The sequence below is a fragment of the Streptomyces actuosus genome, from assembly GCF_016921115.1.
GTDB classification, from domain to species: Bacteria; Actinomycetota; Actinomycetes; order Streptomycetales; family Streptomycetaceae; genus Streptomyces; species Streptomyces actuosus_A.
Genome location: NZ_JAFFZS010000002.1, coordinates 168,805 through 283,815, shown reverse-complemented (window position 1 = coordinate 283,815; position 115,011 = coordinate 168,805). Strand labels below are relative to the sequence as shown.

99 protein-coding genes, 3 tRNA genes and 2 pseudogenes (1 of these 104 only partly in view) are annotated in these 115,011 nt (G+C 70.4%); 43 read left to right on the top strand and 61 right to left on the bottom strand.

What is annotated here, in order from left to right; genetic code table 11:
* Positions 1-859: the 3' end of a tetratricopeptide repeat protein gene (locus JS756_RS04215; RefSeq protein WP_205381535.1), read on the top strand. The gene continues 1,202 nt to the left of window position 1, outside the view; only the last 859 of its 2,061 coding nucleotides appear in the window; its start codon lies off the left edge, out of view; its stop codon occupies positions 857-859.
* Between the two features lie 1,371 nt (positions 860-2,230).
* On the opposite strand, the gene JS756_RS04210 is transcribed toward JS756_RS04215, so the two are convergent.
* Positions 2,231-2,303, bottom strand: a tRNA-Ala gene (locus JS756_RS04210).
* A gap of 182 nt (positions 2,304-2,485) precedes the next feature.
* On the opposite strand from JS756_RS04210, the gene JS756_RS04205 reads away from it, so the two are divergent.
* On the top strand, positions 2,486-3,034 hold the full coding sequence (locus tag JS756_RS04205; protein WP_205381534.1) for a helix-turn-helix domain-containing protein: 549 nt from the start codon (positions 2,486-2,488) through the stop codon (positions 3,032-3,034).
* Positions 3,035-3,173: 139 nt separating this feature from the next.
* Positions 3,174-5,420, top strand: coding sequence for a serine/threonine-protein kinase (locus tag JS756_RS04200; RefSeq protein ID WP_205381533.1), 2,247 nt, complete (start codon positions 3,174-3,176; stop codon positions 5,418-5,420).
* Here JS756_RS04200 and JS756_RS04195 read toward each other — a convergent pair.
* Both JS756_RS04195 and JS756_RS36535 read right to left on the bottom strand, forming a co-directional pair.
* Positions 5,384-6,802 carry a hypothetical protein gene (locus tag JS756_RS04195; RefSeq protein WP_205381532.1) on the bottom strand — a complete coding sequence of 473 codons (1,419 nt, stop codon included), beginning with the start codon at positions 6,800-6,802 and terminating at the stop codon, positions 5,384-5,386. The two genes, JS756_RS04200 and JS756_RS04195, sit on opposite strands and share 37 nt — an antisense overlap.
* A gap of 86 nt (positions 6,803-6,888) precedes the next feature.
* Positions 6,889-7,017, bottom strand: a complete 129-nt coding sequence (locus JS756_RS36535) for a DLW-39 family protein (RefSeq protein ID WP_003999697.1) — start codon at positions 7,015-7,017, stop codon at positions 6,889-6,891.
* A gap of 294 nt (positions 7,018-7,311) precedes the next feature.
* On the opposite strand from JS756_RS36535, the gene JS756_RS04185 reads away from it, so the two are divergent.
* Both JS756_RS04185 and JS756_RS37770 read left to right on the top strand, forming a co-directional pair.
* Positions 7,312-7,701 (top strand): DUF6344 domain-containing protein, encoded by a 390-nt coding sequence (locus JS756_RS04185; RefSeq protein WP_205381531.1) that lies wholly within the window; start codon positions 7,312-7,314, stop codon positions 7,699-7,701.
* A gap of 144 nt (positions 7,702-7,845) precedes the next feature.
* Positions 7,846-8,053, top strand: a pseudogene (locus JS756_RS37770) (site-specific integrase); the annotation flags it as partial.
* A gap of 55 nt (positions 8,054-8,108) precedes the next feature.
* Here the strand turns inward: JS756_RS37770 and JS756_RS04180 are convergent.
* The 9 genes from JS756_RS04180 to dnaA all read right to left on the bottom strand — a co-directional run bounded on the left by JS756_RS04180 (position 8,109) and on the right by dnaA (position 21,059).
* Positions 8,109-8,185 (bottom strand) — tRNA-Ile (locus tag JS756_RS04180).
* Positions 8,186-8,274: 89 nt separating this feature from the next.
* On the bottom strand, positions 8,275-9,024 hold the full coding sequence (locus JS756_RS04175; RefSeq protein ID WP_205381530.1) for a DUF3566 domain-containing protein: 750 nt from the start codon (positions 9,022-9,024) through the stop codon (positions 8,275-8,277).
* Positions 9,025-9,042: 18 nt separating this feature from the next.
* Complete coding sequence (gyrA, locus tag JS756_RS04170; protein WP_205381529.1) at positions 9,043-11,637, bottom strand: DNA gyrase subunit A; 2,595 nt, start codon at positions 11,635-11,637, stop codon at positions 9,043-9,045.
* Between the two features lie 42 nt (positions 11,638-11,679).
* Complete coding sequence (gene gyrB / locus JS756_RS04165) at positions 11,680-13,770, bottom strand: DNA topoisomerase (ATP-hydrolyzing) subunit B (RefSeq protein ID WP_205381528.1); 2,091 nt, start codon at positions 13,768-13,770, stop codon at positions 11,680-11,682.
* Between the two features lie 351 nt (positions 13,771-14,121).
* Positions 14,122-14,655: a DciA family protein gene (locus tag JS756_RS04160; protein WP_205381527.1), complete on the bottom strand. Its 534-nt coding sequence runs from the start codon at positions 14,653-14,655 to the stop codon at positions 14,122-14,124.
* A complete protein-coding gene (gene recF, locus JS756_RS04155) occupies positions 14,652-15,773 on the bottom strand; it encodes a DNA replication/repair protein RecF (RefSeq protein ID WP_205381526.1) in 1,122 nt (373 codons plus the stop codon). Before recF ends, JS756_RS04160 begins: the two co-directional genes overlap by 4 nt.
* Positions 15,774-15,821: 48 nt before the next feature.
* Complete coding sequence (gene gnd, locus JS756_RS04150; protein WP_205381525.1) at positions 15,822-16,697, bottom strand: phosphogluconate dehydrogenase (NAD(+)-dependent, decarboxylating); 876 nt, start codon at positions 16,695-16,697, stop codon at positions 15,822-15,824.
* Between the two features lie 207 nt (positions 16,698-16,904).
* Positions 16,905-18,035: a DNA polymerase III subunit beta gene (gene dnaN / locus JS756_RS04145; protein ID WP_205381524.1), complete on the bottom strand. Its 1,131-nt coding sequence runs from the start codon at positions 18,033-18,035 to the stop codon at positions 16,905-16,907.
* Positions 18,036-19,103: 1,068 nt separating this feature from the next.
* Positions 19,104-21,059 (bottom strand): chromosomal replication initiator protein DnaA, encoded by a 1,956-nt coding sequence (gene dnaA, locus JS756_RS04140; protein WP_205381523.1) that lies wholly within the window; start codon positions 21,057-21,059, stop codon positions 19,104-19,106.
* Positions 21,060-21,436: 377 nt separating this feature from the next.
* On the opposite strand from dnaA, the gene rpmH reads away from it, so the two are divergent.
* The 9 genes from rpmH (at position 21,437) to JS756_RS04095 (ending at position 28,328) form a co-directional block, all read left to right on the top strand.
* On the top strand, positions 21,437-21,574 hold the full coding sequence (gene rpmH / locus JS756_RS04135; protein ID WP_003956500.1) for a 50S ribosomal protein L34: 138 nt from the start codon (positions 21,437-21,439) through the stop codon (positions 21,572-21,574).
* Positions 21,575-21,595: 21 nt separating this feature from the next.
* Positions 21,596-21,967, top strand: coding sequence for a ribonuclease P protein component (gene rnpA / locus JS756_RS04130; RefSeq protein ID WP_205381522.1), 372 nt, complete (start codon positions 21,596-21,598; stop codon positions 21,965-21,967).
* Positions 21,964-22,317, top strand: a complete 354-nt coding sequence (gene yidD, locus JS756_RS04125) for a membrane protein insertion efficiency factor YidD (protein ID WP_205381521.1) — start codon at positions 21,964-21,966, stop codon at positions 22,315-22,317. Before rnpA ends, yidD begins: the two co-directional genes overlap by 4 nt.
* Before the next feature lie 3 nt (positions 22,318-22,320).
* Entirely contained in the window at positions 22,321-23,589 is a 1,269-nt protein-coding gene (gene yidC, locus JS756_RS04120; RefSeq protein ID WP_205381520.1) for a membrane protein insertase YidC, read from the top strand.
* Positions 23,590-23,604: 15 nt separating this feature from the next.
* On the top strand, positions 23,605-24,111 hold the full coding sequence (locus tag JS756_RS04115; RefSeq protein ID WP_205381519.1) for a Jag family protein: 507 nt from the start codon (positions 23,605-23,607) through the stop codon (positions 24,109-24,111).
* A 119-nt stretch (positions 24,112-24,230) separates the two neighbouring features.
* On the top strand, positions 24,231-24,947 hold the full coding sequence (gene rsmG / locus JS756_RS04110) for a 16S rRNA (guanine(527)-N(7))-methyltransferase RsmG (protein ID WP_205381518.1): 717 nt from the start codon (positions 24,231-24,233) through the stop codon (positions 24,945-24,947).
* 298 nt (positions 24,948-25,245) lie between these two features.
* Entirely contained in the window at positions 25,246-26,319 is a 1,074-nt protein-coding gene (locus JS756_RS04105) for a ParA family protein (RefSeq protein WP_205381517.1), read from the top strand.
* Positions 26,316-27,413, top strand: coding sequence for a ParB/RepB/Spo0J family partition protein (locus JS756_RS04100; protein ID WP_205381516.1), 1,098 nt, complete (start codon positions 26,316-26,318; stop codon positions 27,411-27,413). The genes JS756_RS04105 and JS756_RS04100 overlap by 4 nt, the downstream gene beginning before the upstream one ends.
* 297 nt (positions 27,414-27,710) lie before the next feature.
* Positions 27,711-28,328 (top strand): GNAT family N-acetyltransferase, encoded by a 618-nt coding sequence (locus tag JS756_RS04095; RefSeq protein WP_205381515.1) that lies wholly within the window; start codon positions 27,711-27,713, stop codon positions 28,326-28,328.
* A gap of 89 nt (positions 28,329-28,417) precedes the next feature.
* On the opposite strand, the gene trxA is transcribed toward JS756_RS04095, so the two are convergent.
* The 7 genes from trxA to JS756_RS04060 form a co-directional block, all read right to left on the bottom strand.
* Complete coding sequence (gene trxA, locus JS756_RS04090) at positions 28,418-28,750, bottom strand: thioredoxin (RefSeq protein ID WP_205381514.1); 333 nt, start codon at positions 28,748-28,750, stop codon at positions 28,418-28,420.
* A gap of 41 nt (positions 28,751-28,791) precedes the next feature.
* Positions 28,792-29,763 carry a thioredoxin-disulfide reductase gene (trxB, locus tag JS756_RS04085; RefSeq protein ID WP_205381513.1) on the bottom strand — a complete coding sequence of 324 codons (972 nt, stop codon included), beginning with the start codon at positions 29,761-29,763 and terminating at the stop codon, positions 28,792-28,794.
* Positions 29,764-29,933: 170 nt separating this feature from the next.
* On the bottom strand, positions 29,934-30,923 hold the full coding sequence (locus JS756_RS04080) for an RsmA family anti-sigma factor (RefSeq protein WP_205381512.1): 990 nt from the start codon (positions 30,921-30,923) through the stop codon (positions 29,934-29,936).
* Complete coding sequence (gene sigM, locus JS756_RS04075; RefSeq protein WP_205381511.1) at positions 30,920-31,645, bottom strand: RNA polymerase sigma factor SigM; 726 nt, start codon at positions 31,643-31,645, stop codon at positions 30,920-30,922. The genes JS756_RS04080 and sigM overlap by 4 nt, the downstream gene beginning before the upstream one ends.
* A gap of 26 nt (positions 31,646-31,671) precedes the next feature.
* A complete protein-coding gene (locus JS756_RS04070; protein ID WP_205381510.1) occupies positions 31,672-33,387 on the bottom strand; it encodes a protein kinase family protein in 1,716 nt (571 codons plus the stop codon).
* 136 nt (positions 33,388-33,523) lie between these two features.
* On the bottom strand, positions 33,524-35,848 hold the full coding sequence (gene murJ / locus JS756_RS04065; protein WP_205381509.1) for a murein biosynthesis integral membrane protein MurJ: 2,325 nt from the start codon (positions 35,846-35,848) through the stop codon (positions 33,524-33,526).
* A gap of 43 nt (positions 35,849-35,891) precedes the next feature.
* Positions 35,892-38,267: a DUF6049 family protein gene (locus tag JS756_RS04060; protein WP_205381508.1), complete on the bottom strand. Its 2,376-nt coding sequence runs from the start codon at positions 38,265-38,267 to the stop codon at positions 35,892-35,894.
* Between the two features lie 259 nt (positions 38,268-38,526).
* Here JS756_RS04060 and JS756_RS04055 point away from each other — a divergent pair, with 259 nt between their 5' ends.
* Entirely contained in the window at positions 38,527-39,969 is a 1,443-nt protein-coding gene (locus tag JS756_RS04055) for a CCA tRNA nucleotidyltransferase (RefSeq protein ID WP_205381507.1), read from the top strand.
* Between the two features lie 117 nt (positions 39,970-40,086).
* On the opposite strand, the gene JS756_RS04050 is transcribed toward JS756_RS04055, so the two are convergent.
* The 4 genes from JS756_RS04050 to JS756_RS04035 form a co-directional block, all read right to left on the bottom strand.
* On the bottom strand, positions 40,087-40,593 hold the full coding sequence (locus JS756_RS04050) for an LppU/SCO3897 family protein (RefSeq protein WP_205381506.1): 507 nt from the start codon (positions 40,591-40,593) through the stop codon (positions 40,087-40,089).
* 123 nt (positions 40,594-40,716) lie between these two features.
* On the bottom strand, positions 40,717-41,979 hold the full coding sequence (locus JS756_RS04045) for an MFS transporter (protein WP_205381505.1): 1,263 nt from the start codon (positions 41,977-41,979) through the stop codon (positions 40,717-40,719).
* A 206-nt stretch (positions 41,980-42,185) separates the two neighbouring features.
* Complete coding sequence (locus JS756_RS04040) at positions 42,186-43,268, bottom strand: inositol-3-phosphate synthase (RefSeq protein ID WP_205381504.1); 1,083 nt, start codon at positions 43,266-43,268, stop codon at positions 42,186-42,188.
* A 44-nt stretch (positions 43,269-43,312) separates the two neighbouring features.
* Entirely contained in the window at positions 43,313-43,999 is a 687-nt protein-coding gene (locus tag JS756_RS04035; RefSeq protein WP_205381503.1) for a PadR family transcriptional regulator, read from the bottom strand.
* A gap of 363 nt (positions 44,000-44,362) precedes the next feature.
* Here JS756_RS04035 and JS756_RS04030 point away from each other — a divergent pair, with 363 nt between their 5' ends.
* Positions 44,363-46,996, top strand: a complete 2,634-nt coding sequence (locus JS756_RS04030; RefSeq protein ID WP_205381502.1) for a transglycosylase domain-containing protein — start codon at positions 44,363-44,365, stop codon at positions 46,994-46,996.
* A 122-nt stretch (positions 46,997-47,118) separates the two neighbouring features.
* A complete protein-coding gene (locus JS756_RS04025) occupies positions 47,119-48,624 on the top strand; it encodes a glycosyltransferase family 87 protein (protein ID WP_205381706.1) in 1,506 nt (501 codons plus the stop codon).
* A gap of 89 nt (positions 48,625-48,713) precedes the next feature.
* On the opposite strand, the gene JS756_RS04020 is transcribed toward JS756_RS04025, so the two are convergent.
* From JS756_RS04020 to JS756_RS04010, 3 genes are all read right to left on the bottom strand, one after another.
* Positions 48,714-49,745: an alanine racemase gene (locus tag JS756_RS04020; RefSeq protein WP_205381501.1), complete on the bottom strand. Its 1,032-nt coding sequence runs from the start codon at positions 49,743-49,745 to the stop codon at positions 48,714-48,716.
* A gap of 63 nt (positions 49,746-49,808) precedes the next feature.
* The gene (gene femX / locus JS756_RS04015; protein WP_205381500.1) at positions 49,809-50,930 is read right to left on the bottom strand and encodes a peptidoglycan bridge formation glycyltransferase FemX; all 1,122 of its coding nucleotides are present in this window, start codon (positions 50,928-50,930) and stop codon (positions 49,809-49,811) included.
* 110 nt (positions 50,931-51,040) lie between these two features.
* Positions 51,041-51,358 (bottom strand): hypothetical protein, encoded by a 318-nt coding sequence (locus tag JS756_RS04010; protein ID WP_205381499.1) that lies wholly within the window; start codon positions 51,356-51,358, stop codon positions 51,041-51,043.
* 296 nt (positions 51,359-51,654) lie between these two features.
* Between JS756_RS04010 and rpsF the strand changes: the two genes are divergently transcribed.
* The 4 genes from rpsF (at position 51,655) to rplI (ending at position 53,393) form a co-directional block, all read left to right on the top strand.
* Positions 51,655-51,945, top strand: a complete 291-nt coding sequence (gene rpsF, locus JS756_RS04005) for a 30S ribosomal protein S6 (protein WP_009189556.1) — start codon at positions 51,655-51,657, stop codon at positions 51,943-51,945.
* 77 nt (positions 51,946-52,022) lie between these two features.
* Positions 52,023-52,610 carry a single-stranded DNA-binding protein gene (locus JS756_RS04000; protein ID WP_205381498.1) on the top strand — a complete coding sequence of 196 codons (588 nt, stop codon included), beginning with the start codon at positions 52,023-52,025 and terminating at the stop codon, positions 52,608-52,610.
* Positions 52,611-52,691: 81 nt separating this feature from the next.
* The gene (rpsR, locus tag JS756_RS03995) at positions 52,692-52,928 is read left to right on the top strand and encodes a 30S ribosomal protein S18 (protein WP_003949403.1); all 237 of its coding nucleotides are present in this window, start codon (positions 52,692-52,694) and stop codon (positions 52,926-52,928) included.
* An 18-nt stretch (positions 52,929-52,946) separates the two neighbouring features.
* The gene (gene rplI / locus JS756_RS03990; RefSeq protein ID WP_205381497.1) at positions 52,947-53,393 is read left to right on the top strand and encodes a 50S ribosomal protein L9; all 447 of its coding nucleotides are present in this window, start codon (positions 52,947-52,949) and stop codon (positions 53,391-53,393) included.
* Positions 53,394-53,525: 132 nt separating this feature from the next.
* Here rplI and JS756_RS03985 read toward each other — a convergent pair whose 3' ends face one another.
* Positions 53,526-54,863: an MATE family efflux transporter gene (locus JS756_RS03985; RefSeq protein ID WP_205381496.1), complete on the bottom strand. Its 1,338-nt coding sequence runs from the start codon at positions 54,861-54,863 to the stop codon at positions 53,526-53,528.
* Between the two features lie 459 nt (positions 54,864-55,322).
* On the opposite strand from JS756_RS03985, the gene dnaB reads away from it, so the two are divergent.
* Entirely contained in the window at positions 55,323-56,801 is a 1,479-nt protein-coding gene (gene dnaB, locus JS756_RS03980; protein ID WP_205381495.1) for a replicative DNA helicase, read from the top strand.
* A 306-nt stretch (positions 56,802-57,107) separates the two neighbouring features.
* Here dnaB and JS756_RS03975 read toward each other — a convergent pair whose 3' ends face one another.
* Both JS756_RS03975 and JS756_RS03970 read right to left on the bottom strand, forming a co-directional pair.
* Positions 57,108-57,674 carry a dihydrofolate reductase family protein gene (locus JS756_RS03975; protein ID WP_205381494.1) on the bottom strand — a complete coding sequence of 189 codons (567 nt, stop codon included), beginning with the start codon at positions 57,672-57,674 and terminating at the stop codon, positions 57,108-57,110.
* A gap of 264 nt (positions 57,675-57,938) precedes the next feature.
* Positions 57,939-58,400 (bottom strand): annotated as a pseudogene (locus tag JS756_RS03970) (FAD-dependent oxidoreductase); the annotation flags it as partial.
* Positions 58,401-58,435: 35 nt separating this feature from the next.
* On the opposite strand from JS756_RS03970, the gene JS756_RS03965 reads away from it, so the two are divergent.
* Entirely contained in the window at positions 58,436-59,047 is a 612-nt protein-coding gene (locus JS756_RS03965; RefSeq protein WP_307790306.1) for a TetR/AcrR family transcriptional regulator, read from the top strand.
* A 496-nt stretch (positions 59,048-59,543) separates the two neighbouring features.
* A complete protein-coding gene (locus JS756_RS03960) occupies positions 59,544-60,932 on the top strand; it encodes a serine hydrolase domain-containing protein (RefSeq protein WP_205381493.1) in 1,389 nt (462 codons plus the stop codon).
* Positions 60,933-60,998: 66 nt separating this feature from the next.
* On the opposite strand, the gene JS756_RS03955 is transcribed toward JS756_RS03960, so the two are convergent.
* From JS756_RS03955 to JS756_RS03920, 8 genes are all read right to left on the bottom strand, one after another.
* The gene (locus JS756_RS03955; RefSeq protein WP_205381705.1) at positions 60,999-61,451 is read right to left on the bottom strand and encodes a GNAT family N-acetyltransferase; all 453 of its coding nucleotides are present in this window, start codon (positions 61,449-61,451) and stop codon (positions 60,999-61,001) included.
* Between the two features lie 37 nt (positions 61,452-61,488).
* Entirely contained in the window at positions 61,489-61,962 is a 474-nt protein-coding gene (locus tag JS756_RS03950; protein ID WP_205381492.1) for a MarR family winged helix-turn-helix transcriptional regulator, read from the bottom strand.
* 130 nt (positions 61,963-62,092) lie between these two features.
* Positions 62,093-62,974 (bottom strand): GNAT family N-acetyltransferase, encoded by an 882-nt coding sequence (locus tag JS756_RS03945; protein ID WP_307790304.1) that lies wholly within the window; start codon positions 62,972-62,974, stop codon positions 62,093-62,095.
* A gap of 165 nt (positions 62,975-63,139) precedes the next feature.
* Positions 63,140-63,622, bottom strand: coding sequence for an NUDIX domain-containing protein (locus tag JS756_RS03940; RefSeq protein ID WP_205381490.1), 483 nt, complete (start codon positions 63,620-63,622; stop codon positions 63,140-63,142).
* Positions 63,623-63,721: 99 nt separating this feature from the next.
* Positions 63,722-64,627 (bottom strand): LysR family transcriptional regulator, encoded by a 906-nt coding sequence (locus JS756_RS03935; protein ID WP_205381489.1) that lies wholly within the window; start codon positions 64,625-64,627, stop codon positions 63,722-63,724.
* 229 nt (positions 64,628-64,856) lie between these two features.
* Positions 64,857-66,008, bottom strand: coding sequence for a cystathionine gamma-lyase (locus tag JS756_RS03930; protein ID WP_205381488.1), 1,152 nt, complete (start codon positions 66,006-66,008; stop codon positions 64,857-64,859).
* The gene (locus tag JS756_RS03925) at positions 66,005-66,493 is read right to left on the bottom strand and encodes a low molecular weight protein-tyrosine-phosphatase (protein ID WP_205381487.1); all 489 of its coding nucleotides are present in this window, start codon (positions 66,491-66,493) and stop codon (positions 66,005-66,007) included. Before JS756_RS03925 ends, JS756_RS03930 begins: the two co-directional genes overlap by 4 nt.
* Before the next feature lie 5 nt (positions 66,494-66,498).
* Positions 66,499-66,876 carry a phage holin family protein gene (locus JS756_RS03920; RefSeq protein ID WP_205381486.1) on the bottom strand — a complete coding sequence of 126 codons (378 nt, stop codon included), beginning with the start codon at positions 66,874-66,876 and terminating at the stop codon, positions 66,499-66,501.
* Between the two features lie 70 nt (positions 66,877-66,946).
* Here JS756_RS03920 and JS756_RS03915 point away from each other — a divergent pair, with 70 nt between their 5' ends.
* From JS756_RS03915 to JS756_RS03900, 4 genes are all read left to right on the top strand, one after another.
* Positions 66,947-67,264, top strand: coding sequence for a cupin domain-containing protein (locus JS756_RS03915; RefSeq protein ID WP_205381485.1), 318 nt, complete (start codon positions 66,947-66,949; stop codon positions 67,262-67,264).
* 171 nt (positions 67,265-67,435) lie between these two features.
* Positions 67,436-67,648 (top strand): DUF5326 family protein, encoded by a 213-nt coding sequence (locus JS756_RS03910; RefSeq protein ID WP_205381484.1) that lies wholly within the window; start codon positions 67,436-67,438, stop codon positions 67,646-67,648.
* A 336-nt stretch (positions 67,649-67,984) separates the two neighbouring features.
* A complete protein-coding gene (locus tag JS756_RS03905) occupies positions 67,985-68,710 on the top strand; it encodes an IclR family transcriptional regulator (RefSeq protein ID WP_307790301.1) in 726 nt (241 codons plus the stop codon).
* 98 nt (positions 68,711-68,808) lie between these two features.
* Entirely contained in the window at positions 68,809-69,255 is a 447-nt protein-coding gene (locus JS756_RS03900) for an SsgA family sporulation/cell division regulator (protein WP_205381482.1), read from the top strand.
* Between the two features lie 79 nt (positions 69,256-69,334).
* Here the strand turns inward: JS756_RS03900 and JS756_RS03895 are convergent, their stop codons facing one another.
* Positions 69,335-70,729, bottom strand: coding sequence for a YibE/F family protein (locus JS756_RS03895; RefSeq protein WP_205381481.1), 1,395 nt, complete (start codon positions 70,727-70,729; stop codon positions 69,335-69,337).
* A gap of 249 nt (positions 70,730-70,978) precedes the next feature.
* Between JS756_RS03895 and thiC the strand changes: the two genes are divergently transcribed.
* Entirely contained in the window at positions 70,979-72,787 is a 1,809-nt protein-coding gene (thiC, locus tag JS756_RS03890) for a phosphomethylpyrimidine synthase ThiC (protein WP_240203211.1), read from the top strand.
* A gap of 181 nt (positions 72,788-72,968) precedes the next feature.
* Here the strand turns inward: thiC and JS756_RS03885 are convergent, their stop codons facing one another.
* From JS756_RS03885 to JS756_RS03875, 3 genes are all read right to left on the bottom strand, one after another.
* A complete protein-coding gene (locus tag JS756_RS03885; RefSeq protein ID WP_205381480.1) occupies positions 72,969-73,832 on the bottom strand; it encodes a hypothetical protein in 864 nt (287 codons plus the stop codon).
* 190 nt (positions 73,833-74,022) lie between these two features.
* Positions 74,023-75,111, bottom strand: coding sequence for a metallophosphoesterase (locus JS756_RS03880; RefSeq protein ID WP_275892648.1), 1,089 nt, complete (start codon positions 75,109-75,111; stop codon positions 74,023-74,025).
* Between the two features lie 407 nt (positions 75,112-75,518).
* The gene (locus JS756_RS03875) at positions 75,519-76,631 is read right to left on the bottom strand and encodes a LacI family DNA-binding transcriptional regulator (protein ID WP_205381478.1); all 1,113 of its coding nucleotides are present in this window, start codon (positions 76,629-76,631) and stop codon (positions 75,519-75,521) included.
* A gap of 429 nt (positions 76,632-77,060) precedes the next feature.
* On the opposite strand from JS756_RS03875, the gene hisC reads away from it, so the two are divergent.
* Complete coding sequence (gene hisC / locus JS756_RS03870) at positions 77,061-78,140, top strand: histidinol-phosphate transaminase (protein ID WP_205381477.1); 1,080 nt, start codon at positions 77,061-77,063, stop codon at positions 78,138-78,140.
* Between the two features lie 56 nt (positions 78,141-78,196).
* On the opposite strand, the gene JS756_RS03865 is transcribed toward hisC, so the two are convergent.
* Positions 78,197-78,586, bottom strand: coding sequence for a cyclophilin-like fold protein (locus JS756_RS03865; protein ID WP_205381476.1), 390 nt, complete (start codon positions 78,584-78,586; stop codon positions 78,197-78,199).
* Between the two features lie 209 nt (positions 78,587-78,795).
* Between JS756_RS03865 and JS756_RS03860 the strand changes: the two genes are divergently transcribed.
* From JS756_RS03860 to JS756_RS03845, 4 genes are all read left to right on the top strand, one after another.
* The gene (locus JS756_RS03860; protein ID WP_205381475.1) at positions 78,796-80,304 is read left to right on the top strand and encodes a cytochrome ubiquinol oxidase subunit I; all 1,509 of its coding nucleotides are present in this window, start codon (positions 78,796-78,798) and stop codon (positions 80,302-80,304) included.
* A gap of 20 nt (positions 80,305-80,324) precedes the next feature.
* A complete protein-coding gene (cydB, locus tag JS756_RS03855; RefSeq protein ID WP_205381474.1) occupies positions 80,325-81,329 on the top strand; it encodes a cytochrome d ubiquinol oxidase subunit II in 1,005 nt (334 codons plus the stop codon).
* A 60-nt stretch (positions 81,330-81,389) separates the two neighbouring features.
* Positions 81,390-85,127, top strand: a complete 3,738-nt coding sequence (gene cydD / locus JS756_RS03850) for a thiol reductant ABC exporter subunit CydD (protein ID WP_205381703.1) — start codon at positions 81,390-81,392, stop codon at positions 85,125-85,127.
* A gap of 200 nt (positions 85,128-85,327) precedes the next feature.
* The gene (locus tag JS756_RS03845; protein WP_205381473.1) at positions 85,328-86,377 is read left to right on the top strand and encodes a M23 family metallopeptidase; all 1,050 of its coding nucleotides are present in this window, start codon (positions 85,328-85,330) and stop codon (positions 86,375-86,377) included.
* A gap of 46 nt (positions 86,378-86,423) precedes the next feature.
* Here the strand turns inward: JS756_RS03845 and JS756_RS03840 are convergent, their stop codons facing one another.
* From JS756_RS03840 to JS756_RS03830, 3 genes are all read right to left on the bottom strand, one after another.
* Positions 86,424-87,311, bottom strand: coding sequence for a Cof-type HAD-IIB family hydrolase (locus JS756_RS03840; protein ID WP_205381472.1), 888 nt, complete (start codon positions 87,309-87,311; stop codon positions 86,424-86,426).
* 40 nt (positions 87,312-87,351) lie between these two features.
* Entirely contained in the window at positions 87,352-88,245 is an 894-nt protein-coding gene (locus JS756_RS03835; protein ID WP_205381471.1) for an LLM class flavin-dependent oxidoreductase, read from the bottom strand.
* Between the two features lie 289 nt (positions 88,246-88,534).
* Positions 88,535-88,846, bottom strand: a complete 312-nt coding sequence (locus JS756_RS03830; RefSeq protein ID WP_205381470.1) for a methyltransferase domain-containing protein — start codon at positions 88,844-88,846, stop codon at positions 88,535-88,537.
* Between the two features lie 122 nt (positions 88,847-88,968).
* On the opposite strand from JS756_RS03830, the gene JS756_RS03825 reads away from it, so the two are divergent.
* The gene (locus tag JS756_RS03825) at positions 88,969-89,184 is read left to right on the top strand and encodes a winged helix-turn-helix transcriptional regulator (protein WP_307790297.1); all 216 of its coding nucleotides are present in this window, start codon (positions 88,969-88,971) and stop codon (positions 89,182-89,184) included.
* A 226-nt stretch (positions 89,185-89,410) separates the two neighbouring features.
* Here JS756_RS03825 and JS756_RS03820 read toward each other — a convergent pair whose 3' ends face one another.
* Positions 89,411-90,175 carry an SDR family oxidoreductase gene (locus JS756_RS03820; RefSeq protein ID WP_205381468.1) on the bottom strand — a complete coding sequence of 255 codons (765 nt, stop codon included), beginning with the start codon at positions 90,173-90,175 and terminating at the stop codon, positions 89,411-89,413.
* 74 nt (positions 90,176-90,249) lie between these two features.
* On the opposite strand from JS756_RS03820, the gene JS756_RS03815 reads away from it, so the two are divergent.
* Positions 90,250-90,588, top strand: a complete 339-nt coding sequence (locus tag JS756_RS03815; protein WP_240203266.1) for a darcynin family protein — start codon at positions 90,250-90,252, stop codon at positions 90,586-90,588.
* Positions 90,581-91,168 (top strand): TetR/AcrR family transcriptional regulator, encoded by a 588-nt coding sequence (locus JS756_RS03810; protein WP_205381466.1) that lies wholly within the window; start codon positions 90,581-90,583, stop codon positions 91,166-91,168. Before JS756_RS03815 ends, JS756_RS03810 begins: the two co-directional genes overlap by 8 nt.
* A 224-nt stretch (positions 91,169-91,392) precedes the next feature.
* Here the strand turns inward: JS756_RS03810 and JS756_RS03805 are convergent, their stop codons facing one another.
* From JS756_RS03805 to JS756_RS03795, 3 genes are all read right to left on the bottom strand, one after another.
* Positions 91,393-91,941: an RNA 2'-phosphotransferase gene (locus tag JS756_RS03805; RefSeq protein WP_205381465.1), complete on the bottom strand. Its 549-nt coding sequence runs from the start codon at positions 91,939-91,941 to the stop codon at positions 91,393-91,395.
* A 186-nt stretch (positions 91,942-92,127) separates the two neighbouring features.
* On the bottom strand, positions 92,128-93,882 hold the full coding sequence (locus tag JS756_RS03800) for an SDR family oxidoreductase (protein ID WP_205381464.1): 1,755 nt from the start codon (positions 93,880-93,882) through the stop codon (positions 92,128-92,130).
* Positions 93,879-94,721: a M24 family metallopeptidase gene (locus JS756_RS03795; RefSeq protein WP_205381463.1), complete on the bottom strand. Its 843-nt coding sequence runs from the start codon at positions 94,719-94,721 to the stop codon at positions 93,879-93,881. The genes JS756_RS03800 and JS756_RS03795 overlap by 4 nt, the downstream gene beginning before the upstream one ends.
* A 235-nt stretch (positions 94,722-94,956) precedes the next feature.
* On the opposite strand from JS756_RS03795, the gene JS756_RS03790 reads away from it, so the two are divergent.
* From JS756_RS03790 to JS756_RS03770, 5 genes are all read left to right on the top strand, one after another.
* On the top strand, positions 94,957-95,919 hold the full coding sequence (locus tag JS756_RS03790) for an ABC transporter ATP-binding protein (protein ID WP_205381702.1): 963 nt from the start codon (positions 94,957-94,959) through the stop codon (positions 95,917-95,919).
* Complete coding sequence (locus tag JS756_RS03785) at positions 95,909-96,817, top strand: ABC transporter permease subunit (protein ID WP_205381462.1); 909 nt, start codon at positions 95,909-95,911, stop codon at positions 96,815-96,817. Before JS756_RS03790 ends, JS756_RS03785 begins: the two co-directional genes overlap by 11 nt.
* Positions 96,814-97,725, top strand: a complete 912-nt coding sequence (locus JS756_RS03780; RefSeq protein WP_205381461.1) for an ABC transporter ATP-binding protein — start codon at positions 96,814-96,816, stop codon at positions 97,723-97,725. The genes JS756_RS03785 and JS756_RS03780 overlap by 4 nt, the downstream gene beginning before the upstream one ends.
* 9 nt (positions 97,726-97,734) lie before the next feature.
* Positions 97,735-98,454, top strand: coding sequence for an ABC transporter permease subunit (locus tag JS756_RS03775; protein ID WP_205381460.1), 720 nt, complete (start codon positions 97,735-97,737; stop codon positions 98,452-98,454).
* Between the two features lie 292 nt (positions 98,455-98,746).
* Positions 98,747-98,834: transfer RNA gene (locus tag JS756_RS03770), tRNA-Ser, on the top strand.
* Positions 98,835-99,107: 273 nt separating this feature from the next.
* Here JS756_RS03770 and JS756_RS03765 read toward each other — a convergent pair.
* The 9 genes from JS756_RS03765 to JS756_RS03725 form a co-directional block, all read right to left on the bottom strand.
* The gene (locus JS756_RS03765; protein WP_205381459.1) at positions 99,108-99,911 is read right to left on the bottom strand and encodes an HAD family hydrolase; all 804 of its coding nucleotides are present in this window, start codon (positions 99,909-99,911) and stop codon (positions 99,108-99,110) included.
* Positions 99,908-101,185 carry a serine--tRNA ligase gene (gene serS / locus JS756_RS03760; RefSeq protein ID WP_205381458.1) on the bottom strand — a complete coding sequence of 426 codons (1,278 nt, stop codon included), beginning with the start codon at positions 101,183-101,185 and terminating at the stop codon, positions 99,908-99,910. Before serS ends, JS756_RS03765 begins: the two co-directional genes overlap by 4 nt.
* A 550-nt stretch (positions 101,186-101,735) precedes the next feature.
* Positions 101,736-102,668 carry a prephenate dehydratase gene (gene pheA, locus JS756_RS03755; RefSeq protein ID WP_205381457.1) on the bottom strand — a complete coding sequence of 311 codons (933 nt, stop codon included), beginning with the start codon at positions 102,666-102,668 and terminating at the stop codon, positions 101,736-101,738.
* 227 nt (positions 102,669-102,895) lie between these two features.
* A complete protein-coding gene (gene efeB / locus JS756_RS03750) occupies positions 102,896-104,176 on the bottom strand; it encodes an iron uptake transporter deferrochelatase/peroxidase subunit (RefSeq protein WP_205381456.1) in 1,281 nt (426 codons plus the stop codon).
* Positions 104,177-104,184: 8 nt separating this feature from the next.
* Positions 104,185-106,245, bottom strand: coding sequence for a copper resistance CopC/CopD family protein (locus tag JS756_RS03745; RefSeq protein WP_205381455.1), 2,061 nt, complete (start codon positions 106,243-106,245; stop codon positions 104,185-104,187).
* Positions 106,246-106,259: 14 nt separating this feature from the next.
* Positions 106,260-106,724: a copper chaperone PCu(A)C gene (locus JS756_RS03740; protein WP_307790293.1), complete on the bottom strand. Its 465-nt coding sequence runs from the start codon at positions 106,722-106,724 to the stop codon at positions 106,260-106,262.
* A complete protein-coding gene (locus JS756_RS03735; RefSeq protein ID WP_205381700.1) occupies positions 106,721-107,374 on the bottom strand; it encodes an SCO family protein in 654 nt (217 codons plus the stop codon). Before JS756_RS03735 ends, JS756_RS03740 begins: the two co-directional genes overlap by 4 nt.
* 88 nt (positions 107,375-107,462) lie before the next feature.
* Positions 107,463-108,191: a YcnI family copper-binding membrane protein gene (locus JS756_RS03730; RefSeq protein WP_205381454.1), complete on the bottom strand. Its 729-nt coding sequence runs from the start codon at positions 108,189-108,191 to the stop codon at positions 107,463-107,465.
* 137 nt (positions 108,192-108,328) lie between these two features.
* A complete protein-coding gene (locus tag JS756_RS03725) occupies positions 108,329-109,156 on the bottom strand; it encodes a hypothetical protein (protein WP_205381453.1) in 828 nt (275 codons plus the stop codon).
* Between the two features lie 243 nt (positions 109,157-109,399).
* Here JS756_RS03725 and JS756_RS03720 point away from each other — a divergent pair, with 243 nt between their 5' ends.
* Positions 109,400-109,888 carry an ATP-binding protein gene (locus JS756_RS03720; RefSeq protein ID WP_205381452.1) on the top strand — a complete coding sequence of 163 codons (489 nt, stop codon included), beginning with the start codon at positions 109,400-109,402 and terminating at the stop codon, positions 109,886-109,888.
* A gap of 225 nt (positions 109,889-110,113) precedes the next feature.
* Here JS756_RS03720 and pdxR read toward each other — a convergent pair whose 3' ends face one another.
* From pdxR to JS756_RS03705, 3 genes are all read right to left on the bottom strand, one after another.
* Positions 110,114-111,514 (bottom strand): MocR-like pyridoxine biosynthesis transcription factor PdxR, encoded by a 1,401-nt coding sequence (pdxR, locus tag JS756_RS03715; protein ID WP_205381451.1) that lies wholly within the window; start codon positions 111,512-111,514, stop codon positions 110,114-110,116.
* A gap of 123 nt (positions 111,515-111,637) precedes the next feature.
* The gene (locus tag JS756_RS03710) at positions 111,638-113,101 is read right to left on the bottom strand and encodes an aminopeptidase P family protein (protein WP_205381450.1); all 1,464 of its coding nucleotides are present in this window, start codon (positions 113,099-113,101) and stop codon (positions 111,638-111,640) included.
* A 142-nt stretch (positions 113,102-113,243) separates the two neighbouring features.
* On the bottom strand, positions 113,244-114,629 hold the full coding sequence (locus JS756_RS03705) for a PP2C family protein-serine/threonine phosphatase (RefSeq protein WP_205381449.1): 1,386 nt from the start codon (positions 114,627-114,629) through the stop codon (positions 113,244-113,246).
* Positions 114,630-115,011 lie beyond the last annotated feature (382 nt).

Below are 115,011 nucleotides of genomic sequence, written 5' to 3'. Positions count from 1 at the left end.
TCAGGCGAACCAGCTGTCGCGTGCGGTGGCGGCTCTCGAACTGGCCCGGGCGGGGGGAGCGGCCGGCGCGGACTTCCTGCTGGCCACAGCCGTCGGAGATCGCGGTCGACCGCGGCAGGCGATGAGCAGCCTGGAGGAGATCGTCCGCCGCAGGCGTGCCGAACTCGGTCCGTGCCATCCCGACACGTTGTCCGCCCGGCACCAGTTGGCGTTCTTCACCGGGGAGGCCGGCGAGACGCACGTGGCCGAGGCCGCGTTCCGTGAACTGGTCGCCGACACGACGGCGGCTCTGGGCCCGACGCACACCGACACGCTGGCCGCCCGCCATCAGGAGGCCTACTTCACCGGCGAGGCGGGCGACACCCGGACGGCCGTCCGGCAGCTCCGCACTCTCCTCGGGGAGCGATTACGGCTGGAAGGACCGGACCACCCCCAGGTCCTCGCCACCCGCCGCAGCCTCATCTGGTTCCGCGGTCTTCTGGAGGACCCGGCCGGGGCGGAACGCGAGGTGCGGGAGCTGCTGCGGGACGCTCGGCGACATCTCGGACCGGACGACCCGCACACACTCGCCATCGTCAGTACGCAGGCGGCCTTCGCGTCCCGAGCCGGCCGAACCGGTGAAGCGCTGGCGGCTTTCACCCGGCTGGTGGTCGACCGCAGCCGCGTCCTCGGTACCGACCACCCCCACGTCGTGCACTCCCGTCTGCAGAAGTGCCAGGCGCTGATCGCCGAGGGCCGGACGGGGGAGGCGGCCGAGGAGCTCATCCGGATCCTCCACGACGCGCAGCGTGTCCTGGAACCGGGGCACCGCCACATCAACAGCGCCAGGAGCATGCTCGACCGCCTTCGGCAGAGCTGACGGGGCTCCTTCCCCGGCGACGCCCGCTCGGCAACACCCGGTGCGGTGTCACCGAACCGCCGACGGCCGCGTGATGCGCGGCGTTTTCCCGTCCGGCGCGGTCGTCCCTTTACCCGGAATGCGATTTCGGCAAGGTCTGCCGGGATTTCTGGCGCCGCGAGTCGACAGGCGTGCGCAGACGCCGACTCCGGTCGTCGAACCGCATTTCCCGCAGCACCAGGCGTTTTCGAAGTCGCCGTTCCCGAGTCCGTGATCCAGGTCGGGAAACCACCGGCCCGGCCCGGCGACTTCCAGGCCCGGATCGCGTCCCGCCAAGTGGTGGAGGAATCCGGACCACCTCGCTCCGGAGGCCGCCTTCACGGCGGTCACCGTCGAGGTTCCTCAGTCGGCTTCGATGCTGCTCCAGGCCGCTGGAGCGGCCTCTGCCCAGGCGTCGGCCCTGCAGGGGTGTGTGACCTGCGGAGTCGCGAACTCCACATCGCTACACCATGTCGCGGGACGCGACCCGGGCCCGACCTGTCGATCCGCCGCAGGAACGACGGTCCGAGGAGAGGCGGACGGCTTTTCCGCCGCCCCGGACGAGGATCGCCTCCGTCGCCCCCTCCGACGGGGGAACCCGGCGCGCCGGGGAATCCGGCGACGACCTCTCCGAGCCGTCCGTCCCCGGACGCCCCGGCGGCATCGCGGCGCCCGGGCCCACCGGTGCGGCTCTGCGGGTCAGCGCCGGTCCACGTCATGAATTCCGCCGCCCGATCGACATGGCTCCCTTTCGGAGAGAGGAACACCGGCACACGCGATCGCGCGGTTCATTCCGCCCCGTTTCCTGCAGGGCCGTTCCTGTCGGGGAACTGCACGGGGACGACGACCCGAGCCCGTTCGCGACCGTGTTGTTGCAACGCATCTGGAATGTCGTGTGCGCGTCACGCCTATCGGTCACGTCACGCGCGCAAGGGCCCGTCGGAAACATCAGGAGAACCTCGGGATGCCCGCCGGATCCCCATCGGATCCCCGGGGAAGAGAGGAAAAGCACACGCGTGACGGCCGTCTCCCGGGCAACGGGAGGACAGGGCGGCCTGCTTCACGGCGGAGCGTTCGTACTCCCCCTCGGGGGGCTCCGCGGGTCGCGCACGCGTCCGCCGCCCCGAGTCGGCCGGGCGGCCACCGCGCCCCTGCCCGTGCACCCGGCCCCGGAGGCACTTCACGACCGCCTCGCCCCGACGGCCCCGGACTCCCGCCGCCCGCCCACCCGCGCTGGGGGCCGCACACCGCACGCATGCCGTGGACGGGCCGGGGGCCGGCACGAGCCGGCCCCGTACATGCGAGAAGCCCCTCCTGACCACCTTTTCGCAGGTCAGGGGGGCTCTCACCAGGTGGAGCCTAGGGGAGTCGAACCCCTGACATCCGCCATGCAAAGACGGCGCTCTACCAACTGAGCTAAGGCCCCTCACGGGATACGTCCACCCGGAAGCGCGGCATCCCGGCGGGCGTCGTCGACCAGACTACCCGGTCGCCCCCGCTATCTCCCAACAAGATTGGGGGTCCCCGCGGACGACCACGCTCCGTAAGATGCACGGCGTGGTTCGCGACAGCGAAGCACGTTTCTTGGGGAAGCGATGGGGAGACGCAATGGACGCCGCACAGCAGGAAGCCACCGCGAGAGCGCGGGAACTGCAGCGGAACTGGTACGGGGAGCCGCTGGGGGCGCTCTTCCGTAAGCTCATCGACGACCTGGGCCTCAACCAGGCGCGTCTTGCGGGGGTACTGGGACTGTCCGCACCGATGTTGTCCCAGCTGATGAGCGGTCAGCGGGCCAAGATCGGAAATCCGGCCGTCGTGCAGCGCGTGCAACTGCTGCAGGAGCTCGCCGGACAGGTGGCGGACGGAAGCGTCAGCGCCGCCGAGGCGATCGAACGCATGGAGGAGATCAAGAAGTCGCAGGGGGGCTCGGTGCTGAGCAACACCACGCAGACGACCAGCAGTTCCGGAGCGCCCACCGTCAAGCGCGTGGTCCGCGAGATCCAGTCGCTGCTGCGCTCGGTGTCCGCCGCCGGCGACATCCTCCAGGCCGCGGACACTCTCGCCCCGACCCACCCCGAACTGGCAGAGTTCCTCCGGGTGTACGGGGCGGGCCGCACCTCCGACGCGGTCGCGCACTACCAGTCCCACCAGAACTGACCCGCTCGAAGGCCCCTTGACCAGGGGGACTCAGCGGGTTCGGCACCGCGCCGGAGGGCACAGGAGCGGACAAAGAACCCGAGGCCACCCGGATCCCGGGACGTGCCGCGGGTCACAGGGGGAGGAGCAGCGCACAGCGATGGGTGAGGTCTTCGCCGGCCGGTACGAACTGGCCGACCCGATCGGCCGCGGTGGCGTCGGCGCCGTCTGGCGCGCCTGGGACCACCGCCGCCGCCGGTACGTGGCCGCCAAGGTCCTGCAGCAGAGCGACGCGCACTCCCTGCTGCGCTTCGTCCGCGAGCAGGCCCTGCGGATCGACCACCCGAACGTGCTCGCCCCCGCCAGCTGGGCCGCCGACGACGACAAGGTCCTGTTCACGATGGACCTCGTCACCGGCGGCTCACTGGTCCACCTCGTCGGGGACTACGGCCCCCTGCCCCCGGCCTTCGTGTGCACGCTCCTGGACCAGCTGCTGGCGGGCCTGGCGGCCGTGCACGCGGAGGGCGTCGTCCACCGGGACGTCAAACCCGCCAACGTGCTCCTGGAGGCCACCGGCACCCGGCGGCCCCGGCTGCGGCTGTCCGACTTCGGCATCGCCATGCGCCTGGGCGAGCCGCGTCTGACGGAGACCAACCTCGTGGTGGGGACGCCGGGTTACCTCGCTCCGGAGCAGATGATGGGCGCCGAGCCGGACTTCCCGGCCGACCTGTTCGCCGCCGGCCTGGTCGCCCTGTACCTGCTGGAAGGCGCCAAGCCGGACGCCAAGGCACTCATCCAGTACTTCGCCGAGCACGGCACCCCGGGAGCCCCCACGGGCATCCCCGAACCGCTCTGGCAGGTCGTGGCAGCGCTGCTGCAGCCCGATCCCGAGGCGCGTTTCCGTACGGCGACGGGAGCCCGCAAGGCGCTCGCCGCCGCCGCGGAACTCCTGCCGGAACCGGGGCCCGACGACGAACTGATCGAGGTCTTCGACCAGATCGGCCCCCTGCCGCCGGGCTTCGGCCCGGACGGCCCCGACCGCCCCGCCCGGCGAGGGACCGGAGCCGGGACCGGGACGGACACGGGACCAGGAGCAGCGGCCGGGGCCGAGCCCGGAGTCGGGACGACGGGCGTCGGGACAGGCTTCGGGGCCGCTGCCGGAACCGGGACCGGAGCAGACGGCCGGCCCGGAGCCGGAACAGGGGCAGGGGCAGGGGCAGAAGCCCACCCCGGAGCCGGGACAGGAGCCCGGAGCGGGAGCGGGACAGGAGCCGGGACCGGCGGGGAGCGCCGGCACGGCCTCCAGGGCCCCCCGCCACCCCTCCCGGCGCACCCGGCGCCCCCGGGGAGCGGCACCGGCAGCAGCGCCACCCCCGTGACCGGAACGGGCACGCCTGCGGGCGCCGGCACGGGCTCGGGATCCGGCACAGGCGTGGGCGCGGGCTACGGGTCCGGCCCGGTGTCCGGTACCGGTGCGGGCGACAGCCCCGGCGCCGCTCTCTCCACGGGGCCCGAACCGGCGCCCGAGGCGGCCGGTCCCGGATCCGGATCCCACGTGGCGGCCGGTCCCGGGTTCGGATCCCCGTCCGCCTCCGGGACCCGCTCCGTCCCCGGCCCAGGGGCCAGCGCCGGCTACCCACCCCCCGGCCCGCCGTCCGGAGCCGGCTACGGCGCCCCCGGATCCGCCGCCGCCTCCGGCCACGCCGCCCCCGGGGCCGCCTACGGTCCCGACCATGCCCCGGGAGCCCTCTACCTACCGGGTCACGGTCCCGACCCGCACCCCGGCCCGCCTCCCGGAGCCGCCCCCGAACCCGTGCCCGGCGCCACGCCGTCCGCTTCGGCGGTCCACCCCGCTCCGGCCCCCGGCTTCACACCGCCGCCCCGGCCCGGCACCGGCACGGACACCCCGCCCTCCGTTCCCCACCCCCCGGCGGATCCGCCCCCGTTCTTCGCCTCGCCGTCGTCCCCGCCCCGGCACCCGGCACAGACACCGACACCGCCCACCGCGCAGGCACCCGCGCCGGGGCACGTCCCCGCTCCTTCACCGCACCACCCCGCCCGGCCCTACGGTCACCCCGCTCCGGCCCGCCTCCCCGAAGCCGAGGCCGAGGCCGGGGGCGGGGCCGCCTTCGCCCTGCCTCCGCACCGGTACGGCCACCCGGCGGGCGACACGTCGACCGCGTCGTACACCGCCCGGGACCCGCGCGTCGCCCCCGCCCCCGGTCCCCTCACCATGCCCGCACCCGCACCGGGATCCGCCTCTCCGGAACGTGCGCCACGGCACGGGTCCCGCTCCGCGCGGGCCCGGCGCCGACGGGCGGGACCACCCGCCCGTGTGGCGGTGCCGTTGCTGCTGCTCGCGCTGGTCTGCTACGCCGTGGGCTTCTGGGCGCTGGCCCGGGTCTGAGCCGCCGCGGAGGCGGACGCGGTCGCCGCCGCTCGGCGGCGGGCCGCGATCGTCCAGGCTCCGAGCAGGACCAGCAGCAGGGTCCCCGCGCCGATCCCGCCGGCGGCGAGCGCCTTCATCGCCGGCCCGCCCCCTGCCGCCGGGCCACCGGTCGTGCCGGCCGCGCCGGCCGCGCCGGCCGGCAGGCCGCCGGTGAGGCTGCCTGCGGCGGCCGCGGCCTGCCGGTCCCGGTCGGTGACCTGGAAGATGTCCTCGGGTGTGGACCCTCCGGCGTACCCGGGCCCGGGCTGCCCCGGGGCGCCCTCGACCCGTACGCGCAGGGTCAGCGCGAACGCCCCGTCGCCGTAGCGCTCGGCGACCCGGTCCGACAGGTGCAGGGCGAGGTAGTAGAAGCCCGCGAACCGCATGCCGCCGACGGCGTCGCGGACGGCGTAGCGGTTGCGGTAGGCGACCGGGGGGAGGGCGGCCAGGGCAGCCGACTTCTGACTGCCGCCGTAGTTCGCCGTCGCGTCCGCGACGGGCGCGCGCACGGGGTTGTACAGCGACAGCCCCAACGCACCGGCGACGAGTCCGGACCCGCCCCGCCGCGTGCTGCCCAGCTCGGCCGTCGCCGACAGCTGCTGCCCCCAGTCGACGGGCACCTTGTAGAACAGGGTCTGGCCGGGGGCCGCGGCAGCGCTCCACACGCCCTGCCCCACCGGCGCCGCCGTGACGAAACCGGCTCCGCCCCCGAGTTCGCGGGGCGTGCCGGACTGCGGCGCGGGCGAGGCGGAGTTCCAGGCGTCGGGCGCGCTCGTCGGGCCGGGCTCCTGGAGGGCGGGTTCGGCGGCCGCGGTGAGTTCCAGGTCGAAGCTGTCGTCGGCGGCGGCCGAGGACGACGTCCTCAGGCGTTCGACGACGACGTAGTAGGTGCCCGCGTCCCGGCAGGCGGACCGGCCGCTGTCGGCACCGCGCGTGCCCCACGCCGTGATCGGCCGGGCACTGCGCGCGGCGCCGAAGCTCGCGGTGTCGGTGGAGCAGTAGTGGCTGTCGGCGTCCTGCAGGGCGACCCGGATGCCGTCGGTGACGGCGACGTCGGAGCCCGGCGGGGGGACGGCGGTGACGGCGACGTACGCCGTCGACGCGGCCTCCAGGTCGAGGCGGTAGTAGGTCTTGCCGCTCGGTGGGAGGGTGGAGCGGTAGCTGCCGCCGGGTTCGACGAGGCCCGCGTCGGCGGAGTCGGCGGCGCCGGCGAGGGTGCGGTCCGCCGGGTCGAAGGCGTAGCCGCTGCCGTTCGCCGTCCCGGCCGCGGCGGCCGGGAGTCCGGGCAGTGCGGCGACCGCGCCGAACACGGCTGCGGCGACGGCCACGCGGATCGTTGCCCTCGGCGTACGCCGCCCCATGACGCGCCACCCCCTCGCGACCGCTGCTGCACAAAACCCCGACCGCGGCGGCGGTCGGGGTCTGTTTCAGATCGTGGTGTCGGTACTCACGAACCCGTGGGCACGGAGTCAGTCGCCTCCGTCCACAGATCCTGCTCGGCGCGATCCGCCTGGATCTGGCGGTACACGAGGAGCCCGCCGATGGCGGCCAGTGCGACCAGGAGAAGCTTCTTCACCGCGCGACCTCGTCTTTCTTGACGTAGGGGACCTCTGGCGCCCGACTATACACACCGACCGATACCGATCGGTGACCTGGATCCGGGCTTCAACTGGCCCCCCGCGCACCGCACTCGAAGCGGACGACACCCCTCCGACCAGGCCCGCTCCGCCCGTTCCCGAGGCCCGTGCCTCCATCCGGGTGGTGTTGCCGGGAACATCGACGCGCCACGGGCGTCGGTCCCCCACTTCGCGACCTCCATACACATCATGAGGAAAGTACGCAAATCGCCCAACCCGAAAGTGAGGGAATCATGTCCCGGAACCAGGTCAGGACGCTGTGGACCGTCATCGCCGCCGCCTTCGTCGCGCTGTTCACGGCGCTCGGGCTGATCACCACGACCGCCGCGGCGGCGGTAACCCGGAACGAGCCGGCGCGCAACAGCGACCCCGAGGGCGCCGAGAGCCCAGAGGTGACGATCCCCGCACAGTCCCCCTGGTCCTGGACCTGGTCCCATGCCCGCGCCCTGCCACCTACCATGAAGCAGCGCATCCGCGCCGAGGCCCACGGCACGTCCCCCCACTGCCGGCACCGCCCGCTCGCCGACACGGCCTCCGACACCGCCTCCGACGCCCCTGACGCCTCTGGCGCCTCCCGCGACACGCCGCCCCGGACCGAGCCCGCTCTCCCTCTGCAGCGCTGAGGCGCAGCCCCCACCCTGTACACGGACGGCGACTTGCGTACAGCAGTCCTGCACGCGGAAAACGGCCCGGCCGCTCGACAGAGCGCCGGGCCGTCGCCGTGTGCCCCTCTCCGACGAGCGACCGCCTCGTGAAGCGGGCCGGGCGGCGTCCGCCGCACCACGGTGCGGCTCGCCCGGCACACCTGCGGCACCCTGCCGGCCTTTCTGAAGGTGCACCCCAAGGTCGCTCAGGCGATCCTGCGGCACAGCCGGACCAGCATGACCCGGACGTCTGCACCCACGAGGTCGGCGACGGTGAGCGCGAGGCGGTGGGATGCTCGCCGGACTCCTGGAAGATCCACTCGTCGGCTGATGTCGGCCACGGATGCCGAAGACCCCCGGTCGATGCCGACCGGGGGTCTTCGTGCTGGTGGGGCTAACAGGATTTGAACCTGTGGCCTCATCCTTATCAGGGATGCGCTCTAACCAACTGAGCTATAGCCCCGCCGCGCTCTGCGGTGCGTGTCCCGCGCGCTGACTCCTGAAGATTAGCGCACGACCGTGGCAGTCCCAAAATCGATATGCGTGGGGGTCTCACTCGTCCTCGGCGAGGGTCAGCTCGACGCCGCCCACGAAGCCCGCGGAGAGGTTGTAGATGAAGGCGCCCAGGGTCGCGAGGGCCGTCGCGAGGACGACGTCGATCACCGCGATGATCGTGGTGAACATCAGGACGTGGGGCAGGGACAGGAACGCCTGCAGGTCGAAGCCGTTCGACTCGTTCGAGCCGGTCGCCTCCGAGATCGTGCCGCCGACCGTGGAGAACACACCCATGGCGTCCATGACCATCCACAGCACCGCGGACGCCACGATCGTGCAGATGCCCAACGCGATGGAGAGCAGGAAGCTGACCTTCATCACCGACCACGGGTCGGCCTTGGCGACGCGCAGCCGCGCCTTGCGGACGCGGGGCGTGGTGCGGGCGCCGGTGCGCGGCCGCCGGACCGCGCCGCTCTGGGCGGCGTTCTGGGCGGCGTTCTGCGCACCGGCCTGCGCGGCGGTCGGGTAGGCCTGCGGCGGGTGGTAGGGCCCCGTGGGCTGCTGCGGCTGCCGTTCCCCCGGCAGCGGTGATGCCCCCTGCCCCGCCGCCGCTTGCGTCTGCGGGCCTCGGGTGTCCGTCACAGGTCCCCCCTGGGATCCATGCATGTCAGGCGAGTCGGCCGCAGGCGGCTTCACCGCTTTGAGATTGGTGGTGTGCGGGTCGCTCGCATACGCGGCGGAGCCACGGCCGCCGCCGTCCGCCTCCGTACCGGTACCGGTCGGCCCGGCGCCCGTGGCTCCGCTCACGATGACTCTCTCCTCGTCCTACTCGGCCGAGGGCGCCTCACCCTCGTCCGTACCGGCGGCAGCGGCCTCCTCGACGGTCTCGTCCACGGCCACGTCGCCGTCGACTTCCTCCGCCTCGCGCCCCGCCTCGGCGTTTCGGGCGATGCCGACCACGGCATCGCGCTTGCCCAGATTGATCAGTTGGACGCCCATGGTGTCACGGCCCGTCTCCCTGACCTCGTTGACTCGCGTGCGAATCACGCCGCCCGAGAGCGTGATGGCGAGGATCTCGTCGTTCTCCTCGACCACCAGCGCGCCGACCAGTGAGCCGCGGTCCTCCACGATCTTGGCGGCCTTGATGCCGAGGCCACCGCGACCCTGGACGCGGTACTCGTCGACGCGGGTCCGCTTCGCGTACCCACCGTCGGTGGCGGTGAACACGAACGTACCGGGTCGAACGACATTCATCGAGAGGAGTTCGTCTCCCTCACGGAAACTCATGCCCTTCACACCCGACGTCGCCCGCCCCATCGGCCGCAGCGTGTCGTCCGTCGCGGTGAACCTGATCGACTGCGCCTTCCTGCTGATGAGCAGCAGATCGTCGTCGGCCGAGACCAGTTCGGCCCCGATCAGCTCGTCGTCCGAGCCGTCCTCCCGCTCCCGGAGGTTGATGGCGATCACACCGCCCGAGCGGGGGGAGTCGTAGTCCTTCAGCGGCGTCTTCTTCACCAGGCCGGCCTTGGTCGCCAGGACCAGGTACGGCGCCGCCTCGTAGTCCCGGATGGCGAGGATCTCCGCGATGGCCTCGTCGGGCTGGAAGGCCAGCAGGTTCGCCACGTGCTGGCCGCGCGCGTCCCGGCCGGCGTCCGGCAGCTCGTAGGCCTTCGCCCGGTACACCCTGCCCTTGTTGGTGAAGAACAGCAGCCAGTGGTGGGTCGTGGAGACGAAGAAGTGGTCGACGATGTCGTCTTCCTTCAGCTTCGTGCCGCGCACGCCCTTGCCGCCGCGCTTCTGCGCCCGGTAGTCGTCGGCCTTGGTGCGCTTGACGTAGCCGCCTCGGGTGACCGTGACGACGATGTCCTCCTCGGCGATCAGGTCCTCGATGGACATGTCGCCGTCGTAGGGCACCAGCATCGTCTTGCGGTCGTCGCCGTACTTCTCGACGATCGCCGCCAGTTCCGCGCTGACGATGCCGCGCTGGCGGACCGGCGAGGCCAGGATCTCGTTGTACTCGTTGATCTTCGCCTGGAGCTCGTCGTGCTCCTGGACGATCTTCTGCCGCTCCAGCGCGGCCAGGCGGCGCAGCTGCATCTCGAGGATGGCGTTCGCCTGGATCTCGTCGATCTCCAGGAGCCCCATCAGGCCGGTACGCGCGACCTCGACGGTCTCACTGCGCCGGATCAGCGCGATGACCTCGTCGATGGCGTCCAGGGCCTTGAGCAGGCCGCGCAGGATGTGGGCCCGCTCCTCGGCCTTGCGCAGCCGGAAGCGCGTGCGGCGGACGACGACCTCGATCTGGTGCGTCACCCAGTGGCGGATGAACGCGTCCAGCGACAGGGTGCGCGGCACTCCGTCGACCAGCGCCAGCATGTTGGCGCCGAAGTTCGTCTGCAGGTCGGTGTGCTTGTACAGGTTGTTCAGGACGACCTTGGCGACCGCGTCCCGCTTCAGCACGATCACCAGGCGCTGGCCGGTGCGCGACGACGTCTCGTCGCGGACGTCCGCGATGCCGCCGATCCGGCCGTCCTTCACCAGGTCGGCGATCTTCTGCGCCAGGTTGTCCGGGTTCACCTGGTACGGCAGCTCGGTGACCACCAGGCACTGGCGGTTCTGGATCTCCTCGACCTCGACCACCGCGCGCATGGTGATGGAGCCGCGGCCGGTGCGGTAGGCCTCCTCGATGCCCTTGCGGCCCACCACCAGCGCGCCGGTGGGGAAGTCCGGGCCCTTGATCCGCTCGATCAGCGCGTCCAGGAGCTCCTCGTGCGAGGCCTCCGGGTTCTCCAGGTACCACTGGGCGCCGGACGCGACCTCGCGCAGGTTGTGCGGCGGGATGTTGGTGGCCATGCCGACCGCGATGCCGGCCGAGCCGTTGATCAGCAGGTTCGGGAAGCGGGACGGCAGGACGGTCGGCTCCTGCGAGCGGCCGTCGTAGTTGTCCGTGAAGTCGACGGTCTCCTCGTCGATGTCGCGGACCATCTCCATCGACAGCGGCGCCATCTTGCACTCGGTGTAGCGCATCGCCGCCGCCGGGTCGTTGCCCGGGGAGCCGAAGTTGCCGTTGGAGTCCACCAGAGGCATCCGCATCGCCCACGGTTGGGCGAGGCGGACCAGCGCGTCGTAGATGGAGGAGTCGCCGTGCGGGTGGTAGTTGCCCATGACGTCGCCGACGACGCGGGCGCACTTGTAGAAACCGCGCTCGGGACGGTAGCCGCCGTCGTACATCGCGTACAGCACGCGGCGGTGGACGGGCTTGAGACCGTCCCGCACGTCCGGCAGCGCACGCGAGACGATGACGGACATCGCGTAGTCGAGGTACGAGCGCTGCATCTCGGTCTCGAGCCCGACGGGCTCGACACGCATGGCGGTCTCGGCGCCCTCGGCAGGCGTGACTGGAGTGTTCTCGTCGGCCATTGCTGGTGAAGATCCTTCCTGGTGCGGTCAGCTGAGACCGACTCAGATGTCGAGGAAGCGGACGTCCTTGGCGTTGCGCTGGATGAACTGGCGGCGTGCCTCGACGTCCTCGCCCATCAGGACCGAGAACAGGTCGTCGGCCTGGGCGGCGTCGTCCAGGGTGACCTGGCCGAGCACGCGGTGCTCCTGGTCCATGGTGGTCACGCGCAGCTCCTCGGCGTTCATCTCGCCGAGGCCCTTGAAGCGCTGGATCGAGTCCTCCCTGATCCGCTTGCCGCGCTGACGCCCCATCTCCAGCAGCGCGTCGCGCTCGCGGTCGGAGTAGGCGTACTCGATGTCGTCCTTGCCCCACTTGATCTTGTACAGCGGAGGACGGGAGAGGAACACGTGCCCGGCCTCGACCAGCGGGCGCATGAAGCGGAACAGGAACGTCAGCAGCAGCGTGTTGATGTGCTGGCCGTCGACGTCGGCGTCCGCCATCAGGATGATCTTGTGGTAGCGGAGCTTGGCGATGTCGAAGTCCTCGTGCACACCGGTGCCGAAGGCGGAGATCAGCGCCTGGATCTCCTGGTTCTGCAGGATCTTGTCGATCCTGGCCTTCTCCACGTTGAGGATCTTGCCGCGGATCGGGAGGATCGCCTGGTACTCCGGGTTGCGGCCGGACTTGGCCGAGCCGCCGGCGGAGTCGCCCTCGACGATGAAGATCTCGCACTTGGTCGGGTCGTTGGACTGGCAGTCCGACAGCTTGCCCGGCAGGGACGCGCTCTCCAGCAGGCCCTTGCGGCGGGTGAGGTCGCGGGCCTTGCGGGCCGCCACGCGCGCGGTGGCCGCCTGGATGCCCTTGCGGACGATGTCCGCGGCCTCGACCGGGTTCCGGTCCAGCCAGTCGTTGAGGTGCTCGTAGACCGCCTTCTGCACGAAGGTCTTGGCCTCCGTGTTGCCCAGCTTGGTCTTCGTCTGGCCCTCGAACTGCGGCTCGCTCAGCTTGACCGAGATGATCGCGGTCAGACCCTCACGGATGTCGTCACCGGTGAGGTTGTCGTCCTTCTCTCGCAGCAGCTTCTTGTCGCGCGCGTACTTGTTGATCAGGCTCGTGAGGGCCGCGCGGAAGCCCTCCTCGTGCGTGCCGCCCTCGTGGGTGTGGATGATGTTCGCGAAGGAGTACACGCCCTCGCTGTAGCCGCTGTTCCACTGCATCGCGACCTCGAGGGACAGGCTCTTGTCCTTGTCCTCGGCCTCCAGATCGATCACCGTGGGGTGGACGACCTCTCCCTTGCGGGAGTTGAGGTACTTCACGAAGTCGACGATGCCGCCCTCGTAGTGGTACGTGACGGTCTTGACCTCGGCCTTCTCGTCGGCGCCCGCCTCGTCCGCGCCGCTGGTCGCCTTCGCCGACTCGCGCTCATCGGTGAGTCTGATCGTCAAACCCTTGTTGAGGAACGCCATCTCCTGGAAACGCCGCGACAGCGTCTCGAAGGAGTACTCGGTGGTCTCGAAGATGTCCGGGTCGGCCCAGAAGGTGACCGAGGTACCGGTCTCGTCGGTCGCCTCGTGCTGGTCGAGCGGGGCCGTCGGGACGCCCAGCTTGTAGTCCTGCGTCCAGCGATGGCCGTCGGTCCTGATCTCGACGGCGACCTTCGAGGACAGCGCGTTCACGACGGACACGCCCACGCCGTGCAGACCGCCGGAGACCGCGTAACCGCCGCCGCCGAACTTGCCGCCCGCGTGCAGCACGGTCAGCACGACCTCGACGGCCGGCTTGCCCTCGGAGGGCACGATGCCCACGGGGATGCCGCGGCCGTTGTCGACGACGCGCACGCCGCCGTCGGCGAGGATCGTCACGTCGATGGTGTCCGCGTAGCCGGCCAGCGCCTCGTCGACGGAGTTGTCGACGACCTCGTACACCAGGTGGTGCAGACCGCGCTCACCGGTGGAGCCGATGTACATACCGGGTCGCTTGCGGACCGCGTCCAGACCCTCGAGGACGGTGATGGCGCTGGCGTCGTACGAGGCCGCCGCGACCTCGCTGTTCGAGGGGAGGTCGCCCGCGGCGGTCGCGCCTTCGTCGGTGGACGGGAAGTTCTCGTTGGGGTTGCCGGAATCGGCCACGAAGCGCCCTTTCTGGCACAGCACGAGCCGGGCTCGTCGGCGGGTTGCCGGAGCGGCTGCGGCATGTTGCGTTGGTAAGCCTTGATCAGCGTTGCTCAGCGTTTCCCGGGCGGTCCCCACGATGGGGCGGGATTGTCTTCCAGTCTACCGGTAGCACTGACACTGATGGGGGTTTGCCGGTCCCTGAGTCCGCATGTGCCGCCCTCAACCGGTCTCGGCCTACTCCCGATATACGGATGGGGGCTCCAAGAGGCTCACAGCGGCACTCAGCGCTTCGGGCTGTCAACCCTTCGCTACTCCCGGGTCAGGTTCCGGGGCGCGCCCCGATTCGCCACCCTGTGCGACCCCCCGCACCCGGTCCGGATGTGACGTCGGTCACCCGTACGTGTCACCGGGTCCGCGACCGCCCGGAGCGCGCAGGGGACCGTACCGGCGCGCCGGTACGCCGGGGCCCTGCACCCGGATCATGCGGACCCGTCCCTGTCCCAGATCCTCGTTGAGCCGTGCCACCAGCTGCGGAGCCAGCAACCGCAGGTTCGTCGCCCACGCCGTGGAGTCGCAGCGCACGAACAGCACCCGCTCGTCCTCGTCGTACCGCTCCGGCACGCAGTGCTTGGCCACGTCCTCCCCGACGATCTGCGGCCAGCGGCCCATCACCCCGCCCACCGCCGCGGGCGCCTCCCAGCCCCGCTCGGTGATCAGCCGGTTGATCGCGGCCCCCAGCGCCATCGGGTCCCGCCCGTCCGCCCGCGCGCCCGACCGCAGCCCCCCGCGCCGTGCCTGCCGCTTCTGCCGCACCGCGTCGCCCCGCGCCCGCGCCGCCTCCTTCGCCGCCCGCAGCGCCACCCGCGCGAGATCGACACCCGAGGGCTCGCGCGCCTCGCCCCGGACCGGCTCGTCGCCGCTCATACGCGCTCCACCGCCCCGCCCGACACCGCGTACCGCGCCCCGCTCAGCACCTGCGGCACGTCGTCGTCGACGGCGGCCGTCACCAGCACCTGCTCACCGGGCGCCACCAGCTCCGCCAGCCGCTCCCGGCGCCGCGCGTCCAACTCGGCGAAGACGTCGTCCAGGATCAGCACCGGCTCGTTGCCCTCGGCCCGCAGCAGGTCGTAGGAGGCCAGCCGCAGCGCCAGGGCGTACGACCAGGACTCGCCGTGCGAGGCGTACCCCTTCGCGGGCAGCTGGCCGAGCTTGAGCACCAGGTCGTCGCGGTGCGGCCCCACCAGCGTCACCCCGCGCTCGACCTCCTGCCTGCGGGCGTCCGCCAGCGCCGCCATCACCTGGGCGAACAGATCCTCCCGGCTCACCGCCTCCCCCGGCGCCGACGGCCTGTACTCCAGCTGGAGCGGTCCCCCGCCCGGCGCCAGTTGCTCGTACGCCTTGTCGGCCAGCGGCTGGATCGCCGCGATCAGGTCGAGCCGCTGCGCGAGCAGCTCGGCACCCGCCCGCGCCAGGTGCTGGTCCCACACGTCCAGGGTGGACAGGTCCATCGAGCGCCCGCCGTGCCGCCGGGCCAGCGCGGCGCTCTTCAACAGGGTGTTGCGCTGCTTGAGCACCCGCTCGTAGTCCGAGCGCACGCCCGCCATGCGCGGCGACCGCGCGGTGATCAGCTCGTCGAGGAAGCGGCGCCGCTCCCCAGGATCGCCCTTCACCAGCGCGAGGTCCTCCGGGGCGAACAGGACCGTCCGCACGATCCCCAGTACGTCACGCGGCCTGACCTGCGACGACCTGTTGATACGGGCCCGGTTCGCCTTGCCCGGGTTCAGCTCCAGCTCCACCAGCTGCCGGCGCTCGCCCTGCCGGACCTGCGCCCGGATCACGGCCCGGTCGGCGCCCACGCGGACCAGCGGCGCGTCGGAGGCCACCCGGTGGCTGCCGAGGGCGGCGAGATAGCCGACCGCCTCGACGAGGTTCGTCTTGCCCTGCCCGTTGGGGCCGACGAAGGCGGTGACGCCCGGGTCCAGCGGGACCTCGGCCCGGGCGTAGGAACGGAAGTCGGCCAGCGACAGATGCGTCACGTGCATGGTCGTTCGCCGACCTCCCCGGCGTTCAGGTGGTACTGCTGCGGATCGTTACTTCTTCTCGACCGCGTGGCCGCCGAACTGGTTCCGCAGCGCCGCGATCATCTTCATCTGGGGCGAGTCGTCCTGGCGGGAGGCGAACCGCGCGAACAGCGAGGCCGTGATCGCCGGCAGCGGAACCGCGTGGTCGACGGCGGCCTCCACAGTCCAGCGTCCCTCACCGGAGTCCTGTGCATAACCCCGGAGGTCGTCCAGGTGCTCGTCCTCGTCGAGGGCGTTCACCGCGAGGTCGAGCAGCCAGGAGCGGATGACGGTGCCCTCCTGCCAGGAGCGGAAGACCTCGCGGACGTTCTCCACGGAGTCGACCTTCTCCAGCAGCTCCCAGCCCTCGGCGTAGGCCTGCATCATCGCGTACTCGATGCCGTTGTGGACCATCTTCGCGAAGTGGCCCGCACCGACCCGACCCGCGTGTACCGCCCCGAAGTCGCCGTCCGGCTTGAGCGCGTCGAAGACGGGCTGCACCTTGGCGACGTCGTCCGCGCCGCCGCCGTACATCAGCGCGTAGCCGTTCTCCAGGCCCCACACGCCGCCGGAGACACCGCAGTCGACGAAACCTATGCCCTTGGCCGCCAGTTCCCGGGCGTGCCGCTCGTCGTCCGTCCAGCGGGAGTTGCCGCCGTCCACGACCACGTCACCGGGCTCCAGCACCTGCGCCAGCTCGTCGATCGTGGACTGGGTCGCCTCGCCGGCCGGGACCATCACCCACACCACACGCGGGCCGGAGAGCTTGCCCACAAGCTCCTCCAGGCTGTGGACATCGGCGAGATCCGGGTTGCGGTCGTATCCGACGACGGTGTGGCCCGCGCGGCGGATCCGCTCGCGCATGTTGCCGCCCATCTTGCCGAGGCCGACGAGACCGAGCTCCATCAGTTGTTTCCTTAGGTCGCTGTGTGGCGTGCGGGGCGCTCTCGCACCCCTGGGGCACCCTCGTACCCCTGTCCGAGCCTAAACCCGGACCGTCACGCACAGCTGTGGGCATACGCGCTCATACGTACACCCTCACCTGCGGGTTCTCCCACAGGCCGAGGCCTGTTGCGCACCGGCCTGTGGACAACCTCCAGGGAGCCCCGGGCCTCAGCCGCTCAGCCGCACCGGCATGATCAGGTACTTGTAGGCCGTGTCCGCCTCGGCGTCCACCGCCGGCTTGCCGGACAGCAGCGCGGGCTTGGTCGACGTCGTGAACGACAGCTGTGCCACGGGGGAGTCGATCGCGCTCAGACCGTCCAGCAGGAACGTCGGGTTGAAGGCGATCGAGATGTCGTCACCCTCCAGCTGCGCGTCCACCCGCTCCACAGCCTGTGCATCGTCACTGGAGCCCGCCTCCAGGATCAGCACACCCTGCTCGAAGCTGAGCCGCACCGGGGTGTTGCGCTCGGCGACCAGCGCCACGCGCTTGACGGCCTCCACGAACGGCGCGGTCTCGATGGTGGCCACGCTGTTGAACTCCGTGGGGAACAGCGTCCGGTACTTCGGCAGGTCGCCCTCCAGCAGACGTGTCGTCGTCCGCCGCCCGGCGCCCTCGAAGCCGATCAGCCCCTCGCCCGCACCCGAGCCCGACAGCGCCAGCGTGACGCTGTCGCCGGCGCCCAGTGACTTCGCGGTGTCCAGCAGTGTCTTGGCGGGCACCAGGGCGACCGCCGAGGCGTCCGGGTTCTCCGGCTTCCACAGGAACTCGCGGACCGCGAAGCGGTAGCGGTCGGTGGAGGCCAGCGTGACCGTGTCGCCCTCGATCTCGATGCGCACACCGGTCAGCACGGGCAGCGTGTCGTCCCGGCCCGCGGCGATGGCGACCTGCTGCACGGCGGCGGAGAAGACCTCGCCGGGGACGGTGCCCGTGGCGTTCGGCATCTGCGGCAGCGCCGGGTACTCCTCGACGGGAAGCGTGTGGAGGGTGAAGCGCGAGGAGCCGCAGACCACCGTCGCCCGTACACCGTCCGTGGAAATCTCCACCGGCCGGTTGGGGAGGGCGCGGGAGATGTCCGCGAGCAGCCGGCCCGAGACCAGGACGGTGCCGTCCTCCTCGACCTCGGCGTCGACGCTCACGCGGGCGGAGACCTCGTAGTCGAAGCTGGACAGGCTCAGCTGGCCGTCCTCGGCCTTCAGCAGCAGGCCGGCGAGCACAGGCGCCGGCGGACGGGCCGGGAGGCTGCGCGCCGCCCAGGCCACTGCCTCCGCGAGTACGTCGCGTTCCACCCGGATCTTCACCGTAAGCCGCCTCCTGCTGTTGCCGGCGCTTCTCGCCCTGCTTCGCCTTCGTCGTCTGTCCCGGTGTCGGCCGCCCCGGAGAGGGGAAGGACACCGGGGACCAGTCTGACGCACCGCAGTGACAGTAGGTGCCTCTCGGGGTCAAGTCGTGACGAGGGGCGGTCGGGCAGCTCGGGGCGAGTTGTGCACAGGTCCCGCTTCGAAACGGATTCCAGGCTCTCTCTAGTCGTTCGTAGTAGTAGGGCCTGTGGAAACCGTGGATAACCACGTTTGCCCAGCTCAGAGCGGGAATTTTGTCCACGGGCCCTGTGGGCGGAGACGGTGGACAACCGGGGGTCTCTGTGGAGAACGGAAAGTTCTGCACATCCCGTGCACAGGCCGAGGGCAGTTCTCCCCAGACCTGTCCCCAGCTTTACCCCGCTTTCCCACAGCCCAACCAGGCACCTTCTTGTGACGCCTTTCACTCCGGCCGGTGAGGAGCCGTGCCGGGTTGCCGAACAGTGGACAGAGATGTGGAGAAGCCACTGATCGCTGGGGACAACCGGTGGGAAGCTGTGAGTTGCTCGTGGACAACTTCGTGCACAGCTTGTGGATCGCCGCTTTGTCCACAAGCTGTGGACAACTTTTGTCCACGAATCCACATGCCGCTGACCTGCCCAGACGTCTCCCTGGTGGTCACCCTGTGGACGACGATCTGGAGAACTTCGCGGTCCCCAGTCTGTGGACGGAAGAAAGTGCCCCAATCTGTGGAGAAGAGCCGTAACCCCTCAGCTATTCGAACAGCGAGCGGCACGCCTGTGCCCCCGGCATCGAGCCGCCGCATGACGAAGGGCGCCTCCGGAACCCGTCCGGAGGCGCCCTCGGGCGCTGTGGGTGGCTTGCTCGGTGACTGGGTGACTGGGTGACTGGGTGACTCGGTGACTCGGTGCCCGGCGTGGCCGCGGGCAGCCGAGAGGACGGGCCGGTTCGGCCTTGCCGTGTGTGGCCGTGCCGCGGGTGGGCGGGGCGGCACGCCGTGGGCGCCGAGCCGTGAGCAGCCGTGCTGTGTGTTGCCGTGGGGGCGCCGCGTCAGCCGTTCTTGATGCGGTTGGTCAGCTCGGTCACCTGGTTGTAGATGGAGCGTCGCTCGGCCATCAGATTGCGGATCTTGCGGTCCGCGTGCATGACCGTCGTGTGGTCGCGCCCACCGAACAGCGCACCGATCTTCGGCAGTGACAGGTCCGTCAGCTCCCGGCACAGATACATGGCGATCTGCCGCGCGGTGACCAGGGCCCGGCCGCGGGAGGTACCGCACAGGTCCTCCACCGTCAGCCCGAAGTAGTCCGCCGTCGCGCTCATGATGGCCGTCGACGTGATCTCAGGCGCCGAGTCCTCGCCGCCGGGGATCAGGTCCTTCAGGACGATCTCTGTCAGGCCCAGGTCCACCGGCTGCCGGTTGAGCGACGCGAACGCCGTCACCCGGATCAGCGCGCCCTCCAGCTCGCGGATGTTGCGCGAGATGCGGGAGGCGATGAACTCCAGCACCTCCGGCGGGGCGTTCAGCTGCTCCTGCACCGCCTTCTTGCGCAGGATCGCGATCCGCGTCTCCAGCTCGGGCGGCTGGACGTCGGTGATCAGGCCCCACTCGAAACGGTTCCGCAGCCGGTCCTCCAGCGTCACCAGCTGCTTCGGCGGCCGGTCGGAGGAGAGCACGATCTGCTTGTTCGCGTTGTGGAGCGTGTTGAAGGTGTGGAAGAACTCCTCCTGCGTCGACTCCTTGTCCGCCAGGAACTGGATGTCGTCGACGAGCAGGATGTCCATCTCGCGGTAGCGCTTGCGGAAGCTGTCGCCCTTGCCGTCGCGGATGGAGTTGATGAACTCGTTGGTGAACTCCTCCGAACTCACGTACCGCACCCGCGTGCCCGGGTAGAGGCTGCGCGCGTAGTGCCCGATGGCGTGCAGCAGGTGCGTCTTGCCCAGCCCGGACTCCCCGTAGATGAACAGCGGGTTGTAGGCCTTCGCCGGCGCTTCCGCGACGGCGACCGCGGCGGCGTGCGCGAATCGGTTCGAGGCGCCGATGACGAACGTGTCGAAGAGGTACTTCGGGTTGAGCCGCGCGGTCGGCTCGCCCGGGCCGGCCGCCGGGGCCGGCTGCGCCGCCAGCGGCCCGGGAGCCCCGGTGGCCGGCAGGTTCGGGCCGACGGGGCCGCCGCGGTGCACGTGCCCGGAACCGGGCGGCGGCTCGGGCAGCTCGCGCCGGCCGCCGTCGCGCTGGTCGTAGTCGCGCTGGTCGTAGTCTCCGCGCGGGTGCTCGTACTCGCCGCGCGGGGCGTCGTAGTCCGGGCGCTGGTCGTAGGGCGGGCGCTCGGGCCGGTCCATGGACGGCGCCCGGTAGTCCTGCGGCGGCTTGCCGTAGGAGTCCTGCCCGCCGTAGGAGTCCTGAGAGGACGGCGAGGCGTACGGGTCTCGCTCGGGGAAGCCGAGCCGCTGCTGCTGCCAGCCGTAGTCGTCCTGCGCGGAACGCGGCCAGGCGCCCGGCTCGGGGCGCTGGTACTCCGAGGGGTAGGCCGGGCGGGCGGTCGGCAGCTGGTCGGGGCGGGAGCCCGGATGCTGGTCGTCGCCGCGGGACGGCAGGTGCTCGGCACGGTGGCGGCCGTAGCCCCCGTCGTAGGGAGCCTCGTACGGGGAGTCGTACGCGGGCAGCTCGGGCTGCTCGTCGTAGCGCTGCTGCTGCTGGGCCGGCGGCGCGGGCGGGGCCGGGGGCTCGCCCACGGAGTCGTCGACGGTGATCGCGATGCGGATCGGACGCCCGCACTCGCGGCTCAGGGTGTCGCTGACGATCGGGGCGAGCCTGCCCTCCAGCACGCCCTTCGCGAATTCGTTCGGCACGGCGAGGAGGGCGGTGTCGGCGACCAGCGCGAGCGGCTGGGTGCGCCGGAGCCAGCGCTCGTCCTTGGCCTCGACACCTTGGCCGCGTCCCTCACCGAGGAGCTTCTCCAGCACGTGTGGCCACACTGCGGCAAGATCGGCAGGTACGTCAGCCACAGGGCACGCTCTCTCGCAGGTCCCACGATCGTGTGATCCGGGACGGGTCGGGATGTAAATCGGTGTGGGTCGGGGACAAGGGAACGAATCGGAGTCCAGTCACGGTAGTCAGCGCGACGGGTACGGTTCAAGTCGTTGTCCCCAGCCTGTGGATAGTGTCTCCCGGCGCCCCCTGGTTTGACCGGATGGCGTAGCCGCGCGTACCGTAACCAGGTCGAGTTGTCGATGGCTGCTGCCGCCTGCCTCCGATGGGCACAGATCGCGTTCAAGGTGATCGGAAAGCGGTGCACTGAGGCGTGACTGCGAGCTACTCGTGGGCGCACGGTGACAGCCAGGACGGCACCCCGCCAACACCGATTTCTTTCTGGAGCCCCCGAGTGAGCAAGCGCACCTTCCAGCCGAACAACCGTCGTCGCGCGAAGACCCACGGCTTCCGGCTGCGTATGCGCACCCGTGCCGGCCGCGCGATTCTCGCGTCCCGCCGCAGCAAGGGTCGCGCCCGTCTGTCCGCCTGATCCCGATCAGGTCATGACGTCGTGCTGCCCACCGAGAACCGGCTGAGGCGGCGCGAGGACTTCGCGACCGCGGTACGACGGGGGCGCCGGGCCGGCCGCCCGTCCCTCGTCGTCCATCTTCGTAGCGGTGCCACGGACCCGCACGCGCCTGGGGAGAGCGCTCCTCCGACGCGTGCGGGTTTCGTCGTGAGCAAGGCCGTGGGCGGTGCGGTCGTCCGCAACAAGGTGAAGCGCAGACTGCGCCATCTGATGCGGGACCGGATCGCTCAGCTTCCCCCCGGTAGCCTGGTAGTGGTAAGGGCGCTACCCGGTGCGGGTGACGCCGACCATGTACATCTGGCCCGGGACCTGGATGCCGCCCTCGAGCGGCTGCTGGGAGGGGGCGCGCGATGAAGTACCCGTTGCTGGCTCTGATCAAGCTGTACCAGTGGACGATCAGTCCCCTGCTGGGGCCGGTCTGCAAGTACTACCCGTCGTGCTCCCACTACGGCTACACGGCGATCGACCGACACGGCGCGATCAAGGGAACGGCACTCACGGCCTGGCGCATTCTGCGGTGCAATCCGTGGTCGCTGGGCGGTGTGGACCATGTTCCGCCGCGCAAGCGCCCGCGGTGGCACGAAATGCTGCGTGACGCCTGGCGTGCACGCAGGGGCGGGACCTCCGCCGCCGAACCGGGCCCCGACGGGGACACCCCGCCGGGTCCGGCCGCAGAGACCTCGCCCCATGCCCAAGGAGCATGATTAGTGGACACGATTGCCAGCCTCTTCAGTTTCATCACCTGGCCCGTCTCCTGGGTCATCGTCCAGTTCCACGCGGTGTACGGTGCGATTTTCGGGCCTGACACCGGATGGGCCTGGGGTCTGTCCATCGTGTCCCTGGTGGTCGTGATCCGGATCTGCCTGATCCCACTCTTCGTGAAGCAGATCAAGGCGACCCGCGCGATGCAGACGCTCCAGCCGGAGATGAAGAAGATCCAGGAGCGCTACAAGAACGACCGGCAGCGTCAGTCCGAAGAGATGATGAAGCTGTACAAGGAGACGGGTACCAACCCGCTCTCCTCGTGCCTTCCCATCCTGGCGCAGTCCCCGTTCTTCTTCGCCCTGTACCACGTGCTCAACGGCATCGCGACGGGCAAGACGATCGGGGTCATCAACGAGGACCTCCTCGCCAGCGCCCGGCAGGCCCACATCTTCGGTGCCCCGCTCGCCGCGAAGTTCATGGACAGCCAGGCGAAGGTCGAGGCGCTGGGCGCCTCGCTCACCGACGTCCGGGTCGTCACCGCCATCATGATCGTCCTGATGTCGGCGTCGCAGTTCTTCACCCAGCGCCAGCTGATGACGAAGAACGTCGACACCACGGTGAAGACGCCCTTCATGCAGCAGCAGAAGATGCTGATGTACGTCTTCCCGGTCATGTTCGCCGTGTTCGGCATCAACTTCCCCGTCGGTGTCCTCGTCTACTGGCTGACCACCAACGTGTGGACCATGGGCCAGCAGATGTACGTCATCCACAACAACCCGACCCCGGGTTCCAAGGCTCAGGCCGCCTACCTGGAGCGCCTGTCCAAGCACGTCGCGCACCACGGCAAGACCCGCAACCGTCGCGAGAAGGCCATCGTCAAGGCCATCGTCACCAAGGGCCGCGACCGCAACGAGTTCGAGCGCAAGTTCATCAACGGCCTGAACAAGGCGGGCCTGGCGGCTCAGCCCGACGGGTCCGTGGTGATGGGCGAGGCCAAGGCCGCCGCTCAGACCGAGGACGGTACGGCGCAGGCGACCGCGAGCGAGACCCCGAAGCGGCAGCAGCCCAAGCGGCAGACGAAGTCCCAGCGTCAGTCGACCGCGTCGGCGCCGTCGGCGCCGTCCTCGCCGTCGCTGAGGAAGTCCGGCGAGCCGGAGGACGCCCAGCCCGACAGCGCGGCCAAGAAGCCTGCCTCCGGCACCCGCAGCAAGGCCCAGAGCGGGCAGCGCAAGGGTGGTCCGCAGCGCCCCAAGTCCCCGTCCAAGAAGTAAGAAGGAGCCCATCCCGTGACGGAAGGCACCACCTCCGCCGAGGGTGCAGACACCCTGACCCGCCTGGAGCAGGAAGGCGAGATCGCGGCGGACTACCTCGAGGGTCTGCTGGACATCGCCGACCTCGACGGCGACATCGACATGGACGTCGAGGGCGACCGTGCCTCCGTGTCGATCATCAGTGACACGGGCGGCCGCGACCTGCAGAAGCTGGTCGGCCGGGACGGCGAGGTGCTGGAGGCGCTGCAGGAGCTGACTCGGCTGGCCGTGCACCGGGAGACCGGCGACCGCAGCCGCCTGATGCTGGACATCGCCGAGTACCGCGCCACGAAGCGTGCCGAGCTGGCCGAGCTGGGTGCCAAGACGGCGGCCGAGGTCAAGAGCAGCGGTGAGCCCAAGCAGCTCAAGCCGATGACCCCGTTCGAGCGGAAGGTCGTGCACGACGCGGTCAAGGCGGCCGGCCTGCGCAGCGAGTCCGAGGGCGAGGAACCGCAGCGGTTCGTCGTCGTGCTGCCCAACTGATTCGGTACGTACGTATCCCTCCGGCCCCGTCTGTTGCGCAGACGGGGCCGGACTTTGTCAGCCTGTAGTTCTGGTGGTCGGCGCGGGTCGCGCTGATGCGGTACGGAAGGACGGTTCCCGTGACGGAGGCAGCGGAGCTCCCCCCTGCGCCCGAGCAGGCACGCGACGTATTCGGTGATCGCTTCACGGATGCGGTCCGGTACGCCGAGCTCTTGGCCGAGGCAGGAGTCCAGCGCGGGCTCATCGGCCCCCGCGAGGTGCCCCGCCTGTGGGAGCGGCACCTGCTGAACTGCGCGGTGCTCTCGGAGGTCGTTCCCGAGGGTGTCACCGTGTGCGACGTCGGCTCCGGTGCCGGCCTGCCCGGCATTCCCCTCGCCCTGGTCCGTGAGGACCTGAAGATCACGCTTCTGGAGCCGCTGCTGCGGCGCACCAACTTCCTCACCGAGGTCGTGGAACTGCTGGGGCTGGACCATGTGACCGTCGTCCGTGGCCGGGCCGAGGAGGTCATGGGCAAGCTGCCCCCCGTCCATGTGGTGACGGCCCGCGCCGTGGCACCGCTGGACCGCTTGGCCACCTGGGGCATCCCCTTGCTGCGCCCCTACGGTGAGATGCTCGCGCTCAAGGGTGACACCGCCGAGGAAGAGCTGAAGAGTGCCGCCACGGCGCTCAGCAAGCTGGGTGCGGTCGAGACGTCGATCCTGCATGTCGGCGAAGGCGTCGTGGATCCGCTGTCGACGGTCGTCCGGGTGGAGGTCGGGGAGAGCCCGGGCGGTGTACGTTTCGCGGCCAAGCGGGCGAAGGCAGCGCGTTCGGAGCGTACCCGCCGCCGTCGCTGATCGTCTCCGGCGCACCGGCGTACTCCACACAAGCTGCCCCGGCCGCGTATGACGGAGTGTCGCGACAGTTCGGCCTCGGCCGCTGTGCATCGTGTTTCACGTGAAACGTCGCTCATTGCTGCACGGCATCATCGGCCGGGGCCGCGCTGCGGCCGAACCCCGCGCCCGTAGACCCCTTGGCTCCCTGGACGAAGCGCGAGCCGCTCAAGCGCCATCCCTCGGGAGGGGCACGGAGATGTCCACAGAGGTGGATTTCTCCACAGAACGCAAGGGCTCACTGGCTCACGACCCCGAACACGTGCGAGGCTCTGTTCATTGCGAGCCTGAAGTCGAGGAGAGTGAATCCTTGCGGTCCGACGCCAACATCGCGGGACCGATGACCGATCCGGTCCCCGGTCCCCGCGCCGAGTCGCCAGGGGAGGATGTTTCACGTGAAACACCGCCCCCGATGGACGACACCCCGATCGGTCGTGCGGCCCAACTCGCGGTGGAGGCAATGGGCCGCGCCGGTGAAGGGCTGCCGCGCCCCGAACAGACCCGGGTCATCGTGGTGGCCAACCAGAAGGGCGGAGTCGGCAAGACGACGACAACCGTCAATCTCGCTGCCTCGCTGGCCCTGCATGGTGGACGCGTCCTGGTGATCGACCTCGACCCGCAGGGCAACGCGTCCACTGCCCTGGGGATCGACCACCACGCCGAGGTCCCGTCCATCTACGACGTACTGGTGGAGAGCAGGCCGCTCTCGGAGGTCGTCCAGCCGGTTGTCGATGTCGAGGGGTTGTTCTGTGCCCCGGCCACCATCGACCTCGCCGGTGCGGAGATCGAGCTGGTCTCCCTCGTGGCCCGCGAGAGCCGGCTGCAGCGGGCCATCCAGGCCTACGAGCAGCCCCTGGACTACGTCCTCATCGACTGTCCGCCCTCGCTGGGCCTGTTGACGGTCAACGCGTTGGTGGCGGGCCAAGAGGTGCTGATCCCGATTCAGTGCGAGTACTACGCGCTGGAGGGTCTGGGGCAGCTGCTGCGCAACGTCGACCTGGTGCGGGGCCATCTCAACCCCACGCTGCATGTGTCGACGATCCTGCTCACCATGTACGACGGCCGGACGCGTCTTGCGTCCCAGGTTGCGGACGAGGTGCGCAACCATTTCGGCGACGAGGTGCTGCGGACGAGCATTCCCCGCTCGGTCCGCATCTCCGAGGCGCCGAGTTATGGGCAGACGGTGCTGACCTACGATCCCGGATCGAGCGGTGCCCTCTCCTATCTTGAGGCGGCACGAGAGATCGCACTGAAGGGCGTCGGCGTCAGCTATGACACGACCCACGCCCACATCGGTGCTCAGAGCAACCCGAACATGGTGGAGGGGATCCAGTGAGCGAGCGACGAAGGGGGCTGGGTCGAGGTCTTGGCGCACTGATCCCTGCTGCCCCGACCGAGAAGACGCCGGCCGCGACAGCAATGGGGTCGGCGGCGTCCTCTCCGGCTTCTGTACCGGCGATGGCAGGCGACCGCGGGGTGGCCGCGGCAAAGGTGGCCACGCTGCCGCCTGTTTCACGTGAAACGGAGGAGCTGTCGCCGACGGGGGCCGCGGAAGTGCCCGCTCCTCCCGTGGGGGCACACTTTGCCGAGATCCCCCTCGATGCCATCACCCCGAACCCGCGCCAGCCGCGTGAGGTGTTCGACGAGGACGCGCTCCAGGAACTGGTCACCTCCATCCAGGAGGTCGGCCTCCTCCAGCCCGTCGTCGTCCGCCGGACGGGCTCCTCCCAGTACGAGCTCATCATGGGTGAGCGACGCTGGCGGGCCTGCCGCGAGGCGGGGCTGGAGGCGATCCCCGCGATCGTCCGGGCGACCGACGACGAGAAGCTCCTGCTGGACGCCCTGCTGGAGAACCTGCACCGGGCACAGCTGAACCCGATAGAGGAGGCAGCCGCCTACGACCAGCTGCTGAAGGACTTCAACTGCACCCACGATCAGCTGGCGGATCGGATCGGGCGCTCCCGACCACAGGTGTCGAACACCCTGCGCCTGCTGAAGCTCTCACCGAGGGTTCAGAACCGAGTGGCCGCCGGAGTGCTGTCCGCAGGGCACGCCCGGGCCCTGCTCGCTGTAGAGGACTCCGAGGAGCAGGAGCGGCTGGCCCACCGGATCGTGGCCGAGGGGCTGTCGGTCCGGAACGTGGAAGAGATCGTCACCCTCATGGGGTCGCGGCCGCGGAAGGCAACCCGGGCCAAGGGACCACGACCCGGCGCCCACGTCACCCCGGCCCTGACCGATCTCGCGACTCGGCTGTCGGACCGGTTCGAGACACGGGTGAAGGTGGACCTCGGACAGAAGAAGGGAAAGATCACTGTCGAGTTCGCCTCCGTGGTCGACCTGGAACGGATCCTCAGCACGCTGGCGCCGGGCGAAGGCCCTCTTCTTCAGCGGAGCCTCGATGACAGTGACGGCGAGGAGATCGACAGCTGAATGTCCGGTCTGGAACGGGCCGTGTCCGGTGTGAACCGGAACACGGCCCGTTCTTTGCTTTCTGCCGGTATTGAGGGAATCGCATCATGGATACGATGCGATCAGGTATGGCACACCACCAGGCGGCACCTGTGATGGGGAGGCGGGGGCCATGCGAACGATGAGCCGCACCGAACTGGTGAGCGCCGGCCTCGGGCTGGGCGCAGTCGGCGGATTCGTCGGCAGTCTGCTCAAGGAACGGAGCGCTCTGACAGCCGCCCGCGAGGCCGTGGGCGAGGGAAGCGAGGAACAGCCTTCATGGGCCGCCGGCTCGTACCGCTCACGCTGGACAACCTTGAGGACCTCCCCCAGCGCTGCCGCTCCTGCGTCTACTGGGAACTCGATCCCGTCAGCGGAGAAGCCGCGGTAGGACAGGGCCGAGCCGCCCTGGAGAAAGAGGCCTGGATCTCCGCGGTCCTGCTGGACTGGGGTTCCTGCGGCCGGGTCGTCTACGTCGACGACGTCCCGGTGGGCTTCGTTCTCTACGCACCGCCTGCTTATGTCCCTCGATCCGCGGCCTTTCCCACGAGCCCCGTGTCGCCGGACGCCGTACAGCTGATGACCGGCTTCATCATGCCGGGCCACCAGGGCCGGGGGTTGGGCCGGGTGATGGTGCAGACCGTCGCCAAGGATCTGTTGCGTCGCGGCTTCAAGGCGATCGAGGCGTTCGGGGACGCCCGCTGGAAGGAGCCTGCCTGCCTGCTGCCCGCGGATCATCTTCTGGCTGTGGGCTTCAAAACCGTCCGCCAGCATCCGACCCATCCTCGACTGCGGCTGGAGTTGCGCTCCACGCTCTCCTGGAAGGAAGACGTGGAGATGGCGCTGGACCGACTCCTGGGGGCGGTGCAGAAGGAACCGGCGCTCCGGCCCCTGTAAGTGCCCCCGTAAGCGACATGGGCCAACCCACAGGGGTTGGCCCATTCGTGTTTCACGTGAAACGTGCGCTCAGCGCATGATCCCCGTCGTCACTCCGCGATGAAGTCCTCAAGGTCACGGACGATCATGGCCTTGGGCTTGGCGCCGACGATGGTCTTGGCGACCTCGCCGTTCTGGTAGACATTCAGCGTCGGGATGGACATGACGCCGTACTTGGCGGCCGTACCCGGGTTCTCGTCGATGTTCAGCTTGACGACCTCGATCTTGTCGCCGTACTCGGCGGCGATCGCCTCGAGAGACGGCGCGATCTGGCGGCACGGACCGCACCAGGCGGCCCAGAAGTCCACCAGGACGGGCTTGTCGCTCTTGAGCACGTCGGTCTCGAAGGAATCGTCGGTCACGTTCTTGAGGGTGCCGGCCACGGAGGGGCTCCTTAACTGTTGGTGCGTGGGGCGGATGGGGATCAGGCAGAGGTCTTCTCGGGTTCGGCCTGCTGCTCGCTGTCGGCCAGAGCGGCCAGGAAGCGCTCGGCGTCGAGGGCGGCGGAGCAGCCGGTGCCGGCCGCGGTGATCGCCTGGCGGTACGTGTGGTCCACGACGTCACCCGCGGCGAAGACTCCGGTGATGTTGGTCCGGGTGGAGGGAGCGGCGACCTTGAGGTAGCCCTCCTCGTCCAGGTTCAACTGGCCCTTGAAGAGTTCGGTGCGCGGGTCGTGGCCGATGGCGATGAACAGGCCGGTGACCGGCAGGTCGGACAGTTCGCCGGTCTTGACGTTGCGCAGCTTCAGGCCGGCGAGCTTCGGGTCGCCCTGGATCTCGGCGACCTCGCTGTCCCAGACGAACTTGATCTTCGGGTCGGCGAAGGCACGCTCCTGCATCGCCTTGGAGGCGCGCAGGGTGTCCCGGCGGTGGACGACCGTGACGGACTTGGCGAAGCGCGAGAGGAAGGTGGCCTCCTCCATCGCGGTGTCGCCGCCGCCGATCACGGCGATGTCCTGGTCCCGGAAGAAGAAGCCGTCACAGGTGGCGCACCAGGACACCCCGCGGCCGGAGAGGGCGTCCTCGTTCGGCAGGCCGAGCTTGCGGTGCTGGGAGCCGGTGGTGACGATGACGGCCTTGGCCCGGTGGACCGTGCCGGCCGTGTCCGTCACGGTCTTGACCTCACCGGAGAGGTCGACGGAGACGACGTCGTCCGGGATGAGCTCGGCGCCGAAACGCTCTGCCTGGGCCCGCATGTTGTCCATGAGCTCCGGGCCCATGATGCCGTCCCGGAAGCCAGGGAAGTTCTCGACCTCGGTGGTGTTCATCAGGGCACCACCAGCGGTGACGGCACCCTCGAAGACCAGCGGCTTCAGCGACGCGCGCGCGGTGTAGAGCGCCGCCGTGTACCCGGCGGGCCCGGAGCCGATGATGATCACGTTACGGACGTCGCTCACGGCTTGATTCCTCGTCTCTGGACTGCGTCGTACGGCCGGTGGGAGCCCCTTCCCGAGCTCTCACCCCACCCAACGGATCCTAAGGGGCGCGCATTCCCGCTGTGTCCGGGCACACGGCGGACGAACCCCGTAGGGGACACCACCTGGGGCAGGGACGACGTCCCAGGCGCTCAGGGACGCGCGTAGGAGCTCTCCAGCAGCACCTTCGCGGCGTCGGACGAGGAGGGGTCCTGGACGCAGTGCGTGTCCACGATATAGGCCGTGACCCGTGTGACGTCCGTGGCGTCCGGCAGGACCACGAGCAGTGCGTCGCTCCCCTGGTAGACGCCCTCCTCGGTCGCGAGCGCCGCGTCAGTGCGGCCGATGCCCTTCTGCACGCAGTCGGGGACGGTGGGCTGCTTGTAGACCCTGGGGCCACCGCTGTCGGCGCCACCTGTCTCAGCGCCACCGTTGTCGGACTGGATGCCGAGGCTTTGCGGGACACGGGACGGACTCGTCGCGTTCTGAGCGAGCAGGTCCGTCACCTGCTGCTGGAGTGTGCCGTGGGAGAAGGTGTCCTGGACGGTCGGGGGGTGTCCCGCGGCGGTCGTCCCGGACTCGCCGCCGCCCACCAGAGACGAGACCAGTACGGTCCCCAGGCCCAGTGCCGCAGCGCCGAGGACCGTGCCGAGGACGGCGACCCTGCGCCGAACGCGGCGGGTGCGGTTCTTGCGGCCGGGCCCGGTCGAAGCGGTGCGGGCGTGACCGGCGGGGCGGTCCGTGGCTGAGGCGGCCGACGTTTCACGTGAAACATCGGCGGGGGTGTCCCCGGTGGACCGGGTGACCGGCTCGCCCGTGACAGCGTTGGACGGCCCGACCGCGGTCGCCTCGGTGGCTTCGGCTCGCTCGGTGGGCTCAGGAGCCGTGGAGTCGAGCAGGGCCTCCGCGGCGAGGGCGGCGTCGATGCGGCCGGCGATCTCGTCGGGCATCCGGGGCGGGCCGGGCAGGGTGCCGAGCATGCCGCGGATCTCCTCCAGCGACGCGTGGACGTCGGCGCACAGGGCGCAGGTGTCCAGATGCCGGCGTACGTCGGCCGTGCGGGAGGGCGGGAGCAGCCCCTCGGCGAGCTCGGAGATCTCGGCGACGTCCGGGTGCTCCGCCCTGTCCGTCGTGGAAGTCACGCTCGCCCACCTCCGCCCTTCACTGCAGCTGGGTCGCTCGGTCCTGGATCGCGGGGCCCTGTGTCGTGCGGACCCGCTGCGGGTGGGACGGATGTCCCCTGCGCCCGGTTCCGTCCTGCGGGCGTTCTGTGCGAGCCGGCGGCGTTTTCCGGCCGCAGGTGGGTCAGCAGCGGCAGCAGCCGGGCTCTGCCCCGGGCGCATCGGCTCTTCACCGTGCCCGTCGGCACGTCGAGGATGCGGGCCGCCTCGGCGACGGGGTAGCCCTGCATGTCCACCAGGACGAGAGCGGACCGCTGGTCGGGCGGGAGCGTGCCGAGGGCCTCCAGCAGCTGCCGGTGCAGGTCGTTGCGCTCGGCAGGAGCAGAGGCGGACTCGTGCGGCTCCAGCAGGAGCTCCAGGCGCTCCGTGTCGTCGACGGGGGAGGTCTTGCGGGAGGCCGCCTTGCGGGCACGGTCGAGGCAGGCGTTCACGGTGATGCGGTGCAGCCATGTCGTGACGGCCGACTGGCCGCGGAAGGTGTGGGCGGCCCGGTAGGCGGAGACGAGGGCGTCCTGGACCGCGTCGGCGGCCTCCTCGCGGTCCCCCAGGGTCCGCAGTGCCACCGCCCAGAGCCGATCACGATGACGCCGGACGATCTCACCGAAGGCCTCGGGGTCCCCGTCGACGTGCCGGGTGAGCAACTCGTGGTCGCTCACTCCGTCATATCCGGCGCCCTCCGCCATCGAACCCCCTCCCCTTCGGCGAGATGTCAGCCTGTGAACGTCACGTCGGTGATCGCCTGCTTGTAGCCGGCGCTGCTGAAGTCGTCCTGGGGTGCCATCGGTACGTCCGTGACCCACAGCAGTACGTACTGCGTCTTGATGGTCTTCGACGCCTTCACCGTGAGCGACGTTCCGCTCGTCGTGGCGGTTCCGATCTGCTGCGCGGCATTGACGGGCGCCGACGGGGACAACGAGTCGGTGGCGTACAGATGGACCGTCGTGTGGTCACCCGGGTACCGGAGCCCTATCGATGCCGCCGAGATCTCCTGCGGCGAGCCGAGGTCGTAGACGATGCCGACACCCGGCTTGTACGGCGCGAGCTTCGGGCCCTCGTTGTACCGCTTGGTGCGCCAGAACGTGGAGTTGTCGCCGTCGTAGGTCTTGGGCACGTCCCCGGCGGCCTGGGGGGAGCCCTCCGCGACGTACTCCTGCGCGCCCTGGACGGTGATCGGCTTGGCCGGCTTGTTCTTGTCGCCGTTGTCGTCGTTGCCGTTTGTGGTCTGTGTCGGCTGGGTGTCGTCGGACTTGCCCCGGTCCATCAGGGCGTCCGCGAGCTGCCAGCTGCCCAGACCCAGCGCCGCGATGAGCAGGGCGGAGACGGCCCACTTCAGGGCCTTGCCGGTCCGGGTCTGCAGCGGGGGCAGCGGCGTCGGCACGGGCTGGGTGGTGCCGGGGTGCGGCGCCGGACGGCCGTAGGTGCCCTGCTGATAGGTGGTCCGCTGGTACTCCGGCGGTGCAGTGAACGCCGGCTCCGGCGGGCGGATGCGGGGCATCTCGCCGATCGCCTTCACCAGGTCCTCCGGCGTCGTGCACGGTGCCTCGGCCCGGGAGGCGGTGGCCCCGTCGTTGGCGAGCGCGCGCATCGCCAGCTCCGACAGACCGCGATGGACGCCGGCACGGACCTGGTCCGGGGCGATCAGCCCGATGTCCTTGGGCAGTCCCGACAGGCCGTAGGCGTCGTTCTCGTACGGCCAGCGCTGGGTGAGCGCCGCGTACAGCAGGGCGCCGATGGCCTCGGTGTCGGTGCGCTGCGGACTGTCGGAGCTGATGCCGCGCAGTGCGGCGTTGACCGCGAGCCCGCGGATACGCCACTGCCCCGTGGAGGTGCGCAGCACGGCGTTGGGGTTGAGTCGCAGATGCGCCAGGCCCTCGCGGTGAGCGGCGGCCATGGCGGCGGAGATCTGACTGACCATCTGGTAGGCGTCGTGCGGCTCCAGCGGAGCGGCTGCGAGGAGGGCGGTCATTTCGGTGGCATCGGGCAACCACTCGTGGACGACGTAGACGAGGTCGTTCTCCTCGACAGCGTCCAGGACCTGTACGAAGCGAGGGTCGCCCAGCAACGCGGAGGAGCGGGCGGCGGCCAGCACGGAGCGGGCCCGGGCATGGTCGGCCGGCAGGACGTGCACACCGACGGCGCGGCGCAGTTTCTCGTCCACCGCGCGCCAGCTGCTGAATCCGTCCAGACGGGTGACGCACTCCTCCAGCCGGTAGCGTCTGGCCAGTTTGTGACCGCTGTGCAGCTCGGGCGGTGAGGCCTTCTCGGGACGCTCCGTCCCACCACTCCCCTGTGCCTCGTCGTTGTCCGTGTCCTGCTCCCGATTCTTGGCCACCCCGTCGGCCGTGGACTGGTCCGCCTGCGCGGTCAGCGACTTGTCGTCGCTGTTGTCTGCCACGTCGACGGCAGCTGTGCTCCGTTCCGCCACCGTCGTTCCTGCCTCCCCATCCCATGCGCGCCGTGCGACAACGAGCGCGCCGTCCGACGCCGACACCAATTGTGCCCACAGACCGTCGCTCTGCACGACACGCGACGGTGACAGTTGGTTGTGCGCCTACCCCCTTTCAGCGTCCCAGTCGCCCGCGCACCATGCCGACGAGGGAGTTCAGTTCCTCGATCCGCATGCGGCGGGCGGCGATGTAGAAGATGCCGAGCAGCACGGCCCCGCCCGCCAGCAGCGCGACGAAGGAGCTTCCGGCACCCTGGCCGATCGTGTGTCCGATGCCGTAGCAGGCGGCGCCGCTGAGCACGGCGGCGGGAACGGAGGCGATGCACAGGCGCGCGTAGGTGCGCAGGACGCGTGCGCCGTCCAGGTCGCCGCCGAGCCGCTTGCGCAGGCGGCTCCAGGCCACGCCCACCCCGATGGCGTAGGCCAGGCCGTAGGCGGCGGCCATGCCCACCACGGCCCAGCGCGAGGGAAGCAGGAAGAAGCACAGGGCCGAGGCGCCCGCGTTGACCGCGGCCACGATGACCGTGTTGTAGAAGGGGGTTCGGGTGTCCTCGTAGGCGTAGAACGCGCGCAGGACGACGTACTGCACGGAGTAGGGGATCAGGCCGAGCCCGAACGCCATGAGCATGAATCCCATGTTGGTGGCCTCGCTGGTGCCCGAAGAACCGAAGATCAGCGTGCACATCGGGATGCCCAGTGCGAGGAAGCCGAAGGCGATCGGGACGATCGCGACGGCCGTGGTGCGCAGGCCCTGCGAGATGTCGTCGCGGACGGCGCCGCCGTCGCCCTCGGCGGCGGAGCGGGAGATCCGCGGCAGCAGGGCGGCCATCAGCGAGACGGTGATGATGGCCTGCGGCAGCCCCCAGATCAGCTGGGCGTTGGCGTAGGCGGCGAAGCCGGTGCCGTCGACGGGCGACGCCTTGCCGGCCGAGGTGGACAGCTGGGACACGACCAGTGCGCCGGCCTGGTTGGCGAGCACGAACAGGAAGGTCCACTTGGCGAGGGTGACCGCCTTGCCCAGGCCGTGCCCCCTCCAGTCGAACCTCAGCCGCATCCTGAAGCCGGTCTCCCGCAGGTACGGGATCATCGCCAGCGCCTGCACCACGAGGCCGAGCAGGACACCGATGCCGAGGAGGCGCTGCCCTTCCGGCGGGATGCTGGTGACCGTCATGCCGGAGTCGGCGGAGGTGCCGTAGACCCAGATGAACGTACCCAGCGTCACGATGATGACGATGTTGTTGAGGACCGGTGTCCACATCATCGCGCCGAACTTCCCACGGGCGTTGAGGATCTGGCCCATCACCACGTGGATGCCCATGAAGAAGATGGACGGCAGGAAGAACTGGACGAAGGTGACACCGACGTCGTGGGCCGCGGGGTCGCTGGCGACCGAGTCCGACAGCAGGCGGATCAGGACCGGCGCGGCGAAGACCGCGGCGACGGTGAGCAGGCCGAGGGCCACCATGACCAGCGTCAGCAGCCGGTTGGCGTAGGCCTCGCCGCCGTCCTCGTCCTCCTTCATCGCGCGCACCAGCTGAGGAACGAACACGGAGTTCAGGCCGCCGCCGACGGTGAGGATGTAGATCATCGTCGGCAGCTGGTAGGCGACCTGGAAGGTGTCACCGAGCAGGCCGACGCCGAGCGCGGAGACGATCAGCGCGGAACGGATGAAGCCGGTGAGGCGGGAGACCATCGTGCCGGCCGCCATCACGGCGCTGGACTGCAGCAGGCCCGCCGCGCGCCCGCCCTTCTTCGCCGCGGGCGCGGGGGCCGCGGCAGCGGGGGGCGGTGCGGGAGCCGATGCCGGACCAGGTGTGGGGGCCTCCACGGGCGCCGTGCCGAGGTTCATGGTCCGGTCGTCCATGGGCGCGACCGGCGCCGTCTGTGCCTGGTGCTGCGGCACCGGGCCGTCTCCGGCGGGTGCCACAGCCGGTCCCGGGACCGAGGGGGATTCCTGCACCGGGCGGGGGCCGCCCTGCTGCTGGTCGCGGAACAGGTGGGCGAAGGCGTCCGGCTCGTGGAGCTCCTCCTCGCCCGCCTGGGTGACCAGGTCGTCGACGCCCACGTACTGCGTGGTCCGGGGGTCGTCGCCGTAGGGCAGGTGTTGCGTGGGACCCTCCGGTTCCGGCGCCGGGGTCTGCGCCCACACATGCGGGTCGGGCGCGTACGGAGACTGCGCCGGCTGCCCGTACAGGGGCTGCTGAGGCGCCTGGGCGCTCGGGGGCGGCGGGGGGTGCGCGGCGCGGTCGTAGAGGGCCTCGGCGACCGGGTCCTGGGCGGACAGGTCCTGGGCCCGGTAGGGGTCCTGGTCGTAGGCGTCCTGGAGGTACATGTCCGCGGGATGCTGCGGCGGCACCTGGCCGTGCTCGGGTGGTGGGCCCTCGGGGCGACCCGAGCTGCCCACGGCCTGGCCGCGGTCACCGTCGTACGGCGCGTTCATGGTTACCCCACCTCGTCGTCCCGGGCCCACGGCCACGTCATCCTCAACGGTCCACTCTCTCACCCGTCCCGGACGGGCCGGTGTTTTCCGCTGCGGTGTCCGGTGCCGGGTCACTCGGCTGCTGCGGGCCGTCCGCCCGTGCCTCGGTGCCGGACTCCTCGCTGAGACGTTCGGCGGGGCTCTGCGGGTTCTCCCCCTCGCCTTCCGTCTCGTCCGCCGCACCGGAACCGTCGTCGGCGGCGCGTGCGGCGGCCCGCTTGCGCTGGGTGTACATGCGGAAACCGGCCAGGACGAGCAGTAGCACACCGCCGCCGATGACCAGCATCACCGCAGCCGTGATCTCGGTGACCTTCACGTCGAAGGTCACGGGGGCACCGTAGGTCCGGCCGTCCTGTGTGTACAGCTGCGCGATCACCGTGGTCTGGCCGTTGACGTTGGCCGAGGTGGTGAACTTCACCGTCTGGCTGTGCCCGCCGGAGACCGCGATGGGCTGCTCGTCGAAGCTCTTGCCACCGATCTTCAGACGGGTGGAGTTGGTCGACGTCAGCCGCAGCACCAGGTGGTCGACGCCCTGGACCAGGTTGTTCTGGACCGTCACCGGGATCGTGGCGCTGCGCCCGGACAGCTTGGTGTCGGACTTCTCGATCAGCCCGACCTGGTCGGAGAGCGTGGCGAGGTGGCCCTCCACGCCCTGCCGGAACGTGCTTGCCTGCGTCGCCCGGCCCCGCCACGACGTCGACATCTCGCGGTTCACGGCCAGCCCGAAGGGAGTGGCGACGCGGGACTCGTCGGTGAGGACGACCTGGAAGTTGTCGAGCTTGTCCTGCGTCGTCGCGATCTGCTGGAAGGCCGACCGCGGCAGCTGCTGCTTGCGCAGCGACGAGCGGTACGACGACGTGTACGGGATCTTCGTGGTGGCGTCCGGGTCCGGCTCGGCCTTGGCGGCCGCGGTGAGCTGCTGTGCCTGCGACCAGGTGCCGCCCTGGAGGGCCGTCAGGGCCGCGGCCATCGCCTGCGCCTGGCTGCTGGTCGGCATGCGCTGCGGGGCGACGACGATGCTGCGCTGCTTGGACGTCTGTAGGTTCAGCTCCAGGCTCTGGGCCAGGAACCGCTGCACGGCTAGGGTGGCGGAGGACGCCTTCGTCAGGTCCCCCTGGAACGCCGTGGACAGGTCGGCGTCGGCCACGACGGCCGTGGTGCCGCCACCGACGGGGCGGGCCGCCGACGGCGTGTACCACAGCCCGCTGGTCTCCTTGAGGCTGTCGCTGCGCGCGATCACCTTGTCGGCGCCGGCGGACGTGGCGACCTTGACGATGGAGGGGTCGACGGCGCCTTCCACGGGCCAGGCGAAGTCGGTGCTCGGCGTGACGTGCAGCACGGTCCGCACCGTGGTGGCGGCGACGTCGGAGGCCGCCTTGAGCTGGCTGAGTGAGCCGGTGACGCTCGTGCCGTTGTGCGCGAGGGAGGCCAGGTCCGGGTCGGCGAAGGGAAGAGCGACCACCTCCTCGTCGGCCACCGCCTGCTGCAGTTGGGCGAGCCACTGTTTGGCGACCGCCTGATGGGTGCCGGCGGTGGTGGTGTCGCCGTCCCCGCGGACGCGGTAGCTGCCGGTCATCGCGTCGACCGAGGCCAGCAGGTCCGGGTCGACGACCCAGGTGACGTCGAGGCTCCGGCCGAGCGACACCAGCTGGTCCAGCCGGCCGCCCGGGGAGATCTCCTGCGCCAGGTCGTCGTCGAGGAAGACCGGCGTCTGCTGCTCGCCGGGCCCCGTCTCGGCCGTCATGTGGACGGTGGAGACCAGTGGCCACAGGAACGTGGTCTTCGTCTTGGTCCGGGCCTCCTCGGGCTGCCAGGGAAGGAAGGTCCGCTGGATGCCGAGAACGTGCTCCCACGACTGTGCCGCGGTGCTGCCGGACAGCGAGACAGCGAGCTGGTAGACGCCGTTGTCGCCGAGGTCCAGTTCGTCGGCGGGCACGGCGATGCTGAAATGCTGCGCGACACCCGGGGCGAGCTTGTCGATCTTTGTGACGTACTTGCCGCCGAGGGCCGAGCCGTCGGTCCCCGGGAGGTACCCGGTACGCTTCGCGATGGAGTCGATCATCGAGCGGGTGGAGAGTTCAGGCCCCAGCCGCAGGTCCACACGGGCGTCGGTGACGGTCTGCCTACCGTTGTTCGTGACCGTGCCCGACACGGTGAGAGTGTCCCCGTCACCCAGAACGCCGGGGTCGAGGGAGTCCACGGCGACCGCGACCGTGCGGGAGCCCGTCGCCTTCTGCGGGGCGGCACCGGCGCTCTGAGCGGCCGGCAGCTGGAGGAGTCCGGCCAGCAGGGGTGCTCCGGCCAGCAGGGCCGCGGTGCGCCGGAGCCACCGGCGGGCAGGTGAGGGACTCGTCCCCTGGAAGTCTGCCGCCTCGGCCACGCGCTCGCCCGTCCCTCGTCGTCGTCAGTGGTCGTCGGAATGTGCGTCCACGCATGGTAACGAGGTGCGCTGAGAGTAAGTGCCGCGGACTGCTCCACAAGATCGGGGACCGCTGACCGAGTGTCCCGAATCCGCCGCTCTGCGGAGGAGGCATGACTTGCGCGGTAACCACACGCCTTGTATCGGTATCGGCCGAGGTGACCCTGGCCTCTCATATCCGGGAGCTCGGCGGCTGCCGGTGCACGTACCCTCTTCTGTTGTGCCGAACGCCAACGAAGACACTCCCCCTTCCCTGACCCAGGCGCAGCAGCGCGCGGTGAGCGAACTGCTGCGGGTCGCCCCCGTCGCCGACGACCTCGCCCGGCGCTTCCAGCAGGCCGGCTTCTCGCTGGCCCTCGTCGGAGGCTCGGTCCGCGACGCGTTGCTCGGCCGGCTCGGCAACGACCTGGACTTCACCACGGACGCCCGCCCCGAGGACGTCCTGAAGATCCTGCGGCCCTGGGCGGACGCCCTGTGGGAGGTCGGCATCGCCTTCGGCACGGTCGGAGCCCAGAAGGGTGGCTATCAGATCGAGGTCACCACCTATCGGTCGGAGGCCTACGACAGGACCTCTCGCAAGCCGGAGGTCTCGTACGGCGACTCCATCGAGGAGGATCTGGTCCGTCGCGACTTCACCGTCAACGCGATGGCCGTGGAGCTTCCCGAGAAGCGGTTCATCGACCCGCACGGCGGTCTCGACGACCTGGAGACGCGGGTCCTGCGCACGCCCGGCACCCCGGAGGAGTCCTTCTCGGACGATCCGCTGCGGATGATGCGCGCCGCGCGCTTCGCCGCCCAGCTGGACTTCGAGGTCGCGCCCGAGGTCGTCACGGCGATGCGGGAGATGGCCGACCGCATCGAGATCGTCTCGGCCGAGCGGGTCCGGGACGAACTCAACAAGCTCGTTCTCTCCTCCCACCCGCGCAAGGGGCTGACCCTCCTGGTCGACACCGGGCTGGCCGAACATGTTCTGCCGGAGCTGCCCGCCCTTCGGCTGGAGAGCGACGAGCACCACCGGCACAAGGACGTCTACGAGCACACCTTGATCGTCCTGGAACAGGCGATGGCTCTGGAGAGCGACGGTCCCGACCTGGCGCTGAGGCTGTCCGCGCTGCTGCACGACATCGGCAAGCCGCGCACGCGCCGCTTCGAGAAGGACGGCAGGGTCTCCTTCCATCATCACGAGGTCGTCGGCGCGAAGATGACCAAGAAGCGCATGACGGCACTCAAGTACTCCAACGAGCTGGTGAAGGACGTCTCCCGGCTGGTCGAGCTCCACCTGCGGTTCCACGGCTACGGCACGGGTGAGTGGACGGACTCCGCGGTGCGCCGGTACGTCCGTGACGCGGGCCCTCTCCTGGAGCGCCTGCACAAGCTGACCCGCTCCGACTGCACCACGCGCAACAAGCGCAAGGCTGGCGCTCTTTCCCGGGCCTACGACGGCCTGGAGGAGCGCATCGCCCAGTTGCAGGAGCAGGAGGAGCTGGACGCCATCCGGCCCGACCTCGACGGCAACCAGATCATGGAGGTCCTGGGCGTCCGTCCCGGTCCCATGGTCGGCAAGGCCTACAAGTACCTCCTGGAGCTCCGCCTGGAGAACGGCCCGATGGAGTACGACCAGGCAGTGTCCGCGCTCAAGGAGTGGTGGGCCGAGCAGGACTGACCCACGGAACGGGGGCATGTTTCACGTGAAACATGCCCCTCCTGCACGCCATGCGGGAATGACGGAGGGCGGTGTTTCACGTGAAACACCGCCCTCTGACGTATGGCCCTCAGGCGATCAGGGCGTCTCCTTCAGGCAGAGCACGACATCGTCGCTGCCGCTCTCGATGTAGGAGATCGTCGCTTCCTGGACGGCCTCGCACTTCGAGTCGTCGGTGGTGTCGGCGAACTTCTCGACGACCTTGAACTGCGCCTTGCTGGAGGAGCAGTCGACTTCCTTCAGGTCCGGCTTCGACTCGGTGCCGGCGTTGTGCATGCACGCCCCCACCGAGGTGGCGTGAGCGTCCGACTCGGTCAGCCAGTCGGCTATGCCGAACTTGATGGCAGCGATGATGACGGCGACGACGATGATGCCGGCGATACGGGCCACCTTCTTGCCCGCACGCTTGGCGGTGCCGCCCTGCGGCGGCACCGGAGCCCCCGCCGGGGCGCCCGGACCGGCCTGGTTCGGGAACGGCGCGTAGGGGGCACCCTGCGGCGGGACTCCCTGCTGGCCAGGCTCCTGACCCGCGGGCGGGGGCGTCTGGGCGTACGGGTTCTGACCGTGGGGCGGCGGAGTGGTCACTTCGGGGGTCCCCCTAGAACGTGGGTACGTGCGCGCTGGGCGCGAGATAAGACCCACGTAAGTTACTCGGTCCCACTGGCCACTTTGCTCTACCGTCGCAACTCTGTAGCCCTGATGTGATCCTCACTGATGATCAAAACGGATCAAAGTCATGGCAATCACTCCGTAGACACCGGCCACGGTGATCACGAGCGGCACTGACCGTCCGTCGGGCGGCAGCATCACGGCAGCCACCCCCGCGGCACCGACGAAGGCGACGTTGAACAGCACGTCGTAGACCGAGAAGATCCGCCCGCGGAACGCATCGTCGACCGAGGACTGCACGACCGTGTCGGTGGCGATCTTCGCGCCCTGGGTGACCAGACCCAGCACGAACGCCGCGACGAGTCCGGGAACCTCGGAGAACGTCAGGCCGAGCAACGGTTCCAGCACCGCCGCCGCGCCGGCGCAGACGGCGATCCAGCGGATCGGCCCGAGCCGCCCGGCCGCCCACGGCGTCACCAGGGCCGCCGCGAAGAACCCCGCCCCGGAGACGGCCACCGCAAGCCCCAGCAGGGCCAGCCCCTGCTCGGTGTCGGACGACCAGGCGTACCGGCACAGCATCAGCACCAGGACGGTCAGCGCGCCGTAGCAGAACCGCATGAGCGTCATCGCCGCCAGCGCGCGGGCGGCCTCCCGCCGCGCCGGTTCGGCGAGGTGCCGGACCCCGGATGCCAGGCCGCGGGCGGTGCCCCTGAGTACGTCCCCCACCCGCGGTCCCGCCCAGACCCGGTCCGGGCCCAGCAGATCCGGGGCCATGCGCAGCGAGGCCAGCATCGCGCACAGGTACAGCGCCGCCCCGAGCATCACCACGGTGGCGTCGGAGTCGGAAACGCCCAGGCGTACGACGAAGGCGAGTCCGCCTCCCACGACGGCGGCGAGCGTCCCGGCGGTCGGGGACAGGGAGTTGGCCATCACCAGGCGCTCGGTGTCGACCACCCGCGGGAGGGCGGCGGACAGGCCGGCCAGGACGAAGCGGTTGACGGCGGTCACACAGAGCGCGGAGGCGTAGAAGAGCCAGACCGGGACCTGGCCGGCGATCAGTACGGCCGTCACCGTCGCCGTCAGCGCGCGCAGCAGGTTGCCGTGGACGAGGACCTGGCGGCGCCGCCAGCGGTCCAGCAGGACCCCGGCGAAGGGGCCCACGAGGGAGTACGGCAGCAGCAGCACCGCCATCGCGGAGGCGATCGCGGCCGGTGAGGTCTGCCGCTCCGGGGAGAAGACCACGTAGGTGGCGAGCCCCACCTGGTAGACGCCGTCAGCGCCCTGGGAGAGCAGCCGTACCGCGAGCAGACGCCGGAAGTTCCGGAAGCGGAGCAGCACGCGCAGATCACGGACGACGGCCATGCGGCACAGCCTCACATACAGGGGTGCCCACGGGTGGCAGGAGTGGAGGGCGCCGGGAGGCGGGAGGCGGGAGGCCGTCGGACGGCCCGACGTCCCGGGAGGGGGCGGGGCCGCGGGACGTCGGGCCGGGACATGGGAGGGTCCCCGGGCATGACGCCTCGGGGACCCTCCCAGCCCTGGCAGGAGCTTTCAGCGCATGACGGGGGTCAGCGCTCGACCTCGCCGTGGATGAACTTCTCGACGTTCTCGCGGGCCTCGTCGTCGAAGTACTGCACCGGCGGGGACTTCATGAAGTACGACGACGCCGACAGGATCGGGCCGCCGATACCGCGGTCCTTGGCGATCTTCGCGGCGCGCAGCGCGTCGATGATGACACCGGCCGAGTTCGGGGAGTCCCAGACCTCGAGCTTGTACTCCAGGTTCAGCGGGACGTCACCGAAGGCGCGGCCCTCGAGGCGGACGTACGCCCACTTGCGGTCGTCGAGCCAGGCGACATAGTCGGACGGGCCGATGTGGACGTTCTTCTCGCCGAGCTCCCGGTCGGGGATCTGGGAGGTGACGGCCTGTGTCTTGGAGATCTTCTTGGACTCCAGGCGCTCGCGCTCGAGCATGTTCTTGAAGTCCATGTTGCCACCGACGTTCAGCTGCATCGTGCGGTCCAGGACGACACCGCGGTCCTCGAACAGCTTCGCCATGACACGGTGCGTGATGGTGGCGCCGACCTGCGACTTGATGTCGTCACCGACGATCGGGACGCCCGCCTCGGTGAACTTGTCCGCCCACTCCTTGGTACCGGCGATGAAGACCGGCAGAGCGTTGACGAAGGCGACCTTGGCGTCGATGGCGCACTGGGCGTAGAACTTCGCCGCGGCCTCGGAACCGACGGGCAGGTAGCAGACGAGGACGTCGACCTGCTTGTCCTTCAGGATCTGGACGACGTCGACCGGCTCCTCGGCGGACTCCTCGATGGTGGCACGGTAGTACTTGCCGAGGCCGTCGAGGGTGTGGCCGCGCTGGACCGTCACACCGGTGTTGGGGACGTCGCAGATCTTGATGGTGTTGTTCTCGGAGGCGCCGATCGCGTCCGCGAGGTCGAGGCCGACCTTCTTGGCGTCCACGTCGAAGGCGGCGACGAACTCGACGTCCTTGACGTGGTAGTCGCCGAACTGGACGTGCATCAGGCCCGGCACCTTGGACGCCGGGTCGGCGTCCTTGTAGTACTCGACTCCCTGTACCAGCGAGGCGGCGCAGTTGCCCACGCCGACGATGGCTACGCGAACCGAACCCATTCCGGTTGCTCCCTGTGTGTACGAGTGAGGCCCTGAATGGGCGCTCACGTGGCGGTGTCGTCGGGCGTATCCGGCCGGGGGTCGCCCCCGGACCGGGGCAGGCCGCCCGTCGCTCCAGATGTGGTGTCCTGCTGAGCGGTCCCCCCGGTCCCCCCGGTGGCGGATCCTTTCAGATCCCGCCCCGCCCGCTCGCTCTCGATGAGCTCGTTCAGCCAGCGCACTTCGCGCTCCACGGACTCCATCCCGTGGCGCTGCAGCTCAAGTGTGTAGTCGTCGAGACGCTCCCGCGTGCGTGCCAGCGAGGCGCTCATCTTCTCCAGCCGCTCCTCCAGCCGGCTGCGGCGGCCCTCCAGCACACGCATGCGGACGTCGCGCGAGGTCTGTCCGAAGAAGGCGAAGCGAGCGGCGAAGTGCTCGTCCTCGTAGGCGTCGGGTCCCGTCTGGGACAGGAGCTCCTCGAAGTGTTCCTTACCTTCTGCCGTCAATCGGTACACGATCTTTGCCCGGCGCCCCGCGAGCGCGGTGCCGGGCTCGGCCGTGGTGCCCTGTTCCTCGATCAACCAGCCGTTGGCGACCAGCGTCTTGAGGCAGGGATACAGCGTCCCGTAGCTGAACGCCCGGAACACGCCCAGTGAGGTGTTGAGTCGTTTGCGCAGCTCATAGCCGTGCATCGGAGATTCACGGAGCAGCCCGAGTACGGCGAACTCGAGGATCCCGGAACGCCGGCTCATGATCGCCTCCTCTCGGCCCTGCTACGGCTTATCTCGCGCTGATGTATCGACTCGATACATCAGCACGATAGAACGGCCTTCCGGGCACGACAAGGGGAACGGCGGTGAACGGGATCACATCGCCGTTTCGCCGGTGGCAAGTTGCCTGATTTGGGGTGAACTTCGGGACTCGACGGGTTTTGGCGGTGCGTAGTCTGTGCGCCATGCACACCACCGGGAACCGAGTGACATCCGAGGACGTCATCGTTCTCGGTGCAGTACGGGTGAATGCGGGTCCAGCCGCATCCGTACTTCGGGGGGACCGGAAACCAGCCGCCGTTTCCAGGCGCGCAAGGGTGCGCCTGCCCGAGGAGTAATCGTTCGATGAGCGAGCACCGTCGCAAACCGCCGCAGCCACAGGGAGGCGGACGGGCCGGAGCCCGACGCGGCCAGCCCGGCCCGTCCTCCGGCCGCCGGGCGGCACCGCGAGGCGCCACTGGGTCTCCGTCCGGCTCGTACGGGCCGGATCAACATGGTTCCGACGCCTACGCGTCGACCGGGGAGGGCCGGTCGTACGGCGGCCGTGCCGAGACCCGGCGCGCTGCGCAGAGAAGCACAGGCGGGCGCCGCCGAGGGGCCGAGCCGGGGCGCGGGGGCCGGAGCAACGCTCCGGCGGGCCGCGGACGCTCGACCGCGCCCGCCAGGAACCGGCTCATCGACTATCCGCGTGCGGCGAAGTACGGCTGGCGTCGCTGGGTGCCGTCGTGGAAGCTGGTCGCGGGGATGTTCATCGGCTTCATGGGCAGCATGGTGGCGGTGGCGGGCATCGGCTACGCCATGGTCAGCGTCCCGAACCCGAACCAGACCGCGCTGGCGCAGAACAACGTCTTCTACTGGGCCGACGGGTCACAGATGGCGGCCACGGGCGGCCAGACGAACCGCCAGATCGTGACCAACGCCGAGATCCCCAAGGCGATGAAGAACGCGGTGGTCGCGGCCGAGAACGCCTCCTTCTACACCGACAAGGGCGTCGACCCGATGGGAATCGCGCGCGCCCTGGCCAACATGGCGCGCGGCGGCCAGACGCAGGGCGGCTCGACCATCACGCAGCAGTTCGTGAAGAACACCTACCTGAGCCAGGAGCAGACGCTCTCCCGAAAGTTCAAGGAGCTGTTCATCTCCATCAAGGTGGGCTCGCAGCTGTCGAAGGACGACATCCTCGCGGGCTACCTGAACACCGCCTACTACGGGCGCAACGCCTACGGCATCCAGGCCGCCGCACAGGCCTACTTCGGCGTGGACGCCAAGGACCTGAGCACGGAGCAGTGCGTGTTCCTCGCGTCCCTGCTCAAGGGGCCGAACCTCTACAACCCTGACGGCGGCGTCGGAGCCAACGCGACGCCCGAGGCGAACACCGCGCGGGCCAAGGAGCGGTGGAACTGGATCCTGGACCGCATGGTCGAGGTGGACCGGTTGTCGCCGGCGGAACGGGCCGACGTCAAGGAGTTCCCCAAGCTCAAGCAGAAGACCTCGTCGCTGACCGGGCAGACCGGATACCTGATCGACATCGCCAAGGACTACGTGGCGAAGAAGACCGGCCTGACGCCCGAGCAGCTGGAACAGGGCGGCTACCGGATCTACACGACCTTCGACAAGACCCGGGTCAAGGAGCTCGAGGCAGCGGTCAAGAAGACCCAGAAGGGCTTCCTCCATCCCGACAAGGAGGAGAAGGACAAGTTCGTCCAGTTCGGTGCCTCCTCGGTGGACCCGAAGAGCGGTGCCATCGTGGCGCTCTACGGTGGCGAGGGCTACGACAAGGGTCACTACACGAACAACGCGAACACGCAGGGTGTGCCGGTCGGCTCGACCTGGAAGCCCATCGTCCTGGCCGCCGCGATGGAGTACGGCACCTACCAGACGGCGGGCGAGCCGCTGTCGCCCATGGCCAAGTACAACGGCGACGACCTTCTGGTGATCAGGAACCAGCAGGGCGAGCCGATCATGGGCGCCGACGGCAAGCCCTTCCGGCAGAAGAACGAGGGTCCGCGGGCCTGGGGCATGATCACGCTCAAGAAGGCCATGGAGCAGTCGATCAACTCGCCGTTCGCCCAGCTCGGCGTCGACGTGGGCCTGAGCAAGACCCGGGAGGTCGCGAAGTCGATCGGCATCCTGCCCGAGTCCTTCGACAAGGCGAACCTCAACAACGTCTCCTTCTCCCTCGGTACCTCGACGCCGAGCGCGATCCGCATGGCTGACGCCTACGCCACCTTCGCGGCCTCCGGCGAGCACTACGAGCCCTACTCGGTCGTCAAGGTCATCAAGGACGGCCAGGAGCTTCCGAAGTTCGAGGCCCCCAAGGGGTCGCAGGCCATGGAGGCGAACGTCGCCGACAACGTGACGAACGTCCTGGAGAACGTGGTCAAGAACGGTACGGCGAAGAAGATCGCCGACATCGGCTTCCCGACGGCGGGCAAGACGGGTACGACCGACAAGAACAAGTCGGCGTGGTTCGTCGGCTACACCCGGGAGCTGTCGACGGCCGTCACGTTGTTCCGCACCGATCCGGCCGAGGGCAAGCTGCTCTCCATGAACGGCACCGGTGGCGTGGAGTCCATCCACGGTGGTGACATCCCGGCACAGATCTGGAAGGACTACATGTCCAAGGCGTTGAAGAACGCCGACCATGAGCCCTTCCCCGAGGCCACACCCCTCGGAAAGATCATCAACGACACCCCGAGCCCGTCTCCCACGCCCACGGAGACGGTGGTGGAGAGCCCGACGCCGACGCCGACCCCGAGCGAGACGCTGACCAGCCCCTCGCCCACGCCGAGCCAGACCTGTAACGGGTGGAGCTGGAAGTGTGATCCCACCACGGGAGGCACCACCACAGGGGGTACGACCACGGGAGGCACGGACGGTGGGGTGAGTTCGTCACCGAGTCCGAGTCCGAGTGTCAGTAGCAGCGGGGGTGGCAAGGGCAACGGGCCCGGTGGCTTCCTCGGAGGCACGTCCGGATAGCTCTCCTGCTGCCCGCCATGCGTGTTTCACGTGAAACCTCCAGCCGTTTCACGTGAATCGAGGGCCGCCGCACCGCCCCCGGTGCGGCGGCCCTCGGCGTATTCCCAGCCATGTACGGCAGGATGTTCCCCATGCCCAGTGCAGAATCGACGCCGATGCGCGTGCACGAGCCCGAGCCGGTGCCCCCCACCAAGAATGATCCGGTGGCCGCGGCCGGCGGTGAGCTGATCGGGGGCCCGCTCGGCCGCAGGGTCCTGGTGGGGGCGAGCTGGTGGACGCCGGTGCGGATCGTCGTGCTTGTGGCGATCGGCATGTTCGCCCTCGGACTGGTGCAGAAGGCGCCCTGCTACAACGGCGCCTGGTTCTTCGGCGCCAGCTCCCAGTACACGCACGCCTGCTACTCCGACATCCCGCACCTGTACCAGGGGCGCGGTTTCGCCGACGGGCTGGTGCCGTACTTCGACAAGCTGCCCGGTGACATGGACTACCTCGAGTATCCGGTCCTCACCGGTGTGTTCATGGAGGTGGCCGCTTGGCTGACCCCCGGCAGCGGCAGCATCCAGCACCAGGAGCAGTGGTACTGGATGGTCAACGCCGGAATGCTGATGGTCTGCGCGGCCGTCGTCGCCGTCTGTGTCGCCCGGACGCACGCCCGGCGCCCCTGGGACGGTCTGCTGGTCGCTCTGGCGCCTGCCTACGTTCTGACGGCCACCATCAACTGGGACCTGCTCGCGGTCGCCCTGACGGCCGCCGCGATGCTGATGTGGGCCCGAGGCCGTTCCGTTGCCTTCGGTGTGCTGCTGGGGCTCGCCACGGCCGCCAAGTTCTACCCGTTCCTGCTCCTCGGGCCGCTGCTGTTGCTGTGCTGGCGTGCGGGCAAGTGGCGGGACTTCGGCAAGGCGGTGGCCGGTGCCGTCGTCGCGTGGCTCGTGGTGAATGTGCCCGTGGCGTTCTTCGCCACCGACGGCTGGCTGAAGTTCTACCGGTTCAGCCATGACCGGGGCGTCGATTTCGGCTCTTTCTGGCTGATCATGGCCCAGAAGTCGAGCCATCCGCTGTCCACGGACACCGTCAACCTCCTCGCCCCGGTGCTGGTGCTGCTGTGCTGCGTGGGGATCGCCGTCCTCACCCTCACCGCGCCGCGCCGGCCCCGCTTCGCGCAGCTCGCCTTCCTGGTCGTCGCGGCGCTCATCCTCACCAACAAGGTCTACTCGCCGCAGTACGTCCTGTGGCTGGTCCCGCTCGCCGCGCTGGCCCGGCCCAGATGGCGGGACTTCCTGATCTGGCAGGCCTGCGAGGTCATGTACTTCCTGGGGATCTGGATGTATCTCGCCTACACGACCAGTGGGGACGCCCACAAGGGCCTGCCGACCGACGGCTACCACGTGGCGATCGCGGTCCATCTGCTGGGCACGCTCTACCTGTGTGCCGTCGTGGTGCGCGACATCCTCATGCCCGAGCGCGACGTGGTGCGCCAGGCCGGTGACGACGATCCGTCGGGCGGCGTCCTCGACGGGGCGGAGGACAGATTCGTGCTCGGGGAGACGGCTCATGCGCCGCGCCACGCCGCCCACCACGGGCCCGCGGTCGAATGGGGCCACCAGAACCCCGCCGACGGCCCGCTCTGAGCGAAGGCGGACGGGCTACGATCCGTCCGGTCGTGCACGAGGCCGTATCCGGAAGACTCCGGGTACGGCCTGCTGCTTCTGCCGCCGGCTCAGCGGTCCATGAGGCGGTCGTACTGCGTGGTCGTATGGCGCAGATGGGCGACCAGTTCGTCGCCGACCCTCGGCTCCTCGGCATCCGACGGCACGAACAGGATCGACACCTGCATGTGCGGGGGTTCGGCGAACCAGCGCTGCTTGCCGGACCACACGAACGGTGAGAGGTTCCGGTTCACCGTCGCCAGACCGGCCCGGGCGACGCCCTTGGCACGGGGCATGACGCCGTGCATCGCCTTCGGGGCCTCCAGTCCCACTCCGTGGGACGTACCGCCCGCCACGACCACCAGGAAGCCGTCGGAGGCCGCCTTCTGCTGCCGGTACCCGAACCGGTCGCCCTTGGAGACACGGGTGACGTCGAGGACCGCACCGCGGTACTCCGTGGCCTCGTGGTCCCCGAGCCACAGCCGCGTACCGATCCGGGCGCGGAAGCGGGTCTGCGGGAACTGTTGCTGCAGGCGCTGCAGTTCCTCGGCCTTGAGGTGGCTGACGAACATCGTGTGCAGGGGCAGCCGGGCCGCACGCAGCCGGTCCATCCAGCCGATGACCTCCTCTACGGCGTCCGAGCCGTCGGTGCGGTCCAGCGGCAGGTGGATGGCGAAGCCCTCCAGGCGCACGTTCTCTATGGCGGCGTGCAGGTGGGGCAGGTCCTCCTCGCTGATGCCGTGCCGCTTCATCGAGGACATCACCTCGATGACGATCCGCGCGCCCACCAGGCCGTACACGCCGTCGACGGACGACACGGAGCGGATGACGCGGTCGGGCAGCGGTACCGCCTCCTCGCTGCGCCGGTACGGCGTCAGCACCAGCAGGTCACCACTGAAGTAGTCCTTGATCCGCGCGGCCTCGTAGGTCGTGCCGACGGCGAGCAGGTCCGCACCCAGTCGTGTGGCCTCTTCCGCGAGCCGCTCGTTCCCGAAGCCGTAGCCGTTGCCCTTGCAGACCGGGACGAGTCCCGGGAACTGCTCCTGCACGTGCTTGTGGTGCGCCCGCCAGCGCGCGGTGTCGACGTAGAGCGTGAGCGCCATGGCCGGACCCGGAACCTTTCTGGTCTAAACGGTCTATGGGGGTGAGAGAGAAAGTGTGGCGGTTCAGCGGCGCGACATGTAGAGGTCGAGCGCCTTGTGGAGCAGCTTGTTCAGCGGGAAGTCCCATTCGCCGAGGTACTCGGCAGCCTGCCCGCCCGTGCCGACCTTGAACTGGATGAGGCCGAAGAGGTGGTCGGTCTCGTCCAGCGAGTCGGAGATGCCGCGCAGGTCGTAGACCGTGGCGCCCAGGGCGTACGCGTCGCGCAGCATGGTCCACTGCATGGCGTTCGAGGGACGGACCTCGCGGCCGATGTTGTCGGAGGCGCCGTAGGAGTACCAGACGTGTCCGCCGACGACGAGCATCGTCGCCGCGGCGAGGTTCACGCCGTTGTGGCGGGCGAAGTACAGCCGCATACGGTTGGGGTCCTCGGTGTTGAGAGCCGTCCACATGCGCTGGAAGTACGACAGCGGGCGAGGCCGGAAGTGGTCGCGCACGGCGGTGATCTCGTACAGCCGCTGCCACTCCTCCAGGTCGTGGTAACCGCCCTGGACGACCTCGACGCCCGCCTTCTCGGCCTTCTTGATGTTGCGGCGCCACAGCTGGTTGAAGTTCTTGTGCACCTCCTCCAGCGAGCGGTTCGCCAGGGGCACCTGGAAGACGTAGCGAGGCTGGACGTCGCCGAAGCCGGCCCCGCCGTCCTCGCCCTGCTGCCAGCCCATACGGCGCAGTTTGTCGGCCACCTCGAAGGCGCGCGGCTCGATGAAGTCGGCCTCCAGGTCGCGCAGCCGCTTCACGTCCTGGTCCTGGATGCCCCGCTTGATGGTTTCTGCGTTCCATCGTCGGATGATCACCGGCGGGCCCATCTTCACCGAGAAGGCGCCCTGCTGCTTCAGATGCGCCAGCATCGGCTCGATCCAGTCCTGGAGGTTCGGCGCGAACCAGTTGATGACCGGGCCCTCGGGCAGATAGGCCAGGTAGCGCTTGATCTTGGGCAGCTGCCGGTAGAGAACCAGGCCCGCGCCGACCATCTCGCCGGTCCGCTCGTCGAACCAGCCCAGGCTCTCCGAGCGCCACTCCGCCTTCACGTCGGCCCAGGCCGGGACCTGCATGTGGCTCGCCGCCGGCAGGCTCTGGATGTAGGCCAGATGCTGCTCGCGACTGATGGTCCTCAGGGTCAGGCTCATTCGGGGCGCTCCTCGGGCTGGTGTGTCCCCATGGGTACAGGGGCTCCGGCTCTCGCGCCGAAGCCTACTGCGCCCTGCGAGCGCCCCGACTGGTCGGACGGGCCGTCGTGTCAGCTGACGAGCCCGCCGAACAGGCCTCCGTTCGCCATTCCGAGGAAGAAGCCGACACCCGAGGCACCGAGTCCCACCACGAGGCCGAAGCGCTCACGTGTCGTCTCCGAGATCCACTGGCCGTAGGCGCCCGTGAGGATCCCGACCAGACCGGCCCAGGAGCTGAGCAGGTGCAGGCTGTCGGCTGTCAGCGCGGTGATGAAGGACGTCAGGCCCAGCACCAGGGTGACCACGAGCAGGGAATCCTGGAGGGGATGGGGCTTGCCGTCCGTGGAGAGAAGGCCTCCGGCGGTGTTGGGTCGCAATGCCTGTGCCATAGGGCACCTCCTGCGGAAGACGGCGCATCGTAGCGCCATACACACCCGATGTGTACAGATTGACGGTCGCGGGGCCTTGATTTCAACCGGAAGCGGGTGTGCGGGTAGGCTGTACCGTCTGCACCGGTGTCTGCCCAGGCCGCACGAGGGAATCCCGAGAGGGACCCCCGGTGGGGCCCGCGACGGTCTGCGGGAACCCGCGATTGTCAGTGGTGGCCGATACCGTTGCGTACGCATCACAACCCTCCTGCCACGGAACGACCGTGGCCGTTGAGTCCAGAGGAGGTGGGTTCCACATGCGTCACTACGAGGTGATGGTCATCCTCGACCCCGATCTCGAGGAGCGTTCTGTCTCCCCGCTGATCGAGAACTTCCTTTCCGTCGTCCGTGATGGCGGCGGCAAGGTGGAGAAGGTCGACACCTGGGGCCGTCGTCGTCTCGCGTACGAGATCAAGAAGAAGCCCGAGGGCATCTACTCGGTCATCGACCTGCAGGCCGAGCCTGCGGTCGTCAAGGAGCTCGACCGCCAGATGAACCTGAACGAGTCGGTCCTCCGGACCAAGGTCCTCCGCCCCGAGACCCACTGAGCTCTCCCGCTCAGCTGATCTCGGGTTTCGAGTAGCACCACCAGCAGCCAGCAGCAAACCCGCCGAGAGGTTCCCCCATGGCAGGCGAGACCGTCATCACGGTCGTCGGCAATCTTGTCGACGACCCCGAGCTGCGCTTCACCCCTTCCGGTGCGGCGGTCGCGAAGTTCCGTGTCGCGTCCACTCCCCGTACCTTCGACCGCCAGACCAACGAGTGGAAGGACGGCGAGAGCCTGTTCCTGACCTGCTCGGTCTGGCGCCAGGCGGCCGAGAACGTCGCCGAGTCGCTTCAGCGAGGCATGCGCGTCGTCGTGCAGGGCCGGCTGAAGCAGCGGTCCTACGAGGACCGTGAGGGTGTCAAGCGCACGGTCTTCGAGCTGGACGTCGAGGAAGTCGGGCCCAGCCTGCGCAACGCCACGGCCAAGGTCACCAAGACCACCGGCCGCGGTGGCCAGGGCGGCTACGGCGGTGGCGGCCAGCAGGGCGGCGGCTGGGGCGGCGGCTCCGGCGGCGGCCAGCAGGCCGGCGGCCAGCAGGGCGGCGCTCCCGCCGACGACCCCTGGGCGACCGGCTCTCCCGCCGGCGGCCAGCAGGGCGGCGGCTGGGGTGGCGGCTCCGGCGGCAGCGGTGGCGGTGGCGGCTACTCGGACGAGCCCCCCTTCTAGGCCTGAGGGCCCGGTGACCCGGGCCCGATCCGGTCGAGGGCGGGTCGTACCCAAACTTCTTGATCACACAGGAGAAACACCATGGCGAAGCCGCCTGTGCGCAAGCCGAAGAAGAAGGTCTGCGCTTTCTGCAAGGACAAGGTCACGTACGTGGACTACAAGGACACGAACATGCTGCGGAAGTTCATTTCCGACCGCGGCAAGATCCGTGCCCGCCGCGTGACCGGCAACTGCACGCAGCACCAGCGTGACGTCGCCACGGCCGTGAAGAACAGCCGTGAGATGGCGCTGCTGCCCTACACCTCCACCGCGCGCTAAGGGAAGGGTGACCGACTCATGAAGATCATCCTCACCCACGAGGTCTCCGGCCTCGGTGCCGCGGGCGACGTCGTCGACGTCAAGGACGGTTACGCTCGCAACTACCTGATCCCGCGGAACTTCGCGATCCGCTGGACCAAGGGCGGCGAGAAGGACGTCGAGCAGATCCGTCGCGCTCGCAAGATCCACGAGATCCAGACCATCGAGCAGGCCAATCAGGTCAAGGCCCAGCTCGAGGGCGTGAAGGTCCGCCTGGCCGTCCGCTCCGGCGACGCCGGCCGTCTCTTCGGTTCCGTCACCCCGGCCGACGTCGCGTCCGCGATCAAGGCTGCCGGCGGTCCCGAGGTCGACAAGCGTCGCATCGAGATCGGTGCGCCGATCAAGACCCTGGGCGCCCACGAGACGTCCGTGCGTCTGCACCCCGAGGTGGCCGCCAAGGTCAGCGTCGAGGTCGTCGCGGCCTGATCGCCGTACCGGCGTGAACAGCTGCGGAAACGGCCGCACCCTACGGGGTGCGGCCGTTTCCTTTTTCGCCTCGCCTGCCGGACGGGTACGTGCTGTGGCAGTTTCACGTGAAACGGGTGCGGCGGGTGACGGTCATCGCGTCGCTCCGGTCACCAGCCAGCGACCCGAGCGGGCACGCAGCCAGAGCGTCAGCATCCGAACGGCCATCATCAGCGTCATCGCGGCCCACACGGCGGTCAGACCACCGCCCAAGGCCGGTACGAGGAGCGCCGCGGGAGCGAAGACGGCCAGGGTGAGCAGCATCGCCCCGGCCAAGTAGGGCCCGTCGCCGGCGCCCATCAGAACGCCGTCCAGGACGAAGACGATCCCGGAGATCGGCTGGGAGAGCGCCACGATGACCAGGGCGGGCAGCGCCGCCCCGGTGACCGCGGTGTCGCTGGTGAACAGCGGCAGAAACACGGGCCGGGCCAGGATCACCAGCACTCCGAGGACAACACCGGCGGCGATGCCCCACTCCACCATGCGGCGACAGGCGTTGCGTGCCCCCATGGTGTCGCCTGCTCCGAGATACCGCCCGATGATCGCTTGCCCGGCGATGGCGATGGCGTCGAGGGCGAATGCCAGCAGGCTCCACAGTGACAGGATGATCTGGTGGGCGGCGACGTCGGCGTCCCCCAGGCGGGCGGCGACAGCCGTGGCGATCAGCAGAATCGCCCGCAGCGACAGTGTGCGCACCAGAAGCGGTGCACCGGCGTGGGCGGAGGCCCGTATCCCTGCGGCGTCGGGACGCAGCGAGGCGCCGTGCCGGCGCGCACCGCGCACGACGACCCGCAGATAGACCACTGCCATGGCGCACTGTGCGATGACGGTTCCCCACGCCGACCCGGCGATGCCGAGGCCTGCGCCGTAGACGAGGGCGGCGTTCAGTGCGGCGTTGGCGACGAAACCCGCGACCGCGACGTAGAGCGGCGTCTTCGTGTCCTGCAGCCCTCGCAGAACGCCCGTCGCGGCGAGCACGACGAGCATGGCCGGGATGCCGAGCGCAGAGATGCGCAGATAGGTGACGGCGTACGGGGCTGCTGTGGACGAGGCGCCGAAGAGGTCCACGAGGCCGGGCGCTGCGGGCAGAGTGAGGACGATGACGGCCGCTCCCAGGAGCAGAGCCAGCCAGATCCCGTCCATTCCCTGACGGATCGCGGCCCGGAGGTCGCCGGCGCCGACTCTGCGGGCCACGGCCGCTGTGGTGGCGTAGGCGAGGAACACGAAGACACTGACGGCTGTCGTGAGCAGGGCGGAGGCGATACCGAGCCCGGCGAGTCGGCGGGTGCCGAGGTGGCCCACGATGGCGCTGTCGGCCAGGACGAAGAGAGGCTCGGCGACGAGTGCACCGAAGGCCGGGACAGCCAGCGCGATGATCTCTCGGTCATGGCGGCGGCGGACGACCTGGGGTGCCGGGGGAGCCTGTGTCATGGGCATCAATCTAACCGTCCACAGGTAAGTGATGCAACGTGCTTGTGGCCCTTACTTGCCCTCTTGTTGTGCGTCCTTGTGCACACAGCTCGAAGTGATCTTGATCCTTCTGGGCAACTTTTTCTTCTGCACAGTCGGTGGATGTTGAAGTGCCAGGTCAGAGGCGTTCTTGCGGCGGCAGCGCGACCTTGTTCACAGCACTGTCCACCGGGTCGTACACAGGTTTTGTGGAGTTCTCCACAGCATCCGGGCCGTCATCCACATGCCCTGTGGATAACCAGATTGGCTGACGGTGCCCGCAGGCCTACCGTGGTCCGGCGCCCGCTCCGTGTACCGGTTTTCAAAACGTCACAAAACCGGCCCGCTGGAACCGGAGTTGGGCCCCTGATTTGTCAGTGCCGTGCCGTAGAAATGAGGGGCACGGCGAGGTCCGCTCCGCGGACGGGAGGAGGTGGCTCGGTGAGCATTTCCGAGCCCTTGGACGACCCGTGGGCCGACAGCGGTCCCAGTGATCGTCTGCCCGCCTCCCGTCGGCGCGGTGACGGCGGCCGGGGCCGCGACGAGCAGCACGATCGGGGGCGGGACAACGGCGCCTGGGAGGGCGCCGGATCCGCCTTCGAGCGCCTTCCGCCGCAGGACCTCGAAGCCGAGCAGTCGGTCCTCGGCGGCATGCTGCTGTCCAAGGACGCCATCGCCGACGTCGTCGAGATCCTCAAGGGCCACGACTTCTACAAGCCCGCCCACGAGACGATCTTCCAGGCGATCCTCGACGTCTACGCCAAGGGCGAGCCGGCCGACCCCATCACGATCGCCGCCGAGCTGACCAAGCGCGGCGAGATCAACAAGGTCGGCGGCGCCTCCTACCTGCACACCCTCGTCCAGACGGTGCCGACGGCGGCCAACGCCGAGTACTACGCGGAGATCGTGCACGAGCGGGCGGTCCTGCGACGCCTCGTCGAAGCCGGCACCCGCATCACGCAGATGGGCTACGCCGCCGACGACGACGTCGACGAGATCGTCAACCGAGCCCAGGCCGAGATCTACGCCGTCACCGAGCAGCGCACCAGCGAGGACTACCTGCCGCTCGGCGACATCATGGAGGGCGCCCTCGACGAGATCGAGGCGATCGGCTCGCGCAGCGGCGAGATGACCGGCGTGCCCACCGGATTCACCGACTTCGACTCCCTCACCAACGGACTGCACCCGGGCCAGATGATCGTCATCGCCGCGCGTCCCGCGATGGGCAAGTCGACGCTCGCACTGGACTTCGCGCGGGCCGCCTCGATCAAGAACAACCTGCCGAGCGTGATCTTCTCGCTCGAAATGGGCCGCAACGAGATTGCGATGCGCCTGCTCTCCGCCGAGGCGCGCGTCGCCCTGCACCACATGCGCTCGGGCACGATGACGGACGAGGACTGGACTCGTCTGGCCCGCCGGATGCCGGATGTCTCGGCGGCCCCGCTCTACATCGACGACTCCCCGAACCTGTCGATGATGGAGATCCGAGCCAAGTGCCGCCGCCTCAAACAGCGCAACGACCTCAGACTCGTCGTCATCGACTACCTCCAGCTGATGCAGTCCGGTGGCTCCAAGCGCGCCGAGAGCCGGCAACAGGAGGTCTCGGACATGTCCCGTAACCTCAAACTGCTCGCCAAGGAGCTGGAGCTCCCGGTCATCGCGCTCTCACAGCTCAACCGTGGCCCCGAACAGCGCACCGACAAGAAGCCGATGGTCTCCGACCTGCGCGAGTCCGGCTCCATCGAGCAGGACGCCGACATGGTCATCCTGCTGCACCGCGAGGACGCCTACGAGAAGGAGTCCCCGCGCGCCGGTGAGGCCGACCTGATCGTCGCCAAGCACCGAAACGGCCCGACGGCCACGATCACCGTGGCCTTCCAGGGCCACTACTCCCGCTTCGTGGACATGGCCCAGACCTGATCCGAGGGACTGCGGGGTCTCAGATTTCGCGGCACAACCTCAGACCCGGCGGCACGTCGGTGGCGCCTATGCCGTCTTCTTGAGACGCGCTGGTCGAGGAGTTCACCCTCTCGGGCGAGAGAGATTCCGGCCCGCTCTGCCCGCCCATGGCATTCTGAGTCGATCCCGCAGGCCGGTGGCACAGCGGCGCGAAGCGCCCCCTTGATGGGCGGTGGTCGGGCCGGCGGGTGGGAGCGCTGAGGTGCTGCTCCCCGCACCGCTGCGCACATCGCTTCGAGACAATCCCCAGCGCGTGGGTGCTGCTGCTCAGCGCCTCGTCTCGTACCTGGTCAGGACCACGCCGCCGGGAAACGTCCGCGTCTCCACCAGCTTCAGGTTCACCCAGCTGTCCAGCGCGGTGAAGAACGGCGTGCCGCCGCCCACCAGGACCGGATAGGCGGCCATCGCGTACTCGTCGATCAGCCCGGCGCGCATGGCCGCCCCGGCGAGCGTAGCGCCGCCGATGTTCATCGGGCCGCCGTCCTCGGCTTTGAGCCGGGTGATCTCGGCGATGGCGTCGCCGGTGACCAGGCGGGTGTTCCAGTCGACCTTGTCGATCGTCGAGGAGAACACCACCTTCGGCGTGTCCCGCCAGTTCCGCGCGAACTCGATCTCCTCCGGGGTGGCGCCCGGCTGCTGGTCGCCGGTCGGCCAGTAGGAACTCATCGTCTCCCACAGCTTGCGCCCGTACAGCGACAGGCCACTCTCGCGCTCCTGGTCGAGCCACCACTGGAACAGCTCGTCGCTCGGCGGCCCGCTCCAGCCGATGTCGTCGCCGGCCGCGGCGATGTAGCCGTCCAGGGTCAGGTTCATGCCGTAGATCAGTTTCCGCATGGCCCAGCCTTCCGTCCGTGGGTGTCCGGCGTACAGACCAGCGCGGCGCGGGAAACTCATCGGTGCGCGATCTGGGGCTCGCCGGTGGTCCTCGTGCTCGGGACTCAGCGTGGTGTACTCGGCCGACTCGGGCAAGCCGCCTGATCTCTACCTCGCCCTCGCGAGGAAATGCCACGGAGTTGAGACTGATCACGGGTGACAAGGCCCTGAGACAGCCAACACGCCCAGGTCACAGCACGACACGTAGGTCGCCGCGGTGAGAACCTACAGCCTTGCAGGGGCCCGGATTCCGCCAGGTTGGAAGAAAGCGAGCATTTTCTGGGCGGCGTCCGGCGACGTCAGCAATTCCTGCATGCCCGCGGACATCCGGGCCGCAGCGCTGGTGCGTTCGAACTTCTCGCGTTCGTATGCTTTGACGGCGGCGGGAAAGTCGTCCGGGTGCGCGGTCGGCGCAAGACCGAGCAGGGCGCCGTCGAGCAGCGCCATGTTGGCCCCCTCTCCCACCGGTGGCATCAAATGCGCGGCATCGCCGAGCAGCGTGACGCCCGGCGTCGACGGCCAGGTCAGGCCGATCGGGAGAGTGGTGATCGACCGCGGCACGATCGTGTCGTCGCAGGCCGCGATCAGCGCGGTGATCCGTGAGTCCCAGCCGGGGAGCAGGTCGATCAGCCGCGCCCGGGCGGCGGCCGGGTCAGCGAACGGGAATCCGCTGGCGGCGAACCAGTCGACCCGTGCCGGCCCCGCTCACCCGAGAGCGGATCGTGCAAGCAGCGATCCAGCTGGCCGACGCGGACGGCCTGGAGGCGGTGTCGCTACGCAAGGTCGCCGCTTCGCTGGGCGTCGGGCCGATGCGGCTGTACAGCTGCATCGCCAGCAAGGAGGAACTGCTCGACCTGATGGTCGACGCGGCCTATGCCGAGATCCGGCCGGTCGGAGACGGCTGGCGAGAGGTGCTGCGGTCTCTTGCCGAAACCACGCGGCAGGCAGTTCACGAGCACGAACCGCTCGCCGACCTGCTCGGTGGCCGACCGCAGCTCGGGCCGCACGCGCTGGCCAGAGGGGAGGCTGTGGTGGCCGCGCTGGACGGCGTTGACGTGGACGCGATCATGCCGGTGGTCACCGCGGTCGACGCGTATGTGATCGGCGCGGTGCGTCGGGAGATTGCCGAGCGGCGTGCCGAGCGGGCCACCGGGATGGACGAGAAGCGCTGGCAGGCTTCACTCGGGCCCTATCTGGAGCGGACCTTCGCCACTGGCCGATTCCCCGCGCTGGGCCACGGTGGTGCGCGATGCCGCCCACCTGGACGCCGACCACACCTTCCGGATCGGCCTCGACTTCCTGCTCGACGCATCGAAGCCCGCATCTCAAGGTGACGTGCGGCCGAAGGGCCAGGGACAGGTACCGCTCATAGCCCCGGGTCGGCGCCGACCCGTTCAGACGACGCATCTCGCCGAAGCGCGGAAACTGAACAAATGCCACGGAAGTGAGAGTCAAGCCGTGCTACATCCCGTGAGACAACCCAGGGATCCGCTGGTCAGTTGAGATCACCATGCCACGCGACGTGAGACCCTACAGGGATTCCAGGTTCTCGAGAGCCGCGCCGCGTTCTCATGGCTGACCATGCGTCAGGTCAGGGCAAGGCCGCGCCGGAGACGGGTGGCGACGAGGCGCACTCGTGCTTCGGGTCACCCGACGGACTTACGCGGGCACGCGCAGGTAACGGCGCGGATCTGAGACCGGCAGCGCCTGACGCGACGTGAGGTGAGGAACGAGAAGCCGGTGGACGAGTGGCACCCTGGTGCACGGCACGCCGGGGCCCGCGGGCTTGTGCGCTCGACGCGTGGGCCCGGGGCGGGGTGGACTGTACGCATGACGACTTCTCAGCAAGAGCTGCTTCCGGCCACACGGCGTGCGCTGCTGCACCGGATCGCGGTGGCTCAGAGCGAAGGGCGCGCGCCGTCACTCGTGGCCGCCGTCGTACGGGGCGGGCAGCGGGTGTGGGACGGTGCGCGGACATCGGTCGACGGTCACGCTCCGGACGCGAACACGCAGTACCGCATCGGCTCGATCACCAAGACCTTCACCGCGGTACTCGTCCTGCGGCTGCGCGACGAGGGGCTGATCGACCTCGACGACCCGCTGGAGGAGCATCTGCCGGGCACCGGGGCGGGGGAGGCGACGATCGCCGATCTGCTGGCGCACACCGGTGGCCTGGCGGCTGAGTCGTCGACGGGGCCGTGGTGGGAGCGCAGCCCCGGTTCCTTGCGCCCGGAGCTGTCGGACGTTCTGGGGGAGCAGCCGCATCGGCATCCGGTGGGGCGGCGGTTCCACTACTCGAACCCCGGCTACACCTTGCTGGGCGCCCTCGTGGAGCGGCTTCGGGGTGCCCCGTGGGAGGATGCCCTTCAGCGAGAAGTGCTCCGTCCGCTGGGCCTTGAGGGGACGAGCGTACGGCCTCGCGCACCACATGCGGGCGGCTGGGCGGTGCACCCGTGGGCCGATGTGCTGTTGCCGGAGCCCGCGCAGGACTTCGGGCGGATGGAGCCGGCCGGGCAGCTCTGGTCGACCACCGGCGATCTGGCACGCTTCGCGACCTTCCTGGCCGAGGGCGACGACCGGGTGCTGGGTGCCCAGAGCGTACGGGAGATGCGGACTCCGGCTGCGCCTCCCGAGGCTGCGGATCTGGCGGACGGGGTCGCCTACGGCCTCGGGATGCAGCTGCAGCACCGGGACGGTCGTCTGCTCGCCGGGCACAGCGGATCGGTGCCGGGCTTCCTGGCGAACCTCAGCGTCAGTGTCGCCGACGACGTCGCGGCGGTGGTGCTGACCAACTGCACCTCCGGACCCCAGGTGTCCGCCGTGGCAGCCGATCTCGTCCGCATCGTCGCTGAGGCCGAGCCCTGGATTCCCGAGCCGTGGCGTCCGCTGGGGCAGGTCGATGCGGCCGTGCTGGAGCTGGCAGGGCCGTGGTACTGGGGGACGAACGGGTTCGCTCTGCGTCCGACGTCCGACGGTCTGCTGGCGCTGGACCCCCTGTCCGGCAGCGGCCGGCGTGCGCGGCTGCGGCCGAACGGTGACGGCACGTGGACGGGGCTCGACGGTTACTTCGCCGGTGAGTTGCTGACGGTCGCACGGCGGGCGGACGGGGCGGTGGACCACCTGGACCTGGGAACGTTCGTCTTCACGCGCCAGCCCTACGAGGAGGGGACAGCCGTGCCGGGCGGCGTCGACCCGGAGGGATGGCGCGGCATCGGGTAAGCGGTACGGAGAGGCGACGGACCGCCCGAGGGGGCTGTTTCACGTGAAACAGCCCCCTCGCCCCCGTCACAGCGACAACTTGAAACCCACGTGCGACGCGGTGAACCCGAGTCGCTCGTAGAACCGGTGGGCATCGGTGCGGGACGCGTCCGAGGTCAGCTGCACGAGTTGGCAGCCCTCGCTGCGGGACCTGTCCACGGCCCACTCGATCAGCCGGGAGCCCAGGCCGTTTCCGCGTTCGTCGGCGTGGACGCGGACACCTTCGATGATCGACCGTGTGGAGCCGCGCCGGGACAGTCCCGGGACGATCGTGAGCTGGAGGGTGCCGACGACGCGGTCGCACCGTACGGCCACGATCACATGCTGGAGCGGGTCGGTGCTGAGCCGCTCCAGCGCTGCCCGATACGGCGCCAGGTCGTTCGGTGTTTCGCGCTGGGCGCCGAGCGGGTCGTCCGCCAGCATCGCGACGATCTCCGGGATGTCGCCCTCGGCGGCGGGTCGTATGTCCAGGTCACCGATTCCGGGGCGTGGTGCATGATCTCCCATGCGCCGCACTCTATGCGGGCACCTTCCGGCCGGCCACGTCGAGCGACTCCACCGCCCGGACCAGCGGGGCGAGTTCGGGGTTCGTCGCGGCCTCGCCGAGTGCTTCGCGCAGAGCGGCGTCGTGGGTGGACCTGGCCGGTCGCAGGAGTGCGAGGCCCGCCTCGGTGACGTTGGTGTAGATGCCGCGGCGGTCAGTGGGGCACAGACAGCGCTCCAGCAGCCCGCGATCCTCCAGGCGGGTCACCAGGCGGGTGGTGGCACTCTGGCTGAGGACGACGGCGTCGGCGACCTGCTTCATCTGGAGGTGGCCTCCCTCGCCGTCGTGCTGGCGGCTGAGCACGTCGAGCAGCGAGTACTCGCGCACGCTCAGATCGTGTCCTGTGTGCGGGGCTCGCTCGAGATGTGCGTCGATCTTGCCGTGGAGCAGGGAGAGCACGCACCAGCCCTGGGTGAGGTGGATGATCGCGGGGTCCGTCGCTGTCATGGCGTTTCCATCGTCCCGGAGCGGCTCAATCCAGCGTAGGGCGGTGATGCAATTGACCGCGGTGGCGCATAGCGCGCGCATGCAACCATTGCACTGCCCCCGCCGGCCGGCTTCCCTCCTGCCGGCCGGGTCAGACCGCGGCCACCGTCACCGGGGCGAACCTCCTGCGCCAGTCGCCCGGAAGCTCCGTGATGCCGAGGCTCATGACCGCGTTGAAGGCGACAGATGCGAGGCCGTGCTGCTTGAGCCAGGTCAGCAGTTCCTCGTGCCGTACGTCGATGTCGGTGCGCAGCGGGCGGTCGCTGTGGGCGGCCAGGGAGTTCACGAGGGCCTGAGCGGTCCGGGTGTCGTGGGCGATGAGCGGTCCGACGACTTGCGTGTGCATGTTGGGCCAGGCTGCCGCGTAGCCCGTGATCCGGCCGCGTTCCTCGGCGACGTGCAGTAGGTCGGCGAAGGCGGGCAGCCGGGTGACGATGGGGGTCCGATCGGTGCCCAGCACTTCCTCGTCGAGGCGGAGGATCGCCGCGAGGTCCTCGGCGGTCGCGGCTCGGGTGGTGATGCCCGAGCCGATGCCTTCCAGGTCGGTGTCGTCCGGGCAGAAGCGTCCGAGCACCATCTCCGTCCGGCCGATGACCTTGAAGCCGAGCTCCTCGTAGAGCGGGCGGCCGTACGGGGTGGCATGCAGGGTCATGGGCGTGGTGCCCATCTCGGCGAGGACGTGGCGCATCATGTGGCGGCCGATGCCCTGACGGGCATACCGCTCGGCGACGAGCACCATTCCGATCGCGCCGAGATCGGGCCGCTGTTCCGGCCCGTAGCGTGTGACGATGCAGGCGCTGACGAGTCCGCCGTCCGGGTCGTCGATGCCGTAGCCGCGGCCGGCGGTGAGGAGGAAGCCCCACTTGTGTTCCTCGCGCGGCCACCCCCGGTCCTCCGACAGGTCTGCGCAGGCAGTGAGGTCGCGAAGCGTCAGGCGACGGATGGGCAGAGCGGCAGGAAGGGCAGTCGGCACGCAGGCCAGGCTGTCCGACCGGAGGCCTCCGCGTCCACCCGTTTCCCGAGGGACGGACGTGCTTTTGGCCACGTGGCGACCCAGCGGGGACACCGCTGCCAGGCGGGCGCCCCCACAGGCGGCGCGCACGGGAACCGCCACCATCGGTATGCGGCGTCGGCCGGGTCAGCCCAGGTCGGGGGCGTGCATCGCCCGGACACCCTCGATGTTTCCGTCGAGATAGTGCCGCAGTGACAGCGGTACGAGATGGACGGAGGCGATACCGACGCGGGTGAACGGCACCCGGACGATCTCGTACTCGCCGGCGGGCTCGTCCATCTCCGGGCCGTGCCGAAGTGAGGGGTCCATGGACTCCAGATGGCAGACGAAGAAGTGCTGGATCTTCACCCCCGTCGCGCCTCCGTCCGCTCCGATGTGTTCGACGGTGTCGACGAAGCAGGGCACGACATCGGTGATCTTGGCGCCGAGTTCCTCGTACACCTCGCGGTGCAGGGCGTCGACGACAGTGGGGTCTTCGGGCTCGACCCCGCCCCCGGGGGTCACCCAGTAGGGGTCCACACCGGGCTTGGTGCGCTTGATCAGGATGAGGTCGTCGCCGTCCAGCAGAACGGCACGCGCGGTGCGCTTGACCACGGGTCGGACGGTCATGGGAGAAATGTGGCCCGGCCGGTTCCACGTGAAACATCTGGGCACGTTCCACGTGAAACATCGCGAAAGGTGACCGGGTGAGCTCGCCCTGTGACGGCGTCAGGACCAGTCGGCCGCCGCGCGCAGCAGCCAGTCATGGGCCCGCGCGATGTGCGGCATCGCGAGGGTGCCGGTGCGAACCGCCAGGAAGTACGTGCGCAGCGGCGGCACTGCCGGCTCGTGCAGCGCGACGACGTCACCATGCTCCAGGGCGGCGTTGCACAGATAGCGGGGCAGTACCGCAAGCCCGGCGCCCGCCGCGGCACAGGCGAGGACGGCGCGCAGATCCGGGACGATGACGGTGCCCGAGGCAGCCGGTCGGCTGTCGAAGACCGATCCCCAGTAGCGGGAGACAAAGGGAAGCGACTCGTGCACCTCGACGACCGGGACACTCTCCAGGAACGGTGCGTCCCTGGGAGGTTCCTTCCCGGTGCCGAGCCGGTCTGCCCAGCGCGGGGCGGCGACCAGGACATGCTCCTCGTCGCACAAGGGGGTCGCCGTGAGCAGTGTGCCGCGGGGCCGGGTGGTGCTGATGACCAGATCGTGGTGCCCGGCGGCCAGTCCCTCCAGGGTTTCCTCGGCGGTGCCGAAGGAGGCGCGCAGCGCGAGACCCTGGCCGTCGTCGCCGGTCAGCTCCGTGAGCACGGGCAGGGCCCGCTCGGCGGTGAACTCCAGCGGGCCGGCGAGATGCAGTGTGCCCAGGGCGGACTCGTCGTCGAGACCGGTCTCGGCGATCTCCACCAGGGCGTCCAGATGCGGGGCCGCCTTGTGGGCGAGTTCGTCACCGATACTCGTCGGAGTCACGCCGCGGGCCTGCCTCAGGAACAGGGGGCGCCCCAGTTGCCGTTCCAGGGTGCGGATCTGTGAGGTGACCGCCGGCTGGGAGAGACCGAGCAGGGCCGCCGCGCGGGTGAAGGAGCCGGCCCGGTGCACGGTCACAAAGGTGCGCAGCAAGGCCAGATCCATAGCGCACCCTCCCTCGTTGCCGCCCGTCCCCGCAGCCCCCCGGCCCTGCCCAACTATAAATAAGTCGATAGGTCTCTGTCGCTACCGTGATTGGACACTGACACACGGTCAACTAGCCTTGTTCGCGCGGTTCTTCGCGCGCAGAACCGGGACGGTCCGAGCCACGAGGGGGGAGGCTCGGACCGTCCGATGTGCGTAGCGGGACTCCTGTCTGCCCGCGGCCGAGCGGTCAGCGTGCCGACTCCCTGAGCGCACGCAGCACATCCGCCACCAGGTCCTCGGGATCCTCCGCGCCGATCGACAGGCGGATGAATCCTTCCGGCACGGCGTCGCCGCCCCACCGCCCACGCCGTTCGGCCGTGGAACGCACCCCGCCGAAGCTCGTGGCGTCGTCGACGAGCCGCAGCGCGTCGAGGAAGCGGTCGGCATGCGCGCGCGAGGACAGCACGAACGAGATCACACAGCCGTAGCGGTGCATCTGCTGTGAGGCGATCTTGTGCGAGGGGTCGTCGGGAAGCCCGGGATAGCGCAGCCCGGTCACCTCCGGCTGCTCCCGCAGGGCCTCGGCCACCTTCAGGGCCGTGGCGTTCTGCCGATCGACCCGCAGCTGGAGCGTGGCGATCGAGCGGTGGGCGAGCCAGGCCTCCATGGGGCCCGGGATCGCGCCGACGATCTTGCGCCAGCGGCGCACGGCGGCCATGGCCGCGGCGTCCCGCCCGACGACGTACCCGAGCAGGACGTCCCCGTGGCCGGTGAGCTGCTTGGTGCCGCTCGCCACGGCGAAGTCGGCCCCCAGCGCCAGCGGGCGCTGCCCGAGCGGCGTCGCCAGCGTGTTGTCGACGGCGACCAGGGCGCCGCCCGCGTGGGCTGCCTCGACCAGGCGTCGTACGTCGCACACGTCCAGCCCGGGGTTCGACGGCGACTCGATCCACAGCAGCTTCGCGCCGTCCAGGACCTCCAGTTGTGCGTCACCCCCGGTCGGGGCGGTGCGCACCTCGACGCCGTACGCCTCCAGTTGGGCGCGTACCAGGGGCAGCACCTGGTACCCGTCGCTGGGGAGCACCACCGTGTCCCCTGCCCGCATCTGGGAGAAGAGCACGGCGGAGACGGCGGCCATGCCGGAGGCGAAGACCAGCGTCTCGGCTCCCTCGGCGCCGGGCGCCTCCAGACCGCCGATGGCCCGCTCCAGCAACGTCCAGGTCGGGTTCTCGTCCCGGCCGTACGTGTACGGGCCCGTCGGGTCGCCTGGCAGGTGGAAGTGGGCGGCGAACGCCGGGCCGGGCAGCGCGGGCTCGTGCTTGACCGGCTCGGGCAGCCCGGCCCGCACGGCCCGCGTGCCCTCCCCGGTGCCGCCGCCCTCTGCCCACGCCGGGTCATTCATGCCGCCTGCCCTTCCACGTGCTCTCGTACCGCGGCGAGCAGACCGTCGCTCGCCGCCTCCACCATCTCAAGGCACTCCTCGAAGCCCTCCGGGCCCCCGTAGTAGGGGTCGGGCACCTCCAGGTCGTCGGCCGCGGGATCGTACGACCGCATCAGGCGCACCTTGGCCGTGTCCTCCTCGGTGGGGGCCAGGCGGCGCAGGGCCCTGAGATGGCCGGAGTCCAGGGCGATCACCAGGTCGAGCCGGGAGAACCACGACGGCTGGAAACGGCGGGCGGTGTGTTCGGTGCCGTAGCCGGCCCCGTCGAGGACGGCCACGGTGCGCGGGTCGGCGCTGTCGCCCTCGTGCCAGCCGCCGGTTCCGGCGCTGTCGGCCTCGATCAGGTCGCCGAGTCCGGCCTCCGCCACCCGCGCGCGGAAGACGGACTCGGCCATCGGGGAGCGGCAGATGTTGCCGGTGCAGACGAAGCAGACGCGGTAGGTCATGAAATTCAGTCCCCGTCGGGCAGGATGACGTTGAGTGCCCAGGAGACGACCGAGATGATCAGACCGCCCACAACGGCGGTCCAGAATCCGTCCACATGGAAGCTCAGACCGAGCTGATCACAGGCCCACGACGTCAACAGCAGCATCAGGGCGTTCACGATGAGCGTGAACAGCCCGAGCGTCAGTATGAACAAGGGGAAGGTCAGCACTTTCACGATCGGCTTGACCAGGGAGTTGACCAGGCCGAAGACCAGGGCGACGAGAAGCAGAGTGCCGATCTTCCTGCCCGTGCTGTCACCGGTCAGGGTGATCTTGTCGAGGAGCCATACGGCGACCGCCAGGGCCCCCGCGTTCGCGATCGTCTTGACTACAAAATTCTTCATGTGTCTGATCGTGGCAGACGGAATCGGCCATGAGCAGATGTGAGTACGGAAACGAGGGCGGACAACGGCGATGAAAGCATTCCGGTTGGACGAGCTGGAGGCGGAGCGGGCTGCCAACGACGGCGCCTACCTCCAGTTCCTGCGGGAGCGGAACATGTCGGTCGGCCTGTACGCGCTCGACGCCGGGGAGCACGACCCGCAGAAGCCGCACCGGCAGGACGAGGTGTACTTCGTCGTCAGCGGCCGTGCCTCGCTCACCGTCGGTACGGAGACCACCCAGGTGGCGCGGGGCAGCGTGGTCTACGTGCCGGCCGGAGAAAGCCACCGGTTCCACCACATCAGCGAGGACCTGAGGGTACTCGTGGTCTTCTCTCCGCCCGAGAGCTGAGCCGGAGTCTCCGGGTTCCCTAGGGGACCGGTCAGGGGGAGACAAGGGGTGCGAGGCCCCCGCGAGCCCCTGCCCGCGCCCTAGCATCGAGGCAGGACAACAGGAACACCCGGCGAACACCGGGTTCGGCGGCCCGGCACAGGAACGGGCGGAAGGGTAGAGGCGAGAACAATGCGGGAGATCTTCGCGGGACTGCCGTGGTGGGTGAAGTGGGTCGCGGTGCCCGTCATCGCCCTGGTCGTGTTCGGAAGCGTCATAGCGACCGTCGTCGGCTTCGTGATCGGCCTGCTGTTCAAGCTGCTGATCTTCGTGGCCCTGGTCGGCGGACTGGTCTACATCGTGCGGAAGTTCGTCTCGAGTTCGTCCTCGCGCGGCGACTGGTGAGGGGTGCGGGCGACCGCTGATCGCCGGGAGGAAGCGCCGGTTCCCTCGGCCGGGGGAAGTTTTCCGGACAGGACATCTGTGGGGCGCGGCTGACGGTTAAAGTCCGGAACCCGATGCGGGGGCGCCCCCTCGCTCGGTGTTCACCTCCGCACCCGTGTTCCCCCGGCACGGGCTCCCCTCGCGCATCGGGAGTGATCCTTGGCCACGGTCGGCACCGCACCCACGGAACGGTACGCACCCCCCGCCCAGCCGCGTGCCTCCGCGCCGCCGCGGCAGCGGCCCGGCCCCCCGGACGCCCCAGCGCAGCCGCACGCCCCGACGACACTGATCAGTTCCGTGCAGCGCGCGATGCGCCTGCTGGAGGCCGTCGCCGGGCACGAGCACGGCACCACCGCCAAGCACCTGGCCCGCGAGACCCGTCTCGCCCTTCCCACGGCCTACCACCTGCTGCGCACCCTGGTGCACGAGGGCTATCTGCGGCGCGACAAGGGGCTGTTCTTCCTCGGTGAAGCCGCCGGGCGGCTCAGCAGCGGGGTGGCGGCGCAGAAACGTCGCAGCACCATCGCCGAGGCACTCGCACGCTGGCGGGATTCGATCGGTGTGCCCGTGTACTACGCCCTGTACCGGGAGGGCGAGATCGAGGTCATGTGCGTCTCCGACACCCCGGGCAACCCGGCGGTCGAGGAGTGGGCCGACTTCCGTGAGACCGGTCACGCGCACGCGATCGGGCAGTGCCTGCTCTCCCAACTCGACGAGGACGCCCGCCGCGACCACCTCGATCGCTACCCGGTGCAGGCCATCACCCCGTACACGGTGTCCGACAACGGCACGCTGCTGCGGCGCCTGGACCGGATGCGGCGGATGGAACCCGTGATCGAGCGGCAGGAGTACGCGCTGGGGACCGTGTGCGCCGCGATTCCGATCACCGTGGGCACCACGGCCGCGACCATGGCCATCTCCCTGCCCCACGACCAGGCAGACCAGCTGATCCCCGCCGCCCGCACACTTCAGGACGAGGTCGGCCGACTGTTCGGCACCCTCGCGGTCTCTATCAGCATCTGAAAACTTACTCCTTGTGATCTGCCATGTACTTTCAGCAAGATTTCACCAGTGTCAAGGGGTTCATCCCAGCCAGTCGACGGCAGATGACGGGGTAGGCGATGCGGGAGTCCGCACAGGCAGTACACGCAGAGGTCATGATGAGCTTCCTGGTGTCCGAGGAGCTCTCCTTCCGCATCCCGGTGGAGCTGCGCTACGACACCGGTGATCCCTATGCCGTGCGGCTGACCTTCCATCTGCCCGGTGATGCCCCGGTGACCTGGGCGTTCGGCCGTGAGCTGCTGATCGACGGGCTGGGTCGGCCCTGTGGGGAGGGCGACGTGCGGGTCGCTCCCGTGGAACCGGACACCCTGGGTGAAGTGCTGATCCGACTCCAGGTCGGTAGCGACCAGGCGCTGTTCCGCGCCTCCTCGGTACCGCTGGTCGGCTTCCTGGACCGCACCGACAAACTGGTACCGCTGGGGCAGGAGGGATCCCTGGCCGACTTCGATGCCCATCTCGACGAGGCACTGGACCGCATTCTGGCCGAGGAGCAGAGCGCGGGCTGAGCCGGCGGCACGGGTGGCGGAAGTTCCTTGCGGCCAGAATGATGCAGGAACGCTTCCCCAGTGGGCCGGGCCCCTCCGATCAGCGCTTCCGCCGCCGCCCGCGGCCACCGCGCACCGGGGCCCCGCCTGTCGTCGTGCCGCTCGCCGCAGACCCCGGACGGTCCGCCGAGACCACCAGCGCCGCCAGCGCTGTGGTGACCGGTACAGAGGCGACCAGACCGATCGAGCCGATCAGCGTGCGGACGATCTCCTCGGCGACCAGTTCGCTGTTGGCGACCGCCCCCACGCTGCTCTGCGCGATGGAGAAGAGCAGTAGGAGCGGCAGCGCCGCACCCGCATAGGCCAGAACCAGCGTGTTGACGACGGACGCGATGTGGTCCCGCCCGATGCGGATACCTGCGCGGTACAAAGCGCGCCAGCCCATCGACGGATTGGCCTCGTGCAGTTCCCAGACCGCCGAGGTCTGCGTGACCGTCACGTCGTCCAGTACGCCCAGCGATCCGATGATGACGCCGGCGAGCAGCAGACCGCTCATGTCGATCGACGGGTACAAGCCGTGGATCAGACCGGTGTTGTCGTCGGTGTTGCCGGTGAGGGCAGCCCAGCCGATGAACAGCGAGCCGAGGACGCCGATCAGCAGCAGGGAGACGAGCGTGCCGAGTACGGCCACCGATGTCCGGGCCGACAAGCCGTGGCACAGGTACAGGGCGATCAGCATGATGGCGCTCGCTCCGACGACCGCCACGAGCAGCGGGTTCGACCCCTGCAGGATCGCCGGCAGGATGAAGAGGTTCAGCACCAGGAAACTGATGGCCAGCGCGACCAGAGCCATCACGCCCCTCAGCCGCCCGACCAGCACGACGGCGAGCGCGAAGACACCGGCGAGCAGCGCCAGCGGGAAGCGGCGGTTGACGTCGGCCACCGAGTACTGCAGCTCCCTGGGAGCAGAGGGCTCGTAGGCGACCACGACCTCCTCGCCCTGGTGGAGTTGGCGGGACTGGTCCGGCTGCACGATCTCGGTGAACGTACGGCCCCGGTCCTTGCCGGAGTCGACACGGATCGTCGCCTTCCTGCAGGTGCCGCCCGCCCGCTCCTGGGTGGACGGCACCCCGGTGCCGGAGACGCTCCCGACCGTTGCGCCCCCCGAGGCGTTGACGGACGTGCAGCTCACGTCGACGACCGCGGTGACCGTCGCCTGCTGCGTCTGCCGGTCGAAGCCGACGCCCGTGCGCGCGTGCGCCGGCGCGCCACCGGGCCACAGCACGGCGAGCCCGACCACCACGGCAGCGGCGAACGGGATGAGGACAGCCGCGATGACTTTGCGCAGGTGCCGTGAGACGGGCGCGGCCGGACCGTGGCTGTGGCTGTGGCTGTGCGAGTGGCGGTGCCCACCCTCGGGTCCGGGATGCGAGTGGCCGTGCCCACCCTCGGGTCCGGGATCCGGGCGATACGGGGGCTGGTCTGTCGTCGTCACCGACCGATCATCGCAACAACGAGGGGGGCCCTCTGTTCACCGCGCCCGAACTGACGCTAGCGTGGAGGCACCTTTGCACACGCGGGAGCTCGGAGCACCGGGCTGAGAGGGCGCTGACCTTCGTCTTTGCGATGTTTCACGTGGAACGTCACGTCACGGTGACGTTCCACGAGGAACGTGGAAGACGATGACCGCTGCGTCGACCGCCGAACCTGTTACCGGGTAATGCCGGCGTAGGGAGTAGGTCTCATGACCAACAAGGACGCACGCACGCCTGCCTCCACGCAGATCCAGGCCGACGGATCTGTCGACGCACCGTCGAACGGGGAGGCCGGGAAGTCCATCGGCTGGCACAAGGCGTACGTCGAGGGCGCACGCCCCGACCTGCGGGTGCCGGTCCGTCAGGTGCATCTCACCAACGGGCAGTCCGTCACGCTGTACGACACATCCGGCCCATACACCGATCCACTCGTCGACACAGATGTCCGCAGGGGCCTGCTGCCGCTGCGCGAGAACTGGATCATCGCCCGCGGCGACACCGAGGAGTACGCGGGACGTCCCGTCCGCCCCGAGGACGACGGCATCAAGCACACCTCGCCGCGCGGCGGCCTGCGCAATCTCGACGCGGTCTTCCCCGGCCGCCCGCGCCAGCCGCGTCGCGGCCGTGACGGCGCGGCTGTGACGCAGCTCGCGTATGCGCGACGCGGGGAGATCACACCCGAGATGGAGTTCGTCGCCATCCGGGAGAACGTCTCCCCCGAGGTCGTCCGCGAGGAGATCGCGGCGGGTCGGGCCGTGCTGCCCGCCAACGTCAACCACCCGGAGATCGAGCCGATGATCATCGGCAAGCGGTTCCTGGTGAAGGTCAACGCCAACATCGGCAACTCCGCCGTGACCTCCTCCATCGAGGAAGAGGTCGAGAAGATGACCTGGGCCACCCGCTGGGGCGCCGACACGGTCATGGACCTGTCCACCGGCCGGAACATCCACACGACTCGCGAGTGGGTGCTGCGCAACTCCCCCGTCCCCATCGGCACCGTGCCCCTCTACCAGGCACTGGAGAAGGTCGACGGCAAGGCCGAGGAACTCACCTGGGAGATCTACAAGGACACCGTCGTCGAGCAGGCCGAGCAGGGCGTGGACTATATGACCGTCCATGCGGGGGTGCGCCTGGCATACGTGCCGCTGACGGCCAACCGCAAGACCGGCATCGTCTCGCGCGGCGGCTCGATCATGGCGGCCTGGTGCCTGGCACACCACAAGGAATCGTTCCTCTACGAGAACTTCGAGGAACTCTGCGAGATCCTCGCCGCCTACGACGTCACCTACTCCCTCGGTGACGGCCTCCGGCCCGGTTCGATCGCCGACGCCAATGACGAGGCCCAGTTCGCGGAGCTGAGGACCCTGGGGGAACTCAACCGCGTCGCCAGGCGTTTCGATGTACAGACGATGGTCGAGGGCCCGGGCCACGTCCCGATGCACAAGATCAAGGAGAACATCGACCTTCAGCAGGAGATCTGCGATGAAGCTCCGTTCTATACGCTCGGACCGCTGACGACGGACGTCGCGCCGGCGTACGACCACATCACGTCCGGCATCGGTGCGGCCATGATCGCCTGGTGGGGCACGGCCATGCTCTGCTATGTCACACCCAAGGAGCACCTGGGCCTGCCCAACCGCGACGACGTCAAGACCGGTGTCATCACCTACAAGATCGCCGCTCACGCAGCCGATCTCGCCAAGGGACATCCCGGCGCGCAGGCGTGGGACGACGCGCTGTCCGACGCCCGCTTCGAGTTCCGGTGGGAGGACCAGTTCAACCTCGCCCTGGACCCGGACACGGCACGGGAGTTCCACGACGAGACCCTGCCGGCCGAGCCGGCCAAGACCGCCCATTTCTGCTCGATGTGCGGGCCGAAGTTCTGCAGCATGAAGATCTCGCAGGACATCCGCCGCGAGCACGGCTCAAGCCAGGCCGACATCGAGGAGGGCATGGCGCAGAAGTCCCAGGAGTTCGCCGCCGCGGGCAACCGGGTCTATCTGCCGATCGCCGACTGACGGCAGGTCAAGAGGGGTTGTGCCGGGGGGCGCGGGCGGGCACGGGGCCGGCCGGGTCCTTGCGGGCACGTCCGCCGCACCGCTCACGCGGCTGCCGGTGTCGTAGAACCCGGTCAGTCGCGTGCGGGGCGGCCGTCCGTTCGGCCTGCGCCACCGCTGGGCGGAGGCGCAGGCCGGCGGGCTATTCCGGCTGGTGCTCCGGGCCCCCGAAGTCCGGACTGCTGAAGTCGGGGCTCGTGAAGCTCGGGCGCGGTCCCGTGGAACCGTCCTCGGGACTGCTGAACCCCGGACGGTCGTACCCCAGCCGCGGCATGCGGCCGATCGGCGCCGACGGTGCCGCACGATGCACGGCGGCTGTGGTGCCGGGGTCGGCGAGGGCCTCGTGCAGGAACGGCAGGATGCCCCGTTCCAGGAGGGCCTCGCACCAGGCCTCCTTGGCCCGGGCCACCTCCTCGTCCAGCTCGCCGTAGGGCCCGGACGCGCGGGAGGGCCGGTTGCGCAGGGCGGTGATCAGCAGTCCGACCGTGGCGACGAGGATCGCGGCAGCGGTGAGGGCGCCGAACACCCATCCGGCGGTGAGCATGGTCTGGGCGAACGCCGGCTCGGGGTCGAGCATCTTCAGGATGTAGCCCACGAGCAGGAAGATCGCCGCGGCGGTCCCGGCGAGGACCGGGGCGAGGACGGCGACGACGGCCACGGCGCCCGCGCCGGCGGTCTCGGCGACCTCACCCATGGTGGTGGCGAGGCCCATCGCGCCGCCCGGTTCCGCCGCGTCGGACGCGCGGCCGGAGGCGGGGGCGGACGGCGCCGGACGGCGCACTTCCTCGCGGATCTTGACGTAGTGCTGGTACTCGGTCGTCGCCGCCGCGGTGATGAGTGCGGTGGCGTTCAGCGCCATGGTGCGCAGTTGCTCGGGGTTGAGCCGCTGTCCGACAGCGGCCGGTTCCGGTCGGTTCGGTGCGGAGCGCAGCGCCTCATCGAGGAGCCGCTCGTACTCCTGGCGGTCCTCGCTCAGCAGGTGCTGCGGAACGCTGTTCATGTGCATCCCCCGATGCTCCGTAGGGCTTGGGGCTCGCATGACGAACGAGCCGTCGGGCAGAAACGGAGGGGAGCCTGCTACGGATAAGCCGATGGTAGAGCCGTCATGCCACAGGGTGACAGGGGGTTTCCACAAATTCGCCCCCGGCCTGCGCCGTTCGCCCTAGGCCGACCGGGGGCGTGGGCCCTGTGAACGATCAGATGTCCAGGGGAAGTTGCTGCACGAGCAGCTTTCCGGCCATCGTCACGCCCCCGTCCATCGCGATGGCGAGGCCGTCGGCGTAGACGTGTGGGCCTGCGACGACCGGGCCGGAGCCGTCTTCGCCGTCCTCGGATCCCACCTCGCCCAGCAGGTACGGGATGGGGCTGTGGCCGTGCACGATGCGCGTGCCGCCGTAGGTGTCCAGCAGCGAGCGCACGGCGTCGGGTCCGCCCTCGTCGCGGAAGGAGAACCGCCGGGTGAACTTGCGGAACAGGTCCCAGACCTCGTCGGCGTCGTTACGGGTGAGGGCCTCGCGGACGGTGTCGTTGACCTCTTCGATCGACGAGCCGTAGTCGAGGTAGGCGGTCGTGTCCGAGTGGACCAGAAGGTGGTCCTCGACCTCGGTGAGCGCGTCGAGGCGGGCCATCCACTGCAGGTGGTGGTCCTGGAGCCGGTCCATGTCGCTCTTCTGGCCGCCGTTGAGCAACCAGGCAGCCTGGAAGGTGGCGGTGCCGGCACCGGAGTTGACGGGGGTGTCGCCGAACCGCTTGGCGCCCAGCAGCAGCAGCTCGTGGTTGCCCATGAGGGCCTTGCAGTAGCCGCCGGCCGCGGCGGCCTCGGCGGACAGTCGCATCACGAGGTCGATGACGCCGATGCCGTCGGGGCCGCGGTCGGTGAAGTCGCCGAGGAACCACAGCCGGGCGGTGCCCGCACACCACTGGCCGGCGGCGTCGATCAGGCTTCTCTCCTGCAGCGCGGCCACCAGCTCGTCGAGGTAGCCGTGCACGTCGCCGACGACGTACAGGGGGCCGGGGCCGTCGGCCGACTGCGGTGCCGGTGCGGCGGGCGCCGGGTCGACGGGCACCTGAAGGGTGTCACCCCTATGGATGACGGGCAGGTCGCGCTGGGTGGGGGTGTATCCCTCCGGGGCGTCGCCGAGGCCCCCGGCGTCGTCGGGAGGAGTGCTGTGGGCATACGGACCGGTCTCGTGGACGTACGCGGGCACCCGAAAGTCGCGCAACGTCGCCGTCCGCTCCGTTTCGGGTCCCTGACCGGCCCCCTGAGTCATCGACCCCTCCACCATCGCGCCGCAGCTGCACCGCTTCGGACTGCCTGGTCGCAGCGGCCCGCGGTGTCGTGGGCCCATCATAGGAATGCGGATCGTGCCGTGTGATGACCCAGGGGTGGTGAATCGGAGCAAGACTCCAGTTCATCGCGGCTTTCGCCCCGTTTGGGAAGGGCTTTCCCCGCGTGTGAGGACGCGAGACCGCACCCGGGTGCCGACACGGCGGCCGCCGGACCCGGCGCGCAGACCCCACGGCCCGGCCGGGCGGCCGGGAGCGGGCCGGGCGCCTTGCCCGGCCCGGGCGGGGCGGCTGCCGGACCGCTCCGGCGGTGTTCCTGCCGTCCCGGCCGGGCCGCCCGATCCACGCGGCCCGCCGGTGCCGTTTCCTGCCGCCTCGCCCTGCCCTCGGCCCTGGGACGCAGGGCCTACCCCTCCTCGTGGGTCCGGGGCGGGCTGACCGTCGTGCGGGGCGGACGGCGCTGGGACGAGGTACGGATGATCAGCTCCGTCGGTATCACCTGCTCGACCGGCTGGTTCGAATCCACGCCCTCGATGGCGTCGATGAGCAGTTGGACCACGGCCGTGCCGATGCGCCGCGGCTTCAGCGACAGCGTCGTGATGGGCGGTTCGGTGTTGGCGTACACGGTGGACTCGCTGCAGCAGACCAGCAGCAGGTCCTCGGGCACGCGCAGTCCGTAGCGGCGGGCGGCGGCGAGCAGGTCGGTGCCGTTGGGGTCGAACAGACCGTAGACGGCGTCGGGCCGGTCGGGCCGGGCGAGCAGCCGGTCGGCGGCGACGGCGCCGGCGCAGGGGTCGTGCGCGGGGTAGGCCTCGTACACCGGGTCCTGGCCGACGCGCTCGCACCAGCGCAGGTATGCGGTGGTCGACAAGTGGGTGTAGGTGTCCGTCGTGGTCCCGGTCAGCAGGCCGATGCGGCGGGCGCCGGCGTCGGCCAGGTGGTCGAGGATGCCGAGGACGGCTGCCTCGTGGTCGTTGTCGACCCAGGCGGTGACCGGGAGTGTGCCGGCCGGACGGCCGTCGGAGACGACCGGCAGACCCTGGCGGATCAGTTCGCTGACGACGGGGTCATGGTCGGAGGGGTCGATCACGACGGTGCCGTCGAGTGCGACGTTCGACCACACATCGTGACGGGAGGTGGCGGGCAGGATCACGAGGGCGTAGCCGCGGGCGAGCGCGGCCGAGGTGGCGGCGCGTGCCATTTCGGCGAAGTACGCGAATTCGGTGAAGGTGAAAGGTTCATCCCCATATGTCGTCACGGTCAGTCCGATGAGACCCGACTTGCCGGTACGGAGGGTACGGGCGGCGGCCGAGGGACGGTAGCCCAGCCGGTCGGCGACCTCGCGGACGTGGCGTCGGGTGGCATCGGGGAGCCTGCCCTTGCCGTTCAGGGCATCGGAGACTGTTGTGATGGAGACTCCGGCGGCGGCGGCCACGTCCCTGATGCCCGCTCTGCCCGGCCGGCTGCCTCGGCGTGAGGTTTCCGCGCGGCTCACCTGGTGCTTCCCTGCTGCTGTCATGGCGAGCCGATAGTAGGGCTCATGCGGTGGGGTAGGGCGGACGCATATGCACTCGTCAGCATGTACGTTTCTGCAAGGTAACATCCCGTCAGATCCCTTTGAAATAAAGGAAGTTAAACCTTTCTAAGTGTGGACGTGTCCTCTTGACGCGCATGAGCCTGCCAAGTCCGTGATGTTGCGAAGAGGTCTCAACTCACCTGCACGAGGGATGCGCGCCACGGCGTGAGCCACCGGCGCATAGATATATGTGTAGCGCGCCCCCCGATTCGCACGCCTTCGTGCGCGTTCATGCGGTGATGCTCGTGATGCACATGAGGTGAGAGGGGTTTGCCGCGCACCTGTACGCAGGCGGGCCGAATCCTCATAAGGTAAGCAGTATTGGATTCCGGTGGCAGTGACAGGTCGCCGGGGGTCGCTAGGAGGACTGCGGTGAGTGACACGAGCCCGAAGCTGCGCGCCGAGCTGGCGGGGATCCCCACCTACAAGCCGGGCAAGCCGGCCGCTGCCGACGGCCCGGTGGCATACAAGCTGTCCTCGAACGAGAACCCCTATCCGCCGCTGCCCGGCGTGATGGAGAGCGTGACGGCGGCGGCCTCGTCGTTCAACCGCTACCCCGACATGGGGTGCACGGGGCTGATGAACGAGCTGTCGGAGCGTTTCGGCGTGCCGCTGTCGCACCTGTCCACCGGCACCGGCTCGGTCGGTGTCGCCCAGCAGCTGATCCAGGCCACGTCAGGCCCGGGCGACGAGGTCATGTACGCGTGGCGTTCGTTCGAGGCGTACCCGATCATCACGCAGATCAGCGGTGCGCGGTCGGTACAGGTGCCGTTGACGAGCGGAGATGTGCACGACCTGGATGCGATGGCGGACGCCGTCACCGACCGGACTCGGCTGATCTTCGTCTGCAACCCCAACAACCCGACCGGGACCGTCGTGAAGCGGGCGGAGCTGGAGCGCTTTCTGGACCGGGTGCCCGGTGATGTACTGGTCGTCCTGGACGAGGCGTACCGGGAGTTCATCCGCGACCCCGAGGTACCCGACGGCGTCGAGCTGTATCGGGACCGGCCGAACGTCTGCGTGCTGCGCACGTTCTCCAAGGCATACGGCCTGGCGGGCCTGCGCGTCGGCTTCGCCATCGCCCATGAGCCGGTGGCGGCGGCGCTGCGCAAGACGGCGGTGCCCTTCGGTGTGAGTCAGCTGGCGCAGGAGGCGGCGATCGCTTCGCTGCGCGCGGAGGACGAACTGCTCGGGAGGGTCGGCTCCCTGGTGTGTGAGCGCACGCGCGTGGTCGACGGGCTGCGCGCACAGGGCTGGACGGTGCCCGACACCCAGGCCAACTTTGTGTGGCTGCGGCTGGGAGAGTCCACGGTTCCCTTCGCTCAGGCGTGTGAGCAGGCGGGAGTAGTCGTCCGGCCGTTCGCTGGTGAGGGTGTGCGCGTGACGGTCGGGGAGTGCGAGGCGAACGACATCTTCCTCAAGGCGGCGGAAGGCTTCCGCAAGCAGGCGTAGGGAGGTCCTCGCCGATCCTTGTCGACGGGCTCCACTCCTTGAGGGGGTGGAGCCCGTCAGTCGTTCGCGAGTTCCACGCGTACGGGATCGCCGTCGCGCACTGTCGCCAGGATGCGGGGGTCTGCGTCCAGCGTGCCGAGGATGTTGCACGGGCTCGCGAGGCGGCACTCGTCGCCCTGTGAGATCGGCGTGGGGCCGTAAGGGAGGGCCAGGGCGTCACCGTCCGTCCAGAAGGCCACCGTTCCCGGTTCCACGACCTGTCGCGCATCCGTTTCACGTGAAACGGAGACGCCGGTGTCGAAGTAGACCTCCTCGCCCCAGGTGCAGGCGGTGGAGGTCAGCGGCAGCGTCCCGGCCAGAGCCCGGGTGGTCGGCGTGTCGTCGAGGGTCGCGGTGAGGTGGCCGGCAGGCCAGGAGATCCGGATCCGTGTGAGGTGCGTCTGCATGGCACACAATTCAACAAGATGTTGAACTTGGCGCCAAGGGGTCGATGTCACACCCAAGGGGGGACCCCCTGTCAACCGTCGAAAATCGGTCGGTCATAATAGGCTTGTGAATGTGAACGCGTTCACAAGCGTGTCCCGGTTGCTCCCGCGATGTGTGCGACAAAAGGGGCAAACTGCCGCTACCACGGCGATGTAAGGAGGCTGACGACGTGCACCTGGCTTTGGCGCCGGAGACACTGGCGCGCTGGCAGTTCGGCATCACCACCGTCTACCACTTCCTGTTCGTCCCCCTGACGATTTCCCTGGCTGCCCTGACGGCCGGATTGCAGACCGCCTGGGTGCGCACGGAGAAGGAGAAGTACCTCAGGGCCACCAAGTTCTGGGGCAAGCTCTTCTTGATCAATATTGCGATGGGTGTCGTCACCGGCATCGTGCAGGAGTTCCAGTTCGGCATGAACTGGTCGGACTACTCCCGATTCGTCGGTGACATCTTCGGGGCACCGCTCGCCTTCGAGGCCCTGATCGCCTTCTTCTTCGAGTCCACCTTCATCGGCCTGTGGATCTTCGGCTGGGACAAGCTGCCCAAGAAGATCCACCTGGCCTGCATCTGGATGGTCTCGATCGGCACGATCCTGTCGGCCTACTTCATCCTCGCGGCCAACTCCTGGATGCAGCACCCGGTCGGCTACCGGATCAACGAGGAGAAGGGGCGCGCCGAGCTCACCGACTTCTGGGCCGTCCTCACTCAGAACACCGCCCTCAGTCAGGCCTTCCACACCCTCACCGCGGCCTTCCTGACCGGTGGTGCCTTCATGGTCGGCATCGCCGCCTACCACCTGGCCCGCAAGAAGCACGTCCGCGAGATGAAGACCTCGCTGCGTCTGGGGCTGATCACCGTCATCGTCGCCGGCCTGCTGACCGCGGTCAGTGGTGACGTTCTCGGCAAGGTCATGTTCAAGCAGCAGCCGATGAAGATGGCCGCCGCCGAGGCGCTGTGGGACGGCCAGGACTCCGCCCCGTTCTCGATCTTCGCCTACGGTGACGTGGAGAAGGGACACAACAGCGTCGCCATAGAGATCCCGGGCCTGCTGTCCTTCCTCGCCAATGACGACTTCAGCTCGTACGTCCCCGGCATCAACGACGTGAACAAGGCCGAACAGGAGAAGTTCGGGCCCGGTGACTACCGGCCCAACATCCCCGTCACCTTCTGGGGCTTCCGCTGGATGATCGGCTTCGGCATGGCGTCCTTCGCCATCGGCATCGCCGGGCTGTGGCTGACGCGCAAGAAGTTCATGCTGCCGCAGCACCTGCACGTCGGTGAGGACGAGGTGCCGCACCTGGTGCTGTTCAGGAACAAGGCCCTCGGCCCGGAGCTCACCACCTGGTACTGGCGCATCGCGATCTGGACCCTGGCCTTCCCTCTGATCGCCAACTCCTGGGGCTGGATCTTCACGGAGATGGGCCGTCAGCCGTGGGTCGTCTACGGCGTGCTGCAGACCCGCGCCGCGGTGTCCCCCGGTGTCTCCCAGGGCGAGGTCCTGACCTCCATGATCGTTTTCACGGCGCTGTACGCCGTTCTTGCGGTGGTCGAGGTCAAGCTGCTGGTCAAGTACGTCAAGGCCGGTCCGCCCGAGCTGACCGACTCCGACCTGAACCCGCCCACGAAGATCGGCGGCGACTCCCGTGACGCCGACAAGCCGATGGCCTTCTCGTACTAGGCCGAGGGAGCTGCACAGTCATGGAACTGCACGACGTCTGGTTCGTCCTGATCGCCGTCCTGTGGATCGGCTACTTCTTCCTGGAAGGGTTCGACTTCGGGGTCGGCATCCTCACGCGGCTGCTCGCCCGCAACCGTCCCGAGCGCCGGGTGCTGATCAACACCATCGGCCCGGTCTGGGACGGCAACGAGGTGTGGCTGCTCACCGCGGGCGGCGCGACCTTCGCCGCCTTCCCCGAGTGGTACGCCACGCTCTTCTCCGGCTTCTACCTGCCGCTGCTGATCATCCTGGTCTGCCTGATCGTGCGCGGTGTCGCCTTCGAGTACCGGGCGAAGCGGCCGGAGGAGAACTGGCAGCGCAACTGGGAGACGGCGATCTTCTGGTCCTCGCTGCTCCCCGCGTTCCTGTGGGGGGTGGCCTTCGGCAACATCGTGCGGGGCGTGAAGATCGACCAGAACCTGGAGTACGTCGGGAATTTCTGGGACCTGCTCAACCCGTACGCGCTCCTCGGCGGGCTGGTGACGCTGACGCTGTTCACCTTCCACGGGGCGGTGTTCACGGCGCTCAAGACCGTCGGTGACATCAGGGAGCGGGCACGCACGTTGGCGCTCAAGGTCGGACTGGCCACCGCCGTGCTGGCGCTGCTGTTCCTGGTCTGGACCCAGGTCGACAGCGGTGACGCCCAGAGCCTGGTCGCCCTCGTCGTGGCCGTCGCCGCACTGGTCGCGGCACTGGTGGCCAACCAAGCCGGCCGCGAAGGATGGTCGTTCGCCCTCTCCGGCGTGACCATCGTGGCGGCTGTCGCCATGCTGTTCCTGACGCTCTTCCCGAACGTCATGCCGTCGACGCTGAACGCGGACTGGAGCCTCACGGTGACCAACGCTTCGTCCAGCCCGTACACCCTGAAGATCATGACGTGGTGCGCAGGAATCGCCACGCCGATCGTCCTGCTCTACCAGGGCTGGACGTACTGGGTGTTCCGCAAGCGGATCGGTACCCAGCACATCGCCGAGGCCGCACACTGAGGCCGAGCGGGGTGCGTTTCACGTGAAACGCACCTCCCAGGACCGAAGGGCATGTTCCACGTGAAACCGATCGATCCACGCCTTCTTCGTCACGCCCGCGCCACCCGTGCCTTCCTCGCGGCGGTCGTCGGACTGGGCGCGCTCGGCGCCGGCCTCGTCGTCGGCCAGGCGATGCTCATCGCCGAGATCGTGGTGGGTGCCTTCCAGCACGGACTGTCGGTTTCCGCCCTCCGTACCCCGCTGCTGCTCCTGGTCGCCGTCGCCTGCGGCCGGGCACTGGTCGCCTGGCTCACCGAGCTGGCCGCCCACCGGGCGAGCGCCGCGGTGAAGTCGGAACTGCGCGGACGCCTGCTGGAGCGGGCGTCCCGGCTCGGTCCGGGCCGGCTGAGCGGGCAGCGGACCGGATCGCTGGTCACCCTCGCCACGCGCGGCATCGATGCGCTGGACGACTACTTCTCCCGCTATCTGCCGCAGTTGGGCCTCGCCGTGGTGGTGCCGGTGGCGGTGCTGGCCCGCATCGTCACCGAGGACTGGGTCTCGGCCGCCATCATCGTCGGCACCCTTCCGCTGATCCCGGTCTTCATGATGCTGATCGGCTGGGCCACGCAGTCCCGGATGGACCGGCAATGGCAACTGCTGTCCCGGCTCTCGGGCCACTTCCTCGACGTGGTCGCCGGGCTCCCCACACTGAAGGTGTTCGGACGGGCCAAGGCCCAGGCCGAGTCGATCCGGCGGATCACCGGCGCCTACCGGCAGGCGACGCTGCGCACCTTGCGGATCGCCTTCCTGTCCTCCTTCGCACTGGAACTGCTCTCCACGCTCTCCGTGGCCCTGGTCGCGGTGACCATCGGCATGAGGCTCGTCCACGGTGAGATGGATCTCTACACCGGTCTGGTCATCCTGGTGCTGGCCCCCGAGGCCTATCTGCCGCTGCGCCAGGTCGGTGCGCAGTACCACGCGGCGGCCGAGGGCCTGTCCGCGGCGGAGGAGATCTTCGCCGTGCTGGAGACTCCCCTGCCCCAGTCGGGGACGGGCGCCGTGCCAGGGGGCGGTATCGACGTCGAGGAGGTGACGGTCCGCTACCCACAGCGGTCCGAGGACGCCGTGACGCGGGTGTCCTTCTCCGTCGCCGCCGGGGAGACGGTGGCGCTCGTCGGGCCCAGCGGGGCCGGCAAGTCCACGCTGCTGCACGCACTGCTGGGCTTCGTAAGGCCGTCCGCGGGGCGGGTCCGGGTCGGGGGAGCCGACCTGGCCGACATCGACCTGACCCGGTGGCGGTCGCAGATCGCCTGGGTCCCCCAGCGCCCCCACCTCTATGCCGGGACCATCGCCGAGAACGTGCGGTTGGCCCGGCCCGATGCCGATGACGCTGCCGTGCGACAGGCGCTCGCGGACGCAGGGGCGCTGGAGTTCGTCGACGCGCTGCCCGCCGACACACGGACCGTGCTCGGCGAGGACGGGGCCGGCCTCTCCGCGGGCCAGCGGCAGCGGCTCGCGCTGGCCCGCGCATTCCTCGCGGACCGGCCGGTGCTGCTGCTCGACGAGCCGACCGCCGCTCTGGACGGCGAGACCGAGGCAGAGATCGTCGAGGCGGTGCGACGACTGGCTGTCGGCCGCACGGTCCTGCTGGTGGTGCATCGGCCGGCGCTGCTCGCGGTGGCGGACCGGGTGGTGCGGCTGCCGGAGGTCCACCCTCACGGATCCGCCGAGCCCGCTCGCACCCCGGAGGCCGCGACACCGGCCCCGCGGACGCCGGACACCCGAGGCACCGGGGTGGCGGTGACCGACGAGCCTGTCCCCACCGCGTCGGGCGCCGGCACGGGCCTCGCCACACCCGGAGACCCGACCGCCTCCGCGACCGCACCAGGAGGCCTCAACGCTCCTCCCACGACCGCGGCGCCGGCCACGCCCACCGCATCCGAAGACGGTGACGGGCCTGAGGACCCCGCCGCCTCAGCGTCCGCGGACGCGCTCCCGGCCGGGAGGAGCGGCACGCTCGCCCGTGTCCGGGCCCTGTCCGGCCCGCGCCGGGGCCGACTCGTGCTGGCGCTGCTGCTGGGCAGCCTGGCCCTGGGCAGTGCCGTGGGGCTCATGGCCACGTCCGGCTGGCTGATCTCGCGGGCATCCCAGCAGCCCCCGGTGCTGTATCTGATGCTCGCCGTGACGGCGACACGCGCCTTCGGTATCGGGCGGGCCGTCTTCCGGTACGCCGAGCGGCTCGTCTCGCACGACGCCGTGCTGCGGATGCTCGCCGACACCAGGGTCGCGGTCTACCGGCGGCTGGAGCGGCTGGCGCCCGCGGGACTGCGCGGCGCGCGCCGCGGCGATCTGCTGTCGCGTCTGGTGGGTGACGTGGACGCTCTGCAGGACTACTGGCTGCGCTGGCTGCTGCCCGCCGGGGCCGCGGTGGTCGTCTCCGCCGCGTCCGTCGGGTTCACCGCCTGGCTGCTGCCGCAGGCGGGGGCCGTCCTGGCGATCGGGCTGCTGGCGGCCGGGGCCGGCGTTCCGGCGGTCACGGCGGCGGTGGCGCGGCGCGCGGAACGCCGGCTCGCCCCGGCCCGCGGCCGGCTCGCCGTCCGGGTCACCGATCTGCTCACCGGCACCGCGGAACTGACCGTCGCCGGAGCCCTGCCGGGACGGACGGCCGAGGCGCGGCGCGCCGACGGCGTGCTGACCCGGATCGCGTCGCGGGCGGCCGCCGCCACCGCACTCGGTGACGGACTCACCGCGCTGGTCTCCGGTCTGACCGTGGCCGCCGCCGCCCTGGTCGGGGCGCAGGCGGTCGTCGGCGGACGACTGGACGGCGTGGCCCTGGCCGTCGTGGTCCTCACGCCTCTGGCCGCCTTCGAGGCCGTGCTCGGGCTACCGCTCGCCGTGCAGTACCGGCAGCGGGTGCGCAAGAGCGCGGAGCGTGTGTACGACGTGCTGGACTCCCCCGAACCGGTGCGGGAACCGGAGCGGCCCCTGCCCGCGCCCGCGGTGCCGTTCCCGGTCGTCCTCCGGGGAGTGACCGCCCGCCACGCCGGGCAGGAGCGTGACGCGCTCGCCGGGTGCGACCTGACGCTGACGCGGGGTCGCAGGATCGCCGTGGTCGGTCCTTCGGGGTCCGGCAAGACGACGCTCGCGCAGGTGATGCTGCGCTTCCTGGACACCGACGCCGGCGTCTACACGCTGGGCGGGGTGGACGCGACCGCCCTGGAGGGCGACGCCGTACGGCGTCTGGTGGGGCTGTGCGCACAGGACGCGCACCTCTTCGACAGCTCGGTGCGCGAGAACCTCCTGCTCGCCAGGAAGGACGCCTCGGAGGAGGAGTTGCGCGGCGCACTGGCGCGGGCCCGGCTGCTTGCGTGGGCCGAGAGCCTGCCGGACGGGCTCGACACGCTGATAGGGGAGCACGGCGCCCGGCTGTCGGGCGGGCAGCGGCAGCGGCTGGCGCTGGCCCGGGCGCTCCTCGCGGACTTCCCCGTCCTGCTGCTCGACGAGCCCGCCGAGCACCTCGACCTGCCGACCGCCGACGCGCTCACCGCGGACCTGCTGGCCGCCACCGAGGGGCGCACGACCCTGCTCATCACCCACCGGTTGGCGGGCCTGGAGGCCGTGGACGAGGTGCTCGTCCTGGACGGGGGACGGGTGGCGCAGCGGGGACCCTACGCCGAGCTGGCCGCCGTGGACGGGCCGTTGCGGCGGATGGCCGCACGCGAGGCCGCGGCCGAGCAACTGTCCGTGGAGGCTACGGGAGCGGACGTACCGCTCGCCCGTGAAGGCATCGACCGTTCCGCCCCGTTCGCCCCGGCCTGACCTTCCGCAACCAAGGGGACGTGTCGGGCTCGTCGCACGTCCAGCGTCTCGCGGCCGCCCGCCGAGGGCCGCACGGCCGGTCCCGGTTGAAGCGGCCGGAGCGCCGCGAGCGCTCGGTCTTGAGCCATACGAGGTCCTGCGTCCCCCAGGCGTACGACTCGAACAGGACCGGAGCCGAGGACCGGGTCACGATCGCTGACATGCGCTCATCTCGACGCCGCCCTCTGCTCGCTCCGGTGCTGCTGTGCGCGCTCGCGGTCCTCGCGGCGCGTCCCACGGCGGCCGACGGCGACCCGGGGGACGACTCCGGCGTCAGCGCGCAGGTGGCGCACCTGTATCAGGAGGCGTCCGCCGCGACCCAGCGGTACGAGGCGGGGCGGCACGCGGCCGAGGCGCAGCGTGCGCAGGCCCAGCACTACGAGGAGCTCCTGGAACGCGAGCGGCTGGAGATGGACGCCTTGCGCAAGGACCTGGGCCGGATCGCGCGTGCCCAGTACCGCGACGGGGGCGGCCTGCCGTTGACCGCGCAGATCCTTCTCGCGGGCACGCCGGACCAGATGATGCGCAATCAGCATGCCTTCCTCCGCGCCGGCCTGATCGTCGACAACGCCGTCGGAAAGCGGCGCCGGGCCGAGGAACGGCTTCTCGCCGACGAGGCGAAGGCGCGGACGGCGTGGCAGGCGCTGGAGCAGCGGAACGCCGAACTCGCCGCCTTGAAGAAGGAGATCGACGACAAGCTGGAACAGGCGCGATGGCAGTTGCAGGGGCAGGCCGACGCCGCGGTCGCGGCGGGCAGCTGCCGGGGTGCCGTACGGCTGGATCAGCCGCCGATCGACGGTACGCACGCGTGGGTGGCGCCGGTGGAGACGTACCAGCTGTCGGCCGGGTTCGGCAGCGGCGGCGCGCGGTGGGCGCACCGGCACACCGGGCAGGACTTCGCGGTGCCGATCGGCACACCCGTGCGGGCGGCCGGGGCGGGCCAGGTGGTGAAGGTGTCCTGCGGAGGCGCCTTCGGCATCGAGATCGTGCTCCAGCACCCGGGCGGCTACTACACCCAGTACGCCCATCTGGCGGCCGTCACCGTCGACCAGGGGCAGCGGGTCGTCGCCGGGCAGTGGATCGGCCAGTCGGGCACCAGCGGCAACTCCACCGGGCCGCACCTGCACTTCGAGGTGCGGGTCACCCCGGAGATGGGCTCGGCTCTGGACCCGGTGCCCTGGCTGGCCGAACGAGGTGTTCCGGTGGGCTGACGAGTGCCGCCACAGGCCACGTTCGCCCCGTCGCGACGCCCAGCCCTCAGGGCAGCAGTCCCAGCAGTTCCTCGATCACGACGGCCACGCCGTCGTCGTTGTTGGCGACCGTCCGCCCCGAGGCCGCGGACACCACCTCCGGGTGGGCGTTGCCCATGGCGTAGGAGCGGCCCGCCCAGGTCAGCATCTCCACGTCGTTGGGCATGTCCCCGAAGGCGACGACCTCCTCGTGCGAGACGCCCCGCTCGGCGCAGCACAGGGCGAGGGTGCTGGCCTTGGAGACGCCCGGCCCGCTGATCTCCAGCAGGGCGCTCGGGCTGGAGCGGGTGACGTTGACGCGGTCGCCGAGGGCGAGACGGGCCAGGGTGAGGAACGCGTCGGGATCGAGCGTGGGGTGGAAGGCCAGGATCTTCAGCACCGGCTCGTCGGCGAGGGGGCCGCGCGGGCCGAGCAGTTCCTCGGCGGACATCAGGATGTCCGGTGTCTCCATGTGCAGCTTGGGGTAGTCCGGCTCCTGGTTGAAGCCGTACGTCTGCTCGATCGCGTACACCGTGCCCGGTGCCGCGTCGCGCAGCAGACCCACGGCTTCCAGCGCGTTCTCGCGGGCCAGCTCCCGCACCTTCACGAACCGGTGGGCGCCGGGACCGCCGTGCAGGTCGACCACGGCGGCACCGTTGCCGCAGATCGCCAGACCGTGGCCGTGGACGTGCTCACTGACGACGTCCATCCAGCGAGCCGGGCGGCCGGTGACGAAGAAGACCTCGATGCCGGCCTCCTCGGCGGCGGCCAGAGCGGCGACCGTGCGCGGGGACACCGACTTGTCGTCGCGCAGCAGGGTGCCGTCCAGGTCGGTGGCGATCAGCCGCGGCGGAGCAGCGGAGGCCGGGGTCTCGGGCTGTCGAGTCGCTGAGGTCACCCGCCCATTGTCCCGCATATGCCTGCACGCCCGTGCGGGAGTCCGCACATCTGAGGGATTACCCCACCTGGCCCGGGGCTTCCATGGCGATCTGCTCGAAGACCTTCTGGTCGGCGGCGAAGTCGGAGCCGGGGACGGGCCAGTGGACGACGATGTCGGTGAAGCCCAGTTCCCGGTGGCGTCCCGCGAAGTCCACGAACGCGTCGAGGGACGTCAGCGGCCGCCCGCGGTCCGGGGTGAATCCGGTCAGCAGGATCTTGTCGAGGGCGCTCACGTCCCGCCCGATCGCCGCGCACGCGTCGGCGAGCTTCTCCGACTGTCCGCGCAGGGCCGCGACGGACTGCTCGGGGGTGCCGTTCTCGTAGAGCCTGGGGTCGCCGGTGGTCACCCAGGCCTGGCCGTACCGGGCGGCGAGATGCATCCCGCGCGGACCGGTGGCGGCCACCGCGAAGGGCAACCGGGGGCGTTGCACGCAACCGGGGATGTTCCGGGCCTCGTGCGCCGAGTAGAAGTCACCCTCGTAGGAGACGGCGTCCTCGGTCAGCAGACGGTCGAGCAGCGGCACGAACTCGGCGAGGCGGTCGGCGCGCTCGCGCGGCGTCCACGGCTCCTGGCCGAGTGCCGTGGCGTCGAAGCCGGTGCCACCCGCGCCCACTCCGAGGGTGACCCGGCCGCCGGAGATGTCGTCGAGGGAGATCAGTTCCTTGGCGAGGGTCACCGGGTGCCGGAAGTTCGGCGATGTGACGAGGGTGCCCAGGCGCAGCCGGTCGGTGACCCCCGCGGCGGCGGTCAGCGTCGGGACCGCGCCGAACCACGGGCCGTCCCGGAACGTCCGCCAGGACAGGTGGTCGTACGTGTAGGCGGAATGGAATCCGAGGTCTTCGGCCCGCCGCCAGATCTTCTGTCCCTCGTCCCATCGACGGATGGGAAGGATCACCGTACTCAGTCGCATGCGGCGACGATACGCGTACATCGACACCCGTTCGTGGGCGCCGGACCCCTGCAGGCCGCGTCCCGCCGCGCCGGCCGACGGGCTGGGGGCCGGTGGCTACGACGAGTGCGAGCGTCGTGTGCACCGGTACCAGTGCGGCTCCGCCGCCGCGCAGTCCCAGCCGCCGCCCAGGAGCAAGGGGCAGCTCCTCCGGGGCGAGGCCGGCCGGTCCGAGGCCCCGTCTGCCCCGCGGAACCGCGCGGACCAGCAGTACGCACCCCGGTGCGGACAGGGACCGGACGGTGTGGGCTCATCGGGGCCGCCGTGCGGCGGGGACGCCGTGGAGACAGCCGTTGTCGAGCAGCAGGGTGACCGTGCCCGCGAGCCGGCCGTGCGGGTCGACCTGCCGGTGCTCGGTGACCTCGGCGACTCTCCATTCGACCGGGCGGGGCCGTTGCTGCTCGCCGCCGCCCCGGGCGACGGCCGGGGCGGCGGGAGCCGAGTCGACGGCGGTGACCGCCCAGCCGCGGGCGGCGAGGTAGCGTGCCTGAACGCTGCTGCCGCAGCCGAGGTCGACCGCGATCCCGGTGGGAAGCGCGCCCGGCCCCTCGACGGCGGCCATCAGGGGGCCGGTACGGCCTCGGTGCCCCAGGGGGTGAGGCCCAGGCGGTACCGGACGCGGTAGAGGGCGCGCATCGCCGGTCACCGGGCCGGGGCGACGGGGGCGTGCGGGGTCGGACGCGGGTGCTCCGCGACCTGCTCGCCGGCACGAAGCGCTTCTCGGAGCTGCGGGCCTCCTTGACCGGGATCAGCCCGAAGACGCTCACCGACCGGCTGCGCTCGCTGGAGGAGGACATGGTCGTGAGGGTCGTCCACGCGGAGGTCCCGCCGCGCGTGGAGTACACGCTGACGTCGCGAGGCCGTGCCGTGGAACCCGTGATCGCCGCGCTCGCCGCCTGAGGAGGCGGACGCGGCCGCGGCGGCACGTGACCCCGGCCCGGTGACGGGGGCACCGGGCCGCCGACGAGTGCGTCGCAGACGTGGAGCTCCGGCCGCGGTCAGGCCGCGCGGAGAACTCCCGACGGACGCCCTGCGCACCGCGGCGTGCACGCCCCGTGCTCCGTACGACCCGCCGCACGGTCACCCTGCCCACCGAACAGGAGGCGGAGACACCTTCTTCCCTTGGTCAGCCGTCCCGGAGCAGGCGGGCCACCAGCGTGGGGGACAGCCGGTGCAGGACCGTCAACGCACGGGTCTTTCCGATGCGGATGACCGGGCGGTTGCGGTCGAGGCCGCGCAGCAGGTCCGCGGCGGCCCGTTCCGGACTGATCTTGCCGCTGCCCCGGCCGGCCGTCATGGCCGTGTCGACCAGGGGCAGCACCGCCTCCGTCACCCGTATGCCCCGCTCGTCGTCGGCGAGCTGGTAGCGCAGGGCGGTCGTGTAGCTGCGCAGTGCGGCCTTGGTGGCGCAGTACACGGGGGCGGTGCGCTTCGGGGCCAGGGCCAGGGCCGAGGTGACGTTGACGATCAGGGCCCCGGGCGACATCAGCGGCAGGGCGAGTGCGGTGAGCTTGACCGGCCCGGTCAGGTTCGTTCCGATCTCCGTGTCCACGTCCCGCAGCAGTCCGGCGGGGTGGGGCCCGGCCGGTCGGTGGCCGAGCTGCACCGCCGCGTTGTTGACCAGCAGCCGTATGCCGCCGCGGGCACCCACCTGCTCCGTCATGGCGAGGATCTCGCTCTCCACGGAGAGGTCGCACCGGACGGCCTCGATCCCCGGAAGGGCGTCGGCGGCGGCCAGACGTTCCCGGTCCCGGCCGCAGACCACGACCCGCTCGCCGCGCTCCGCGAGCTGTCGTGCCAGCGCCAGGCCAACCCCCGCGGTGCCTCCGGTGATCACGGCCAGTCCCGGGCGTTCCGTACCGGACATCTCCACCCCCTGCCTCGTTCTCATTTCATTACAGCACTGTACTGTAATGAAATGAGGCCGGGAAGTGCCGGCGCAGGAGAAGGAGCATCGTGACGTACATGGTGATGAACATGCTGCAGTTCCAGCCCGCCTGGCTCCGGTTGGACCGGAGCGAGCGGGCCCGTGTCTGGGAGACCGTCAAGTCCCTGGCCGCCCGGGCTGAAGGAGTCCGGTTGCGCTGGTTCGACGTGGAGGCGTTCTGCGCCGACTTCAGCGACATCCTGTTCGTCGAGACCGAGGACCTCTCCGGCTACTACATGTTCTGGGAGGCGGTTCGGGACACCGAGTTGTTCTCGGTACCGTACGTCGAGATGAAGCAGACCGTGATCGGGGTCGAAGACGGGTTCACCGCATACGACAGGGCCGTCGCCGCGCAGGGGCCGGTGGCCGGTGGGTGAGCGACGACCCGCGCCGGGCAGGCCGCGCAGCGACGAAGCCTCCGCACGCATCCTGCGGGCCACGGTCGAGCTTCTGGCCGAGAGTGGGGCGGCCGGAGTGTCGGTCGACGCGGTGGCCGGCCGTGCGGGCGTCTCACGGCCCACGGTGTACCGGCGATGGAAGGACCGAACGGAGCTGATTGCGGCTGCGGTCCGGGACGCCTTCGCACGGACCAACCCCGAAGCCCCGCACACCGCCGACCTGCGGGCGGACCTCGTCACCGTGCTGTCCAACACCATGCGCCTCCTCACCGGCACCGAACTCGGCCGCGTCATTGCCGGGCTGGTCAGTGAACTGCCCAGATCGCCCGAGCTCGCCGCCGCCCTGCGCGAGGTGGAGAGGGACAGGCGCGAGGTCCTCCGACAGGTGCTGCGCCGCGCCCAGGAGCAGAACCTGCTGCGATCGGCCGATGTGGAGCTGGCCGTCGATCTCCTGCTCGGTCCGGCCTACTTCAGGTTGCTCATCACCGGCGACCCCGTCTCCCCCGAACTCGCCGTGGAACTCGCTGAAGTGGTGGTCGCCCCGCCGTATCCCGAGTGACCGGCCCGGGTGAGTTCCCGGGATCACCAGGGTGCCCAGCCGCATCGGCTCGGTGACGGGCACGGCTGCCGCAGGGTCGGGACGGGGACGGAACCGAACCAGGGACCGACCCGAAAGCCGCGCCAGGACAGGTGGTCCCAGGAGTACGCGGTGTGGAAAGCCGAGGCTCTCGGCGAACGCCCAGGCCACGGGGCGCCCTCGTGCCGGCGGCGGTGGGGGAGGGCTCAACGCGGTTCCGTGAACCGTAGGTACCGCGCAGGCACGGCCTTCGTCAGCCACACCCCGTTGGCACTCAGGTGGAAGACATGGCCGTCGCGGTGCATGGCGCCCGCGTCCACCGCCAGCACGACGGGCCGTCCGCGGCGGGCGCCGACCCGGGTGGCGGTCTCGCGGTCGGCGGAGAGGTGCACATCGTGCCGGTTCATCGGCCGCAGCCCCTCCGCACGGATCGCGTCCAGACGGCGGGCCACCGTCCCGTGGTAGAGGTACTCCGGCGGGGTCGCGGGCGGCAGGCCCAGGTCGACGTCGACGCTGTGGCCCTGGCTGGCGCGGATGCGCGTGCCCTCGATCGCGAACCGCTTCTTGTCGTTGGCGGCCACCACGTGGTCGAGTTCTTCGCGGGTGAACCGGAACCCGTGCGCGGCGGCCGCCGAGAGCAGGGTGTCGATCTCGGTCCAGCCGCCTTCGTCGAGCGTGAGCCCGATGCGTTCCGGTTGGTGCCGCAGATGCTTCGAGAGGTACTTCGACACCTTCACGGTGCGTCTTTCGTCCATCGCATCAGCATGAGCGACGAGACGAGGATCACGCACGTCGATTGCGTGCCGAAGGTTTGATCCACAAGCAACTACAGTTATGCACAGGCTAGTTGCCGATTCTGTGGACAAGACGCCTGCCTTGCAGGGTGCTTGACCAACAACCTTTGCCCCCACCAGGTTTGAGTTGTCTCCGGCCAACTCGCCTCACACAGGAGGCTTGATGCGGGCCAGTGCCCTCAACACCATTGGGGAGAAACGGGACAGAAGGTGTGCGCCGCGCGCCTCGGGCGTCACCGGCACCACCGCTTCGTCGCGGGCCACGGCACGCAGAATCGCGTCGGCCACCTTCTCCGGCGGGTAGTTGCGCCGCCCGTAGAGGCGGGCGGTGCGCTGCTGCCGGCGGGCCTCCTCCTCCGCGTCGACGCCCGTGAAACGCGCCGTCGTGGTGATGTTCGTGTTGACCAGCCCGGGGCAGATCGCCGTAACCCCGATGTCCTGCCCGGCCAGTTCGGCCCGCAGGCATGCGGAGAGCATCAGCACGGCGGCCTTCGATGTGCTGTAGGCGGGCAGGGCGCGCGACGGCTGATAGGCCGCCGCGGAGGCGATGTTGACGATGTGGCCGCCTTGGCCGCGCTCGGACATCTGCCGTCCGAAGAGGCGGCACCCGTGGATGACTCCCCACAGATTGACATCGAGGACCTTGCGCCAGTCGTCGGACGTCGTGTCGAAGAATCCGCCGGACAGACCGATGCCCGCGTTGTTCACCAGTACGTCCACGACGCCGAGTTCGGTGTGGACCTTCTCGGCGAGCTTCTCCATGGCCTGCTCGTCGGAGACGTCGGCGGTCTCCGACCAGGCCTCGGGTGCGCCGACGAGACGTGCCAACTCGGCGGTGCGCACCGCGCTTTCGGTATCGCGGTCGACGGCCACCACGCGGGCACCTGCCTCGGCGAACGCGAACGCCGTGGCCCGGCCGATTCCGCTACCCGCGCCCGTGACCAGTACGAGCTGCCCTCCGAAGCGGTCCGAGTACCGGCCGGTGGGCCGCTGTTCGGGACGGCCGCCCTCGACGGCCGTGACGAACTCCTCGATCCAGGCGCTGACCCGGTCCGGCCGGGTACGCGGGACCCAGTGCCCGGCGGGCAGCACGCGGCGGGTCAACTGCGGTGCCCAGGACTCCAGTTCGTCGTAGAGCCGCTGCGACAGATAGGCGTCGTCCTCGGGCGTGACGAGCTGCACCGGAGCGTGCGCGTAGGCGTCGGCGCGCGGTCTGCTCAGCCGCGCCCGCACGTTGTCGCGGTACAACCAGGCGCCGTGCGCCGCGTCGTCGGGCAGCGAGGCGGTCGGGTAGTCGCCGCGGGGAACCTTCTCCAACCGCTCCAGCAGACGCGGCCAGCGCCTGCCGAGCGGTCCCCGCCAGGCGAGTTCGGGCAGCCGGGGAGTGTGCAGCAGGTAGACGTACCACGACTTGGCGCCCTGGCCGAGGAGTTGGCCGACGCGGCGCGGGGTGGGCCGCTTGACCCGCTGCCCGATCCAGTGGCCGAAGTGGTCCAGGGAGGGACCCGACATGGAGGTGAAGGAGGCGATCCTGCCCTGCGTGCGCCGGACCGTCACGAACTCCCAGCCCTGCACCGAGCCCCAGTCGTGGCCGACGAGGTGGACGGGCCGGCCGGGGCTGACCGCGTTCGCGACGGCGAGGAAGTCGTCGGTGAGCTTCTCCAGCGTGAAACCGCCGCGCAGCGGCAGGGGAGCGGAGGAACGGCCGTGCCCGCGGACGTCGTACAGGACGACGTGGAAGCGGTCGGCCAGCCGGGACGCGACCTCGGACCACACCTCCTTGCTGTCCGGATAGCCGTGCACCAGCACCACCGTCGGCTGCCCGGGGTCGCCCAGCTCGACCACGCACAGATCGACCCCACCGGCCCGTACCCGGCGCTCGCGCGCACCCTTCAGCGTCACTTGTCCTCCGCCCAGCGCCGCACGTGCGGCAGATCGTCGTCCAGCCAGAAGGCGCTCTCCTCGGGATCCCGCGAGTCCGTGACGACCAGGATCTCCTCGAACTTCGCGCCGGTGCCGCGGAAACCGAGGTGCGGTTCCACCGCCCACAGGCCCGGTTGCGGCGGGTGGTCGGAGAACCGGTACGGCGACCACAGCGGGGACCATCCCTCGCGGTGGCCGTGCAGCACGTCGCTCGCCAGCCCCTTCAGGGCCTGTGTGCCGAACCCGAAGAGCCGCGGCGAGAAGCGGCGCGGGCGGACCCGGTCCACCTTGTGCGCGATCACCCCGAACGGGTAGGCGCGGTGCCGGTTGGCACAACCCTGGCGGACCATGAGGCGGTCCACGTCCTCGTAGATCTCCCGCAGGGGCCGCCGCTCGCGCACCTCGTCGAGGATCAGCGCACGGTGCGCCTCCAGGTCGGCCGTCAGCCGGTGCTGCACCGGGTTGGGGCCGAGGGCGCCCGAGTAGCCGATGTCCGCGGTGCATCCCTCGAACACCGGGGCCATGTCCAGGATGAACGGCATCCCGGGCTCCAGGCGGCGGTCGGTGGGAAAGAACTGGAGCGGCACCCGGAAGTTCACGAACGCCGTCCGGTCCCCGAACCAGGCGAACGGCATGTGGAACCAGTCCGCGACACCCCGCTCGCGCAGCCACTCACGCTGCATCCGGGCCGCCTCACGCTCGGTCACACCCGGTTCCAGCCGGGCCGCCACCGCCTCGGCGCACTCGTACGCCAGGCGCTGCACCCGCCTGAATCCCCGCAGTTCGGCGGAGACTTCGCGGGTCACTGCCGTCGTCATGCCAACGCCTCCAGCGGTTCTCGGCGACTGCGCTACGTGCCCGTAACGTGACATGGGCGAATCTGGCACTTGTTAGAGACGGCGTCAATAGGGAGGTCGGAGTCGGCGCGCACGCGGCGCGTAGCTCTCAGGGAGCAGATCCCCTACGGGCCCGTACGACTGCAGGCTGACGCCAGGACGGCTCTTCGGTCTGACGACCTCCGTGGTGTGCGTCACTATCGTCGACGACGTGACTGTGATCGCGACCGAAAGCCTGAGCAAGCGGTTCCCCCGGGTGACCGCCCTCGACCGGCTGTCCGTGGACATCGGACCCGGAGTGACCGGACTCGTCGGCGCCAACGGTGCCGGCAAGTCCACCCTCATCAAGATCCTGCTCGGCCTGTCCCCCGCCTCGGAGGGCCGCGCCGAGGTGCTCGGACTCGACGTCGCGGCCCGGGGCACCGCCATCCGCGAGCGCGTCGGCTACATGCCCGAGCACGACTGCCTGCCGCCCGACGTCTCGGCCACCGAGTTCGTCGTGCATATGGCTCGCATGTCCGGTCTGCCGCCCACCGCCGCCCGCGAGCGCACCGCCGACACCCTGCGCCACGTCGGCCTGTACGAAGAGCGCTACCGCCCCATCGGCGGCTACTCCACGGGAATGAAGCAGCGTGTGAAGCTCGCCCAGGCCCTCGTGCACGACCCGCAGCTGGTCTTCCTGGACGAGCCGACCAACGGCCTCGACCCCGTCGGCCGCGACGAGATGCTCGGACTGATCCGCCGCATCCACCGCGACTTCGGCATCTCGGTCCTGGTCACCTCCCACCTCCTCGGCGAACTGGAACGCACCTGCGACCACGTCGTCGTGATCGACGGCGGCAAACTCCTGCGCTCCAGCTCCACCACCGACTTCACCCAGACCACCACCACCCTCGCCATCGAGGTCACCGACTCCGACGAGCACCCCGACGGCACCCTCGCGGTGCGCGAGGCCCTCGGCGCGCTCGGTGTCGGTGTCCAGGACGGCAGCGGCCTGCCCGGCGCGGGCCACACCCTGCTGCTCACCGCGAGCGGAGAGGAGACCTACGACCTGGTCCGCGACACCGTCGCCGGCCTCGGCCTCGGACTGGTCCGCATGGAGCAGCGCCGGCACCACATCTCGGAAGTGTTCACCAGCAGCGACGAGCCGCGGAAGGAGGCGACCGGCCATGGCGGTTGAGCATTCCGCAGCCGCGACGTCCGCAGACCAGACCCGTATCCACGACATCGGCTACCGCGCCTACGACGGCCCGCGCCTCGGCCGCTCGTACGCGACCCGCGCGCTGTACTCGCAGTCCCTGCGCGGCGCCTACGGCCTGGGCCGGTCGGCGAAGTCCAAGGTCCTGCCGATGCTGCTGTTCGTGGTGATGTGCGTTCCCGCGGCGATCATGGTCGCCGTGGCCGTCGCCACCAAGGCGCACGACCTGCCCGTCGCGTACACGCGCTACGCGATCATCATGCAGTCGGTGATCTGCCTGTACGTCGCCTCGCAGGCACCCCAGTCCGTCTCGCGGGACCTGCGCTTCAAGACCGTCCCGCTGTACTTCTCGCGCCCCATCGAGACCGCGGACTACGTCCGGGCGAAGTTCGCGGCGCTGGCGTCGGCGCTGTTCGTCCTCACCGCGGCGCCGCTGCTCGTGCTCTACGTCGGCGCGCTGCTCGCCAAGCTCGACTTCGCCGACCAGACCGAGGGATGCGCACAGGGTCTTCTCTCCGTGGCACTGCTCTCGCTGCTCTTCGCCGGCATCGGCCTCGTCATCGCCTCGGTCACCCCGCGCCGCGGCTTCGGCATCGCGGCCGTGATCGCCGTACTGATCATCTCCTACGGCGCGGTCTCCACCCTCCAGGCCATCGCCGACTCCCAGGACAACCCCGGCGCCATCCCGTGGATCGGCCTGTTCTCACCGGTCACCCTCATCGACGGCGTGCAGTCGGCCTTCCTCGGCGCGGAGCCCTCCCACCCCGGCGGGCACGGGCCCGACACCGCCCAGGGCATCGTCTACCTCGCCGTCGTCCTGGGCCTGATCGCCGCCGCCTACGGGCTGCTGCTGCGCCGCTACAAGAAGGTGGGACTGTGACCACGCTCTCCCTCGACCACGTCTCCCGCTGGTTCGGCAACGTGGTCGCCGTCAACGACATCACCATGACCATCGGCCCCGGCGTCACCGGGCTGCTCGGCCCCAACGGTGCCGGAAAGTCCACCCTCATCAACATGATGGGCGGCTTCCTCGCGCCCTCCACCGGCTCCGTCACCCTCGACGGGCGGCCCGTGTGGCGCAACGAGGAGATCTACCGCCACATCGGCATCGTGCCCGAGCGCGAGGCCATGTACGACTTCCTCACCGGACGCGAGTTCGTCGTGGCCAACGCCGAACTGCACGGCCTCGGCGCGAAGGCGGCGGCGCGCGCCCTGGCCACCGTCGAGATGGAGTACGCGCAGGACCGCAAGATCGCCACCTACTCCAAGGGCATGCGGCAGCGGGTGAAGATGGCCAGCGCCCTCGTCCACGACCCGTCGCTGCTGCTGCTCGACGAGCCGTTCAACGGCATGGATCCGCGCCAGCGCATGCAGCTCATGGAACTGCTGCGGCGCATGGGCGCCGAGGGCCGCACCGTGCTGTTCTCCTCCCACATCCTGGAGGAGGTCGAGCAGCTCGCCTGGCACATCGAGGTGATCGTCGCCGGACGGCACGCGGCCGGCGGCGACTTCCGCCGGATCCGCCGCCTGATGACCGACCGTCCGCACCGCTACCTGGTCCGCTCCAGCGACGACCGCGCCCTGGCGGCCGCGCTGATCGCCGACCCGTCGACGTCCGGCATCGAGGTCGACACGGCCGAGGGCGCGCTGCGCGTCCAGGCCGTCGACTTCGCCCGCTTCACCACCCTGCTGCCGCGCGTCGCCCGGGACCACGGCATCCGGCTGCTGACGGTGTCGCCGTCCGACGAGTCCCTCGAATCCGTTTTCTCGTACCTGGTCGCGGCGTAGGAGGCCGAAATGTACGACCCCACCGTCGCCCGGCTCACCTACCGGGCCCTGCTCGGACGCCGCCGAGCCCTCATCCTCGGCGCGCTGCCCCTGCTCCTCCTGGTGATCGCGGTGGCCGTCCGCGGGCTCACCGGAGCCGACGACCAGACCGCGGCCGACGTCCTCGGTGGCTTCGCGCTCGCCACGATGGTGCCGATCATCGGTGTCGTCGCGGGGACCGGCGCGATCGGCCCGGAGATCGACGACGGCTCCGTGGTGTACCTGTTGTCCAAGCCGATCAGGCGGCCGACCATCATCCTCACCAAGCTGACCGTCGCGATCGCCGTGACCATGGCGTTCTCGGCCGTACCGACGCTGATCGCCGGACTCGTCCTCAACGGCAACGGGCAGCAGATCGCCGTCGCCTACACGGTCGCGGCGCTGGTCGCCTCCATCGCCTACGCGGCGCTCTTCCTGCTGCTGGGGACCGTCTCCCGGCACGCGGTGGTGTTCGGCCTCGTCTACGCCCTCGTCTGGGAGGCCTTGTTCGGTTCCCTGGTGCCCGGCGCGCGCACCCTCAGCATCCAGCAGTGGGCGCTGGCCGTCGCCCACAAGGTCGCCGGCGGTGACCTCGTGACCTCCGACGTGGGGCTGCCGACCGCCACGGTACTGCTGACCGCGGTCACCGTCCTCGCCACCTGGTACGCCGGCCAGAAGCTGCGGTCGCTGACCCTGGCCGGCGAGGAGTAGCGCCGGCCGCACCCACGCCGCCGTCGAACGGCCGCTCGAAAAATCGATGGCGTCGCCGTCGCCGGACCGGCACAGTGGTGTTCGTCCCCGCCGGACTCTCCGTCCGGCGCCGCAGACCGGGAGAGGAGCGGGGCGATGCCCATGCACGGCAGTACGTCCGGCTCCCGACAGGGCAGTCAGCGGCGGGTTCCGGAGTAGCCGTTACCTCTCCGTCGAGCCCGCCGCGCACCGAGCACTGCCCGGGGCGGTCGCTTCGAGCACGCGATGTCGCTCTCGCGTGGACCGCCCACCCGGAGGATTGGCCGAGTGGTAAGGCACCGGCTTGCTGAGCCGTGGTCGGGCTCCCGAAGCCCGCGCACGTTCGATCCGTGCATCCTCCGCAACACCGACGAGAACACCCGCCCGACGACCGACCCCCCGGTCCCTCGACCCGACGACGGGCCCGGACGCCGAGGGGCCCGCCCTTCCGGGGCCCGCGCCCCGTGACGCCCGTGACGGTCCGGGCCCGCCCCGACAGCCGCGCGCGGGCGGGGTCGCCGGCCCGCCTGCGGCCACGCCCGTCCCGCACTTCCCGCGGCCGAGCCGGCCCGTCCCGGCTTCCCCGGCGGCGCCGAGCCGCGAGCCGTCCCGGCCGCGGTGCCCCGGTGCGTGCCTCAGCCCAACAGGCGCTCCAGCACCACCGCGATGCCGTCGTCCTCGTGGGAGGACGTCACCTCGTCGGCGACCGACTTCAGTTCCTCGTGGGCGTTGGCCATGGCCACGCCGTGGGACGACCAGGCGAACATCGGGATGTCGTTGGGCATGTCGCCGAAGGCGATCGTCTCCGCGGCCCTCACACCCAGCCGGCGGGCCGCCAGTGACAGCCCCGTCGCCTTCGACAGGCCCAGAGGCAGCAGCTCCACGATGCCCGCGCCCGCCATGACGACGCCGACGAAGCCGCCCGCGGCACGGCGGGCGGCCTCGGCCAGCTCGTCGTCGGACAGCTCGGGATGCTGTATGTAGATCTTGTTCAGCGGGGCGGTCCACAGATCCGAGGCGTCCGTGAACGGCGTCGCGGTGAGCCTGCCCTGCACCGCGTAGCCCGGACCGACCAGCACCTCGCCCTCCAGTCCGTCCCGGCTCGCGGCCAGGTACAGCGGGCCGACCTCCGCCTCGATCTTCGCCAGGGCCACCCCGGCCAGCTGGCGGTCGAGCGTCACGGATGTCAGCAGGCGGTGCTCGCCGGCGTCGTAGACCTGGGCTCCCTGACCGCAGACCGCGAGCCCGCGGTAGCCGAGGTCGTCGAGGACGTGCCGGGTCCAGGGGACGGCGCGGCCGGTGACGACGATGTGGGCGGCACCCGCCGCGGTGGCCGCGGCGAGCGCCTCACGGGTGCGCTGCGACACCGACCCGTCGGAGCGCAGCAGCGTTCCGTCGAGGTCGGTGGCGATCAGCCGGTAGGAGAGGCCGGTGCTCACCTGGCCACCGGCTCCAGGACCTTCCGGCCCCCGAGGTAGGGACGCAGCACCTCGGGGACGCGGACGGAGCCGTCGGCCTGCTGGTGGTTCTCCAGGATGGCCACGATCGTGCGCGGTACGGCGCAGAGCGTGCCGTTGAGGGTGGCGAGCGGCTTGACCGACTTGCCCTCACGGACCCGGATGGACAGGCGGCGCGACTGGAACTCGGTGCAGTCCGAGGTCGACGTCAGCTCGCGGTACTTGCCCTGGGTCGGGATCCAGGCCTCGCAGTCGAACTTGCGGGACGCCGAGGCGCCGAGGTCGGCGGAGGCGACGTCGATCACGCGGAACGGCAGCTCCAGCGACGTCAGCCACTGCTTCTCCCACTCCAGCAGCCTGCGGTGCTCCTCCCGCGACTCCTCCGGGGAGACGTAGGAGAACATCTCCACCTTGTCGAACTGGTGGACGCGGAAGATGCCGCGGGTGTCCTTGCCGTGCGAGCCGGCCTCGCGGCGGAAGCAGGGGGAGAAGCCCGCGTAGCGCAGCGGCAGCTTCTCGGCGTCGATGATCTCGTCCATGTGGTAGGCCGCCAGCGCCACCTCGGAGGTGCCGACCAGGTACAGGTCGTCCTTGTCGAGGTGGTAGACGTCCTGGGAGGCCTGGCCGAGGAAGCCGGTGCCGGCCATCGACTGCGGGCGCACCAGCGCCGGCGTGAGCATCGGGGTGAAGCCGGCGGCCGTCGCCTGGGCCATCGCCGCGTTCACCAGCGCGAGCTCCAGCAGGGCGCCCACGCCGGTGAGGAAGTAGAAGCGGGAGCCCGACACCTTCGCGCCGCGCTCGACGTCGATGGCGCCCAGCAGATGGCCGAGCTCCAGGTGGTCCCTGGGCTCGAAGCCCTCGGTGGAGAAGTCGCGGACGGTGCCGTGCGTCTCCAGCGTGACGAAGTCCTCCTCGCCGCCGACGGGGACGTCGGGGTGGACGAGGTTGCCGAGCTGGATCAGCAGCCCCTGGGTCTCGGCGTCGGCGGCGTCGCGCTCGGCGTCGGCGGCCTTCACGTCGGCCTTCAGCTGCTCGGCGCGCTTGAGGAGCTCGGCCTTCTCGTCGGCGGAGGCCTTGGGGATCTGCTTGCCCAGTGCCTTCTGCTCGGCACGCAGCTCGTCGAAGCGGACGCCGGAGGACCTGCGCCGCTCGTCGGCAGACAGGAGGGAGTCGACGAGCGCGACGTCCTCTCCACGGGCGCGCTGTGATGCGCGCACTCGGTCGGGGTCCTCACGGAGCAGGCGAAGGTCAATCACGCGGTCAAGGCTACCGGTGCGCGGTCGCGGCCCACGACTCACTATGTCGGGGCATACCGAATGGGACGATACATTCCGTTATGACGGAATTGCCGAACGTGTCAAGGGAAAGTGTCTCACTCCCTGGGACGGGGCACGCGCGCGGCGGTGCGTTGACTCGATTTCCTTGGGGGAAGCGGGACTTGGAGGCTCGGCGGAGGCGTCGTTGTCCACAGAGTTCGATCACCGTCCGGAAGTTATCCACAGGCTGTGAGCAAGATCTGTGGACTTCGGAATCGATCACTCCGTGATCAGGTTCGCACCTGAGGATTCCCGGGGTAAACCTCTTTTGTCCGCACTTTCGAGTGGAAAGTGTTCGCTCCAAAGGATTGTTCAAAGGAAACAGGTGGACGAATGGTGACCTGTGGGGGCAGAGGCCGCATCGGGTACCCGGGGGCCGATTTGTCGACTCGGTCATGCCTCCGAGTCGACTTGTCCCCAGGTCGAGATGGCTCCCTGTGGATAACTCCTGTGGATAACGAAGATAGGCAGGTAGGACTGGCGCAGGTGGCTAGAAACGCCCGTCCTGGCATCGTGCGACCCAGTCCGCCGCCGACACGAACTCCGCGTCCGACGTCCCCGGCCGCGGCGTCTGCTCATGGCCCGGCTCCACGTCCGCGCGCGGATACGAGCCGAGGTAGCGCACCTGGAGGCAGATCCGCTTCAGCCCCATCAGCGCCTCCGCCACCCGGCGGTCGGAGATGTGGCCCTCGGCGTCGATGCAGAAGCAGTAGTTGCCGATCCCGGCCCCGGTCGGGCGGGACTGCAGCAGCATCAGGTTGATGCCGCGCGTCGCGAACTCTCCCAGCAGGTCGCGCAGACCGCCGGGGTGGTCGTCGCGCTGCCACAGCACGACGGAGGTCTTGTCCGCCCCGCTCGGAGCCGCGGGCCGGGCCGGACGGCCCACCAGCACGAACCGGGTCTGCGCGTTCTCGGCGTCGTGGATGCCCGTCTCCAGGGCCTCCAGCCCGTACCGCGCGGCGGCGAACTCGCCCGCGAAGGCGGCGTCGTAGCGGCCCTCCTGGACCAGCCGCGCGGCGTCCGCGTTGGAGGCGGCCGACTCCCACACGGCGTCGGGGAGGTGGCCGCGCAGCCAGTTGCGTACCTGCGGCTGCGCGGCCGGGTGGGCGGAGACCGTCTTGATGTCCGACAGCTGCGTGCCGGGCCGGACCAGCAGCGCGAAGGTGATCGACAGCAGCACCTCGCGGTAGATCATCAGCGGTGCGCCGGCGACCAGCTCGTCCAGGGTGGTGGTGATGCCGCCCTCGACGGAGTTCTCGATCGGCACGAACGCGGCCTCGGCCTCGCCCGCACGGACCGCGTCCAGCGCGGACTGCACGGACACGTACGGGATCAGCTCCCGGGTCGCCGCCTCCGGAAGGGTGCGCAGGGCGACTTCGGTGAAGGTGCCCTCGGGGCCGAGGTAGGCATAGCTCGCTGGCATGGCTTCACCCTAATGGGCCTGGGCTGCCACGGCCCGGGCGTCTCACGGATGCCACTCGACCGGGTGGTTTGAAACCCGGAAGACCGCGCAAACGGGCGATGCCGCTTGCGCAAGCACCACGCCGACGCCCTTTTCCGCAGGCTCACACGCAGGCCCACGCGCAGGGCGGTTGCGCCTGCGGGACGGTGTCGGCGTCCCGCAGGAGAAGCACCGGCACCGCCCGTCGCTCACCCCTCCAGCAGCCGCTGCCCCACGTACTCCCCCTGCGCCGCCCCACCCGGCACCGCGAACAGCCCGCTCGCCTCGTGCCGGACGAACTGCGACAGGGCGTCGCCGCGGTCCAGCTTGCGCTGCACGGGGACGAAACCGCGCAACGGATCGGCCTGCCAGCAGATGAACAGCAGCCCCGCGTCCGGTACCCCGTCGGCGGCGATGCCGTCGTGGTACGAGAACGGTCGGCGCAGCATCGCCGCCCCGCCGTTCTGGTCGGGGCGGGTGACGCGGGCGTGGGCGTTGACGGGCACGACGAGGTCGCCGGCCTTGTCGGTCCTGTCCAGGTCCATGGCCGTGGCTTCGGTGCCGCCCGACAGGGGCGCCCCGTCGGACTTGCGGCGCCCGATGACGTCCTCCTGCTCGGTGACCGACAGCTGCTCCCAGTCGTCGAGGAGCATCCGGATCCGGCGTACGACGGCGTAGGAGCCGTTCGCCATCCAGGAGGGCCGGCCGCCGTCCGGGACGAAGATCTGCCGGTCGAAGTCGGGGGCGTCCGGCTTCGGATTGCGCGTGCCGTCGATCTGCCCCATGAGGTTGCGGGCGGTCATCGGGTGGGCGGTGGCTCCCGGCGACCGGTTGAAGCCGTTCATCTGCCAGCGCACCCGGGCCGCGCTGCCGGCGTCCTTCTGGAGGGCGCGCAGGGCGTGGAAGGCGACGAGCGCGTCGTCGGCACCGATCTGCACCCACAGGTCGCCGTTGCTGCGGGCCTTGTCGAGCCGGTCGGAGGAGAACTCCGGCAGCGGGGCGAGCGCGTCCGGACGCTGCTGCTCCAGCCCGGTCCGGGTGAAGAAGCTGCGGCCGAAGCCGAAGGTGACGGTCAGCGAGGACGGTCCGGCGTCACGGGCGACGTCCGTGTCGCCGTGCGCCGCCGGCTCGCCCGCCATCAGCCGTTCCGCCGTCTGCGACCAGCGGCGCAGCAGTGCGGCGGCCTCCTTGCGGCTCGCTCCGGCGGTCAGGTCGAAGGCGATGAGGTGGCCGCGGGCCTGGAGGCCCTCGGTGATGCCGGGCTGATGTTTCCCGTGAAACATCGCGCGGCCCGCGCCCAGGGAGCTGAGGGGGGTGGCCTGCGCGGGGGCGGCGGCGTAGCCCGCGGCGGCGCCGGCCGCGCCGAGCACGAGCCCGGTGGCGCCGGCGGTGCCGAGCAGGGTCCGCCGGGAGATGCCGTCCGCGGTGCGGGGCCGGCCGATGTTGTCGTCAGCGGAGGTGCGGGCCTTCGGTACGGACTGGTCGGTCATGGTGGTGTTCAGCCGATCTGCGCGTTCTTGGAGACGGTCACCTGGTCGATGTCGGAAGTCCGCACGGTCACGGCGACCTTCCAGTCGCCTGCCACGGGAATCTGTATGCCGCTCGCCGACCAGTGTCCGGCGGTGATGTGGTCGGGAACGACGGGCAGCGGCCCGAGGTCCTTCGCCTCAAGGCTGAAGGCGATCCTCACCTCGGGAATGTCGTAGGCGCGGCCGTCGGGGTGGGTGACGTAGACGTGCAGCTCGTTCGTGCCCGTCCGCGCCGGGTCGAGGTCGACGCTGACGACGCCCTTGCCGTCCGGGCCGCCGGTGTCGAAGGACATGTCCAGGGTCAGCGCACCCGTGGCGGACGCGGCGGACCCCGCGGACACACCGGACGCGGCGGCAGCCCTGGCGGCCTCCTCGGTGCGTCCCGGTTCGGTCTGGGTCAGCGCCGTGGTCACCGCGAGCAGGATCACGGCGACGCCGGCCTCGGCGAGTACGGAGCGCCGCAGTCCGAACCGTTCGGAGTCGGCGTCCCGTTCCCGCTTCCGCCGTGCCGCGGCCACCGCGGCGCGCTGCCGGGCGAGCTGGGCGGCACGGGCGGAGCCGGGGGCACCCGCGCCGCCGTCCGCCGCCCCGGCATCCGGGTCCTCGGTGCCGGCTCCTGCCGCCTCCGTACCCCTGCCCGCGTCCTGCGCAGCGGTGCCCGGCTGTTCCCCGGTGCCGTCCGCGCCCGCGCCACCGGACCCGCTCGCCGGTTCGCCGCCTCCCCGGGCCGGTGACGCGGCGTCGGTGGGTGCGGTGACCGGTTGCGCCCGGGGGGTGCGCCGGGTCGCCGCGGCGTCGGCCGTGTCCGTCAGCCGGGCGGTCCACCGGCGGGAGATCGAGGCGATCCCGACGAGCAGGGCGACGAGCCCGACCTTGACCAGGAGCAGTTGCCCGTAGCCGGTGCCGGTCAGCGCCGACCAGGAGCCGAGCTGTCGCCACGACTGGTAGGCGCCGGTGGCGACCAGGGCGACGACGCTGGCGAAGGCGATCGTGGAGAAGCGGCGCACGGCCGAGGCGGTCACCGGGGTGCCGGCGGGCGCGCCGTACAGCCCCACGAGGAGCGCGGTGAGTCCGCCGAGCCAGGCGGCGACCGCGAGCAGGTGGACGACGTCCACGGGCATGGCGACGCCCGGCTGGAGCCCGGTCGAGGCGTGCTCGGACATGGCCCAGCTCGCGGCGATCCCGACGGCCACGACGGATCCGCCGAGTGCGAGCCCGAGGGCCGGGTCCCGCTTCTCGGCGCCCTCCCGTTTCTCCCACGCCCCGAAGAGCACGGCGATGAACAGCGCCGCCGCGCCGAGCAGCAGCAGCCGGGAGACCAGCGCCGCGCCCGTCTTGGTCTGGAGCACCTGGCCGAGCAGGTCGAGGTCGAGGATGTCGGAGGCCTTGCCGGAGGTGGTGTAGGAGCCCCGCAGGAGGAGCAGTCCCAGCGTGGCGGCGGTGAGCGCGAGCCACCCGGCGACCACGAGCCGCTGCACGGCCCGTACCCCGCAGCCGCCCGGCCAGCAGGCGAGCACGAAGGCGGCGCCGCCGACCAGGACGACGAACCCGGCGTAGGACACGTACCGCCCGAGGCCGTAGAGCCCGCCGACCAGGCCTCCGCCCGCCTCCTGCCCGCCGAGGGCCACGGTGGTCGCGGAGGGGGCGCCCACGGAGAAGGTGTAGGCGCCGGAGACGGGGTGGCTGTCGGCGGAGACCACCTGGAAGGCCACCGTGTACGTGCCGTCGGGCAGCCCGCCGCGCAGTTGGACGGCGTAGGTGGTGCCGCTGACCTCCGCGGGGTCGCCCTTGTCGACGCGTGCGCCCTGCGGGTCGAGGACGCGCAGGGAGTCGTCGTTGAGGGCCACCTTCTCGGAGAAGGTGAGGTTGACCTGGTCGGGAGCCCGGTCGACCACCGCCCCCTGCGCGGGGTCGCTGCCGGTGAGCGCCGCGTGCGCGGAGGCGGGCGCGGCACCGGCGAGCAGGGCGCCCGCGACGGCCAGGAGCAGCAGCACCAGGGTGCGCAGGCGGGGGGCGATGGTCCGGGTCACGGCGGTCCCCTCCCTCAGTGTCCGGTGGCCGGCTGGTACGTCGCCGACTCGACCGGTATCGCGACCTTCACGGTGCCGGACTCGGCGAAGTGCAGCTCGACGTCGACCGTGTCGCCCTGCTTCGGCTTGCGCTTGAGCATCTCGAACATCAGATGGTTGCCGCCGCTCTTGAAGACGAGCCTGCCGTGCGCGGGAACGTCGAGGGAGGCAGCCTCCTGCATCGACGTGCCCACGGTCCGGTGGAGGGTGACACTGCCGGCTGCGTCGCTGGTGACGGACGTCAGCTTGTCCGCGGTGCCGCCGTCGTTGGTGATCGTCAGGAAGCCGGCGGCCATGTCGGAGACCGGCTGCGGCATGTAGGCGGCGCTGACCGCAAGCTCGGGTGCGTCGTCGCCGGATCCGCAGCCCGTGAGCAGGAGCGCCCCGGCCAGGACTGCGGCGGAGACGGTGGACGACAGGGACAGGACGGTGCGCCTCACGGAGTCTCCCCCTTGACGATCTCGGGAAGGTCCGCGGTGTAGTCGTCGACCGTGGCGTCCTTGCCGTACACGAGGTAGCCGGCGTCCGTCTTCGGCGAGAAGGCGATGACCTGGGTGCCGTGGGTGGAGACGATCTTGCCGTTCTTGTCCTTGTGCGGCGGCTCGATGCTGATGCCCAGGGTGCGGGCGCCGGCCTGGACGGTGGCGAAGTCGCCGGTGAGGCCGATCACCTGGGGGTCGATGCCCTTGAGCCAGGAGCCGAGCGCGGCGGGGGTGTCGCGTTCGGGGTCGGTGGTGACGAACACGATCCGCAGCTCGTCCTGCTCAGCCCGGGGCAGCTTGCTCTTGGCGACGGCGAGGTTGTTCATCGTCAGGGGGCACACGTCGGGGCAGTGGGTGTAGCCGAAGTAGACCAGGGTCGGCCTGCCCTTGGTCTCCTTGCGGAAGTCGTAGGTCTTGCCGTGGGTGTCGGTCAGCACCAGGTCCGGCTTCTCGAACGGCTTGTCGAGGACGGTCACGGCCTTGTCCGAGGCGGATTCCTCCGAGACCACGGTGATGGGGCCGGAGGGGTCGTCGCCGTTGCCGCAGGCGGAGAGGGTGAGGGCCGCGGCGGCGAACAGCGCTGCCGCGGCGAACGTCTTCTTGCGCATAGCGAAATGTCCCATGGAGGTGAGAGCCGGCACGCGCAGGGGCGCCGGAGGCCGGTACGCCCCTGCGCGTGCCGCGGACGGGCGGGTGTCAGGCGGCGCTGCGGCGGCGGCCGGCGAGGACGCCGAAGGCCACGCCCGCCACGCCGACGACGATGCCCACGACGCCCAGGACGCGGGCGGTGGTGTCGGTGCCGTCACCGTCGGCCGCGGTGGTCGAGGCGGTGTTCGCGGTGGCGTCGGAGGCCTTCTCCGCGCCGGCGGCGGCGTGCGCGTGCTCGTCCTCGGCTGCGGACAGCGTCAGCACGGGCGCCGGGTGCTCCGGCTCGTCCTGGCCCTCCTGCGGCACCTCGATCCAGCGGACGACCTCCTTGTTGGAGTACGTCTGGACCGCCTTGAACACGAGCTGGTCGGCGTCCTCGGGGAGCGTGCCGACGGAGAGGGGGAACTTCTGGAAGAAGCCGGAAGCGATGCCCTGGCCGGTCGCGGTCCAGGTCACCTTGGAGACCGCTTCGGTGATCTTCTTGCCGTGCATCTCCAGCGGCTCGGCGAGCAGGGACCTGGTGACGTCGATCTTCCATCCGTCGATCGGCTCGGGCATCACCGAGGCCAGCGGGTGGTCGGTCGGGAAGGTCACCTCCAGCTTGGTCGTCGAGGCGTTGTCGCGCTCGTTGGGCACCTTGAAGTCGACGACCGCGTAGCCGCCCTTGGCTGCCGTCCCCTCCGGACGCACGGAGACGTGCGCGAGGGCGGGGGAGGACAGCGCGAGGACGGCGGTGGCGGCCAGGGCGCCGGAGGCGGCGATACGGGAAACCTTCATGGAAGGCAGTACTCCACTTCGAGTGAGTTCGAGTCCGACCGAGTCGGTGGGGTGACGGCCGCCGCGCGGCGGCCGTCACCCTGGAGTCCTCTTCGGAGTTCTCGGGCGCTCTCTCGGAGCGGGGTGGTCGCGTCGCGTCAGGCGGCGAGGGCGAACACGGCGGCCGGCGGGCCGCGCCGGATCACCGAGTGCTGGAGTTCCGCCGTGGCCCGTATCCGCGGCGGGAGCAGCGCGGTGCGCGGCAGGCGCGGCCCGTGCTGGGGCGCGGCCGGCAGCCCGGCGAGCAGGGCCCGCACCAGGGCGAGCGCCGCGCGCAGGGACCGCACGAGCGCTCCGTCGGCGACCTCGTGCGCCGACAGCGCCGCGAGGTCGGCCAAGCGCAGCACGGCCAGGTCGCCGCGGCGCAGCAACCAGCCGGCGGCGACGGCGGCGAGGACGTGGCCGAGCAGCATCGGCAGGGACGGCAGCAGCGACGACATGCAGCCCGCGGCCGTGGACACGGCGCCCGCGGGACGGTGCGCGGAGCCGATCGGAGCGATGTGCGCGTCGGCCAGGATCTGCTGGGCCCGGAGCGGGGTGATGCTCGACGCGGTGGCCCCGCACACCAGCCGTGCGGCCTGCGCGACCAGCGAGCCGTCGGAGACGGAACCGGTCGCGGCGCTCGACGTGCCGGCGGTGTGCTGGCTCAGCCCGAACACCGTGTGCAGCAGGATCTGCCCGACCGCGAGCAGCGCCGCGATCCCGGGCAGCGACCGGGCGCGCCCGGTGAGCGGCACCACGACCACCAGTGCCCCCAGGAAACCCGCGCCCAGCGCCCACAGCGGGACCGTGGCGCAGGAGGCGAGCACGTGCCCCGAGGCGGCCAGCGCGACGCAGACCGCGGAGAACACCGCGGCCCGCAGCAGTCGCAGATCGCGCCCGGCGCGTGCCGGACGCGGGCGGGGACGCGAGTGGGGGGCAGTCATGGCGGGCCCCATCATCCCACTGCCCGCCCCGCGTCCCGGCGGCAGGTCCACAAGGTGCCGTTGGAGCGGTAGATCATGTTCTGCCACGGCTGGTGCCCGCCTGATGCTCTCAGTCTCACATACACCGATTGCCGCCCTCGACGCATCCCCCATATGGGCGGGATCACGTCGAATCCGGGCTTACGGCAAGCTGTGCGCGGCAATACGTAACGGTATGTCGAGCCGCGGCCAGGAGGCTGGAGCATGAGCATCTGGTGGTCACTCCGTCTGCGGCGCGACGCCGCGAGCGTGCCGCTGGCCCGGCGCCTGCTGCTCGGCGCCATGGAGACCGCGGGCGTCGACCCCGACATCTCCTACGACATCTCCGTCGCCCTCAGCGAGGCCTGCGCCAACGCCGTCGAGCACGGCGGAGGCACCGCGCCCGGCGGCCTCCCGGGCGCCTATCACGTCACCGCCTATCTCGACGGCGAGAAGTGCCGCATCGAAGTCACCGACTCCGGCCCGGGTTTCGCCCCGCCCGACCTCTCCCGGGCCACCGACACCGCACGGCCCGGGGGGACCCCCCTCGCGCACCCCGCGCACGAGGACGACGAGCACGGCCGGGGCCTCCACCTCATCCGCCAGCTCACCGACCACGTCCACATCGGCACCCGGCCGGGCCGCGGCGGCGCGGTCGTGTGCTTCGACAAGATCCTCAAATGGCGTGAGGGCGCCCCGCTCATGGCGGTGTAGGCCGGCGCGCCCGCCGCGCGGACCCGCACACGGGCCGTCCACCGCACGGCGCCGGCGCGCCGTTCCGTCCCGTGCGGCACTCCGTACGAGCACGGCGGCCACGCCGGCAGGACACCCCGGGCCCACCGGCCGCGACCGCGCCCCGCCGTGCCGCCCGAGCCGACGTGCCGGCCGGGACGAGCCGCCGGAGCCGACCACCCCCACACGCCCCCGGTGCCCGCGACGTCAGTCGCCCTCCAGCACCGACGCCAGCACCCGCAGCGCCTCCGGATACGCCCCCTCCCCGGGCGTGCCGTACCCGACGACGATGCCCTGAGGCCGGTCGGCGCCACCCGCGCCCCCGTCACCCGTGCGGCATGCGCCGGGGGCGTGCCAGTGCTCCCCGAGGGACCCCACCGCCAGCCCTTCCGCCTCCGCCCGCGCCAGCACGTCCCGCTCGTCGGCGACCTCCACCAGCGCGTGCAGACCGGCCGCGACCCCTCGCACGCCCCGCCGGCCGCCCAGCCGTTCCAGCAACTGGTCCCGGCGGCGCCGGTAGCGCAGCCGGCACGCGCGCACGTGCCGGTCGTAGGCATGGCTGTCGATCAGCTCCGCGAGCGCCAACTGGCCGATCGTCTCGGTGTGATGGTCGCTGTGCAGCTTGGCGTCGGCGACCGCGTCGACCAGGTGCGGCGGCAGCACCATCCAGCCCAGCCGCAGCCCGGGGCCGAGGGTCTTGGACGCGGTCCCCAGGTACGCCACCCGGTCCGGCGCCATGCCCTGCAGCGCCCCCACGGGCTGCCGGTCGTAGCGGAACTCCCCGTCGTAGTCGTCCTCGACGACCAGCCCGCCCCGCGCGCGTGCCCAGTCGGTCAGCGCCCGCCGCCGCTCGGGGTGCAGGGTCACACCGGTCGGGTACTGGTGCGCCGGCGTCACGACGACGGCCGAGGCGTCGGCCAGGGCGTCGGCGCGGGCACCCCGACCGTCGACCGGTACCGGCACCACCCTCGCTCCGTTGCGCCGCACCACCTCCCGGTGGAAGGGCAGCCCCGGGTCCTCCAGGGCGACGGCGGCACCGTCCAGGACCCGCGTCAGCAGGGCCAGCCCCTGCACGTACCCGGAGGTGACGACGATCCGCTCCGGGGGCGCGACGACGCCCCGCGCACGCCCGAGGTACGCCGACAGCGCCTGTCGCAGTTCGACGCGCCCGCGCGGATCGCCGTAGTCGTACGCCCGTGAGGGGGCCGCCGCGACGGCCCGGCGCAGTGCCCGCAGCCAGGCCGCCGCCGGGAACGCCGCGACGTCCGGGCTGCCGGGCCGCAGGTCGAAGCGCGGGGCACGCGCGCGTGGCGCCGCTCCGGGCGCCGCGGCGTCGATCGCGGGCAGGGGGGCGACCCGCGTTCCCGATCCCTGCCGAGCGGTCAGATAGCCCTCGGCGACGAGCTGGTCGTAGGCGGCCTTCACGGTGTTCCGCGCCAGCCCCAGCTCCTCCGCCAGTCGCCGTGTCGCGGGCAGTCGTGCACCGGGCGCCAGCCGGCCGTCGCGCACGGCGCCGCGCAGGGCCCGTTCCAGTCCGGCTCGCCGCCCGTCGCGGGCGTCGGCGTCCAGGTGCAGATCGACACCGCAGCCGCTCAGGAAGTCGTTCACCCGTCCCCCCTCGGTGACCGCGCCGCGCGGGCGGCGCGGGGACACGCGACCGGCCCGCGGCGGTCGCCGCGGACCACGACGACGGCCGGGCACCCCCAGGGGCACCCGGCCGTCGGCTCGGTGTCAGCCCTTGAGCGAGGCCATCCAGGCCTCGACCTCGTCCGACCGCCGGGGCAGCGCGGCCGACAGGTTTCGGTTGCCGTCCTCCGTGACGAGGATGTCGTCCTCGATCCGGACGCCGATGCCCCGGTACTCCTCCGGAACCGTCAGGTCGTCGGCCTGGAAGTACAGGCCCGGCTCGACGGTCAGGCACATCCCCGGCTCCAGGACGCCCTCCACGTAGCTCTCGGTCCGCGCGGCGGCGCAGTCGTGGACGTCCATGCCGAGCATGTGCCCGGTGCCGTGCAGCGTCCACCGGCGCTGCAGGCCCAGCTCCAGCACCCGCTCGACCGGTCCCTCGACCAGCCCCCACCGGACGAGCCGCTCGGTGAGCACGCGCTGCGCGGCGTCGTGGAAGTCGCGGTACTTGGCACCCGGCTTCACCGCCGCGATGCCGGCCTCCTGCGCGTCGTACACGGCGTCGTAGATCTTCTTCTGGATCTCGCTGAAGCGGCCGTCGACCGGCAGCGTGCGCGTGACGTCGGCGGTGTAGTAGGTGTGCGTCTCCACGCCGGCGTCGAGCAGCAGCAGGTCACCGGAGCGCACGGGACCGTCGTTGCGCACCCAGTGCAGGGTGCAGGCGTGCGGGCCGGCGGCGGCGATGGTGCCGTAGCCGACGTCGTTGCCCTCGACGCGCGCGCGCAGGAAGAACGTGCCCTCGACGTAGCGCTCGCTGGTCGCCTCGGCCTTGTCGAGGACCTTCACGACGTCCTCGAAGCCGCGCACGGTGGAGTCGACGGCCTTCTGCAGCTCGCCGACCTCGAAGCCGTCCTTGACCAGGCGCATCTCGGAGAGGACGACGCGCAGCTCCTCGTCCCGCTCGGCGGTGACCTTGTCGGTCAGCGCGGCCTCGATGCCGGCGTCGTAGCCGCGCACCACGCGGACCGGGCCGGTCGCCTCGCGCAGCGCGTCGGCGAGCTCGCGCACGTCGGAGGCCGGGATGCCGTACAGCTTCTCCGCCTCCGTGAGGGAGTGGCGGCGGCCGACCCACAGCTCGCCCTGGCCGGACAGCCAGAACTCGCCGTTATCCCGGTCGGAGCGGGGCAGGAGGTAGATCGTCGCCCGGTGGCCCTCACCCTTCGGCTCCAGGACGAGGACGCCGTCCTCGGTCTGGTTGCCGGTGAGGTAGGCGTACTCGACGGAGGCGCGGAAGGGGTACTCCGTGTCGTTGGAGCGGGTCTTCAGGTTCCCCGCGGGGACGACGATCCGCTCGCCCGGGAAGCGGGCGGACAGCGCCGCGCGGCGCGCGGCGGTCTCGGCGGCCTGAGCGATCGGCTCCAGGTCCCGCAGCTCGGTGTCCGCCCAGCCGGACTGCATGCTCGCCGCCAGCTCGTCGGAGACGCCCGGGTAGAGGCCGTTCTTGCGCTGCTTGAGGGGCTCTTCTTCAGAGGTCTCCGGGGTCTCCGGGAGCTCTTCCGCCACGGTCATCCTCCTTGGATACGGCACTGGACCCTCCCCCTGCTCCCGGCTTCGCGCGAGCAGGGGGTCCCTTCATCGTACGGTCGCATGTAAGGGGGCCCAGGCGTGAAGGACCTGTTACACCGGCGCGCTACTCCACGGCACCGGACGGCTACTCGAAGCGCGCCGCCAGCAGCACCACGTCCTCCTCGGAGTCGGCCGCGTCCAGCCCGTCCGGCAGGACCGTGCGCAGCACGTGCTCGGCGATCGCGTCCGGATCGTGCCGCAGGGACCGGGGGACACCGGCAGCCGCGGCGTGCAGCCGGGAGAAGGCCCGGTCGACGGCGTCACCGGTGCGGTGCAGCAGGCCGTCGGAGTACAGCAGCACCGTTTCCCCGGGTTCTGCGGTGAGCTCCACGCTGGGCGCCTCCCAGCAGGCGAGCATGCCGAGCGGGGCGGAGACCGAGGTCTCCACGAACTCGGTCCGGTGCTCGCCCACGAGCAGTGGCGGGCAGTGCCCGGCCCCCGCCAGGGTGATCTTGCGCAGGGCCGGCTCGCAGTAGGCGAACAGCGCGGTGGCCGAGCGGGCGGGCTCGGTCAGGCGCAGCAGCAGCTCCAGGTCGGACAGGACGGCGACCGGGTCCTCGCCCTCCATGACGGCGTACGCGCGCAGCGACGCCCGCAGCCGGCCCATCGCGGCGACGGCGCTCGGCCCGGAGCCCGTGACCGAGCCGACGGCCAGGCCCAGCGCGGCGTCCGGCAGCGGCAGCGCGTCGTACCAGTCGCCGCCGCCGCGCGGACCGGTGCGGTGCCGTACGGCGAGTTGCACGCCGGAGACCCGCGGCAGCCGGGAGGGCAGCAGTTCCTCGCTCATGGTGGCCATGGACGCGCGCGTGCGCTCCACCTCCAGCAGGCGCGCGAGGTGCTCGGCGGCGTAACGGGCGTACAGGCCGATCAGGTGCTGCCGGCGTTCGTCGGGCTCGGCGGGCTCGTCGTAGAGCCACACGGCGGCGCCGAGCCGGCCGTCGGCCTCGGTGGCCAGGGGGAGGGCGTAGCTGGCCGCGTAGCCGAGGCGGGCGGCGACCTCGCGGTGGCGCGGGTCCAGGCCGTCCTCGGCGAGCAGGTCCGGCTCGGCCACGGCGCCGTCGCAGCCGGGCAGGCCGTCCAGGATGCGGCCGTAGGACAGGGCGTTGCGCGGCACGGTCTCGATGTGGCCGAGGTCGGCACGGCCGAGGCCGAGGCCGATCGTGGTGTCGGGGCCGAGACCGTCGGCCGGCTCCAGCACGACGAGTCCGCGGCGGGCGCCGACGAGCGCGGCCCCCGCTCCCAGCAGCTCCTTCAGCCCCTCGTCGAGGTCGGCCGTGCGGGCGAGGCGCTCGGTGAGTTCGTGGAGGGTCGTGAGGTCCGAGACCCAGCCGGCGAGGCGGTCCTGGAGCAGGGCGCCGGGGGCGTGCGGCGGGGGGACCGGGGAGCCTGCGTGCGCGGGCGCGACAGTGTGGGCGGGCGCGGGAACCGTTGAGTCGATTCCGGCCACTTTGGAAGGGTGAGGGGCGTTCATGGCGTCCGGCTTTCCGACCGGTGCGGATTGCTCAAAAGCATCGCAAAACCCCCATGTCATTCTGCGCCGCTAGCAGTGTCTCCACATGTACACGCACTCGTGAGGGGATGTCCAGCATTGTCCTGCGGGGATTCCTGGTGTCCGTGGGGGCCGGGATGCTTTTGACGGCTTCCGCGGGTAACCCCTTGCGGAATAGTGAAGTTGGCCTAAAACTGCCTCGGGTAACGGGTGATTGCGGTCGACTGGGCTCGCTCCACAGAGCGTCACTGCGGTCGTGATGGGTACGTACTCGGTAAGGGCCAGGGGTGGTTGGGGCCACCTGGAACCTGGTGACCGGACCGGGCGTCCTATCCACCGACGACCGTGCCCCATCCTCTCGTGG

Excerpts from the sequence above, each read along its gene's own strand:
- JS756_RS03920 (WP_205381486.1), bottom strand. The coding sequence starts at position 66,876 with ATGAAGAATTTTGTAGTCAAGACGATCGCGAACGCGGGGGCCCTGGCG.
- JS756_RS04195 (WP_205381532.1), bottom strand. The coding sequence starts at position 6,802 with ATGGGGCGGCGTACGCCGAGGGCAACGATCCGCGTGGCCGTCGCCGCA.
- gyrA (WP_205381529.1), bottom strand. The coding sequence starts at position 11,637 with ATGGCCGACGAGAACACTCCAGTCACGCCTGCCGAGGGCGCCGAGACC.
- JS756_RS04010 (WP_205381499.1), bottom strand. The coding sequence starts at position 51,358 with ATGGCACAGGCATTGCGACCCAACACCGCCGGAGGCCTTCTCTCCACG.
- rpsF (WP_009189556.1), top strand. The coding sequence starts at position 51,655 with ATGCGTCACTACGAGGTGATGGTCATCCTCGACCCCGATCTCGAGGAG.
- JS756_RS03975 (WP_205381494.1), bottom strand. The coding sequence starts at position 57,674 with ATGCGGAAACTGATCTACGGCATGAACCTGACCCTGGACGGCTACATC.
- JS756_RS03830 (WP_205381470.1), bottom strand. The coding sequence starts at position 88,846 with ATGGCCGCCGTCGAGGGGCCGGGCGCGCTTCCCACCGGGATCGCGGTC.
- JS756_RS04040 (WP_205381504.1), bottom strand. The coding sequence starts at position 43,268 with ATGGGTTCGGTTCGCGTAGCCATCGTCGGCGTGGGCAACTGCGCCGCC.
- JS756_RS03925 (WP_205381487.1), bottom strand. The coding sequence starts at position 66,493 with ATGACCTACCGCGTCTGCTTCGTCTGCACCGGCAACATCTGCCGCTCC.
- JS756_RS04035 (WP_205381503.1), bottom strand. The coding sequence starts at position 43,999 with ATGAGCCGGCGTTCCGGGATCCTCGAGTTCGCCGTACTCGGGCTGCTC.
- JS756_RS03820 (WP_205381468.1), bottom strand. The coding sequence starts at position 90,175 with ATGAGAACGAGGCAGGGGGTGGAGATGTCCGGTACGGAACGCCCGGGA.
- efeB (WP_205381456.1), bottom strand. The coding sequence starts at position 104,176 with ATGACCGACCAGTCCGTACCGAAGGCCCGCACCTCCGCTGACGACAAC.
- JS756_RS03845 (WP_205381473.1), top strand. The coding sequence starts at position 85,328 with ATGCGCTCATCTCGACGCCGCCCTCTGCTCGCTCCGGTGCTGCTGTGC.
- cydB (WP_205381474.1), top strand. The coding sequence starts at position 80,325 with ATGGAACTGCACGACGTCTGGTTCGTCCTGATCGCCGTCCTGTGGATC.
- JS756_RS04020 (WP_205381501.1), bottom strand. The coding sequence starts at position 49,745 with ATGGCGCTCACGCTCTACGTCGACACCGCGCGCTGGCGGGCGCACCAC.
- JS756_RS03865 (WP_205381476.1), bottom strand. The coding sequence starts at position 78,586 with ATGCAGACGCACCTCACACGGATCCGGATCTCCTGGCCTGCCGGCCAC.
- yidD (WP_205381521.1), top strand. The coding sequence starts at position 21,964 with ATGAAGTACCCGTTGCTGGCTCTGATCAAGCTGTACCAGTGGACGATC.
- femX (WP_205381500.1), bottom strand. The coding sequence starts at position 50,930 with ATGAGCCTGACCCTGAGGACCATCAGTCGCGAGCAGCATCTGGCCTAC.
- JS756_RS04030 (WP_205381502.1), top strand. The coding sequence starts at position 44,363 with ATGAGCGAGCACCGTCGCAAACCGCCGCAGCCACAGGGAGGCGGACGG.
- JS756_RS03875 (WP_205381478.1), bottom strand. The coding sequence starts at position 76,631 with ATGACAGCAGCAGGGAAGCACCAGGTGAGCCGCGCGGAAACCTCACGC.
- JS756_RS03735 (WP_205381700.1), bottom strand. The coding sequence starts at position 107,374 with ATGCGCAAGAAGACGTTCGCCGCGGCAGCGCTGTTCGCCGCCGCGGCC.
- JS756_RS04000 (WP_205381498.1), top strand. The coding sequence starts at position 52,023 with ATGGCAGGCGAGACCGTCATCACGGTCGTCGGCAATCTTGTCGACGAC.
- JS756_RS04095 (WP_205381515.1), top strand. The coding sequence starts at position 27,711 with ATGGGCCGCCGGCTCGTACCGCTCACGCTGGACAACCTTGAGGACCTC.
- rplI (WP_205381497.1), top strand. The coding sequence starts at position 52,947 with ATGAAGATCATCCTCACCCACGAGGTCTCCGGCCTCGGTGCCGCGGGC.
- JS756_RS03720 (WP_205381452.1), top strand. The coding sequence starts at position 109,400 with ATGAGCATCTGGTGGTCACTCCGTCTGCGGCGCGACGCCGCGAGCGTG.
- JS756_RS04025 (WP_205381706.1), top strand. The coding sequence starts at position 47,119 with ATGTTCCCCATGCCCAGTGCAGAATCGACGCCGATGCGCGTGCACGAG.
- JS756_RS03950 (WP_205381492.1), bottom strand. The coding sequence starts at position 61,962 with ATGACAGCGACGGACCCCGCGATCATCCACCTCACCCAGGGCTGGTGC.
- JS756_RS03960 (WP_205381493.1), top strand. The coding sequence starts at position 59,544 with ATGACGACTTCTCAGCAAGAGCTGCTTCCGGCCACACGGCGTGCGCTG.
- JS756_RS03915 (WP_205381485.1), top strand. The coding sequence starts at position 66,947 with ATGAAAGCATTCCGGTTGGACGAGCTGGAGGCGGAGCGGGCTGCCAAC.
- JS756_RS03840 (WP_205381472.1), bottom strand. The coding sequence starts at position 87,311 with ATGCGGGACAATGGGCGGGTGACCTCAGCGACTCGACAGCCCGAGACC.
- JS756_RS03710 (WP_205381450.1), bottom strand. The coding sequence starts at position 113,101 with ATGACCGTGGCGGAAGAGCTCCCGGAGACCCCGGAGACCTCTGAAGAA.
- thiC (WP_240203211.1), top strand. The coding sequence starts at position 70,979 with ATGACCAACAAGGACGCACGCACGCCTGCCTCCACGCAGATCCAGGCC.
- JS756_RS03705 (WP_205381449.1), bottom strand. The coding sequence starts at position 114,629 with ATGAACGCCCCTCACCCTTCCAAAGTGGCCGGAATCGACTCAACGGTT.
- JS756_RS03910 (WP_205381484.1), top strand. The coding sequence starts at position 67,436 with ATGCGGGAGATCTTCGCGGGACTGCCGTGGTGGGTGAAGTGGGTCGCG.
- JS756_RS03775 (WP_205381460.1), top strand. The coding sequence starts at position 97,735 with ATGTACGACCCCACCGTCGCCCGGCTCACCTACCGGGCCCTGCTCGGA.
- recF (WP_205381526.1), bottom strand. The coding sequence starts at position 15,773 with ATGCACGTGACGCATCTGTCGCTGGCCGACTTCCGTTCCTACGCCCGG.
- JS756_RS04160 (WP_205381527.1), bottom strand. The coding sequence starts at position 14,655 with ATGAGCGGCGACGAGCCGGTCCGGGGCGAGGCGCGCGAGCCCTCGGGT.
- JS756_RS03880 (WP_275892648.1), bottom strand. The coding sequence starts at position 75,111 with ATGGTGGAGGGGTCGATGACTCAGGGGGCCGGTCAGGGACCCGAAACG.
- JS756_RS04185 (WP_205381531.1), top strand. The coding sequence starts at position 7,312 with ATGTCCCGGAACCAGGTCAGGACGCTGTGGACCGTCATCGCCGCCGCC.
- JS756_RS04200 (WP_205381533.1), top strand. The coding sequence starts at position 3,174 with ATGGGTGAGGTCTTCGCCGGCCGGTACGAACTGGCCGACCCGATCGGC.
- JS756_RS03785 (WP_205381462.1), top strand. The coding sequence starts at position 95,909 with ATGGCGGTTGAGCATTCCGCAGCCGCGACGTCCGCAGACCAGACCCGT.
- JS756_RS04045 (WP_205381505.1), bottom strand. The coding sequence starts at position 41,979 with ATGGCCGTCGTCCGTGATCTGCGCGTGCTGCTCCGCTTCCGGAACTTC.
- JS756_RS03935 (WP_205381489.1), bottom strand. The coding sequence starts at position 64,627 with ATGGATCTGGCCTTGCTGCGCACCTTTGTGACCGTGCACCGGGCCGGC.
- JS756_RS03805 (WP_205381465.1), bottom strand. The coding sequence starts at position 91,941 with ATGGACGAAAGACGCACCGTGAAGGTGTCGAAGTACCTCTCGAAGCAT.
- JS756_RS04205 (WP_205381534.1), top strand. The coding sequence starts at position 2,486 with ATGGACGCCGCACAGCAGGAAGCCACCGCGAGAGCGCGGGAACTGCAG.
- gnd (WP_205381525.1), bottom strand. The coding sequence starts at position 16,697 with ATGGAGCTCGGTCTCGTCGGCCTCGGCAAGATGGGCGGCAACATGCGC.
- JS756_RS03815 (WP_240203266.1), top strand. The coding sequence starts at position 90,250 with ATGGTGATGAACATGCTGCAGTTCCAGCCCGCCTGGCTCCGGTTGGAC.
- sigM (WP_205381511.1), bottom strand. The coding sequence starts at position 31,645 with ATGGCGGAGGGCGCCGGATATGACGGAGTGAGCGACCACGAGTTGCTC.
- JS756_RS03725 (WP_205381453.1), bottom strand. The coding sequence starts at position 109,156 with ATGACTGCCCCCCACTCGCGTCCCCGCCCGCGTCCGGCACGCGCCGGG.
- JS756_RS03795 (WP_205381463.1), bottom strand. The coding sequence starts at position 94,721 with ATGACGACGGCAGTGACCCGCGAAGTCTCCGCCGAACTGCGGGGATTC.
- JS756_RS03835 (WP_205381471.1), bottom strand. The coding sequence starts at position 88,245 with ATGCGACTGAGTACGGTGATCCTTCCCATCCGTCGATGGGACGAGGGA.
- pheA (WP_205381457.1), bottom strand. The coding sequence starts at position 102,668 with ATGCCAGCGAGCTATGCCTACCTCGGCCCCGAGGGCACCTTCACCGAA.
- JS756_RS03985 (WP_205381496.1), bottom strand. The coding sequence starts at position 54,863 with ATGACACAGGCTCCCCCGGCACCCCAGGTCGTCCGCCGCCGCCATGAC.
- JS756_RS03885 (WP_205381480.1), bottom strand. The coding sequence starts at position 73,832 with ATGCACATGAACAGCGTTCCGCAGCACCTGCTGAGCGAGGACCGCCAG.
- murJ (WP_205381509.1), bottom strand. The coding sequence starts at position 35,848 with ATGAACGCGCCGTACGACGGTGACCGCGGCCAGGCCGTGGGCAGCTCG.
- JS756_RS03930 (WP_205381488.1), bottom strand. The coding sequence starts at position 66,008 with ATGAATGACCCGGCGTGGGCAGAGGGCGGCGGCACCGGGGAGGGCACG.
- JS756_RS03900 (WP_205381482.1), top strand. The coding sequence starts at position 68,809 with ATGCGGGAGTCCGCACAGGCAGTACACGCAGAGGTCATGATGAGCTTC.
- rpsR (WP_003949403.1), top strand. The coding sequence starts at position 52,692 with ATGGCGAAGCCGCCTGTGCGCAAGCCGAAGAAGAAGGTCTGCGCTTTC.
- JS756_RS03940 (WP_205381490.1), bottom strand. The coding sequence starts at position 63,622 with ATGACCGTCCGACCCGTGGTCAAGCGCACCGCGCGTGCCGTTCTGCTG.
- JS756_RS03730 (WP_205381454.1), bottom strand. The coding sequence starts at position 108,191 with ATGAAGGTTTCCCGTATCGCCGCCTCCGGCGCCCTGGCCGCCACCGCC.